Source organism: Flagellimonas hymeniacidonis (assembly GCF_008040165.1).
In the GTDB taxonomy this organism is placed as follows: domain Bacteria; phylum Bacteroidota; class Bacteroidia; order Flavobacteriales; family Flavobacteriaceae; genus Flagellimonas; species Flagellimonas hymeniacidonis.
Window position 1 is genome coordinate 1,565,724 of sequence record NZ_VRUR01000001.1, and the last position, 115,343, is coordinate 1,681,066.

General features: G+C 37.7%; 104 protein-coding genes (2 of these 104 cut by a window edge). 43 read left to right on the forward strand and 61 right to left on the reverse strand.

Features of this window, described 5'->3' with window-relative positions; genetic code table 11:
- The 3 genes from FVB32_RS07110 to FVB32_RS07120 form a co-directional block, all read left to right on the forward strand.
- Window positions 1-357, forward strand: partial view of a TolC family protein gene (locus FVB32_RS07110; RefSeq protein WP_147742585.1) — the 3' end only. It extends 1,059 nt beyond the left edge of the window; the window shows 357 of its 1,416 coding nt (coding positions 1,060-1,416); its start codon lies beyond the left edge, outside the window; it ends in the stop codon at window positions 355-357.
- Window positions 358-413: 56 nt separating this feature from the next.
- On the forward strand, window positions 414-1,271 hold the full coding sequence (locus FVB32_RS07115; RefSeq protein ID WP_147742587.1) for a YitT family protein: 858 nt from the start codon (window positions 414-416) through the stop codon (window positions 1,269-1,271).
- A 116-nt stretch (window positions 1,272-1,387) separates the two neighbouring features.
- A complete protein-coding gene (locus tag FVB32_RS07120; protein WP_147742589.1) occupies window positions 1,388-2,014 on the forward strand; it encodes a thioredoxin family protein in 627 nt (208 codons plus the stop codon).
- 162 nt (window positions 2,015-2,176) lie between these two features.
- Here FVB32_RS07120 and FVB32_RS07125 read toward each other — a convergent pair whose 3' ends face one another.
- The 6 genes from FVB32_RS07125 to FVB32_RS07150 form a co-directional block, all read right to left on the reverse strand.
- A complete protein-coding gene (locus FVB32_RS07125) occupies window positions 2,177-2,773 on the reverse strand; it encodes an RDD family protein (RefSeq protein WP_147742591.1) in 597 nt (198 codons plus the stop codon).
- A 178-nt stretch (window positions 2,774-2,951) separates the two neighbouring features.
- Entirely contained in the window at window positions 2,952-3,671 is a 720-nt protein-coding gene (locus tag FVB32_RS07130) for a hypothetical protein (protein ID WP_147742592.1), read from the reverse strand.
- Between the two features lie 84 nt (window positions 3,672-3,755).
- Entirely contained in the window at window positions 3,756-4,445 is a 690-nt protein-coding gene (gene truB, locus FVB32_RS07135; protein ID WP_147742594.1) for a tRNA pseudouridine(55) synthase TruB, read from the reverse strand.
- A gap of 41 nt (window positions 4,446-4,486) precedes the next feature.
- Entirely contained in the window at window positions 4,487-5,281 is a 795-nt protein-coding gene (locus tag FVB32_RS07140; protein ID WP_147742596.1) for an undecaprenyl-diphosphate phosphatase, read from the reverse strand.
- Between the two features lies 1 nt (window position 5,282).
- Window positions 5,283-5,546, reverse strand: coding sequence for a DUF3098 domain-containing protein (locus tag FVB32_RS07145; RefSeq protein ID WP_147742598.1), 264 nt, complete (start codon window positions 5,544-5,546; stop codon window positions 5,283-5,285).
- Window positions 5,547-5,555: 9 nt separating this feature from the next.
- Window positions 5,556-6,434, reverse strand: a complete 879-nt coding sequence (locus FVB32_RS07150; RefSeq protein ID WP_147742600.1) for a cell division protein FtsX — start codon at window positions 6,432-6,434, stop codon at window positions 5,556-5,558.
- 76 nt (window positions 6,435-6,510) lie between these two features.
- On the opposite strand from FVB32_RS07150, the gene FVB32_RS07155 reads away from it, so the two are divergent.
- Window positions 6,511-7,374, forward strand: a complete 864-nt coding sequence (locus FVB32_RS07155; RefSeq protein ID WP_147742602.1) for a UbiA family prenyltransferase — start codon at window positions 6,511-6,513, stop codon at window positions 7,372-7,374.
- A 9-nt stretch (window positions 7,375-7,383) separates the two neighbouring features.
- On the opposite strand, the gene FVB32_RS07160 is transcribed toward FVB32_RS07155, so the two are convergent.
- Window positions 7,384-9,258 (reverse strand): T9SS type B sorting domain-containing protein, encoded by a 1,875-nt coding sequence (locus FVB32_RS07160; protein ID WP_147742604.1) that lies wholly within the window; start codon window positions 9,256-9,258, stop codon window positions 7,384-7,386.
- A 98-nt stretch (window positions 9,259-9,356) separates the two neighbouring features.
- Between FVB32_RS07160 and FVB32_RS07165 the strand changes: the two genes are divergently transcribed.
- The 4 genes from FVB32_RS07165 (at window position 9,357) to FVB32_RS07180 (ending at window position 14,728) form a co-directional block, all read left to right on the forward strand.
- Window positions 9,357-12,341 carry a leucine--tRNA ligase gene (locus FVB32_RS07165; protein ID WP_147742606.1) on the forward strand — a complete coding sequence of 995 codons (2,985 nt, stop codon included), beginning with the start codon at window positions 9,357-9,359 and terminating at the stop codon, window positions 12,339-12,341.
- A 57-nt stretch (window positions 12,342-12,398) separates the two neighbouring features.
- Complete coding sequence (locus tag FVB32_RS07170; protein ID WP_147742608.1) at window positions 12,399-12,653, forward strand: SemiSWEET family sugar transporter; 255 nt, start codon at window positions 12,399-12,401, stop codon at window positions 12,651-12,653.
- A 185-nt stretch (window positions 12,654-12,838) separates the two neighbouring features.
- A complete protein-coding gene (gene ald, locus FVB32_RS07175) occupies window positions 12,839-13,939 on the forward strand; it encodes an alanine dehydrogenase (protein WP_147742610.1) in 1,101 nt (366 codons plus the stop codon).
- Window positions 13,940-14,032: 93 nt separating this feature from the next.
- Entirely contained in the window at window positions 14,033-14,728 is a 696-nt protein-coding gene (locus tag FVB32_RS07180; RefSeq protein ID WP_147742612.1) for a zinc metallopeptidase, read from the forward strand.
- Between the two features lie 56 nt (window positions 14,729-14,784).
- On the opposite strand, the gene FVB32_RS07185 is transcribed toward FVB32_RS07180, so the two are convergent.
- Both FVB32_RS07185 and FVB32_RS07190 read right to left on the reverse strand, forming a co-directional pair.
- The gene (locus FVB32_RS07185) at window positions 14,785-15,255 is read right to left on the reverse strand and encodes an Lrp/AsnC family transcriptional regulator (protein WP_147742614.1); all 471 of its coding nucleotides are present in this window, start codon (window positions 15,253-15,255) and stop codon (window positions 14,785-14,787) included.
- Window positions 15,256-15,303: 48 nt separating this feature from the next.
- The gene (locus tag FVB32_RS07190) at window positions 15,304-16,677 is read right to left on the reverse strand and encodes a saccharopine dehydrogenase family protein (protein WP_147742616.1); all 1,374 of its coding nucleotides are present in this window, start codon (window positions 16,675-16,677) and stop codon (window positions 15,304-15,306) included.
- Window positions 16,678-16,756: 79 nt separating this feature from the next.
- Between FVB32_RS07190 and FVB32_RS07195 the strand changes: the two genes are divergently transcribed.
- Window positions 16,757-17,149: a DUF423 domain-containing protein gene (locus FVB32_RS07195; RefSeq protein WP_147742618.1), complete on the forward strand. Its 393-nt coding sequence runs from the start codon at window positions 16,757-16,759 to the stop codon at window positions 17,147-17,149.
- Window positions 17,150-17,214: 65 nt separating this feature from the next.
- Window positions 17,215-18,831, forward strand: a complete 1,617-nt coding sequence (gene pckA / locus FVB32_RS07200; protein WP_147742620.1) for a phosphoenolpyruvate carboxykinase (ATP) — start codon at window positions 17,215-17,217, stop codon at window positions 18,829-18,831.
- Window positions 18,832-18,886: 55 nt separating this feature from the next.
- On the opposite strand, the gene FVB32_RS07205 is transcribed toward pckA, so the two are convergent.
- The 3 genes from FVB32_RS07205 to FVB32_RS07215 are packed head-to-tail and all read right to left on the reverse strand — an operon-like array spanning window position 18,887 to window position 21,948.
- Complete coding sequence (locus FVB32_RS07205) at window positions 18,887-19,630, reverse strand: uroporphyrinogen-III synthase (protein ID WP_147742622.1); 744 nt, start codon at window positions 19,628-19,630, stop codon at window positions 18,887-18,889.
- A gap of 6 nt (window positions 19,631-19,636) precedes the next feature.
- A complete protein-coding gene (locus FVB32_RS07210; protein ID WP_147742624.1) occupies window positions 19,637-20,293 on the reverse strand; it encodes a DUF4271 domain-containing protein in 657 nt (218 codons plus the stop codon).
- Window positions 20,290-21,948, reverse strand: coding sequence for an ArnT family glycosyltransferase (locus tag FVB32_RS07215; protein ID WP_147742626.1), 1,659 nt, complete (start codon window positions 21,946-21,948; stop codon window positions 20,290-20,292). The genes FVB32_RS07210 and FVB32_RS07215 overlap by 4 nt, the downstream gene beginning before the upstream one ends.
- A gap of 120 nt (window positions 21,949-22,068) precedes the next feature.
- On the opposite strand from FVB32_RS07215, the gene FVB32_RS07220 reads away from it, so the two are divergent.
- Genes FVB32_RS07220 through FVB32_RS07230 form a run of 3 tightly spaced genes read left to right on the forward strand, consistent with a single transcriptional unit; the run spans window position 22,069 to window position 24,572 of the window.
- A complete protein-coding gene (locus FVB32_RS07220) occupies window positions 22,069-22,797 on the forward strand; it encodes a polyprenol monophosphomannose synthase (RefSeq protein ID WP_147742628.1) in 729 nt (242 codons plus the stop codon).
- A complete protein-coding gene (locus FVB32_RS07225; protein WP_147742630.1) occupies window positions 22,797-24,134 on the forward strand; it encodes a dihydroorotase in 1,338 nt (445 codons plus the stop codon). The genes FVB32_RS07220 and FVB32_RS07225 overlap by 1 nt, the downstream gene beginning before the upstream one ends.
- Window positions 24,135-24,137: 3 nt before the next feature.
- Window positions 24,138-24,572, forward strand: coding sequence for a DUF4296 domain-containing protein (locus tag FVB32_RS07230; protein ID WP_147742632.1), 435 nt, complete (start codon window positions 24,138-24,140; stop codon window positions 24,570-24,572).
- On the opposite strand, the gene FVB32_RS07235 is transcribed toward FVB32_RS07230, so the two are convergent.
- Window positions 24,569-25,567: an NAD-dependent epimerase/dehydratase family protein gene (locus FVB32_RS07235; protein ID WP_147742634.1), complete on the reverse strand. Its 999-nt coding sequence runs from the start codon at window positions 25,565-25,567 to the stop codon at window positions 24,569-24,571. The two genes, FVB32_RS07230 and FVB32_RS07235, sit on opposite strands and share 4 nt — an antisense overlap.
- 85 nt (window positions 25,568-25,652) lie before the next feature.
- Here FVB32_RS07235 and tyrS point away from each other — a divergent pair, with 85 nt between their 5' ends.
- On the forward strand, window positions 25,653-26,948 hold the full coding sequence (tyrS, locus tag FVB32_RS07240) for a tyrosine--tRNA ligase (RefSeq protein WP_147742636.1): 1,296 nt from the start codon (window positions 25,653-25,655) through the stop codon (window positions 26,946-26,948).
- A gap of 52 nt (window positions 26,949-27,000) precedes the next feature.
- Window positions 27,001-27,390 carry a lipocalin-like domain-containing protein gene (locus tag FVB32_RS07245; protein WP_147742638.1) on the forward strand — a complete coding sequence of 130 codons (390 nt, stop codon included), beginning with the start codon at window positions 27,001-27,003 and terminating at the stop codon, window positions 27,388-27,390.
- A 13-nt stretch (window positions 27,391-27,403) separates the two neighbouring features.
- Here the strand turns inward: FVB32_RS07245 and FVB32_RS07250 are convergent, their stop codons facing one another.
- The 5 genes from FVB32_RS07250 to FVB32_RS07270 form a co-directional block, all read right to left on the reverse strand.
- A complete protein-coding gene (locus FVB32_RS07250; RefSeq protein WP_147742640.1) occupies window positions 27,404-28,390 on the reverse strand; it encodes a long-chain-fatty-acid--protein ligase in 987 nt (328 codons plus the stop codon).
- Between the two features lie 68 nt (window positions 28,391-28,458).
- Window positions 28,459-28,782 carry a T9SS type A sorting domain-containing protein gene (locus FVB32_RS07255; protein WP_147742641.1) on the reverse strand — a complete coding sequence of 108 codons (324 nt, stop codon included), beginning with the start codon at window positions 28,780-28,782 and terminating at the stop codon, window positions 28,459-28,461.
- A gap of 141 nt (window positions 28,783-28,923) precedes the next feature.
- Window positions 28,924-29,232, reverse strand: coding sequence for a T9SS type A sorting domain-containing protein (locus FVB32_RS07260; protein WP_147742643.1), 309 nt, complete (start codon window positions 29,230-29,232; stop codon window positions 28,924-28,926).
- 149 nt (window positions 29,233-29,381) lie between these two features.
- The gene (locus FVB32_RS07265) at window positions 29,382-30,581 is read right to left on the reverse strand and encodes a multidrug transporter (protein ID WP_147742645.1); all 1,200 of its coding nucleotides are present in this window, start codon (window positions 30,579-30,581) and stop codon (window positions 29,382-29,384) included.
- Window positions 30,582-30,602: 21 nt separating this feature from the next.
- Complete coding sequence (locus FVB32_RS07270; protein ID WP_147742647.1) at window positions 30,603-33,428, reverse strand: TonB-dependent receptor; 2,826 nt, start codon at window positions 33,426-33,428, stop codon at window positions 30,603-30,605.
- A gap of 189 nt (window positions 33,429-33,617) precedes the next feature.
- Here FVB32_RS07270 and FVB32_RS07275 point away from each other — a divergent pair, with 189 nt between their 5' ends.
- The 10 genes from FVB32_RS07275 to FVB32_RS07320 all read left to right on the forward strand — a co-directional run bounded on the left by FVB32_RS07275 (window position 33,618) and on the right by FVB32_RS07320 (window position 40,469).
- Window positions 33,618-34,304, forward strand: a complete 687-nt coding sequence (locus tag FVB32_RS07275; protein ID WP_147742649.1) for a response regulator transcription factor — start codon at window positions 33,618-33,620, stop codon at window positions 34,302-34,304.
- Window positions 34,304-35,359: a sensor histidine kinase gene (locus FVB32_RS07280; RefSeq protein WP_147742651.1), complete on the forward strand. Its 1,056-nt coding sequence runs from the start codon at window positions 34,304-34,306 to the stop codon at window positions 35,357-35,359. Before FVB32_RS07275 ends, FVB32_RS07280 begins: the two co-directional genes overlap by 1 nt.
- A 78-nt stretch (window positions 35,360-35,437) precedes the next feature.
- Window positions 35,438-36,109 (forward strand): tRNA (guanosine(46)-N7)-methyltransferase TrmB, encoded by a 672-nt coding sequence (gene trmB, locus FVB32_RS07285; RefSeq protein ID WP_147742653.1) that lies wholly within the window; start codon window positions 35,438-35,440, stop codon window positions 36,107-36,109.
- Window positions 36,110-36,736, forward strand: coding sequence for a LysE family transporter (locus FVB32_RS07290; RefSeq protein ID WP_147742655.1), 627 nt, complete (start codon window positions 36,110-36,112; stop codon window positions 36,734-36,736).
- Between the two features lie 3 nt (window positions 36,737-36,739).
- Complete coding sequence (locus FVB32_RS07295) at window positions 36,740-37,066, forward strand: MGMT family protein (protein ID WP_147742657.1); 327 nt, start codon at window positions 36,740-36,742, stop codon at window positions 37,064-37,066.
- A gap of 119 nt (window positions 37,067-37,185) precedes the next feature.
- Window positions 37,186-38,325, forward strand: a complete 1,140-nt coding sequence (locus FVB32_RS07300) for an Mrp/NBP35 family ATP-binding protein (RefSeq protein WP_147742659.1) — start codon at window positions 37,186-37,188, stop codon at window positions 38,323-38,325.
- 2 nt (window positions 38,326-38,327) lie between these two features.
- Entirely contained in the window at window positions 38,328-38,567 is a 240-nt protein-coding gene (locus FVB32_RS07305; RefSeq protein ID WP_147742661.1) for a NifU family protein, read from the forward strand.
- Between the two features lie 69 nt (window positions 38,568-38,636).
- Window positions 38,637-39,695, forward strand: coding sequence for an NAD(P)/FAD-dependent oxidoreductase (locus tag FVB32_RS07310; protein WP_147742663.1), 1,059 nt, complete (start codon window positions 38,637-38,639; stop codon window positions 39,693-39,695).
- Window positions 39,696-39,721: 26 nt separating this feature from the next.
- Entirely contained in the window at window positions 39,722-40,069 is a 348-nt protein-coding gene (locus FVB32_RS07315; RefSeq protein ID WP_147742665.1) for a four helix bundle protein, read from the forward strand.
- A 67-nt stretch (window positions 40,070-40,136) separates the two neighbouring features.
- Window positions 40,137-40,469: a 2Fe-2S iron-sulfur cluster-binding family protein gene (locus tag FVB32_RS07320; protein ID WP_147742667.1), complete on the forward strand. Its 333-nt coding sequence runs from the start codon at window positions 40,137-40,139 to the stop codon at window positions 40,467-40,469.
- On the opposite strand, the gene FVB32_RS07325 is transcribed toward FVB32_RS07320, so the two are convergent.
- A complete protein-coding gene (locus tag FVB32_RS07325) occupies window positions 40,466-42,202 on the reverse strand; it encodes an ABC transporter ATP-binding protein (RefSeq protein WP_147742669.1) in 1,737 nt (578 codons plus the stop codon). The genes FVB32_RS07320 and FVB32_RS07325 overlap by 4 nt on opposite strands.
- A gap of 184 nt (window positions 42,203-42,386) precedes the next feature.
- Here FVB32_RS07325 and FVB32_RS07330 point away from each other — a divergent pair, with 184 nt between their 5' ends.
- The 3 genes from FVB32_RS07330 to FVB32_RS07340 all read left to right on the forward strand — a co-directional run bounded on the left by FVB32_RS07330 (window position 42,387) and on the right by FVB32_RS07340 (window position 45,862).
- Window positions 42,387-43,382 carry a TPM domain-containing protein gene (locus tag FVB32_RS07330; protein ID WP_246139841.1) on the forward strand — a complete coding sequence of 332 codons (996 nt, stop codon included), beginning with the start codon at window positions 42,387-42,389 and terminating at the stop codon, window positions 43,380-43,382.
- 97 nt (window positions 43,383-43,479) lie between these two features.
- Window positions 43,480-43,689, forward strand: a complete 210-nt coding sequence (locus tag FVB32_RS07335; RefSeq protein WP_147742673.1) for an alkylphosphonate utilization protein — start codon at window positions 43,480-43,482, stop codon at window positions 43,687-43,689.
- A 10-nt stretch (window positions 43,690-43,699) separates the two neighbouring features.
- Window positions 43,700-45,862 (forward strand): acylase, encoded by a 2,163-nt coding sequence (locus FVB32_RS07340; protein ID WP_147742675.1) that lies wholly within the window; start codon window positions 43,700-43,702, stop codon window positions 45,860-45,862.
- A gap of 1 nt (window position 45,863) precedes the next feature.
- On the opposite strand, the gene FVB32_RS07345 is transcribed toward FVB32_RS07340, so the two are convergent.
- Together FVB32_RS07345 and FVB32_RS07350 are read right to left on the reverse strand one after the other, a co-directional pair.
- A complete protein-coding gene (locus FVB32_RS07345) occupies window positions 45,864-46,505 on the reverse strand; it encodes a hypothetical protein (RefSeq protein WP_147742677.1) in 642 nt (213 codons plus the stop codon).
- A gap of 99 nt (window positions 46,506-46,604) precedes the next feature.
- Window positions 46,605-47,501 carry a metallophosphoesterase gene (locus FVB32_RS07350; RefSeq protein ID WP_147742678.1) on the reverse strand — a complete coding sequence of 299 codons (897 nt, stop codon included), beginning with the start codon at window positions 47,499-47,501 and terminating at the stop codon, window positions 46,605-46,607.
- A gap of 115 nt (window positions 47,502-47,616) precedes the next feature.
- Here FVB32_RS07350 and FVB32_RS07355 point away from each other — a divergent pair, with 115 nt between their 5' ends.
- Window positions 47,617-49,992 (forward strand): GAF domain-containing protein, encoded by a 2,376-nt coding sequence (locus FVB32_RS07355; protein WP_147742680.1) that lies wholly within the window; start codon window positions 47,617-47,619, stop codon window positions 49,990-49,992.
- 10 nt (window positions 49,993-50,002) lie between these two features.
- Here FVB32_RS07355 and FVB32_RS07360 read toward each other — a convergent pair whose 3' ends face one another.
- Complete coding sequence (locus FVB32_RS07360; RefSeq protein ID WP_147743441.1) at window positions 50,003-51,193, reverse strand: Pycsar system effector family protein; 1,191 nt, start codon at window positions 51,191-51,193, stop codon at window positions 50,003-50,005.
- Between the two features lie 52 nt (window positions 51,194-51,245).
- Between FVB32_RS07360 and FVB32_RS07365 the strand changes: the two genes are divergently transcribed.
- Window positions 51,246-54,959, forward strand: a complete 3,714-nt coding sequence (locus tag FVB32_RS07365) for a metallophosphoesterase (RefSeq protein WP_147742682.1) — start codon at window positions 51,246-51,248, stop codon at window positions 54,957-54,959.
- On the opposite strand, the gene FVB32_RS07370 is transcribed toward FVB32_RS07365, so the two are convergent.
- The 10 genes from FVB32_RS07370 to FVB32_RS07415 form a co-directional block, all read right to left on the reverse strand.
- On the reverse strand, window positions 54,956-55,816 hold the full coding sequence (locus FVB32_RS07370; protein WP_187269518.1) for a hypothetical protein: 861 nt from the start codon (window positions 55,814-55,816) through the stop codon (window positions 54,956-54,958). The genes FVB32_RS07365 and FVB32_RS07370 overlap by 4 nt on opposite strands.
- Window positions 55,809-56,711, reverse strand: a complete 903-nt coding sequence (locus tag FVB32_RS07375; RefSeq protein WP_147742684.1) for a GyrI-like domain-containing protein — start codon at window positions 56,709-56,711, stop codon at window positions 55,809-55,811. Before FVB32_RS07375 ends, FVB32_RS07370 begins: the two co-directional genes overlap by 8 nt.
- A gap of 32 nt (window positions 56,712-56,743) precedes the next feature.
- A complete protein-coding gene (locus FVB32_RS07380) occupies window positions 56,744-58,072 on the reverse strand; it encodes a vanadium-dependent haloperoxidase (RefSeq protein WP_147742686.1) in 1,329 nt (442 codons plus the stop codon).
- 12 nt (window positions 58,073-58,084) lie between these two features.
- A complete protein-coding gene (locus FVB32_RS07385) occupies window positions 58,085-61,333 on the reverse strand; it encodes a VCBS repeat-containing protein (RefSeq protein ID WP_147742688.1) in 3,249 nt (1,082 codons plus the stop codon).
- Window positions 61,326-64,634, reverse strand: a complete 3,309-nt coding sequence (locus FVB32_RS07390; protein WP_147742690.1) for a VCBS repeat-containing protein — start codon at window positions 64,632-64,634, stop codon at window positions 61,326-61,328. Before FVB32_RS07390 ends, FVB32_RS07385 begins: the two co-directional genes overlap by 8 nt.
- A 166-nt stretch (window positions 64,635-64,800) precedes the next feature.
- Window positions 64,801-65,271, reverse strand: a complete 471-nt coding sequence (locus FVB32_RS07395; protein WP_147742692.1) for a monoheme cytochrome C — start codon at window positions 65,269-65,271, stop codon at window positions 64,801-64,803.
- A 2-nt stretch (window positions 65,272-65,273) separates the two neighbouring features.
- Window positions 65,274-66,497, reverse strand: coding sequence for a sulfite oxidase (locus FVB32_RS07400; RefSeq protein ID WP_147742694.1), 1,224 nt, complete (start codon window positions 66,495-66,497; stop codon window positions 65,274-65,276).
- Between the two features lie 8 nt (window positions 66,498-66,505).
- Entirely contained in the window at window positions 66,506-68,050 is a 1,545-nt protein-coding gene (locus FVB32_RS07405) for an SLC5 family protein (protein WP_147742696.1), read from the reverse strand.
- A gap of 149 nt (window positions 68,051-68,199) precedes the next feature.
- Window positions 68,200-69,357, reverse strand: a complete 1,158-nt coding sequence (locus tag FVB32_RS07410; RefSeq protein ID WP_147742698.1) for an LLM class flavin-dependent oxidoreductase — start codon at window positions 69,355-69,357, stop codon at window positions 68,200-68,202.
- A gap of 22 nt (window positions 69,358-69,379) precedes the next feature.
- Window positions 69,380-70,270 (reverse strand): aldo/keto reductase, encoded by an 891-nt coding sequence (locus FVB32_RS07415; protein ID WP_187269519.1) that lies wholly within the window; start codon window positions 70,268-70,270, stop codon window positions 69,380-69,382.
- Between the two features lie 112 nt (window positions 70,271-70,382).
- Between FVB32_RS07415 and FVB32_RS07420 the strand changes: the two genes are divergently transcribed.
- On the forward strand, window positions 70,383-70,925 hold the full coding sequence (locus FVB32_RS07420; protein ID WP_147742702.1) for an NADPH-dependent FMN reductase: 543 nt from the start codon (window positions 70,383-70,385) through the stop codon (window positions 70,923-70,925).
- A gap of 14 nt (window positions 70,926-70,939) precedes the next feature.
- On the opposite strand, the gene FVB32_RS07425 is transcribed toward FVB32_RS07420, so the two are convergent.
- The 5 genes from FVB32_RS07425 to FVB32_RS07445 all read right to left on the reverse strand — a co-directional run bounded on the left by FVB32_RS07425 (window position 70,940) and on the right by FVB32_RS07445 (window position 81,112).
- The gene (locus tag FVB32_RS07425; RefSeq protein WP_147742704.1) at window positions 70,940-71,938 is read right to left on the reverse strand and encodes a LacI family DNA-binding transcriptional regulator; all 999 of its coding nucleotides are present in this window, start codon (window positions 71,936-71,938) and stop codon (window positions 70,940-70,942) included.
- 55 nt (window positions 71,939-71,993) lie between these two features.
- Complete coding sequence (locus FVB32_RS07430) at window positions 71,994-72,926, reverse strand: YeiH family protein (RefSeq protein ID WP_147742706.1); 933 nt, start codon at window positions 72,924-72,926, stop codon at window positions 71,994-71,996.
- 64 nt (window positions 72,927-72,990) lie between these two features.
- Window positions 72,991-76,326 carry a VCBS repeat-containing protein gene (locus tag FVB32_RS07435; RefSeq protein ID WP_147742708.1) on the reverse strand — a complete coding sequence of 1,112 codons (3,336 nt, stop codon included), beginning with the start codon at window positions 76,324-76,326 and terminating at the stop codon, window positions 72,991-72,993.
- A gap of 215 nt (window positions 76,327-76,541) precedes the next feature.
- Complete coding sequence (locus tag FVB32_RS07440; protein WP_147742710.1) at window positions 76,542-78,086, reverse strand: RagB/SusD family nutrient uptake outer membrane protein; 1,545 nt, start codon at window positions 78,084-78,086, stop codon at window positions 76,542-76,544.
- A 17-nt stretch (window positions 78,087-78,103) separates the two neighbouring features.
- Window positions 78,104-81,112, reverse strand: coding sequence for a SusC/RagA family TonB-linked outer membrane protein (locus FVB32_RS07445; protein ID WP_147742712.1), 3,009 nt, complete (start codon window positions 81,110-81,112; stop codon window positions 78,104-78,106).
- A 374-nt stretch (window positions 81,113-81,486) separates the two neighbouring features.
- Between FVB32_RS07445 and FVB32_RS07450 the strand changes: the two genes are divergently transcribed.
- Genes FVB32_RS07450 through FVB32_RS07460 form a run of 3 tightly spaced genes read left to right on the forward strand, consistent with a single transcriptional unit; the run spans window position 81,487 to window position 86,734 of the window.
- Window positions 81,487-82,506 (forward strand): LacI family DNA-binding transcriptional regulator, encoded by a 1,020-nt coding sequence (locus FVB32_RS07450; protein ID WP_147742714.1) that lies wholly within the window; start codon window positions 81,487-81,489, stop codon window positions 82,504-82,506.
- Between the two features lie 59 nt (window positions 82,507-82,565).
- On the forward strand, window positions 82,566-84,872 hold the full coding sequence (locus FVB32_RS07455; RefSeq protein WP_147742716.1) for a glycoside hydrolase family 65 protein: 2,307 nt from the start codon (window positions 82,566-82,568) through the stop codon (window positions 84,870-84,872).
- A gap of 35 nt (window positions 84,873-84,907) precedes the next feature.
- Window positions 84,908-86,734: an alpha-amylase family protein gene (locus FVB32_RS07460; protein WP_246139860.1), complete on the forward strand. Its 1,827-nt coding sequence runs from the start codon at window positions 84,908-84,910 to the stop codon at window positions 86,732-86,734.
- A 54-nt stretch (window positions 86,735-86,788) separates the two neighbouring features.
- On the opposite strand, the gene FVB32_RS07465 is transcribed toward FVB32_RS07460, so the two are convergent.
- The gene (locus FVB32_RS07465) at window positions 86,789-87,208 is read right to left on the reverse strand and encodes a hypothetical protein (RefSeq protein WP_147742718.1); all 420 of its coding nucleotides are present in this window, start codon (window positions 87,206-87,208) and stop codon (window positions 86,789-86,791) included.
- A 187-nt stretch (window positions 87,209-87,395) separates the two neighbouring features.
- Here FVB32_RS07465 and FVB32_RS07470 point away from each other — a divergent pair, with 187 nt between their 5' ends.
- The gene (locus FVB32_RS07470; RefSeq protein WP_246139842.1) at window positions 87,396-88,148 is read left to right on the forward strand and encodes a glycerophosphodiester phosphodiesterase; all 753 of its coding nucleotides are present in this window, start codon (window positions 87,396-87,398) and stop codon (window positions 88,146-88,148) included.
- Window positions 88,148-89,419 (forward strand): BaiN/RdsA family NAD(P)/FAD-dependent oxidoreductase, encoded by a 1,272-nt coding sequence (locus FVB32_RS07475; protein ID WP_147742720.1) that lies wholly within the window; start codon window positions 88,148-88,150, stop codon window positions 89,417-89,419. The genes FVB32_RS07470 and FVB32_RS07475 overlap by 1 nt, the downstream gene beginning before the upstream one ends.
- Before the next feature lie 11 nt (window positions 89,420-89,430).
- Here FVB32_RS07475 and FVB32_RS07480 read toward each other — a convergent pair whose 3' ends face one another.
- Window positions 89,431-90,159, reverse strand: a complete 729-nt coding sequence (locus FVB32_RS07480; protein WP_147742722.1) for an MIP/aquaporin family protein — start codon at window positions 90,157-90,159, stop codon at window positions 89,431-89,433.
- A gap of 37 nt (window positions 90,160-90,196) precedes the next feature.
- Window positions 90,197-91,693: a glycerol kinase GlpK gene (gene glpK, locus FVB32_RS07485; protein ID WP_147742724.1), complete on the reverse strand. Its 1,497-nt coding sequence runs from the start codon at window positions 91,691-91,693 to the stop codon at window positions 90,197-90,199.
- Window positions 91,694-91,764: 71 nt separating this feature from the next.
- On the opposite strand from glpK, the gene FVB32_RS07490 reads away from it, so the two are divergent.
- The gene (locus FVB32_RS07490; protein ID WP_147742726.1) at window positions 91,765-92,301 is read left to right on the forward strand and encodes a DUF1697 domain-containing protein; all 537 of its coding nucleotides are present in this window, start codon (window positions 91,765-91,767) and stop codon (window positions 92,299-92,301) included.
- Here FVB32_RS07490 and FVB32_RS07495 read toward each other — a convergent pair.
- Entirely contained in the window at window positions 92,298-92,771 is a 474-nt protein-coding gene (locus FVB32_RS07495; protein ID WP_147742728.1) for a TspO/MBR family protein, read from the reverse strand. The two genes, FVB32_RS07490 and FVB32_RS07495, sit on opposite strands and share 4 nt — an antisense overlap.
- A 93-nt stretch (window positions 92,772-92,864) precedes the next feature.
- On the opposite strand from FVB32_RS07495, the gene FVB32_RS07500 reads away from it, so the two are divergent.
- From FVB32_RS07500 to FVB32_RS07515, 4 genes are all read left to right on the forward strand, one after another.
- Window positions 92,865-93,947: a diphosphomevalonate/mevalonate 3,5-bisphosphate decarboxylase family protein gene (locus FVB32_RS07500; RefSeq protein ID WP_147742730.1), complete on the forward strand. Its 1,083-nt coding sequence runs from the start codon at window positions 92,865-92,867 to the stop codon at window positions 93,945-93,947.
- Between the two features lie 144 nt (window positions 93,948-94,091).
- Window positions 94,092-95,030, forward strand: coding sequence for a mevalonate kinase family protein (locus FVB32_RS07505; RefSeq protein WP_147742732.1), 939 nt, complete (start codon window positions 94,092-94,094; stop codon window positions 95,028-95,030).
- Window positions 95,031-95,039: 9 nt separating this feature from the next.
- The gene (locus FVB32_RS07510; protein WP_147742734.1) at window positions 95,040-95,945 is read left to right on the forward strand and encodes a geranylgeranylglycerol-phosphate geranylgeranyltransferase; all 906 of its coding nucleotides are present in this window, start codon (window positions 95,040-95,042) and stop codon (window positions 95,943-95,945) included.
- The gene (locus tag FVB32_RS07515; RefSeq protein ID WP_147742736.1) at window positions 95,945-96,895 is read left to right on the forward strand and encodes a carbon-nitrogen hydrolase family protein; all 951 of its coding nucleotides are present in this window, start codon (window positions 95,945-95,947) and stop codon (window positions 96,893-96,895) included. The genes FVB32_RS07510 and FVB32_RS07515 overlap by 1 nt, the downstream gene beginning before the upstream one ends.
- A 90-nt stretch (window positions 96,896-96,985) precedes the next feature.
- Here the strand turns inward: FVB32_RS07515 and FVB32_RS07520 are convergent, their stop codons facing one another.
- The 7 genes from FVB32_RS07520 to FVB32_RS07550 all read right to left on the reverse strand — a co-directional run bounded on the left by FVB32_RS07520 (window position 96,986) and on the right by FVB32_RS07550 (window position 101,343).
- Complete coding sequence (locus FVB32_RS07520) at window positions 96,986-97,744, reverse strand: hypothetical protein (RefSeq protein WP_147742738.1); 759 nt, start codon at window positions 97,742-97,744, stop codon at window positions 96,986-96,988.
- Window positions 97,731-98,432, reverse strand: a complete 702-nt coding sequence (locus FVB32_RS07525; RefSeq protein ID WP_147742740.1) for a hypothetical protein — start codon at window positions 98,430-98,432, stop codon at window positions 97,731-97,733. The genes FVB32_RS07520 and FVB32_RS07525 overlap by 14 nt, the downstream gene beginning before the upstream one ends.
- Window positions 98,433-98,749: 317 nt before the next feature.
- The gene (locus tag FVB32_RS07530) at window positions 98,750-99,118 is read right to left on the reverse strand and encodes a nuclear transport factor 2 family protein (protein ID WP_147742742.1); all 369 of its coding nucleotides are present in this window, start codon (window positions 99,116-99,118) and stop codon (window positions 98,750-98,752) included.
- Window positions 99,119-99,129: 11 nt separating this feature from the next.
- Window positions 99,130-99,873, reverse strand: a complete 744-nt coding sequence (locus FVB32_RS07535; protein WP_147742744.1) for an SDR family NAD(P)-dependent oxidoreductase — start codon at window positions 99,871-99,873, stop codon at window positions 99,130-99,132.
- A 5-nt stretch (window positions 99,874-99,878) separates the two neighbouring features.
- Entirely contained in the window at window positions 99,879-100,073 is a 195-nt protein-coding gene (locus tag FVB32_RS07540; RefSeq protein ID WP_147742746.1) for a tautomerase family protein, read from the reverse strand.
- Window positions 100,074-100,195: 122 nt separating this feature from the next.
- The gene (locus FVB32_RS07545; RefSeq protein ID WP_147742748.1) at window positions 100,196-100,759 is read right to left on the reverse strand and encodes a Crp/Fnr family transcriptional regulator; all 564 of its coding nucleotides are present in this window, start codon (window positions 100,757-100,759) and stop codon (window positions 100,196-100,198) included.
- Window positions 100,760-100,851: 92 nt separating this feature from the next.
- A complete protein-coding gene (locus tag FVB32_RS07550) occupies window positions 100,852-101,343 on the reverse strand; it encodes a DinB family protein (protein ID WP_147742750.1) in 492 nt (163 codons plus the stop codon).
- A gap of 193 nt (window positions 101,344-101,536) precedes the next feature.
- Here FVB32_RS07550 and FVB32_RS07555 point away from each other — a divergent pair, with 193 nt between their 5' ends.
- Window positions 101,537-102,379 carry a pseudouridine synthase gene (locus FVB32_RS07555; RefSeq protein ID WP_147742752.1) on the forward strand — a complete coding sequence of 281 codons (843 nt, stop codon included), beginning with the start codon at window positions 101,537-101,539 and terminating at the stop codon, window positions 102,377-102,379.
- Window positions 102,380-102,387: 8 nt separating this feature from the next.
- Window positions 102,388-102,825 carry a hypothetical protein gene (locus FVB32_RS07560; RefSeq protein ID WP_147742754.1) on the forward strand — a complete coding sequence of 146 codons (438 nt, stop codon included), beginning with the start codon at window positions 102,388-102,390 and terminating at the stop codon, window positions 102,823-102,825.
- A gap of 284 nt (window positions 102,826-103,109) precedes the next feature.
- Here FVB32_RS07560 and FVB32_RS07565 read toward each other — a convergent pair whose 3' ends face one another.
- The 13 genes from FVB32_RS07565 to FVB32_RS07625 all read right to left on the reverse strand — a co-directional run.
- Entirely contained in the window at window positions 103,110-103,874 is a 765-nt protein-coding gene (locus FVB32_RS07565) for a restriction endonuclease (RefSeq protein WP_147742755.1), read from the reverse strand.
- Between the two features lie 214 nt (window positions 103,875-104,088).
- Entirely contained in the window at window positions 104,089-105,372 is a 1,284-nt protein-coding gene (gene argH, locus FVB32_RS07570) for an argininosuccinate lyase (RefSeq protein ID WP_147742757.1), read from the reverse strand.
- Window positions 105,369-105,773 carry an ACT domain-containing protein gene (locus tag FVB32_RS07575; RefSeq protein WP_147742759.1) on the reverse strand — a complete coding sequence of 135 codons (405 nt, stop codon included), beginning with the start codon at window positions 105,771-105,773 and terminating at the stop codon, window positions 105,369-105,371. Before FVB32_RS07575 ends, argH begins: the two co-directional genes overlap by 4 nt.
- Window positions 105,774-105,777: 4 nt before the next feature.
- Window positions 105,778-106,854, reverse strand: coding sequence for a M20 family metallo-hydrolase (locus FVB32_RS07580; RefSeq protein WP_147742761.1), 1,077 nt, complete (start codon window positions 106,852-106,854; stop codon window positions 105,778-105,780).
- On the reverse strand, window positions 106,851-107,630 hold the full coding sequence (gene argB, locus FVB32_RS07585) for an acetylglutamate kinase (RefSeq protein WP_147742763.1): 780 nt from the start codon (window positions 107,628-107,630) through the stop codon (window positions 106,851-106,853). The genes FVB32_RS07580 and argB overlap by 4 nt, the downstream gene beginning before the upstream one ends.
- Before the next feature lies 1 nt (window position 107,631).
- Entirely contained in the window at window positions 107,632-108,378 is a 747-nt protein-coding gene (locus tag FVB32_RS07590) for an SDR family NAD(P)-dependent oxidoreductase (RefSeq protein ID WP_147742766.1), read from the reverse strand.
- 10 nt (window positions 108,379-108,388) lie between these two features.
- Window positions 108,389-109,327 carry a Rossmann-fold NAD(P)-binding domain-containing protein gene (locus FVB32_RS07595; RefSeq protein WP_147742768.1) on the reverse strand — a complete coding sequence of 313 codons (939 nt, stop codon included), beginning with the start codon at window positions 109,325-109,327 and terminating at the stop codon, window positions 108,389-108,391.
- Window positions 109,324-110,451: an aspartate aminotransferase family protein gene (locus tag FVB32_RS07600; RefSeq protein WP_147742770.1), complete on the reverse strand. Its 1,128-nt coding sequence runs from the start codon at window positions 110,449-110,451 to the stop codon at window positions 109,324-109,326. The genes FVB32_RS07595 and FVB32_RS07600 overlap by 4 nt, the downstream gene beginning before the upstream one ends.
- Before the next feature lie 10 nt (window positions 110,452-110,461).
- On the reverse strand, window positions 110,462-111,256 hold the full coding sequence (proC, locus tag FVB32_RS07605) for a pyrroline-5-carboxylate reductase (RefSeq protein WP_147742772.1): 795 nt from the start codon (window positions 111,254-111,256) through the stop codon (window positions 110,462-110,464).
- Between the two features lie 10 nt (window positions 111,257-111,266).
- Window positions 111,267-112,241, reverse strand: a complete 975-nt coding sequence (argC, locus tag FVB32_RS07610; RefSeq protein WP_147742774.1) for an N-acetyl-gamma-glutamyl-phosphate reductase — start codon at window positions 112,239-112,241, stop codon at window positions 111,267-111,269.
- The gene (argG, locus tag FVB32_RS07615; RefSeq protein WP_147742776.1) at window positions 112,238-113,425 is read right to left on the reverse strand and encodes an argininosuccinate synthase; all 1,188 of its coding nucleotides are present in this window, start codon (window positions 113,423-113,425) and stop codon (window positions 112,238-112,240) included. Before argG ends, argC begins: the two co-directional genes overlap by 4 nt.
- A complete protein-coding gene (locus FVB32_RS07620) occupies window positions 113,422-114,036 on the reverse strand; it encodes a GNAT family N-acetyltransferase (protein WP_147742778.1) in 615 nt (204 codons plus the stop codon). The genes argG and FVB32_RS07620 overlap by 4 nt, the downstream gene beginning before the upstream one ends.
- A gap of 217 nt (window positions 114,037-114,253) precedes the next feature.
- On the reverse strand, window positions 114,254-115,343 hold the 3' portion of the coding sequence (locus FVB32_RS07625; RefSeq protein WP_147742780.1) for a DUF2029 domain-containing protein. 275 nt of this gene lie beyond the right edge of the window; 1,090 of the gene's 1,365 nt are visible here — the last part of the coding sequence; its start codon lies off the right edge, out of view; it ends in the stop codon at window positions 114,254-114,256.

Genomic DNA, 115,343 nt, shown 5'->3' on the forward strand with positions numbered 1-115,343 from the left:
TTTTTGAGGAAAGAGCGAGGTGATTTAAAATTGGCAAAATTTAAACTACAAGATGCACAATTTGAGCGGGACAATGCACAGGTGGAAATTCAGAACAAGGTTGTTGCCATTTATCGTGAACTGGATTCATACATTACGCAAAACCAATTAATTGCCAATATTGTAACAGATTATAATACCTTGCTGAATGCAGAAGAGCGGAAATTCAGTTTTGGTGAAAGTTCACTGTTTTTAATTAATTCAAGAGAAGGAAAGCTTATTGATGCGGCTCTCAAACAGAACGAGGTACAGAACAAGTTTTTTTATACAAAAGCAAGGTTGTTCAAGAGTCTGGCCATCAATCCAGAAATTTTATAGATAATTTAGAAAGAATCAAAAAGTGATTTAGTTTTCTTAACCATTATAAACCCACAATGAAGATACCCCCAATTTTAAAAGACCTATTTTTTATTTTAACGGGAATTTTTTCTGCAGCATTTGGTTTGGAAAGTTTCTTATTGCCGAATAGATTTATTGATGGCGGGGCAACGGGAATTTCGCTATTGGTTACAGAAGTTACTGAACTTCCATTATGGATTTTGATTGTTTTGGTGAATATCCCATTTCTATTTTTAGGATATCGTGTATTAGGGAAGCAATTTACCATAAAAGCAATCTTGGCAATTTTAGGACTGGCTTTGGTATTGGCGTTTATTCAGTTTCCAGAAGTAACCCAAGACAAGTTGTTGGTTGCCGTTTTTGGTGGATTCTTCTTGGGTGCCGGAATAGGGCTATCCATTAGAGGAGGCAGTGTTCTTGATGGTACGGAGGTTTTAGCTATTTTTTTAAGTAGAAAACTAGGGGCAAAAATTGGCGATGTCATCATCATGATTAACATTGTGATTTTTTTAGCAGCTGCCTATTTGTTATCAATTGAAGCCGCTTTATATTCTATGCTTACCTATTTGGCAGCATCAAGGACCTTGGATTTTGTGCTTGAGGGTATTGAGGAATATACAGGTGTAACCATTATATCTGAAAGAAGCGAAGAAATCAGAGTAATGATTACGGAGAAATTAGGCAGGGGATTAACCATTTATAAAGCAAGTGGAGGCTATGGAAAGAAGGGAGAGCATAATGAATATGATGTGATTTATACCGTTGTCACAAGGTTAGAGATTAGAAAATTGAACATTGAACTCAATAAAATAGATGAGAATGCATTTGTGGTCATGAACAGTATAAATGATACCAAAGGCGGCATGGTAAAGAAAAGAGTGTTGAACAAATAATATCCAAACCCATTTCCCAAAATATTGGTTTTGTAAGTTTTCGACTTGGAATACAACCAATGATAAAAGTCAGCTCTTAGGGAGTTTTTGAGACTTAATTTTGGAAAAAGTATCACATGGAAGTAATTGAAGAAAATATACAGAAAGAACGTTTGGAGTTGGTTCAAAATGCAATTTCAAATGGAATGGGTTATACAGAATATAGAGATTTGGTGCGTAAGTTGGCTGAGAATAGACAGACTACAGGTGTAGACCAGTTGGAATCGCTGATCAACTATACAGAACTCAATGATCGTCGCATGAAAAGATGGGACAAGACTTTAAAGATTCCAGTAGAAATTGAAGAACGAATTTCCAAAGTAAAATCCAAGCTTACCTTTTTGGTCTTGAGCGAAAGTTGGTGCGGCGATGCTTCGCCTAGTCTTCCCGTAATGAACAAGATTTCGGAGCTAAACCCAAATATTGAGTTTAAGATTGTGCTTCGAGATGAAAACTTGGAATTAATGGACCAATTCTTGACCAACGGTACTCGTTCTATTCCTAAGTTGATTGTGTTGGACAAAGAGAACGAAGAAGTTATAGCCGATTGGGGTCCACGATCTAGTATTGCAACAGAAATGGTGGAAGCCTATAAAAAGGAACATGGCAAACTCACTTCAGAGTTTAAGCAAGACCTTCAAGTGTGGTATAATAAAGATAAAGGGCAGAATATTTTAGAGGATTTATTGGAGCTGCTTTTTTAAATAAGACCCTTTTTTACCGGAGCACTTATCGGTCTCGTATAACCGTCAGTTACGGGTTTATATGCATTTTTTTCGGTTTTGCACTGACGCTCGCAATTACGGCGGATTCGACTACGTCCGAATCCGCCGTAATTGCGGTTATACATTGTTGGCATTAGTATTTTATTCCACATTGTCTTTAACAACTTTAGTTTTCGATAGAAAGTCGTGAATTCCGTTTTTCACAAACAGAAAGGAAAGTCGGTCAAATGGAATTAGTCGGCAAAAAGTCCGAGTGATTATATCTCCGTCAGTCGGTTTTTCTCCGTTCATTTTCACAACTTTTGTTTTTGTCACAAACTTTCCAATTGTCTTTTGGAATTTAATTTCCATTAAAGCGTAATAAACTATAAATGTTCCAAAAATCAGGATGTATCCAATCAATGAAATCATTCCTTGGTCAGTCGGTTGAATAAAAAATCCGATTATGAAACTTATTATAAATGCCAAAACTAACCATACAATAAAGTCAATTAGAAAATTCATAAATCGTGTTCCTGAACTAACAACATTTGAGTCAACTTTTTCTTTTTGTTCTTTTTCCGCTGTTGCTTTTTCTCGGATTTTTTCAAATTCCGATGTGTCGATATTTCGTTTTTCAACTTCTGCATCTGCCGCTTCTATTGCAGTCGGATTATAACTTCCTCTTTCTACCGTTACAATCTTTATTAATTCTTCATCTGTCCTTTCGGACATTACTTTCGCAAATTCGTTTTCCATTAGTTTGATGGTAGGTTTATATTAATGCCAGCTAAAAAGATATGAATCGGTTTTAATGGGTTATATCACCCGATAAGTGAAGTTCGGGGATTTTTTGCTAGGAATCAAGACTAAATTGATGGGTACACCCCATGAATTGATCAATGCTATTATGGGAGTAAAAATAGAAAAGAGCAACTTACTTCCTTTGGAATAGATAAGTGATAGTTCCTATTTGTGAAGCTTTGGAGTCGGAACTAAACCTTGCTTTTAAAGCATAAGCAATGGCATTGTCTACTAAGCAACCGTTACTGGTTCCAGAACTCTGATCGTTATAATCAGCTTCGGTAACAAAACCAGATGCGTCTACTTTTATATTAATAACGACTTTTCCACCTTCAATACAAGTATAAATTGGAGGCGGTAAAGAATACGCATTTCGATCTATAAGGGAATACGAAATAGAAGTACGCTTGTCTTTTAAATTATTGGTAAACTCCTCTTTCTGAGCTTCACGTTCACCCAGCAATTGCTTTTTCTCTTGTCGTTTTTCGGCTAGTTCCTTAAGGTGTGCTGCATATTCACTGTCAGAACCAGAAAACTCACTTTGGTCACTATTCAAGGCGCGTTCCTCCAAAATCTCTTCAAGCGTTTTTAAAGGCTCAGGATTACCGACAGATGGCTTCGCGGTTTCATTAAAGGCCATATGACTTTTAATAGGGTCATTATTGGCCAGTTCCTCCATGCGTTCCTCTTCCTCTCTCAATAACTCTTCAATGTCCTCATCCGCCAAACTCATTTCAATAACGTATTCTTCCTCTTGCACACCTCCTAAATGAATATTGTACAGTAACAATATAATTAGGGACATGGAGAAAAAAGTTATTAAGAATGATAACTGGTTTCTGTTTAGGTTCATGGTGATATTATAACCGCTTTTTTCTAAAATTATTTTATTCCAATGATTATGCCTAATCTATTTTTTTTAAAGTATTTAACCTTTTTATGATAGATTTTCCTTGAAAACCATAGGAGTCACAGCATTAATTACGTTGAAATCACCTATTTTGGTTCTTCTAAGGGCTGTTAAATATGCTCCAGATTGTAGTGATTTTCCAAAATCATGTGCCAAAGAACGAATGTATGTTCCTTTGCTGCAAACAACCCTAAAGTGGACTTTGGGCATTGTTATCTGTGTAATTTCAAATTCAAAGATTTCTATTTTCCTAGATTTGATTTCTACTTCTATTCCTTCTCTGGCAAACTCATACAATCGCTTACCATCTTTTTTCAAAGCGGAAAACACTGGAGGTACCTGTTCAATTTCACCAAGAAACTGCTTTGTGGCAGTTTGAATAAGTTCTTCGGTAATATGATCCGTTGGAAATGTCTGGTCCACTTCGGTCTCCATATCAAAAGAAGGTGTAGTTGCCCCTAAGGTGAAGCTACCAGTATATTCCTTAACCTGCCCCTGTAGTTCAGGTATTTTTTTTGTGAATTTCCCTGTACAGATAATCAATAACCCAGTAGCCAGAGGATCCAATGTGCCAGCATGGCCTATTTTAAACTTTTTAAGGTCAAATTTTTTCCGAATGCCCCATTTTAAGGCATTAACAGCTTGAAATGAGCTCCATTCCAGTGGTTTGTCTATCAACAGGATTTGTCCGTTTAAAAAATCTTCTTTGGTTTTCAAGCAGTACGGAATTTAGATTAACAAGGGTTTTTTTAAAGAAATTACCCCCAGATACTCCAAGCAATAGCAATAAGCCCCACGATTAAGCAATAAACAGCAAAATACGTAAGCTTGCTTTGGCGTACTATTTTTAGCATCCAAGTACACGCAGCAAGTCCTGCAATAAAGGCTGCTGCGAATCCTGCGCCCATAGCAGCAGTTTCTCCACCTTCAAAATTAATATCTCCACTTAGAATGTCTTTTGCAACTTTCCCAATAATTAATGGAACGACCATTAAAAAGGAAAAACGGGCGGACTTTGTTTTATCTATACCTAATAATACTGCAGTTGATATGGTAGCCCCACTCCTTGAGATACCAGGTAGCATAGCGACTGCTTGTGCCATTCCAATAACAAAAGCACTTCTATATGAAACACCTTTGTCCGTAGTTTTTGCCAAATCTGCCAAATACAATAAAATAGCCGTAATAATTAGCATAATGCCTACAATGACAATTGCCCCATCAAAAAAAACTTCCATAAAATCCTCCAGAAAAAAGCCAATCAACGCAGCGGGAATCATGGAAATAATAATTTTCAAGGAAAACTGGGTCTGTTCATTCCATTTGAACTGAAAAAGCCCTTTAAAAATATCGAAGACATCCTTTCTAAATACTACAATAGTACTTAAGGCGGTAGCAAAATGAAGGACCACAGTAAAGAGTAAACTTTCTTCTGGTAATGCATTGCTTCCCAAAATGGCCTTGCCTAATTCTAAATGTCCGCTAGATGATACAGGCAAAAACTCGGTTAGTCCTTGAATGATTCCAAGGATGATAGCATCTATAATCTCCAAACTATTGTTTGTTTTTGTTAGGATTCAACAAAATGGCATACACCTGTATTCCAAGCCCAATAAGCACCAGGGTTGGTGCAAGGCGGATTCTTCTGAAACTGTAGATATCTGGGTTAAATACGTTGGGGTCATCACTTCCACCTCCGCTCATCAAAATAAATCCGAGAACAATAAATGCCAACCCAATAAAAAGAAATAGATAGTTTTTTCTTTGAAAGATGAATTCTGAAGTCGGTCTTTGAGGGTTCTTATTTTTCTTACTCATGGTGTAAAGTTAATAATAAAGATCGTCAGTCCTTAAATTCAAGAAACGCTGGGTGGCAATATGGGTGCTGGCCCAAGAAATAACCACTCCAAGTCCAAAAACACCTAAGAATAATAGGATAAGGACCATCAAATCTTGAAATATGTTTAATTCAGGGAAATTGGTGTTTACGTAATAAAGCACAACAGCGAGGGCAATTAGTGCCAAAAAAGCCCCTAGCATTCCCAATTTAATATTTGTCCAAATAAAAGGCCTGCGGATAAACTTCTTGGTGGCTCCAACCATTTGCATTGTTTTGATAATAAACCGTTTTGAATAGATGGAAAGCCTTATGGAGCTGTTGATCAACAAAACCGCTATCAGCGTGAAGATGGCACTGGCCACAAGTATCCATAAACTGATTTTGCGAACATTATCATTAAGCAAAGAAATCAAAGGCTTGTCATAACTTACTTCATCCACATAAGTTTTGGCAGCAATACTGGATGCTATTTCTTCAATTTGATCTGTAGATACAAAGTCCGCCTTTAAATTTACATCAATGGCGTTTTGAAGTGGATTGTATCCCAAAAATTCCACAAAATTCTCACCAATATCCTCACTGTACTGCTCCGCGGCATCCTCTTTGGACAAATAATCTGCGGATTTGGTATAGTCTGCCATGGCCAAACTTTTTTGTAATTGTTCTATCTCAACTGGTTTGGCATTGTCCTTAAGAAAAACAGAAATGGTGATCTGCTCCTTAAAATGATCTGCTAGTTTTTTAGTGTTCAAGACGAGAAGGCCAAGTGCGCCAAGTAAAAACAGGACTAAGGCGATACTCAAGACCACTGAAAAATAAGAGGAAATCAGTCTTCTTCTTTGATATCGTTCAATATATTGACTCATAAAGGAAAATCAGTACGTAAAAATAGAAAAGTAAACTCTAATATTATATTAAACTTATTTTTATGGTTTTTACCATATGAAAAGATTTTTACTGGATTTAAAAATATCCCGACCTGGACTTTGGTTTCCAACCATATGGATTTACCTAGTGCCATTCAGTAATCAAATAGATTTTTGGAAAACTCTTCCATTTTGGTTGGGCTTATTATTTGTCACATTTCCTTTGAATTATCTGGTATATGGATTGAACGATTATAACGATGTACAGGCAGATATTATAAATAGAAGAAAAGGAAACTATTTATTTGGGGCCAAAGCTTCGCAAGAAGAGTTAAATGGTCTCATAGGTCGAATAGCTGTGGTGATAATGCCGTTTATGGTTATTTTTTCTTTTTTGTCAGGGATAAAAATGCTACTTCTTTTAGTGGCGATGATAGGTGTTAACATCATTTATAATTTTAGACCTTTTCGAATTAAGGAGAGGCCGCCTTTTGAAATTTTAATTCAAGCCGGATATGTATTGACTGTTTTTTTCGCAATCGAATTAAATAATTTGGAAAGCATACCATGGCAAACCATCATCTACCTCTCATTATTTGCTTTCCAAGCCCATATTGCAGGAGAAATCATGGATATAGAACCCGATTTGAAAGCTGGAAAACGTACTACGGCAACTTTGCTAAAACATAAAAAATCAAAACTGCTAATGTTGGGGCTTTTGCTTTTGGAATCTTTTTTACTTTGGTTCTGGTTCCAAGACTTGGTGTTGGCCATATTTCTTTTGGTGTTTTCCATTTGGCTGTTACTCGATGTTTTTTTCTTTTTTAAAGACCGGCCATATACATTACCGCAAATGAAGTTATTTGGTTATGCTATTAACATTTCAGCTGCGTTGTCTATGATTTGGGTTTTGTACAGTGGTAAATTGCTTGTGGTTTAATATTGAAGCTTAACGTTTCAATGCGAAATGACCTTTGAACAAATTGTCACCAATCTTGATGGAGTACCAATAATCTGAAGCAGGCAAGGGTCTGCCATTAAATGTGCCATTCCATGAATAGTCTTGACGGTTAGACTGAGCAATCAGTTTTGAGGTGCGGTCAAAAATGCTAATCTCAAAATCGCCCGAGACTTCAATTCCTTCAAGTATAAAATAATCATTTATACCATCACCATTTGGAGTAAAAAACCTAGGAATCACTAAATGGACAAACGGAAAGCGTACCGTACCACAAAAGTTCTTTACCCTTACAAAGGCAGTATATGTTCCTCCCAAGAGATTTTGAAATTGCGGACTGTCCTGATAGAAAAAACCATCTAGGGAATACTCAAAATCACCCGTGTTTTGAGCGACAATAGTTAAATCTCTGTGGTCAGAAACTACACTATCAACTACTGGTATATCAATCTGGGATACTTCAATAGCCTTAGAGGCACTACATCCATTAGTATCGGTTACTGTTACGATATAGGTTCCTGGGAGGCTTATGGTTATTTCCCGAGTGTTTTCTGAAGTATTCCAGGCATAGGAAGCATTAGATAGATCGGCAGATAAAACCAAAGATTCTCCCTCGCATAGAATCAGTGTTTCGTCTTCCAAAACAGGCAAATCATTATAAATAATAGAGACTGCAGTTCTTGAATCAGAAATACAACCTGCTAATTCAGTTACCACCTCGGCATAATAAGTTCCACTAACAGAAGTTTCATAAAAGGGACTGCCTGCTTGCAAAAGATTTCCTCCAACAGGGGCATCGTACCAATTTGCAGAGGTTCCATTTGGAATTGAAACAGATACTCCACCGACCACATCGGCGCAAAGCGAAACATTTCCCAAGGATACTGGGGGCATCGGCTTTTCTTCAATAACCACTGCAAAAATGTCTGAAATAGCGCTACAATTCACATTGGAAAGATTAATGGGATCTTCTGCAACTTTTACTCTATATGATGTTGTGTTCGAAATCAATGGGGAAACAAAGGTTTGATTGGTCTCGCCTGTAATATCGGTCCAAGTAATACCATCTATACTTTCTTGCCATTGATAGGCATGAGTGCTGTAAATGGAAAAATCCGGAGTAGCGTTAAGATCAACCGAGATAGGAGCATTTTCTTCACAGATGGCAATATTTGTATTGTTTGCAGCATCAGCTAAGCTAATCCTATCGCCACAGGTCTTAAAAACGATATCATCAATGGCTAGGTCATTGCCACAACCTCCCACACCATTATTTAGCATTTTTAAAATAACAGAGGTTTGACCGGATAATGTTTGAAAAACCAAGCCATACTGTTCCCATGTTGCTGAAGACTTACTAAAAATGCTTCCGGTATCTCCAGTGGCCAATAAATTAGTGTCAGTGTTATCCCAAATCTGAAATCTAACATTTATAGGAATACCATTTCCACCACAACTGCTGCTAGGGAGCAGATTTATCATCCATGATGAAAACTCGTACGAAGTGTTTTCGCAAAGTCCGCCAATGGTACGCCTAAAAAATTCTCCTGGCGTAAAACTTGCATTTACAATCAGGGCCTTACCATTTATATCGTTAGGAGTATGATCATTGGTATTGAACCAATCAAAAAAGTTAGTGCTGCTAGATATCGTATAGTTACCATCAATCGGTTCCAAAGGACCTCCATTAACATAATTATATGTTGTGGTTCCCGCAGGCAAGGGAGGGCCGTCTTGTACACCTGTCCCAAAAGTTTCTGTAAAAATGGGCTCCCCAGAATTTCCATTGCAAAAACCTAATTGAGCATTTGACTTTTGAAGAAAAAGTATAATGAAAGCTAAAGAAAAAAGTAAATGAGTTCGCAATGGATGTAAGTAACATTGGTTTTGAATAGGCTTGCCTAATCTTTTCCGCTTTAAGGGATTAAACCTATTTTTGCCAAATTAAAGAAGTAAGATATAAAATGAACTACAATTTCCGTGAAATTGAGGCCAAATGGCAAAAGTATTGGGCAAACAACGAAACATTTAAGGCGTCCAATAATTCTGATAGACCTAAATTCTATGCACTTTCCATGTTTCCTTACCCTTCAGGAGCTGGATTGCATGTAGGACATCCACTTGGTTACATAGCTACGGATATCTATGCACGATACAAAAGACATAAGGGGTTTAATGTATTGCATCCCATGGGATACGATTCCTTTGGATTGCCAGCAGAACAATATGCTATCCAAACAGGGCAGCACCCAGCAATTACCACGGAGACCAATATAAAAAGGTATCGAGAGCAGTTGGACCAACTTGGTTTTTCGTTTGATTGGAGTCGCGAAGTGCGAACCTCTGACCCCAAATATTACAAATGGACGCAATGGGTTTTTATTCAATTGTTCAATTCCTGGTACAATAAAAAATCGGATAAAGCTGAAGCTATAGCAGATTTGGTTTCCATTTTTGAAAGAGAAGGAAACGCAGCTGTAGAAGCTACTTCTGATGACGACACGCCAACTTTCAGTGCAGAAGATTGGACTAGTTTTTCAGAAAAAACCAAACAAGAGCTACTCTTAAAATATAGATTGACGTATTTGGCGGATACCGAAGTAAACTGGTGCCCCGCTTTAGGTACTGTTTTGGCCAACGATGAAATTGTCAACGGAGTTTCAGAGCGTGGAGGACATCTCGTTATCCGAAAGAAAATGACGCAATGGAGTATGCGTATTACCGCTTACGCCCAACGCTTGTTAGATGGTTTGGACACTATAGATTGGCCTCTACCATTAAAAGATTCGCAAACCAATTGGATTGGACGCTCCGAAGGAGCATCGGCAATTTTTAATGTCATTCCAAACAAAGGTGAAGAATCTCAACATCAAATAGAGGTGTTTACAACCCGCCCAGACACTATTTTTGGAGCTAGTTTTATGACCTTGGCGCCAGAGCATGACTTGGTGGCACAAATCACTACGCCAGAACAAAAAGAAGCTGTGGAGACCTATGTGGAGGCTACGGCAAAGCGCTCGGAGCGTGACCGCATGGCAGATGTAAAAACGATATCTGGAGCCTTCACAGGAGCTTATGCAGAACATCCATTTACCAAAGAACCTGTTCCTATTTGGATTGGGGATTATGTTTTAGCAGGATATGGCACAGGAGCCGTAATGTCCGTTCCCTGTGGTGATCAACGCGATTACGATTTTGCAAAACACTTTAATATTCCTATTCCCAACATTTTTGAAGGGATAGATATTTCTGAAGAAGCCTTTGCCGATAAAGAAAAAACAATCATTGCCAATTCTGACTTTTTAGATGGATTGCCTTATAAAAAAGCGGTTAAGCGCGCTATTTTTGAGTTGGAACAACTAGGTCAAGGAGAGGGAAAAATAAATTACCGTTTACGCGATGCTGTTTTTAGTCGCCAAAGGTATTGGGGAGAACCCTTTCCGGTGTATTATGTGGATGGAATGCCGCAAATGATTGCTGATGAACATTTGCCTTTGGAATTACCGGAGGTGGAAAAATACCTTCCTACAGAAACGGGCGAACCGCCTTTGGGAAATGCTACCGTTTGGGCTTGGGATATAAAACAGTCTTCAGTTGTCAGTAATCAGTTAATAGATAACAAAACGGTGTTTCCTTTGGAATTAAACACTATGCCCGGCTGGGCCGGGAGTTCCCAATATTTTAATAGGTATATGGATCCACATAATGATGAAGCTATCTATTCCAAAGAGGCCATTGACTATTGGGAAGATGTGGATTTATACATAGGAGGAAGCGAACATGCAACGGGGCATTTGTTGTATTCCCGTTTTTGGCAGAAGTTTTTGTTTGATGTGGGTATTGCTCCAAAAGATGAGTTTGCCAAAAAACTGATCAATCAGGGGATGATTACAGGGACAAGTGCTTTTGTAATTAGGCTCGTTGTTAATATTACCAAAAAATGGGAAGAAGGGAAGCCACTTGATAATAGAACTATTGCACAAATTAAGCCTATTGATAGAAATACTTTTATAAGCAATGACTTAATAACTGTTCCAATAAAAATTAGGGCAGTAAGAGAAAATATCTCTCATTTATTTTCTGATGAAGATAGAGTTTATCTGGATAAAGAAAAGTATAACATAAATTTTAATGATATTGAGCTTATCCATACAGACGTCTCTTTTGTAAATGCTTCTGATGAATTGGATATAGAGGGATTCAAAAAATGGCAACCGGAATATAAAGATGCAAAATTCATTAAATCCGATGGAAAATATATCGTAAGGCGAGAAATCGAAAAAATGTCCAAGTCCAAATACAATGTGGTTAACCCCGATGCCATTTGTGAGGAATATGGAGCAGATTCCCTTCGCTTGTATGAAATGTTTTTGGGGCCTTTGGAGCAATCCAAACCTTGGAACACTGCTGGGATTACGGGCGTACATTCCTTCCTTAAAAAATTATGGAAGTTATATACTACTATTGATGAAGGTTCAGAGCCATCAGCAGAAAATCTAAAAACGCTGCACAAAACCATCAAAAAAGTAGAAGAGGATATCGAGAACTTCTCGTTCAACACTTCAGTATCCACCTTTATGATTTGTGTAAATGAATTGACCGCTCAAAAATGTACTAGCAAAGCAATTTTAGAGCCCTTGGCTATATTGGTTTCACCCTATGCACCTCATATTGCCGAGGAGCTGTGGGAAAAGCTAGGGTATTCAACATCCATTGCTGAAGCGTCTTTTCCAAAATTTGAAGAAAAATATTTGATAGAGAGTAGTAAAGAATACCCAATATCCTTTAATGGTAAAATGCGCTTTACTATGGAATTGCCCTTAGATATGGGCAAGGACGATATTGAAGCCGCCGTTATGGCCAATGAAAGAACCCAGGCGCAGTTACAAGGGCGCACCCCTAAAAAGGTAATCGTAGTGCCTGGGAAGATTGTGAATATAGTTGGGTAAAATAGTTCCAATGCCATGCTGAACCTGTCGCAGTATGACATCATAAAATAAATGACCATGAAAACCTTTGAAATTATAGGTCTTATTGCTGCCACCTTGACCACATCCTCCTTTATTCCACAGGTTTATAAAGCATGGAAACATAAATCAACAACCGATATTTCCTTGGTCATGTACCTAATCCTGTTTATTGGGAGTATGTTATGGTTGTATTATGGACTTATGATTCAAAGTTTGCCTGTAATTTTTGCCAATGGCATTACTGGTACATTGGTAGCCTTTGTGGTTATTTTAAAATTGAAATATAAATAATCCCTTTTATGTAAAGGTTAAATAATCAATTTCAATGTTTTTATTTTGACTTACCCTATTTTTTATGGGGTATTAATAAAATAAAAGACATTTTTTGACACATCACCCCTAATTTTTATCGATTTTATTTCTGATTTTGTTTTTTTTGTAACACTTTTGAGTTGTAAATCAAAAAAAGTAACAAAATGATTGTAGGAGTACCTAAAGAAATCAAGAACAATGAGAGCCGAGTTGGAATGACCCCAGCAGGAGTTTTTGAATTGGTAAAGAACAACCATACTGTCTACGTGCAGTCTGGAGCGGGTAAAGGAAGTGGTTTTTTCAATCAAGATTATCAGCAGGCCGGGGCTACCATTTTAGATACTATAGGGCAGGTATACGCAATGAGCGATATGATTGTGAAGGTAAAGGAGCCCATAGCGGAGGAGTATGACCTTATTCAAAAAGGGCAGATAATATTCACCTATTTTCACTTTGCATCTAGCGAGGCCTTGACCAAGGCAATGATTGCTAGCAAGTCAATTTGTATTGCCTATGAAACCGTTGAAGATGAAGAAGGAACATTGCCACTTTTAACACCAATGTCTGAAGTTGCAGGTCGGATGGCTATTCAGCAAGGTGCAAAATATTTGGAGAAACCTGTTAAAGGGAGAGGAGTGCTCTTAGGTGGAGTTCCTGGTGTAGCGCCGGGAAGGGTTTTGGTATTAGGCGCAGGGACGGTAGGAATACAGGCTGCTAAAATGGCAGCAGGATTGGGGGCACACGTTACTATTTTGGATATTAATATGAAGCGACTTCGTTATGTGAATGATGTAATGCCCAGTCATGTAGTTACAGAGTTCTCAAGTGAATTTAATATCAGAAAACATATACAGACCCATGATCTAATTATAGGCGGAGTCCTTTTAAAGGGTGCAAAAGCCCCTAATTTGATTACAAGAGATATGCTTAAGGAAATGCGACCGGGAACTGTAATAGTCGATGTAGCGGTAGATCAAGGGGGTTGCGTGGAAACTACAAAAGCCACTACTCATGAAGACCCGATATACATTATTGATGATGTTGTACATTATTGCGTAGCCAATATGCCCGGGGCGGTCCCTTACACCTCTACTGTTGCTTTGACGAACGTAACGCTTCCTTATGTGCTAAAGCTTGCCAATGCAGGGTGGCGCAGTGCATGTAATCTGGATAAATCCCTCGCCAAGGGATTAAACATAGTTGATGGTGAAGTGGTTTATGAAGAAATCACAGAAGCTTTTAATTGGGAGTCGGTACTCGCATAACATAACATTTTGTCAGTTAAAAAGGCCTGCCCAACAATGGCGGGGTTTTTGCTTTATTGTTGGTATATTTATATCAATTAAAATACAAAAGCTATGATGACATATTATATATTAATCGGTGGAATTGCTTTGATCAGTTGGTTGGTCAGTAGCCGATTAAAGAGCAAATTCAAGAAATATTCAAAGGTTCATCTTCGTAATGGGATGAGTGGTGCAGAAATCGCCCAAAAAATGTTGGATGACCATGGGATTCGGGATGTAAAAGTGATTTCCACAGCGGGAATGCTTACCGATCATTACAATCCGAAGAATAAAACGGTGAATTTAAGTGAAGGGGTATACAATCAGCGTAATGCATCTGCGGCAGCGGTTGCAGCGCACGAAGTAGGCCACGCAGTGCAACATGCTCAAGCATACGAGTGGTTGACCATGCGCTCCAAATTAGTGCCCGTAGTAAGTGTTACCTCTGGGATGTCTACTTGGGTCGTTTTTGGAGGTTTAGTGTTGGGTGCAGCAGCAGGCGTAGGCTTGGGATTTTATATTGCCGTAGCTGGATTGATTATGATGGGGTTTGCTACGCTGTTTAGTTTTATTACACTACCTGTAGAATATGATGCCAGTAATAGAGCCTTAGCATGGTTAAAGCAGAAGAATGTTGTAAGTCAAGAAGAATATGCAGGGGCCGAAGATGCCTTAAAGTGGGCAGCCAGAACGTATTTGGTAGCAGCTTTGGGAGCGTTAGCTTCCTTGGCATATTGGGCCTTCCAGATTTTTGGAGGAAGGGATTGATACAATTTTCACAATATAAAAAGAACCTGTTTGGAGCAATCCAAGTAGGTTTTTTGTTAGATGGAAATCTGTCGGTCTATCTGCTGATTTAAAGAAATAAAGGTTTCAGTTCTGGATACTCCATCTATTTGCTGGATTTTTTTATTCAAAACCATCATTAAATGCTCATTGTCCTTGCATAGAACCTTAATAAGAATGGACCAGTTGCCTGTAGTGTAATGACATTCCAGTACTTCTGGAATTTTTCCCAACTCCTTTACTGCTTGTGGATTGGCCATGGCCTTATCCAAAAAAATACCGATATAAGCCATGGTGGTATAGCCCAAAACCTTTGGATTGATAATGAATTTTGAACCTGACAACAATCCAGATTTTTCCAGTTTTCGCAAACGCTGATGAATCGCTGCTCCAGAAATACCAATGTTTCGAGCAATTTCTAAAATGGGTCTACGAGCATCTTCCATTAAATACCTTAGTATTTTTTTGTCAATACCATCAATTTTAACCGAATTGTTAGTGGTTTTCATGAGAATGATTCAAAATTGAAGCTAAAGATACCGAAATACAGTATAAAATCAATTTCCAATAGAATCAGGATTGTATCCTAAATATGGAACTTCATACTCCTTAAAGTTGATTCCATAAGATTTTAATTCAGCTAGAATTGGACCATAAACTTCACTTTTTATAGGAATTTGAACACCTGGAGTAGTGATTTTTTTATTGAGGATCTGTAATGTTGCTATGGCCACTGGGAGTCCGACTGTTTTAGACATGGCTGTATGACTTTGGTTCTCTCCTAGCACCACCATATTGGCATCGATCTGCTTCTTTTTGCCATCGATTTCATAACCAAACTTATGGTACATTACAATCATATCTTTCTCATCTTTTTGCAAGGTCCAACTATCTTCCAAGATATATTGAAGCATTTGTGCGGGAGTCGCGTCTTTTAGCGGTATTTTTTTTGAGTCGTCAAAAAGATTCAATTCTAATAATTTGCCCCAACGTATATCATCTTGGTCAATTTTAAGGTAATGGCGTAATTTCAATTCAACAGAATCCGTAGGAGAATAGGGCAAAAATTGATTTACAAATTGACGGTAAGACATTCCTTCGGAATTTTCAATTACATAACTATCATCTGTCATGCCAAGGATTACGAACATTTGCCATGCCTTGGAAAAACCAACTCGGCGCATGGTGCCTCTGTATAGGGTTAATGCATTTTGAAGACCGTAGGCTTCTCTATATTTTAAAGAGTCCCTATTGGGATAGACTTCGAATGTGCCATAACCTTCAATGTCTAAAAGCTCTGTTCGTCTGAACAACTTTTGATAGGGAATATATTTGTAAGTTCCTTCTTGAATAAACTTAGCAGCTCCACCTTGCCCGGCCACAACTACATTTCTTGGATTCCAAGTAAATTTATAGTTCCAAAGATTAGAGTCATGTGCCGGAGCTACCAACCCCCCTGTAAAAGATTCAAAAAGTAACATTTTGCCACCTTGTTTCCGAATGCGGTCGATAACTTCCATGGCACTCATGTGATCAATACCAGGGTCTAGACCTATTTCGTTCATAAAAATGAGTCCATTTTTTTTAGCTTCGTCATCCAAGGCCAGAATTTCTTTGCTCACATAAGAAGCCGTAACGAGATGTTTTTTAAACTGAATACAATCCTCGGCAATTTTAATATGTAACCGTGGAGGTAACATGGAAACCACAATAGAAGAGGATGCAATTAATGCTCTTCGCTCCTCATCGTTAAAAATATCCAAAGCCTTAACACTACAATTGGGGTGAGATGAGACCGATTTGGAAATGTTCTCTGGATGTAGGTCGCCAATAACCAAATGCAGCTTTTCCTCATTAGATTTTTCTAGGATATAATCCAATAAATATGAGGTAGATTTTCCAGCTCCAAGTACCAAAATAGTGCGGGCCATAGGTTTTGTTTACTTTTGATTAAAACGAATACTAAAGTATTCAATTGTTATATTTATAAAAATAGTTGTAATTAAAGTTATGAACAAAACAATTGTGTTTATGGGTGCAGTATTGGGATTTCTGTCAATTCTGTTTGGCGCCTTCGGTGCCCATGCACTTGAAAACTTAATAAACGTTGAAGCTATAGGCACTTTTGAAACAGGGGTGCGCTATCAAATGTACCAAGCCTTTTTCTTAATGATATTGGGAACCTGGAATGGACTAGCAGAAAAACAAACAAAGATTGTATTTCGATTGATTCTTGTTGGTACCATCCTATTTTCTTTTTCCATTTATTTATTGGCAATGAATAGTTTAACTACAATTGACTTTAAAAAAATAGGATTCTTAACACCTATTGGAGGAACTCTTCTACTTGCGGGTTGGTTTCTATTTGGGTATAGCATTTTGACTAAAAAAACGGTGAAATAATCAATCTTAGTCGAGGTTAAACCTGATATTTTTCTAGCTTTGCACCAACTTAAAAAAACTAAACAATGGATGCGTTTATCCCAACAACGAAAACGATTTCGTTAAAGCGATATGGAATAGAGCATAACAAGATTCACTATCAACTTTCTTCCAAAGAATTACATGATGTAACTATTGAAATGGACATGGGCAAAGAAGCTTCGTCTGGCTCACTTGCCGTGAATACTGGCGAGTTTACCGGAAGGTCTCCCATGGATCGATTTATTGTTAAAGATGCCATTACAGAGGACAAGGTTTGGTGGGGGAATATTAATATACCCTTTGAAAGTGAAAAGTTTGACAAGCTTTACGACAAGGTAATTGCATATATGAATGAAAAAGAACTTTTTGTTCGTGATTGCTATGCTTGTGCCGATGAAGGATACAAATTAAATATTAGGGTCGTAAATGAATATCCTTGGTCCAATATGTTTGCTTACAATATGTTCCTTAGGCCTACCGAATCCGAATTGGAGGAATTTGAGCCAGAGTGGACCGTAATTAATGCTCCTGGTTTTATGGCAGATGCAGAGGTGGACGGTACTAGGCAGCATAACTTTGCCATTCTTAATTTTTCAAGAAAAATTGCACTCATTGGAGGTACCGGATATACAGGTGAGATTAAAAAGGGAATTTTTTCTGCCTTGAACTTCATCCTTCCTGTATTTAAAAACACACTACCGATGCATTGCTCAGCCAATGTGGGAGATGAGGGTGATACCGCTATTTTCTTTGGACTTTCAGGTACTGGAAAGACAACCCTTTCCACGGATCCAAATCGAAAACTTATTGGTGATGATGAACATGGCTGGACAGCAGAAAATACCGTTTTTAATTTCGAAGGAGGATGTTATGCCAAAGTGATAGATCTTTCCAAGGAAAATGAACCTGAGATTTATGGTGCTATTAAAAAAGGTGCTATTCTGGAAAATGTTATTCTGGATGATAAAGGAGCCGTAGATTTTTCCGATACTTCTATTACCCAGAATACTCGGGTTAGTTATCCCATATATCATATCGAAAACATACAGCAACCATCCATAGGAAAAAATGTAAAAAATATTTTCTTTTTAACTGCTGATGCATTTGGAGTGTTGCCTCCAATTTCCAAATTAACGCCGGCGCAGGCTGCGTACCATTTTATTTCTGGTTACACTGCCAAGGTTGCAGGAACAGAAGCTGGTGTTGTTGAGCCGCAGCCATCATTTTCGGCATGTTTTGGAGCACCTTTTATGCCCTTGCATCCTGCCAAATATGCAGAAATGTTAAGCAAAAAGATGAAGGAATCAGGAGTAGATGTTTGGTTAATCAATACGGGTTGGACCGGAGGTCCTTACGGAGTGGGAACCAGAATGAAGCTAAAGTATACCAGAGCTATGATTAGTGCTGCGCTTAACGGGGAACTGGGGTTATACAGTTATGACAAATACCATATTCATTCTGTTTTTGGAGTAGCACAGCCAAGGGAGTGCCCAGGAGTTCCAACAAGTGTATTAAGCCCAAGAGCAACATGGAACAATGATGATGCCTATTATAAAACGGCATTTAAATTGACCAATGCTTTTAGGGAAAACTTTAAAAAGTTTGAATCTTACGCCAGTGAAGAAATCAGGCGGGGAGGACCACAACGATATGCCTTTTAAAAATAAAAGGGCGGTCCATTTGGACCGCCCTTTTTTTATGTTGAGTTAGTTTTTGTTATTTGTTTACACTGGTGATGTACTTCTGTAAAGCCATGGTCATGGATGGTGTTTCAGGAGTTGGCGCTTGAATATCTATTCGAAGGCCAGCATCGGTAGCTGCTTTTACAGTGCTGTTTCCAAACACCGCTATACGCGTTCCATTTTGTTCAAAATCTGGGAAGTTTTTCAGAAGCGATTCAATACCAGATGGGCTAAAAAATACCAAAACATCATAAGTTACTTCTCTTAAATCGGACAAATCACTAATTACGGTCTTGTAAAAAATACCGCGCTTCCAATCCACTTTTAGTTCGTCAAGTGAATCGGGAACTATTGCCTTAAGGGTGTCTGATGAAGGTACTAAGAACTTTTCATCCTTATATTTTTTGATAAGCGGAACAAGTTCATTAAATGTTCGCTTGCCAACATAAATTTTTCGTTTACGGTAAACCACATATTTCTGCAGATAGTAAGCAACTGCTTCAGACTGACAAAAATATTTCATGGAATCAGGAACTTTAAAGCGCATTTCTTCAGCTATCCTAAAGAAATGGTCAACAGAATTCCTGCTGGTAAGAATAATCGCGGAAAAATTGTTTAGATCAATTTTTTGCTGTCTTACCGTTTTGGCTTCTACTCCCTCTACGTGAATGAAAGGCCTAAAATCCACTTTTACCTTTTCTTTCTCAATCAATCGTGAATAAGGGGAATTTTCTATTTTGGGTTCAGGTTGCGAAACCAAAATTGTTTTTACTTTCATAAGCTTTCAATCTTTTAGATAGCTTCCAACTATTACTAAGGGTGCAATTTCGAGTGCGCAAAGGTACAAAATAAAATAGAAAAAATAGGGAATTATGGCTTTTTGATAGTTCTTCAATAGCTTTACCAGTCCAATGATATTTATGGAAACAATTAAGATAATCGTCGAATAAATGATGATTCTTGAGTCCTTAAAGATGTAGGCAAGAAGAACATTGGAGATGAACATGACCAAACTACTATGATTGAGATATGAAATTTTATTAAACTGCAATTCAGAAACTAAGTTTGTGGTGTTAAATATATATCCCTTAGTAAACTGCAGTAGTAGTTTAATCAATTGAAAAAGAAGTAGTACCCCTGCGATTACAAAAAAGATGAACAAATTAGAGTTGCTTTGGGCATCAAAAAAAGTCTTTTGAACAAAAAATAGAAATAAGGAAAAATTGATGAGTTGAAATACTGTCAGTAAAATATGAAACCAATTTAACAACCTTCCCTTCTTATTATACAATACTACATACCTGTTGTTAAAGGGTAATATGATGAAATTCAAGAATTTACTTTGAAAAAGGTATTTGCCCAAAGCTAAAACAAACATGCTAGCAAAAAGGACTATGGTTATCCAATCTAAAGAAACAACAACTTTATCTATGGGATTCATTCGGTTAATTTAATCGGTTTGCCATTGAGTCCAGGTAATAGGCCATTTTCTGATATTCCAATACGAAAGTACCCAGGACGTTCCATTTGTGGTAATGGTAACTGAAAGTGGTAAAATACAGTATCCTTTGATTTTAACAGTACTTGATACAAATCTTCAGCCTCTACTTTTAAGTCTACCAACTCTTTCACCTGTTTATACTTGTTTGAATAGGCTACAGTGTAGGAAAGTGCATCAATAGGAATATCAAATTCATATGGATTATACACTTTTAGCAGGCGTTTGGTGCCTTCTTGTGGTTGTTCCACAATGCATTGTAAGTTACGATAGGATTGAAAATTATCCATAAAAATACCATAAAACACTGTACTATCCGGATAGGTATACTGGATATCACCACTACTCCGATATTTTGAAACATAAAGTACTTTTTTACCTCTTACCCGCTCTTCAGAATTATCAATCGAGTATTGGTTTTTTCGATACATATGGTTGTTTAATGAGAACGTAGGGATCCCAGAATAGAACTCGTACATAGGTGATCTGCGATAAGAGTTTTCGAACACTATAGGAGTGTCTCCGGCCTTTGAGTTTAACTCTGCTACCCATTGCTTGTTTCCGTGGGTTTCAAATAATAAAGGAAGCAATGGTTGATGCACTAACCACAATCTCGCATAAAGCAGAATCACCAGACTAACCCATCCTAAGCGATACATCCATTTTCTACTTTGAGCATTTTGCAATAGATGATTGAAGGCCAATACTGCCATTGGGATTGAAATTACAATAATCCATTGCGTTTGCACCCTTCGGTTAAAACTCGATACAAAAAAGAAGATAAGTACCCCATAAGTCAGGTACACAAGAGCCTTGGTAAACCTATCGGTTGCCTTGGTTTTGATAAGGGAAAGGTAAACCCAGTAAAAAAGCAATCCAAAAATCGCTACTAGATTTATGACGTAACCCAGGGTAAACTTTTCAAAAGAATAGGCTTGGTTCGGACGTTCATATAAATGATACTTTATAGAAACAAAATCATTTTGGTATAGCCATAAAAAATGTGGAGAATAACATACAAGTGCAATAGCAACCGCTAACCATGCTTTTGGGTTTTTAATAAGGTTGAGGTTAGAAAGAAAAACAAACAAGATAACCAAGACAGCATGGTATTTACTATACATCAGCGCAGCCATAACTACACCTAAACAAATAATAATCAGTATATTAGACCGATTTAAAAAGTTCTTATAAAGTAGTAAGAACAGCGCTGTGAAAAATAAAAGTGGGGTATCTGGCAAGGTAAGAAATCCATATGCATTCACTAAAGTCATGGAAAAAACAAGAAGAAAAAAGTGCACAACGTACTCTTTCTTCCTTGGGTGGTCAATAAGCAACCATAGTATCAGGTAGGTGCCTACAGAAAGAAGACAACTCATAAAACGCACTCCCAATTCACCGCTAAAAAAGAAACTACTTAGTTTAATTAAAAAAGCAACCATTGGGGGGTGATCAAAATACCCCCAGTCCAAGTGCTGGGCATAGTACCAATAATAAGCCTCATCATAGATTAACTCGGTAAAATAACTCTGAACAAGATTGAGAATAAAAAGGATGCCCAATAAAACAAGAAAAAGTCTGGGAAACTTTTGTGCCATCAATTGAATTTTATGTGGGTCAAAGTTACAAATATTGCCTCACAAGATATAAAGCAATACGCAAAGCAAGTTGCAAACCCAAAGTAGAAAACCTTATTTTTGCCCTCTAATCTAGTGTTAATGGCAGACGGTTTAGTCATCATACCCACTTTCAATGAAATTGAAAACATTGAAGCCATAATAAAAACAGTTTTCGACTTAAAAAAGGACTTCCATGTTCTTGTTGTTGATGATAATTCCCCTGATGGGACTGCTGAAAATGTGGAAGCATTACAAAAACAATTTCCTGATAGGCTATTTTTAGAAGTTCGAAAGGAGAAATCTGGACTTGGGACAGCATATATTCATGGATTTAAATGGGCTTTAGCAAGAGATTATGAATACATCTTTGAAATGGATGCTGATTTTTCTCACCGTCCTGCTGATTTATCCCGTTTGCACAGGGCCTGCCTAAATGAAGCGGACGTTGCTGTGGGATCCCGATATAAAAAGGGAGTAAATGTGGTGAATTGGCCTCTTTTTAGAATACTACTTTCTTATGGAGCATCGTTTTACGTTAAAATAATTACAGGTATGCGAGTTCATGATCCTACGGCAGGTTTTGTGTGCTATAGGAGGAAGGTTTTAGAAAATATAGATTTAGATGCAGTGAGGTTCATTGGCTATGCCTTTCAAATTGAAATGAAGTTTAGGGCCTACCTCAAAGGATATAAAATAGAAGAAGTTTCCATAATTTTCACTGATAGAGTAAACGGAAAATCCAAGATGAATTCAGCAATAATTCGTGAAGCAATCTTTGGTGTAATCGCTATGAAATTTAGAAGTATATTTTTCAAAAAGAGTTTTTAATGAGCAAAAAAATAGTACTTAAAAATGCGAAAGTTGTTAATGAGAACAGGATTTTTGAAACCGATTTGCTTTTAGATGGAGAGGTTATTTCACGAATAGATCAAAATATTTCAGATACTACCGCAAAAGTTATTGACTTAAAGGGGGACTATCTTTTGCCGGGTGTTATTGATGACCAGGTCCACTTTAGGGAACCAGGACTTACTCATAAAGGAAACATTGCATCGGAGAGTAGAGCAGCATTGGCAGGGGGGATTACTACTTTTATGGAGCAGCCCAATACTAATCCACAAACGACCACAATTAAAAAGCTAGAAGAGAAGTTTTTAATTGCACAAAAATCGGCATATATAAATTACTCCTTTCTTTTTGGAGGAACCAATGATAATCTTGAGGAGCTGAAAAAATTGGATAAAAATGCTTGCTCAGGAGTGAAGTTGTTCTTGGGGTCATCTACGGGAAATATGCTTGTTGATGATGAGGTGGTGTTGGAGAAGATTTTTAAAAATACAGAAATGGTTATCTCCACCCATTGTGAAGATGAAGGTACAATCAGGGCGAATATGGCCAAATACCAACAACAATATGGAGATGATATTCCTATAAAATACCATCCCCTGATTAGGAGCGCGGAAGCATGTTACCTATCGTCTTCCAAGGCCATTGCACTTGCTAAAAGAACCGGAGCTCGGTTGCATGTATTTCATTTATCAACAGGTATAGAGACAGATTTATTTACAAATACTGTTCCTTTGGAAGAAAAGAAAATCACTTCGGAAGTCTGTATTCACCACCTTTGGTTTTCGGATGAAGATTATGAAGAAAAAGGAACCTTGATCAAGTGGAACCCCGCGGTTAAGACAAAAGAAGATAGGGATAAACTATGGGAGGCATTATTAGACGATAGAATAGATGTTATTGCTACTGATCATGCCCCGCATACTATTGCAGAAAAAGACAATCCATATACAAGCGCACCATCTGGTGGCCCACTGGTACAACATGCACTATTGGCAATGTTGCAAAAAGAGCGGGAAGGAAAAATTAGTTTGGAAAAAATGGTAGAAAAAATGAGCCACAATCCAGCAAAACTTTTTGATATTGACCGTAGAGGATTTATTAGGGAGGGATACTATGCTGATTTGGTTCAAGTGAATAGAAATTCCCAAAATGAGGTTAAAAAATCCAATATTTTATATAAATGCGGATGGTCTCCATTTGAAGGTGTTACTTTTGACTCCAAGGTTGTTCGCACTTTTGTAAATGGCCATTTGGCTTTTGATGAAGGAAATTTTGCAGAAAACAGAAATGCGAAGAGACTTACATTCAATAGATAAGAGATGAAGAAAATCTGGCTGTTCTTTTTTGGATTGATGTTATTATCCTGCTCAGAAAAAGTAGTGGAAAAACCTGAAAACCTAATTCCAAAGGAGAAAATGGTCGCTATTTTACATGATTTGGCCATTTTAAATTCGGCTAGAACATCTTTTAAAATAGATTTGGAGAAGACCGGGATTGAAGTGATGCCTTTTATTTATAAAAAACATCAAATAGACAGCGCCCAATTTTCGCAAAGTGATTTGTACTATGCTTCAGTCCCGTTGGAATATCAATCCATATATGAGCAGGTGGAGTCCATATTAGAACACAGAAAGGATACTTTGGAAGGGCTCACCAAAAAAAGGAATGATAGTATAAGAAAGGCCCAGCAGCAGAAAAAGGAAACGGGTATAAAAACAAAAAACGATAAAGAGAATGCTCCAGATGCCTCTTAAGCTTTGAATTTTGCACAACAAAAAGCTATTGTTGCATCCAAATCCCCAAACTTAAAATCAATTGCATTTTTAAGCTTGTCATTGCTATACAGCTCACGTTTGTAGAACCCTTTGGTCATGTTTTTGGTAAGTTTTCTTCTTTTTCCCAATAGCTTATTTCTAAGCCAGTCCACTCGCCAAAAACATTCCAGAACCCAAAAAGGAATTTTCTTTGTGGGGGGAACAACATTCAATTTAGAAGCAATTTTTTGGAATAGTTCTTCGAAAGTCAAATTTTCATTTACTAGAATGAATCGTTCACGCCCAATGGTGGATTCCATAAGTGAAACCATAGCATTGACCACATCTTCTACCGTCACAAAACCTGTCCCTCCTGGAATAAATGATTTTTTCCCTTTGGCCGCATATTTAAAAAAGGTACCACTTCCGGTATGCCAAAACCCAGGTCCTAAAACTACTCCGGGGTTTACTATCACGACCGCTAAACCTTCTTGAGAACCACGCCATACTTCCAATTCAGCATCATGTTTTGTAAGTGCATACACAGATGCATGCTTAGTACTCCACTCATTATCCTCTTCTGCCTTTTTTCCTTTACTACTGGGGCCTATAGCTGCTATAGAGCTTACATAACACAATTTTTTTATGTTATGTTCCAAGCACAGGTTTACAATATTGGCCGTGCCTTCAGTATTTGTTTTCACTAGGGCAGGATAGTCGTTGGGATCAAAAGAAATTAAAGCGGCGCAATGGTAGACATATTTTATACCTTCAAAAAGAGGTGGCAGGGAGCCAATTTCAGTGATATCTGCTTGTACCCATATTATTTTTTCAAGTAAGATTTCTGGTTCATTGGTATAGTACCCAAAAACGGTGTTCACCTTATCGATGGCATCTTTAGTTCGATAACTGGCCGTAACGTTTTCTCCATTTTTAGTCAAATGAAAGAGTAAGTGTGACCCTACCAAACCCGTGCCTCCCGTAACCAAAATCATTTCGTAAAAGTACCTATTTGTAATCGATTTATTCAGCGATGTAAGAACTTCATTTTATATTTGCAGCTACGCTAAAAAGAATGCCATGACAAAAAATTTTGTTGAAGAGTTACAGTGGAGAGGAATGGTGCACGATATTATGCCTGGTGCGGAAGAACATCTTATGAAGGAAATGCAGGCAGCTTATGTTGGAATAGATCCAACTGCTGATTCTCTGCACATAGGGCATTTAGTGAGCGTAATGATGTTAAGGCACTTTCAATTAGCGGGGCATAAGCCTTTTGCATTGGTTGGCGGAGCAACAGGAATGATAGGAGACCCCTCTGGGAAATCGGCTGAACGTAATCTGTTGGATGAGAAAACGCTTAGACACAACCAAGAAGCTTTGAAAAAGCAATTAGGGCGATTTTTAGATTTTGAAAGCGATGCGGAAAACGCAGCGGTATTGGTGAACAATTATGATTGGATGAAGGATTTCTCATTCCTTGATTTTATCAGGGATGTTGGAAAACACATTACCGTTAATTATATGATGGCAAAAGATTCTGTCAAAAAAAGGCTTTCCTCCGATGCAAAAGAAGGAATGTCCTTTACAGAGTTTACGTATCAGTTGGTGCAGGGATATGATTTCTTGTATCTATACCAGAACCATAATTGTACGCTACAAATGGGAGGTAGTGACCAATGGGGAAATATCACAACTGGGACCGAGCTTATTAGAAGAATTGGTGGAGGCAAGGGGTTTGCACTTACGTGCCCTTTAATCACCAAGGCAGATGGCACTAAATTTGGAAAGACGGAAGGTGGTAATGTTTGGTTAGATGCAGAACGAACTTCACCCTATAAGTTTTATCAGTATTGGTTGAATACTTCGGATGAGGATGCGGAGAAGTACATTAAGATTTTTACTTTTCTTACACGAAAGGAAATTGAGGATTTGGTAGCGGCACATAAAGAAGAGCCGCATCTTAGATTGCTTCAGAAACGATTGGCTGAAGAAATCACCACACAAGTACATTCCAAGACCGATTTGGAAAATGCCATAAAAGCGAGCAATATATTGTTTGGAAAATCTACCTCTGATGATTTGAAAACACTGGACGAAAAAACATTCTTGGATATTTTTGAAGGTGTGCCGCAAGCACAGGTTGTGAAACAAGAGCTAGATTCAGGATTGGATATGATAGGTGCTTTAGCAGCAAAAACAGGTTTTCTGGCATCAAATGGGGAAGCCAGAAGGGAACTGAAACAAAATTCCATTTCTGTCAACAAACAAAAGGTAAAAGAAGATTACCAAATTACAGCTTCGGATTTGATTAATGACAAGTTTGTTTTGCTACAACGCGGAAAGAAGAACTATTTCGTATTGGTTGTTGCCTAAATCGCGCAACGTTTACTAGAATTCCCCGTCTAAAAGAAAATCAATTTACAACATGAAAAAGCTAGGTGTTCTTTTAATAACGGTTCTTTTGTTTACCAGTTGTTCTTCTGATGATGACACCGTAGCTGATTCTGGTTTAAATGGGACTTGGACCTTGACTAGGGTAAGCTGTTTTTGTGGTTTTGCAGACCCTCCAGAATTTGACCTAACCCAACTTACCTTTGATGCTGATACTAATGAAATCATTGTTTTAAATAATGGGGATCAGGTTTATTTTAGGGAAAATGGAACCTACTCTTATACAGGCAATGGAAGCAGGATTAGACTGGAAGATGGAAAATTTTATGATTTTGAAATTACGGGAGATACATTGTCATTGGTATTTGTAGATGAACCCATGATTGCAGACGATGAAGTTTCGTATTCTTTTGTTAGAAACTAAGTAAAAGAATAAGTCATAAAGCCATAAGGTTACAACCTCTAACATCAGAGTGGTCAAATCTGCCAAGAATCTCAAAAGTACCATCCTTGTATGCCTTGCCTAAATCTTGCGTGGCAATAAAGGAGCAGGAGTTTATGTTGGCCAAGTCTATTACATTAATCCCTCCTGTTTTTCCATGGGATTGAATTGTTAAGGGATCTTCGGTATCTCTGGTAACAACTTTCATCCAAGAAGGTGTTCTAAACCGTCCATCGCCAACGGAATAGGCTTGGGATAACAACTCGGTCATACCATATTCAGAATGGATTTTTGGCACTCCAAAAGCGTTTTTAAGGGTGGTGTGCAATTCTTCGCGAATCAATTCTTTACGTCTTCCCTTCATGCCACCGGTTTCCATAATAATGGTATTTTTTAAGCGCATCGGGAACTGTTCCGCTAAATCTAAAAGGGCATAAGAAACTCCAATCAATATAGTCTTGGTTTGCTTTTGTTTTAGTTGATGTAGCTTTTTATGTAGTGTCTCCAAATCATACAAATAAAAGCCACTTTCTGGGTGCTGTGATTTATTGACAAGGTCATTCGCCATATACACTAGCGAAGAACCTTCGCGCTCTAAATAGGAGGGCAATAGTGCCAAAATGCAATAATCGTTTATTGGACCATAAAAAAGATTAAAGCATTCAAGATAGCTTTGTTCATACAATTGTATGTCCGTTACATAATGTTTGCTGGTGGTATTTGAAGTTGTACCACTACTTTCAAAAATCACATCTGGATTTTGATTGGATGAGGTAATCCGATGTGTTTTAAAAAATTCAATAGGAAGAAATGGAATCTCTTGCTCCTTCAATACATTAGAAGTACTTTTTCCTAAATGGGTACAATAGGAGTTATATGCAGGGTTATTTTCAAACTGAAATCTAAAGATTTCCAACGCCAACAATTCAAATGTAGCAGGGTTTGCAATTGAAAAAATTTGTTGAATTCTTGAGGGATCCATTGAGCAACAAAAGTACCTAAAAATAAAAAAGCCCTTCAATTGAAGGGCTTTTTTAAGAGCAACTTTTTTTACTTAATGACTAATTTTCTAGTCATTGTTTTTTCCTGCTCGGTTACTTGAAGTACATATACTCCTGGAACCAATCTGGATATATTTAAGGTATTGGTTGAAATTCTGTCTGTTAACACAACATCGCCAAAAACATCGTAAATTTTTATCTGTTTACTTCCGTTTGAAGCGGTTGTTACATATACTTCCTCGCCATAGACGGGGTTGGGGTACATTTTAAAACCCTGTAATTCTTGAACCTGCTCAGTATTAACACTGACCAATTCTTGACCAAAGGTAAATAGGGGTAAAGCCATAATTAGAATAAAGTAGATTTTCTTCATATATGCTGATTTGGGGTAATAAGCAATATAAAAGTATGGAAACCTCTAAAAAAAAGCTATAAAATGTTGTGAAACAAAGAATTATGTAGGTAAAGTTGAAAAAGATGGTATTTTGTCGATGAAAAGCCTAAAATGGAGCAACTATTTAATAATCAGCTTTCTGGTAGCAACTTTGTTGTTTTCAAAGACTCTAAGGATGTAAACGCCCTTATCAAGGGTTGAAAGATTTAGTTCTCTGCCAATAATAGTGGTTTGGAGTACCTGGGTTCCCAAAACATCGAAAATCAGGATTTGTTTTGGCGCATTTTGGGTAGTTTCTATAAAAACTTTCCCATGCGGTACTGGATTGGGATACAGCTTAAACCCGTCTATATCTGCTCCTGCTTGGGAATTCTGGGAGAATCCAAGTGAACAAACAAAAAAGAAGAAGACGAGGTAAAGGTGCTTCATAAAGTATTGGTCACAAAGGGTATGCCACAAATATAAATAATTTGGGCGCTGATTTAGAATTGGTTACGGAAAAAAGCTACACTTTTCGATGAAGTGCAAAAAAAAAGCCCCTTTAAAGGGGCTTTCATATGCTATATTAAAATTATTTACTAGTCAATACCTACGGTCCATCCAGCACCCCAAGTAGCAATATCTGTACCTGTACCATTGCCAACACCTGATATTACATCAGCTTCATTGAATACTGCACCAGTATCGTTTTTTAAAGTAACAGTAACGTTGTTGAAAGTAACATCTACAATGTTTAAAAGGTCATCAAGTACTCCTTGACCTGTTGGATTGTCTCCTGCATCACCATCAAGATCAAAACCTTCTGCGTAGTTATTGATAACAACATTGGTGAAGGTACCTTGTGTACCTGCTCTTAACCTAATAGCTTCATCATCATCGTCTGTACCATCACCGACAATGGTCACGTTGGTCACGGTTGGAGCAGAAAAATACCCACCTTCATTGCTAAAATCCGTGTTATAGCCATCACACTCAAAAGCTTTATCATGTGCAGTTCCGTGTTGAACATAAACATCAGTAAGGGTTCCGATAAATCCTTCTGTCCAATCAATAGAATCATCTTCGGCATTAACAACAACCAAGTGACTTGCGCTAACAGTTCCCCCAAAGAATTCGAAACCGTCATCAGACCCTTCGAAGATTTGAACAAAGTCGATAGTTGTTCCAGTACCAACACCGTAAACAGATAAACCGTTTAATTCTGCATTTCCATCAATAGCACCCCCTGCATATTCGATTCTTACATATTCTACATTTCCAGAATTATCTGTAGGAGTATTTCCTCCAAAAGCTAGTGCACCGACCTCTGATGTTGCTATGTCTTCAGAACCATCAGGGGTTGAATTGATAGGCGCCCGCCCGCATAAAACTAATCCACCCCAATCACCTGAAGAAGGAGAAGTAGCATTTGATGTAAGCACAATCGGATTGCTTGAGGTGCCAACAGCATTTATTCTTGCTCCTTGTTGAATGGCAATATATGCATTGACGCCAATGGGCTCAGCTTTAACTGTCATACCAGCTGGAATTGTCAGAGTAGTACCGCTTGCCATTAGCACGGGTCCTGTAACGATATATTCAATAGCCGAATCCAATGTAAGGTCTGCGGTATACAATCCGTTAAGATTAACGGTAGTCTCTCCCGGTGTTTCACCACCTGAATTGTTATTAGTTGTTGTAACGCTATTGTCATTAATAACGATGTCTGAGGTATCGTCGCTCTCACAAGCAATGAATAAAGCGGCGGCTATACCTAAAAATAAAAACTTGTTTTTCATTTGTTCTTAGTTTAAAAAAAATTAAAATTTATATTTAAGGGTTAGCCCAACGTTAACCCCAAGGTTATACTCTCTTATAGTAATATCTCCAATTCCGGTTCCCTCTCTTACAAAAGAGATGTCTGGGTCTAGAATATTTTTGGCTGAAAGATTTGCTTCAAAATGTTCTCCAAAGGAGTTTTTCCAAACAAAATTCAAAGTAGGAACTGCCTTTTCTACAATGTTTCCAAGACTACCTGATCCTAATGAGAAAATTCGATCAGAGAAGTATGAGAAAGCAACTGTTGCTTTTGGTTTATAGTTTCCAAAAGCAGGACTATAGTTTACATCTGCGTTTATGATAAATGGTGAAGCACCTTCCAGTTCTTCTGAGTCGCGATCAAATGTGGTTCCAAAAGTATTTTCAGTACCACCTGGAATATCTTTAAGGTCTTGATCGGTATTTGTATATGCAGCATTTAGGCCTACAGACACCACAGCATTATCATCGTTGTCTATTAAAAGGTTCTTTCTTACCTCTAGTTCAACACCATATACGTCTGCTTGCTCTCCTGTTCTAAAGTAGCGTTGTGTTCCAGTTGCATCTGCTGCCACAACTCGGTTTACAGGATCTTTAATGGTTTTTGCAAAGGCGGCTATAGATATGATTTCTCCACGTTCCAAGAACCATTCATACTTAATATCATAGTTAAATATATCTGAATAGGTAGCCCCATTTCCATCCAATCCACCTAATAAATCTGGGTTACCACCTACACGTTGGGTAACAGATTCATATACAAATGGTGCAACTTCTTTGAATTCTGGAAAAGAAGCAGTTTTGCTAAATCCGAACCTAAGGTTAGAATCATCATTTAATGCATAACGAACATTTAAACTGGGTAAAAAGATGTTTTCATAAACGTTTCTGAACCCTGGATCTGTAGCACTAATGTTGATTACATCATATTCTACCTTTTGGCTATAGGATTCTACCCTGATTCCAGGAATCACACTGATTTTTTCATTTAATTCAAGTTCGGCAGTTCCATAAACTGCATGAACATTTAAATTACCCTTATAGGTGTTTTCTGGAAGACCTGGTCTGTTTCTATTTCCAATATCATTATTTATTGGATTTAGTACCAGTAAATCCCATAACCCCTCACCATCAGGAATATTAATGTTAGTAACATCAAAAATTGTATTGAAATTATTGACATCGGTTATTGGGGTATTGTCTCTATCCTGAATTTCATAACCATAGCGAATACTGTTGAACCTTCTTTCTTTTCTACGCCCGTTGTATCCAAAATTGAATTTTACTTTTTCAGAAGCCTGATACCCTAAGTTTAAGAAGCTGTTAAGCTCATCATCTTCAATGCTCTGAAAAAACCTTTGATTGTCAAAAGGAATATTTGTGTAGAAAACAGGATTGGTATTTGTATCATTGTCGAGAGATAATTGGTAATTCTCTAGGGTAATACGTTTTCTATCTGGCTCATCGGAAAAGACTTTGTTGAATCCGGTTCCCCAATCCAAAGACAGTTTTTCATTAAAAACATGTTGACCTGTCAATTGGTTTACAAAAATCATGTCTTGGTTGAACTGAACGTTCATTACAAAAAAACCTTCATCCGTGGTAAGAATGGCATCTCTATTTGTTCCCAACCCGTTAACTCCGTAAAAACCAACAGCATCAGTGGAACTATTAATGAAGAGCGAACTGTACTTTATTTTATTTTCATTGTCGATTTTATAGGTGATGTTGCCTAAGGCAGTTGTTGTGGTTTTATAAGCAAACTCCCTTACGTTGGGAAAATCCACTTTTAATACGTTTGTAAAATCCCTGGCAGGTCCTTCCCATAACTCGTAACCATTTCCAAAGCTTGCAGCTCCAAAAAAGCTTAGTCTAGAATCACCATCATTAAAATTAAAAGAGTACCCTCCTTCAATAGCGCCGGAAATATTTACTGGACTCCATGATTCTTGAGGATCTACACCATGCGATAAAACAATGGCAAATGGATCATTGTCATATCTATTATAAAATCCAAAATCACTAGGACCTTCGCTTCTTACAAAATTTTCACCTGAAGCATTGCTGTTTATTCCAGAGCCCAGGGAAATTTCAAAATATCCATCACCAGTATATTCCTTAGAATCAATGTTAACATTGCCTGCAGCAAAATCTCCATAAAAAGTTGGACTGTATGCTTTGCTTACGGATACGTTTTCAATGATGCTAGAAGAGAAAAGATCAAGATTAATATTCTTTTTGTTTACATCATTGGAAGGAAGGGAGAGACCATTCATGGTTGTATTTTGGTAACGATCTCCAAGTCCTCTCACATAAACATTACTTGAACCTTGTTGTTTAGAAATACCAGAAATTTGAGCTACAGCTGCTGCAGCATCGTCTATGCCTTTAAGTGTTAACGCTTCTGCGCTAATTGCTTCTTGAATTACTAGTGCGTTTTTTTGCTGAAGTAACAAAGCTACCTCTGAATCTTTTCTTGCCGATGTAGTCACCACCACCTCATCTAAACCAAAACTACTGGCTCCAAGACCTGTATTTACTTCCGTTACCTTATCGGCCTCAACCACCACGTTAGGAACCTCAAGTGTTTCATATCCTAAAAAACTTATAACCAAAGTATAAGTTCCAGGTTCAACATCGGTAATTTCATATAAACCATCAAAATCCGAAGTTGTTCCCATTGTAGTTCCTTTTATAAGAACATTGGCAAAAGGAAGTGGATCATCATTAAGCTCTTTATCGGTTAACTTACCCACAATACTGCCGTTCTCTTGAGCAATACTGGCAAGGGTGAATAAGGAAAAGACAAGTATTAAATAAGTTTTCATACGGTATTCTGTTGGATTAGAATTTGGTGGCAAAGAACGCTACGGGTTGTAAAAGCGATGTTAGGCTCGCGTTAAGTGTTTATTTGAAAACTGTTACAATAATGTTATGACATTAAATCAATGTTAAGCATTGATGAGGTTATAGTATTATATTTACATTTGGGCGATCAACATAAAAAATACCATCCCATGAAAACAAAGGACATTAAGATTCTACTTGTTGATGATGAACCAGATATTCTAGAAATTGTAAGCTATAATCTCTCTTCTGAGGGGTACGAAGTTTTTACCGCAAAAAACGGAATAGAAGGTGTGGCAAAAGCAAAGAAAAAAACGCCTCATTTGATTATTCTAGATGTTATGATGCCAGAAATGGACGGCATTGAAGCCTGTGAGATTATTAGAAGCACTCCAGGACTTGAGAATACCATTATCACTTTTCTTACCGCACGCGGAGAAGATTATTCGCAGGTAGCTGGTTTTGATGCTGGAGCAGATGATTACATCACGAAGCCTATTAAGCCCAAGGTTTTGCTGAGCAAAGTAAAAGCACTGCTAAGAAGATTAAAAGAGGATAAAACTGAGGTAGAGGATATTGTGAAGGTTGGCAATATCGTCATTAACAGAGAAGAATACAAAATTGTCAATAACGGGGAGGAAATTGTACTTCCCAGAAAAGAATTTGAGCTTTTGTCATTATTGACCTCCAAACCAAACAAGGTATTTAAAAGAGAAGTTATTTTAGATAAAGTATGGGGTAATGAGGTCGTTGTAGGTGGCCGTACCATAGATGTCCACATTAGAAAATTACGGGAAAAAATAGGGGATCACCACTTTAAAACAGTTAAAGGTGTGGGGTATAAGTTTGTATTGTAATGGCAATAAAAATAAGGAAATCGTATAAGTTTGCCTTAAGGTCGTCCTTTCTAATTACTGTTTTCCTTGCGGCATTATTTGTTGTATTCCTGTTCTTAAATGACCAGCTAAATTGGCTGCACTTCGTTATGTTTACTTTAGTTTGTTTTGGGGTATGTTTTGCCATTATTCAAATTAGGGTCGAGCGGTTTATCTACAGGCGTGTGAAAAAAATATATGATGATGTATCCTTGTTGGAATCTTCGTCATTCTCTTCCAAGCCAATTACTACCGACATGAAAACCTTGATCCAGGAAATTGAAAAGTTCGCTGAAGGTAAAAAAATAGAGATAGACACATTAAAAATTAGAGAAGAATATAGAAAGGATTTTTTAGGAAACGTCTCCCATGAACTAAAGACACCACTTTTTACCGTGCAGGGGTATATTCTAACACTGTTGGATGGTGCCATGAACGATAAAAAAATCAGGGAAAAGTATTTAACACGGGCCAATAAAGGTGTAGAACGTCTCATTTATATTGTAAAAGATTTGGATCTAATTACCAAGCTTGAAGCTGGCGAGTTGAAACTAGACCGTGAGGATTTTGATATTGTTGAACTCATTCAAAACGTATTTGACCTTTTGGAGATGAAAGCTGCCGGAAAGGAAATTACGCTCACTTTTGATATGGAATACACAACACCTGTTTATGTGAATGCAGACAGGGAAAAAATACAGCAGCTGATCAGTAACCTACTTGTAAATTCAATCAAATACGGTCACCCAGATGGAACAACAGAAGTAAGTGTTGAGAATCTTGTAAAAAACAAGGTTATCATTCGAGTTACAGATAATGGTGTTGGTATTCCAAAACAACATATTCCAAGGCTTTTTGAACGGTTTTATCGCGTAGATCCAAGTGGTAGTCGTAAAGAAGGAGGTTCTGGACTGGGGCTATCTATAGTAAAACATATTATTGAAGCCCATGATGAAAAGATTTATGTGGAAAGTGAAGTAGAAATTGGGTCTGAATTTTCCTTTACTTTAGAAAAAACGAAGAACAGAACTTCATAATTAATATCTACTTCAAATTACTTTTGGATTTCCTTAGTTTTGCTAAAACATTAAGTTTTTGCTCAATTAAAGAAATACGTGGGAAGTAAGAACAAACTAAAGAGATTTAAGGAGAACGAAACGTTTACAAACGTTATTCAACCCTCAAGAGAGGAGATTTTGGATGGTTTTAAACTAAAAGGAGACTGGAAGGCCTTTTTTAAAAATGAAAACCCCATTATTTTGGAATTGGGTTGTGGTAAGGGAGAATATACGGTAGAACTTGCCAAACGTAATCCCAACAAAAATTACATTGGAATTGACATAAAAGGAGCCCGATTTTGGAAAGGGGCCAAAGATGCCCAAGAAAAGGGACTGGGCAATGTAGCTTTTCTGCGTACACAAATCGAATTAATAGATCTTCTTTTTGGGCAACATGAGGTAGATGATATCTGGATTACCTTTCCCGATCCTCAAATAAAATATAAGCGTACCAAGCATCGATTAACAAATCCAATTTTTCTAAAAAAATACCAACACATTCTTAAAACAGACGGGGTTGTAAACCTAAAAACGGACAGTGAGTTCATGCATGGCTACACCCTTGGCCTTTTGCAGGGATTGGGACATGAAATACGGTACTCAAACCATGATGTTTATAAAAATGCAGGCAGCCCGCCTGAAGTTTTGGAAATTCAAACATTTTATGAAAATCAGTATCTTGAGAAAGGAAAACCAATCACGTACATCCAATTTAGGATCAATAACTAAATGACGCACCTGCTTATTCTTTTTCTTGCTACTTTTTTAGCAGCCTTTGTAGCTTCGGCTCCACCCGGGCTATTAAATGTCAATGCGGCTAAAACAAGCGTTGAGAAAGGTAAAGGCAATGGGATTATTTTTGGTTTGGGAGTAGCCGTAATGGTAATGCTCCAAACCTATGTCGCAGTAAGAATAGCAAAATACCTTTCAAGAAATCCTGAAGTAATTGGTATGCTTTTGCAAATTGCTTTGGTCGTTTTTGCAACTTTGGCAATTTTTTTCTTTTTGAAAGGAAGAAAACAAAACAATCATTCCACTGAATTTGAGCAAGCTAAAAAGCGAAGTAGTTTTAGCAAGGGACTTTTTTTAGCTGCGATAAACCTTCTAACCATACCTTATTATAGCGGCTTAAATACGTTATTTCATGGCCAGGGATTTATGAATTATGAGGTCATTGATGAGGTTATTTTTATTTTGGCTGCAGGTTTTGGCACTTTCTTGGTAATGTACCTTTATGCCTTTTATTTTAATAAAATGGAGCAAAAGACCAAACGTTTTTCAAAAAACTCCAATTATATTCTGAGTGTTTTGATGGTTGTTTTATTGATGATAACAGTAATTAAAATGTGCTACTAGTAAATGGAGGAAAAGAATTTTTTTGATAAGGTTTATGAGGTGGCAAAGCTAATTCCATATGGAAGGGTAACTTCATATGGGGCCATAGCAAAATATTTGGGCGCAGCACGAAGTGCCAGAATGGTGGGTTGGGCCATGAACAACTCAGCAGCAAAAGATGTTCCTGCACACCGCGTTGTCAATAGAATTGGTGTCCTTACAGGAAAGCATCATTTTGATGGCACTGGTCTTATGCAACAACTTTTGGAAAATGAGGGTGTCAAGATCAAGGATAATCAAATTGTGGATTTTAAAAAGCACTTTTGGGACCCTTGGAAAGAACTGGGGTAGCATAAACTCCGACTATTCCATCATCTTCATTTTCAATATACAATCTTCATTATCTTAACCCAAGGCCGTATCTTTGTAATTTAGAATCAGTTTAAACGACTGCAATTAAAACAGGATTAATGAAGCTGAACAAAGCAGACATTCTCAAAGCATTAGAAAACATATCCGCTCCTGGGGAAGGCCAAAACCTAGTCGAAAGTGGCGCAGTGACCAATGTACAGGTATTTGGAGATGAAGTTGAGGTGGATGTTACCATTAAAAACCCAACGCTTCAAGCAAAGAAGAAGACAGAAGTGGAGATTTTAAAAATCATCCACAGAGAGGTTTATGAAAAAGCAAAGATTAAGGTCAACCTTAAGGTTGATGCACCTTCAAAACCTAAAGTAAACCAGATTAAAGGGAATCCAATTCCAGGTATTCAAAATATCATAGCCGTTGCCTCTGGAAAAGGCGGCGTGGGAAAATCTACCGTTACTGCTAATTTAGCTGTTACACTGGCCAAAATGGGCTTTAAAGTGGGATTGTTAGATACCGATATTTATGGGCCATCCATGCCTATTATGTTCGATGTTGCTTTGGAAAAACCATTATCCATCAATGTAGACGGAAAGCCAAAGATGAAACCTGTTGAAAATTATGGGGTCAAATTGCTTTCTATTGGGTTTTTCACGCAGCCCAATCAAGCTGTAATTTGGAGAGGGCCAATGGCTTCAAAAGCCTTAAATCAAATGATTTTTGATGCGCATTGGGGTGAGCTCGACTTTCTTTTACTGGACTTGCCTCCAGGCACTGGAGATATTCATTTAAGTATTATGCAGTCGTTACCGGTTACTGGTGCCGTAGTGGTTAGTACGCCACAAGAAATTGCGTTGGCAGATGCGAGAAAAGGAGTTGCCATGTTCCAGCAAGAGGCTATTAGCGTTCCTGTGCTGGGCATTGTTGAAAACATGGCCTATTTTACACCTGAAGAACTGCCTAACAACAAATACCATATCTTTGGAAAAGGTGGCGCTAAAAATTTAGCAGAAGATTTGGATACACCATTTTTAGGTGAGATTCCTTTGGTTCAGAGTATTAGAGAAGCGGGTGATGTTGGTAGACCAGCTGCTATGCAAACAGCTACACCCATTGAAGAAGCATTTGAGGAACTGACCAAAAATGTAGTTCAGGAATTGGTAAGGAGAAATACAGATTTGCCACCAACTGAAGCAATAAAGATTACAACAATGGCAGGATGTGCTGCCGTTAAAAAGAAATGACAATGACATCAGAAGAGATAAAAACAAATGTAGAAAAAGCCTTGGATGAAATTCGTCCGTTTTTACAAAGTGACGGAGGAGACATTTCATTGATTTCCATAGACAATGGAAGTTCGGTCAAGGTTAAACTTGAGGGCAATTGCATTGGTTGCAGTGTTAACCAAATGACCTTAAAAAGTGGTGTTGAAATGACCATTAAGAAGTACGTTCCCCAAATTGAAGAAGTCATTAACGTAAGCTAGCCTGACAAAAATCATAAAACCTTCCTATAACAAATCTTAAGTTGCGCAGATATCTAAATACGATTCTGGATGATTAAAACAGATATACTGATAATTGGAGCGGGCCCTACGGGTCTTTTTGCTGTTTTTGAGGCAGGTTTGCTACAACTAAAATGCCATTTAATAGATGCTTTGCCACAACCAGGAGGGCAATGCTCAGAAATATATCCTAAAAAACCCATCTATGACATACCCGGTTTTCCAGAAGTTTTGGCAGGGGAACTAGTGGATAATTTAATGGAGCAGATAAAGCCATTTCAACCTGGGTTTACTTTGGGAGAACGCGCAGAGAAAATTGAAAAACTGGAAGACGGTTCTTTTATAGTTACTACGAACAAAGGAACGCAACACCATGCACCAATTATTGCCATTGCAGGTGGTTTGGGGAGTTTTGAACCAAGAAAACCCCTTCTGGCTGATCTATCCAAATATGAAGATAATGGTGTTGCCTACATGATCAAGGAACCAGAAATCTATCGGGACAAGAAGGTGCTAATAGCTGGAGGAGGCGATTCTGCTTTGGATTGGTCCATTTTTCTTGCTGATATAGCTTCAGAAGTGACTTTAGTCCATAGAAGGAACGAGTTTCGTGGAGCTTTGGACTCGGTAGAGAAAGTGCAACAATTAAAAAATCAAGGAAGAATCAATTTAATAACACCTTCTGAGGTTGTTGGTTTACATGGCGATGAAAAATTGGAAAAGGTTTCCATCAAAAGAACAGATACTTCTGAAGAAATTGATTTAGAAGTGGATAATTTTATCCCCTTATTTGGACTTTCCCCAAAATTGGGACCTATTGCTGATTGGGGCTTGGAAATTGAGAAAAACGCTATAAAGGTGGACAACACCTTGGATTATCAAACCAATATTCCGGGAATCTATGCCATTGGCGATGTGAACACCTATCCAGGAAAATTAAAACTGATTCTATGCGGTTTTCATGAGGCAACCTTAATGTGCCAGAGTGCATACCAACGTATATTTCCAGATAAGAAATACGTAATGAAGTATACTACTGTTGGTGGTGTAACTGGATTTGATGGAAGCAAGAAAGAGGCACCGAAGGCTGTGATTAAATCTATTGATTAAGTTGGATAGTTGGTTAGTGAAATAGTATGACAGTACAACGTTTTGAAGATTTGAAAATGTGGCAAAAATCCCAAGACTTGGCTGTTGAGATATACTCGATATTCTCAAAAACCAATGACTTCGGTTTCAGAGATCAAATTACCAGAGCATCAGTTTCAATTTCAAACAATATAGCTGAAGGTTTTGAGAGACAATCCAATGCTGATTTCAAAAGATTTCTTTATTTCGCACTAGCTTCTAACAGCCAAGTTAGATCAATGTCATATTTGTCAGAAAGGTTAGATTATACCGATAAAGACAAATCAAAGATATTGATTGAAAAGACCAATGAAGTTTCAAAAATGTTGTATGCCTTTATAAAATCTATGAAATGAAGCAGAGTTATATTTACTTCATAAATAATTCACTGTTACACTAACCCACTATTTTCACTAGATAACTATGTCCGACATTAAAATAAAGATTACCGACCGCGATGGTGTATTGCATGAAGTGGATGCACCGACAGATATGAACATGAACTTGATGGAGGTGGTTCGTTCTTATGAACTTGCTCCAGAGGGAACAATCGGAATTTGTGGTGGAATGGCCATGTGTGCCTCATGCCAATGTTATATCAAGTCTGATCATTCCCTCCCTGAAAAATCTGATGATGAAGAGGCCATGTTGGCCGAAGCCTTCTTTGTTGAAGATAATAGCCGATTAGGTTGCCAAATTCATATGACGGACGCTTTGGATGGCTTGGAAGTGGAACTGGCTCCAGAAGAAGCTTAAATCCTAGCTTGGTAGGTAAACAGGTTATAATATCTTCCTTCGGCGGCAATTAATTCATCATGGGTGCCTTGTTCGGCAATCTTGCCATTTTCAATCACTAAAATTTGATCAGCTTTTCTGATGGTGCTTAAACGGTGAGCAATTACAAAAGTGGTTCTTCCTTTGGTAAGTTCGGCCAAACTTTTTTGAATCAATGCTTCGGATTCGGTATCAAGACTAGAAGTGGCTTCATCCAAAATAAGAATCTTTGGATCAGCCAAAACCGCTCTTGCTATAGCTATACGTTGACGTTGTCCTCCAGAGAGTTTTACGCCGCGTTCGCCAATAAGCGTATCTAAACCATCATCAAAACGACTCGTGAACTCATCTACATATGCAGCTTTAACAGCCTGTAGCAATTTATCTTCAGTAGCATCAGGTCTTGGAAAAAGAATGTTTTCCCGTATAGTCCCTTCAAATAAGAAATCATCTTGCAACACTACTCCTAAGTGTTGTCTAAAACTGTTTAGATTAACCTTCGACATGTCTTGTCCATCAATGGTAATAACTCCTGAATTCGGATTTAGAAAGCTTGCTGCCAAGCCTGCAATTGTCGATTTTCCAGAGCCTGAACTGCCTACTAGAGCAATAACTTCACCTGGCTTTACATCAAAACTAATATGATGCAAGACCTCTTTGTCTTCCTCATATGAAAAAGAAACATCGGAAAAGCGCATTCGCCCAACAATGGAATCCAAAGTAATGGTTCGTTCCTCTTCGTTAGATTCAGCAACCATGTTCATTAACTCCTCCGTACGGTCTAAACCCGCTAACGCTTCAGTAAGCTGACTTCCAATATTGCTCATTTGTACAATAGGGGCAATCATAAGACCTAGAAGCACTGTAAACTCAACAAATTGACCCACAGTAAGGGTCCCTTCTATAATGTTATAACCACCAAACCCCATTACACTAGTAGTGGCAATCCCTAATAGAAAGATAGAAGAACTGGTCATAAATGCAGTAGTAGTGAGGCTCTTTTTTACGTTTTGGTATAAACGATCCACTCCAAGTTCAAACACGTGTTGTTCTTGCTGTTCGGCATTAAAGCCTTTGATAACTCGAATTCCGCCCAAAGTCTCTGTTAAGCGCCCTTTTACTTCCGCATTGATTTTACCACGATTTCTAAAGATTGGTCGGATAATTTTGAAAGCTTTCAACGCGATTATGGAGAATATAATTAGCGGGATAAACGTAAAAAGTGTCATAAAAACACTAATGTCCAATAATAGAATCAAGGAAACCACAGCTGTAATAATACCGCCTACCAATTGCACCAAACCAGTTCCTATTAAGTTGCGCACACCCTCAACATCAGACATAATGCGGGAAACCAAAGCGCCAGATTTGGTATTATCGAAAAAACGAATGGGAAGGGAAAGCACTTTTTTCTGCACCTGTGCCCTTAGTTCTGAGATGAGGTATTGCGCCTGTACGCTTAAGATTCTCGTCAATAAAAAAGAAGTGACAGCTTGCACAAAAATGGCTAGCATCACACCGGCAACTAAATATTTGAGCATGTTGATGTCTTTTTTTACAATTACATCATCAATCAAATACCTAGACGCTATCGGCGTTACAAAACTTGCTGCTTTGCTGATTGCAATAAGCAAAAGACCTACGAAGACAATAGTTCTTTTGGGCCAAATAATGGTTTTAAAAGCGTTTAAAATGCTAACTTTTTTCTCTGCCATAGGATCTCTTCAAAAGAGTCTGCAAGTTACTTGAAATTATATGGAGATAAAACCATAAACCAAGTAGGTCAAATCAGATGCCCAAGACTAAGCAACAAATAGTATATTTAGGTGTTTTTCAGTATTGAAGTGTATGAGTAAGAATTCACTTTTTTGTTTTTTATTCCTGATTTCATCTTTGTGTATGTCACAAAATCGTTATTTGGAGTTAAGAGAAATAGTGACTGATAGTTCAAAAATATTTTCTGCTCAAGAACTGGAAATTCTAAAAACAAAACTCACCAATTTTGAAAAAGAAACCACCAATCAATTGGTGATTCTTACCATAAATGCACTTGATGGTGAAACTATTGAGACATATGCTAACGGTACATTTAATCAAAATGGAATAGGGCAGCAGGAAAAGGATAACGGAATCCTTATTCTTTTTGTAAAAGACGATAGGGAAGTCCGTATTGAGGTGGGGTATGGCCTAGAACCCTATATTACGGATGCCGTAGCGTCCAGAATTATTAGGAATACTATGATTCCTGAATTCAAAGAGGCGAATTATTTTCAGGGATTGGACTTAGCTACGGACCAACTTATTGAATTTCTAAATAACCCTGAGGCATTGGAAGAATTCAAGAATGAAATAGCGGCTGAGGGTGAAATGGGGCTTGGAATCAAGATTTTTATACTACTGTTCCTGTCCATTTTTGTTGCGGCAGGTAGCTTTATCTTTTACAAAGCATATTCCAGTGTGGTCGAGATTTTCAGAGGAATGTTCATTGGAAAACTTGGAATTTTGCAAGGAGTGTTTATGATGTTGTTTGGTTTTATTCCAGTGTTGTTTTCATTGGTTTTTATCCTAATGCCCTTATTCTTTGCAACTATGATTTTTGAGCTGGGAATAGATTATGATCATTTGTTGAACAGCGACACATGGATATATGTAGTTCTGGTCAGCTTTTTTGCATTTACCATGCTCTTGGCGGTGTTGAAAATCCTGATTAAAGGGAAGGATGATTTTAAGCTTTCCCTCTATAAAAATGATAAAACCTATATGCGTAAAACTTTTTCATCTACAGGAAGCCATTCCTTTGGCTCAAGCTCAGGTTCTTCATTTGGAAGTAGTTCAGGTGGATTTTCCGGTGGAGGGGGAAGCTCTGGAGGAGGAGGTTCCAGTGGCAGTTGGTAAAACAGAAGAAAACAAATAATATTCCATCCAACTTCATAAATAAAGCATTAGCAATTCAATTCTAATTCCTGTATTTTCACTCCTTCAAAGATGAACTATGGAGACAAAGGACAGCAATGGAAACCTTCTGGAAGATGGTGATAACGTGCATGTAACCAAAGATTTAAAGATCAAGGGAATGTCCAAAACCCTTAAAAGAGGTAATGTGATCAAAAATATTCGCCTAACAAACAACTCCCAAGAGGTGGAGTGTAGGGTTGGGAAATCTCAAATTGTATTAAAAACCCAGTTTTTGAAAAAAGCTTAAATAAACTACCATGCGAATACTATCCTTACTTGTGTTGCTGGTCATCACATCATGCGCACAAAAGCCTAAAACAGAAGTTGAGAAATGGCAAGCTCAAGCTGAGAATATTACCATTATCCGTGACGATTTTGGAGTGCCCCATATTTATGGAAAATCTGATGCAGATGCTGTCTTTGGATTATTGTATGCCCAATGTGAGGACGATTTTAATCGCGTAGAGCAAAACTACATTTGGGCTACGGGAAGGTTGGCAGAGGTCGAAGGAGAAGATGCATTGTATAGTGATCTAAGGGCAAGACTTTTTATGAGCGAAGATGAAGCAAAAGCCAATTATGAAAAAAGCCCCGAATGGCTTAAGGAACTTTGTAATGCTTTTGCTGATGGCATCAATTATTATTTGCATACCCATCCCGAAGTGAAACCCAGACTGCTTACCCGATTTGAACCATGGATGCCCATGTATTTTAGTGAGGGTTCCATAGGCGGGGATATTGAACGAATTTCAGTAAGAAAGATAAAAGCTTTCTATGAAAGCGGAATGGAAATTCCAGAGATGGAAGCATTGAAAATGAAAAAAGAAGAAGAAATGGCAGAACCGCAAGGATCTAATGGAATTGCTATTTCAGGAAAGTTGACGGAGTCTGGTAATGCTATGTTGTTGATAAATCCTCATACTTCTTTCTATTTTAGAGGAGAAGTACATGTGGTTTCAGAAGAAGGTCTGAATGCCTATGGAGCTGTGACTTGGGGACAGTTTTTTGTCTACCAGGGTTTCAATGAAAAAACAGGATGGATGCATACATCAACATATACGGATGTGATGGATGAGTTCAAAGAAGTCATTGTGAAGAACGATGGAAAATTGTTTTATCAGTACGGAGAAGAACTTCGACCTGTGGAAGTATCAGAAGTGACCTTAACATATAAAGAAGGCGAAGCTTTAAAAGAAAAAACCTTTCCCATGTACCATACGCATCATGGACCTATAACGCATGCTGTGGATGGTCAATGGACTGCTTCTGCGATGATGTGGGAGCCTGTAAAAGCGTTGGAGCAATCCCATATTAGAACCAAGCAAGATGGCTATAAAGGGTTTCGGGAAATGATGGATATCCGAACCAATTCATCTAACAATACGGTCTATGCAGATGCTGAAGGGAATATTGCCTATTTCCACGGCAATTTTATTCCAAAGCGAGATACTATTTTTGATTATGCGGAACCTGTAGATGGAAGCAATCCCAAAACAGATTGGCAAGGCCTTCATACAGTAGATGAAAATATATTGGTGCTTAATCCAGGAAATGGTTGGATTCAGAATTGCAATTCCACTCCGTATACATCCGCTCTTGAATTCAGTCCAAAGAGAGAAAATTATCCAAATTATATGTCGATAGATCGTGAGAACTTTCGTGGGGTACATGCGATTGAACTCCTTACGGATAGGAGCGGATATACACTGGATAGTTTAATTGCATTAGCACATGACACCTACTTACCAGCTTTTGAAGCATTGATTCCAGGGTTGATTAAGGCATATGATGAAAATCCAATATCAAAATTAAAGGAACCGATAGCGGTTTTAAGAAATTGGGACTACAGAACTTCAAAAGAAGCTATTGCAATGACTCTTGCGCATTACTATGGAACTAAAAGTTATAGAAATGCCGAAAGACCTGAAGGGATGACACCAATGCAATTAATAGCATATTGGGGTAGTGAATCACCTCAAAAGGAAAAACTAACACTTTTTGAAGAAGTAATCGACCAATTGGAGGCAGATTTTGGCACATGGCAAATGCCTTGGGGCGAAGTTCATAGGTATCAAAGGCTTAATGGGGATATTCGTCAACCATTTGATGATGCCAAGCCAAGTATTCCCATAGGGTTCGCTAGTGGCCGTTGGGGTGCCTTAGCTGCATATGGAGAACGTTACAATAACGGAACCAAAAAAATCTATGGTACCAGAGGTAACAGTTTTGTTGCTGCCGTAGAGTTTGGAGAAAAAGTAAAAGCGAAAACAATTTTGGCAGGGGGGCAAAGTGGAAATCCAGATTCACCACATTTTGATGACCAAATTCAAATGTATGCAGATGTTAAATGGAAAGATGCAGCGTACTACAAGGAAGATGTGCTAAAAAGAGCGGTGAAGACCTATAAACCAGGGGAATAATTTATTCCTCTTCTTTAACTACAATAAGACTCGCTTTGGAACCTGTAGAAAGATTCCAACGGTTATTGTGTATGACCTGGCCTTTTTCATCAGCTATTACAACTTGTGCTGTATTGGGACCAGATGATCCTTGGTTCAAAGCTTCAAAATCGAGACGGTTAAATCCTTTTACTAAATCAATATTAACCCCTTTAAAGGACCCGGACAGTAACATATTGTGCTCAATAACCTCTCCGTTGAGATATATTTTTACACGATCTCCATCTACATATTCATGATCTCTACAAACAATACCCACAAATTTGGCGGTAGTTTTTATATCACCTAAATATTGATCACCAAAATGTTCCTTGGAACCTTTTTTCTCTTTTTCTCCAACTTTGGGGTCTATTACCAAATCGTGACCAGCTTGTAGCAATTCTCTATCCGGTAGCATTTTTACACCTGGCTTATTATTTTTTGAAGTTAAATTCTCATCAATAACCGAAGGTATACGAAGTGAAGTCCCTTGATTTGAAGGTTTAATATCCAAGTTGTTCCGCTCTCCAACCTTAAGAGGTCTGGTAGTAGGGATATCGCCCTGGGCATTTATGTTTGAAAGTCCCAGCACAAAGCAGGAAAATAGAAAAACCAATTTTTTCATAGCAACTTGGTCGATTTGTTGTCCTAAAGTTAACAAATACCTTGCCAAGCATCTTATAAAACACTGTTAAATACCAGCTTATGGCTAAATGAAGGGATGTTAGTTATCTATGTAATCCACCAGTTTTTCAGGACCTTCCAACAAAATCCGGACTATTTGAAGTGTGCCATCTGGTTTTGTGGCGATTTGCCATTTGATCAATGAAATCTTACCATTTTCCACCTCAATACCTGTAATACTCCTTGGATGCACGCAACTGCCATCATTGAAAAATGGAATCTCACCAGGTTCTGGAAACCTCGGTCTATGGGTGTGCCCAGCTATTGTAATACGCAGGTTGTTCCCAACAATCCAGCGTTTAATTCGTCTTTCAATACGGATAAGTTCCTTATAATTTTTAGCTGGACTTGTTGGGTCGGCTATACCCACAACTTGCAATGGTTTCCATAGCACACGAACCAAAAAACGCCCAATACGCCAGCAAACGTAGTTCCACCAATCTGCTTGGTGTCCGTGCGTACAAAATAGTTCTTGGCCTGTATCACGATGCTTTAGTATGAGTGCTTCATGATAGGTAATGCCTTCAAAAAGCTCTTTGTCCGAATCGTCAATAGGTTCAAAATAACTGGAGAGGTGTTTGTCTACATAAGACTGGTCTCTATAAACCATATCATGGTTTCCCCATACCATGTAAAGCCTGTTTTCTAGATGAAATTGACTTAAAAGCTGATAAACGTTTTTATGGGCTTCAAAAATTGATTCGAAACTAAGATTTTCCCATAATTCATCGCCATCACCTAGTTCGCAATAGCGAAACCCCTCTCTATAGTAGTGATTTAGGGCATGGAAGTAAATGTTTCGGTTGTTGGCAAAATCATCTGCAAAGCTATTATCTCCTCGGTGGCAGTCGCTGAAAAATATGAACTTGTCCCTATCATCAAAAGCAACAATTCTTGCATTTTTGTAGGCACGATCTAGCCTGGTACGGGATGACATACTTCAAATTTTACCCAATATCCAAAAAATGCAGGTAAATCCATAAAGATTCTCTTAACAACTGTGCATTTTTTCTTTTTGTAACTTTACAGGCTCAACCTCGACTAAAATTTATATGAAGGAGAACGCCAATGCGGAAAGTCCTATGCTTCAATTTGTAAGTTTCAATAAATTATTGCAACATTATGATGAGCAGTTAAAAAGTAAGGACAAATATCTATCGGACAGAGCAAAATTTGTTTTGGATGCCGTCGCTCCTTTCCCAGAACTGAGAGAGGGTTTTAACGATGTTGAATTGTTAGAGAAGCACAAGGATGTTATTGGTATTATCTTGGCTGATACTTTTGCTCCAGTACTTACAAAGAACGAAATAAAGACGGCTTCCACTCCTTTTGAAAACTTGGTTTTTAATTCTTCAGAACGTTTTCAGAATATTTTAAAGGCAGCAGGCAAAGGATTTGAATTGGAAATCCGGAATATGCCTATGGATCTTAACTATATTATGAAGTGTACCGTAGTGCTAAGCTTTTACTACGGATTTAAAATGGACTTTAAACGTCCGCTTTTCTATGATATACCAGACGCCAATGGCGTAATGAGGCACTATAGAATCCTGTATAATGCAGATTTTATGGAGATTATACCCACAGAAAAGGCCAAGGAACTTACACAGGATGATGTTGATGAGCTTTTGGAAAATTTTGATAATCTAGACTTATGGAAGGAGAAAATTCCTCCAAACAGTTTTCTATCAAAAGGTTTCGTTATCTCCAATATGTTCGATGTTACTGCGGAGCATTCCATTTCTGGGATAAAATCTACATTAATTGGGAGCAATAAAAGAGGCACTGAAAATTTCATGGACAATTTTCAAGACACTTTCAGGTCACTTTTTAACCTTAAGAAAATAAACGTTGGTTTTACAGGATATGATGCCAATGCCAATAGGTTTTTAAAGATTTATGGAAAGGGTATAGAGAGTCATATTCTAAAGGGCAAAGAAACGGAATCCTGTGATGCCATGCTTTGCGGCTATTCTTATGATAAGTTGTTTAAGGACAATACCTATTTTGCCATTTCCAATGTAGAAAAATACTTTAAGAAATCTGAGGGCAAACAACAGCCCTATAAAAACCTACATGAGCAGGGCATAAAAAGTGCCATCTTAGCACCAATTGCCGATAATGGAGTATTGCTTGGTGTTTTAGAATTGGTCTCTGGGACAGTGAATGAACTTAACAGCGTCAATGCCAATAAGCTTGATGATGTGATGCCATTTATCGTTTCTGCAGTGCTAAGATCTATCGAGGAGGAGGAAAATCTTGTAGATGCTATTATCCAACATGAGTGCACCACGGTTCATTCATCAGTTTATTGGAAATTCCAAGAAGAAGCAAAGCGCTTTATGGCTGATGAATTGGTTGGAAATCATCCTGTTTTTAAAGAGATTGTATTTAAAGATGTCTATCCGCTGTATGGTCAAATAGACATAAAAGATTCTTCCAAAGAGCGCAATTTATCTATACAGCGAGACCTCATGATTCAGCTTTCTGAAATTAATGGTGTCTTGGAAGTTGCCGTAAAAAAATATAAACTCCCCATTTATGAGGAGCTTATGTTTAGGGTGAACGCCTATCTTGAAGAGGTAAGGGATGCACTGTATACCCATACGGAGCAAGCTGTTTTCGATTTTGTAAAAGAAGAAATTACACCGGTTTTCAATCATTTAAAAAAGGAAGATACTAAGCTTAAAGCATTGGTTGAGACCTATGAAGCTCAAATAGATCCTAGCACAGAATCTTACTATGACCATCGTCGCAATTATGATCAAAGTGTAATGGAAGCAAATATGGAACTGGCTGCTTTGTTGGACAAAAAACAAGTGGATGCCCAAGAAATGTTCCCACATTATTTTGAGCGTTACAAAACCGATGGCGTGGAACACAATATGTACATAGGGAGTTCTATTGCCAACGATAGAAACTTTGATGAACTTTACTTAAGTAATTTAAGATTGTGGCAGCTTCAGGTAATGTGCGATATGGAGAATAAGTATTATGCCCTTAAGCCCAAATTACCGGTTAAATTAGATGTAGCTTCTTTAGTTTTGGTGTATAGTACCTCTTTGGCAATTCGTTTTAGAATGGATGAAAAGCGATTCGATGTGGATGGCACTTACAATGCCAGATATGAAATTATTAAAAAACGCATCGATAAGTCATACATAAAAGGAACTAACGAAAGATTAACGCAGAAAGGAAAATTGGCCATTGTATACTCTCAAAGAAAGGATGAGAAAGAGTATATGCGTTATATAAAGTTCTTAAAAGCAAAGGGTTACTTTACCAACAATATTGAAATAGTTGAGCTCGAAGGGCTTCAGGGAGTGACCGGACTTAAAGCTATTAGAGCAGAAATTTTGTACAGGAAAGACACAAAATCTGAACGGACTTATACCTATGAGGATTTAATGGAAGAATTGAAGTCTTAACTTAGGGATGTTACAATCTAGCTGATCCCCCCAAAAAGTGAAATGATATTCCAAATGCAAGTACGGAAATTACAATACCCACAATAAAAATGGTGTAAGTCAACCGTAATATCTTGTATTTTCTATTCAAGACAAGTCCCAAAAAGTAAAGATCTTTTGTAAGTGAAGAATAGATATATTGGTTGTCCTTAATCAATTCTTGAATGGCCCATTCATAATCGTTTAAACTCATTTTGTGAAAGTTACCAAAAAACAAAAGGTTCACTTTTTTGTCTTCTACATCTTTTTTGGTAAACTGCCCGCTAGTAACGTTTGGCCTCGTTGCAAGTACCGCCAAAACCATGGATATCACACTAAAAGTTATAAATATAACCGTGGGGTAAATTAAATATGTGTTGGATGGATTGTCCAATTTTGGAATTAGGTTGGACAATGCCACAGAAATAATAATAGCATTTACCGATAATAGGATGTTGGCTTTGGTATCGGCAATATCACTCAGGGTCAAGTGGTTCTTTAGGGTTACCCTAAAAAGTGTCTGGATTCCCCGGTCTGGACTTTCACTTTTGTATTTAGCTTTTAACGCCTCTTTTTTGGCAATCTTCTTTTCCGTCTTTTTTTCTTTGACCAGTTGTTTTAGATTGCGCTCTTTGCCCTCATTCCAGTTTTCTTTGGCATAATCAGAATAATACTGGTGCTCGTCCCTAAACATTTTAATATTCTCATCTCGCCAAGCTTTGTTGGAAAAGTTTGCAATATTGAGAAGCTCAAGCTCTTCTTTCAAAAAATCTGTGGTCTCCCAATAACTTTTTTGCGCAAAGTGCGAAGCGTCTGCATCTCTTATAATTTGCTCTTTTAAGTCAACAGGTTCATGGTATCTTTTAGTGGCCAAAATACAAGAGCATATATCTTTAATAGCCTCAGGGGCATAGTTGTTTTTAGTAAGAAAATCTGAGGCTATTTTGCAACTATTCTCCTCATGGTCTTCTACTCCCTTTGTATAGCCTACATCATGAAACCAGGCCGAAAGCAATAACTTCTCATTTTCCAAATCTTCAAGATTATAAAAATTGAGCAATTCTTTAGTACTTTTAACCACACGTTGGGTATGCCGTAAATTGTGATATAAAAACTTTGGATCTAATTTATTTTCCAAAAGTTCTGTGACAAAATGTTCAGTTTTTTCAACAATTTCCGACATAATATTACTTTGAATCTCCAAAATACAAAATTTTGGAATCAACCTCATTGATATGAAAAAACATTACCTGTCAATCCTTTTATTGGTCATGGTTTCAAGCTGTGCCACATATGAAGCAAAGTATGATATCCCCTTTAATGGAAATACGGCATTGAACAACGAAGAAATTGAACATACCTTCTATCTTATTGGAGATGCGGGAAAATCTCCAATGGGAGACATGAATCCTGCACTTAAAAAATTTAAATCAAGATTGGAGGGTGCTAACAAAAACAGTACCGCTATTTTTTTAGGAGATAATATCTATCCAGCAGGTTTACCAGATAAGAAGGATTCTACCATAGCCTATATCAATGCAAAAAATGATTTGAACGCGCAATTAAAAACGTTGGTAGGGTTTCCTGGAAAAACTGTATTTATTCCTGGAAACCATGATTGGTATAATGAAGGATTAAAAGGACTTAAAAGACAAGAAGAATATATAGAGAAAGAACTGGATAGCAAGGAAGTTTTTTTTCCTGAAAATGGCTGCCCTTTGGAAAAAATTGAAATAACGGAGAACATAGTTGTTATTGCAATAGACACAGAATGGTATTTGGTCAACTGGGATAAGCACCCCACAATTAATGATGATTGCGAAATAAAAGATAGGGAAAGATTTTTTGAAGAATTAGAAAGTTTAATTAAGAAAAACAGGGATAAAACCGTAATTCTAGCAATGCATCACCCTATGTTTACCTATGGATCTCATGGGGGACAATTTTCATTTAGACAGCATATGTATCCAAGGTCTACGGGTAAAATACCCCTTCCAGGCCTTGGTTCTGTGATCAACCTTTTAAGGAAAACATCTGGAGCATCATTTGAGGATCAGTCAAATAAGATATACAATCGATTGAAAAATAGGATTGTAACACTTGCACAGTATTCAGAAAATGTAATTTTTACATCTGGACATGAGCATACACTGCAGTATATTGTAGAAAGGGGTATTCCCCAAATTGTTAGTGGTTCTGGGGCAAAAAAGGGAGCAACTCGATTATTGAACGGAAGTAAATTTTCTACTGGCCAAATGGGTTATGCCATTTTAAAGGTATATAAAGATGGTTCTTCTGGAGTGGATTTTTATGGGCTTGATGATAATGGAGCTGAAGATTTACTATATAGCTCAGTAGTGTTGACTTCAGATAAAAAGAAAGTAAGCCGCAATTACAGTGATACATTTCCTGCTGAAATGGAAGCGTCTATCTACACAGATGAAGAGATAGATAGAAGTGGTTTTTATAAATGGCTTTGGGGTGAGCGCTATAGAAAATATTATGCTACAAAAGTAAAAGCGCCAACAGTACGTTTGGACACTCTGTTTGGGGGGCTCAGCGTAGTAAGAAAAGGTGGGGGAAACCAATCCAACTCTTTAAGGCTTGAACATAAGGATGGTAGACAATTTGTAATGCGAGCACTTAGAAAAAGTGCAGAACGATATTTACAGGCAATCGCTTTTCAAGAACAATATATTATTGGGGATTTTGAGGATTCCTACACGGAAAAACTACTCATGGATTTTTATACTGGAGCCCATCCATATGCTCCTTTCACCATTGGGCCACTTTCTGATGCAGTGGGGATATATCATACCAATCCAAAATTGTATTACATCCCAAAACAAAATGCACTTGGAGATTATAATAGCGATTTTGGTGGCGAACTTTATATGATTGAAGAACATGTATCTGAAGGTCATGGTGCACTAGCAAGTTTTGGATACTCAAATAAGATTGAAAGCACGTATGATTTAATCAATAAATTGAGAGAGGATGAAGAGTATAGCATTGATAAAAATGAATACGCAAAAGCTCGCTTGTTTGATATGTTGATTGGCGATTGGGACCGACACGTAGATCAATGGCGTTGGTTGGAGTATGAAGATGCATCTGGCAAAAAGATTTTTAAACCATTTCCAAGAGATAGAGATCAGGCTTTTTCAATATGGGGAGATGGGGCATTAATGGCTTTTGCATCAAGAGCAGTTCCTTCTTTGCGGATTTTTGAAGGATTCAATGATGAGATACGAAGTGTAAAAGGGTTTAACTCATCACCGAGAACTTTTGCCTTGGATATGGCATTGCTTTCTGAAGCAGATATGGATGTATGGATAGAACAGGCAAAATTTATTCAGGAAAAAATAAATGAAGATGTTATTGACGAAGCGTTTTCCTCCTTCCCTGAAGAGGTAAATGATGAGACTATTTCCAACTTTAAAAAGACATTACTAAAAAGAAAACAAAACCTTGTGAATACAGCACAAGAGTACTTTAAGGTTATAAATAAATATAGTGTAGTTACCGGTACGGACAAGGATGATTATTTTAGTATCAATTCAGGGGGGAACGGAGGCGTACAAGTAAGAGGGTACCGAATAAAAGGTGGAGAAAAGAAGGATTTATTTTTTGAAAGAACTTATGATCCAGAATTTACAAAAGAAGTCTGGGTATACGGTTTAGATGATGATGATGTTTTTGATGTGAATGCAGAATCTTCTAAAATCAAAGTTAGAATTGTAGGCGGTCAAAATAATGACATATATAAGATTGCCGAAAAGTCCAAAAAAGTGCACACCTATGATTTTAAGACTAAAAAGAACACCTATGATGAAGCTTTTGGAGGGACTGTACATAACATAAATGATTACGATACCAATACCTATGAATTTCTCAAAATAAAAGCAAGTAACAATCAGTTTTTGCCAACCATAGGTTTTAATCCAGACGATGGTTTAAGAATAGGATTTACAAATACCTATACTTTTAATGGTTTCAGGCAAAATCCGTTTACGCAACAACATACCATTAATGCTGCCTATTACTTTGCCACTAATGGTTTTGATTTAGGGTATAATGGTGAGTTTGCCAATGTTTTCGAGAATGTCAATTTGGAGTTAAACGCGCACTTTACCAGCCCTAACTTTAGTATTAACTTTTTTGGCCTTGGTAACGAAACCCCAAATAACGACGATGAGCTTGAATTAGACTTTAACCGAGTGAAAATAGAGACGATTAAGTTTGCACCTTCTTTGGTATGGAGGGGATATTTAGGTTCAAAATTTCGATTGGGAGTGTCTTATGAAAACTATGATGTAGAAGAAACGGAAGGGCGTTTTATAGAAGGGTTTTTTACCGATGCTGGAAGGGATACCCAACAAGATTTCTTTGGAGTTGATGCAGAATATGGATATTCAAACACGGATAACGAGGCTTTTCCGACCATGGGGATGAGCTTTTCATTGCATGGTGGTTACAAAACAAATCTACAGGATTCAGATAGGGCGTTTGGATTTATTATTCCTAGCCTATCCATTGACCATCAGTTATGCTCCAATGGTAGATTGGTTTTGGCCACAAAACTAAAAGGGCATTTTAATATTGGAGACGATTTTGAATTTTATCAAGGAGCAAGTATAGGCGCAAACAATGGATTGAGAGGGTTTCGTTTCCAACGATTTACAGGAAAAACTGCGTATTTTCAAAACACAGATTTACGCTACAGCTTTAGAAAAAGACAAACAGGATTGTTGCCGGTTACCCCTGGTATTTTTGGAGGATTTGATTACGGACGCGTTTGGCTACCACAAGATTCTTCAGATATATGGCACACTTCCTATGGCGGCGGGTTTTTCTTGAATGGAGCAGATATTCTCTCGGCTAATTTTGGGTTCTTCAATAGTTCAGATGGACCCCGGTTTGCTTTTGGAGTAGGCTTTGGATTTTAATCTAAAGTATACGAATACAGGTTTCGACCTTTTGTTTTTGATTGTTCATCAATAATCAATACCGTATTATTATCCACAAAACAAATGGATTCTTGTTGAGTTCTATGCTTTACATCAATGGAACGAAGTGTTCCTTTGGTAAAATCATCTCCAGTAAAATCAGTGAACAGCCATATATAACCAGAACCTAAAAGCACTACCTTTTTACCATCGGGAGAGATGTCAGCGGCAGTAATGGAACAGGACTGTGGGTCTAAGCATGAAACGAACTTCCCTACCAGTTTTGCCGTATGTGACCCTTCTAGAGCAGGGATTTTATAAATAAAAGCCTTACCAGTATAAGGTCTAGTTCTATTTTTAGTAATGAGATAGAGGAATCCGTTTTGATAAAAGAATGCCTCACAATCGAACATTAATTTGGATTTTTTGGGAGGGAATTTTTTTTGTTCAGGATAGTGAAATGTTATTTTTTCTGCTTCAATTTTCTTTCCTGTTTCATTGTTTGGATTAGGAAGTTTATAGATTGAAAGATTTTTTCTGTCATTTGCATTATTGCCAAAATTTCCAATATAGATATTCCCTTTATCGTCGTTAGCCAAATCTTCCCAGTCGTCGTTTTTGGCATTTTTAACCTTGAATTCCTTGATTAATTTTCCCTCATTATTAATGGCATAAATATGGTCTTTGTTACCATTATCCTCAATTACCCATGATATTATGCTGTCCATGGAAGCAATTCCAGAAACTTCGCTGAGTTTTGATGGGAGCTTCCCCAAGTAAGTCAAATCCCCATAATAGGGCTTTTGGGCACAGCCTTGAAGAAAAATCAGAAGAAGTAAAAGTGTAACCCTACTCATCAGTGTTTTTTAGGGGCATAAATATTTCTGCTTTCCATTCCAGTTCATTTCCACCCATACTAGGGTTGTCATAAAACAATTCCACCGGCTTGTTTTCAAGTTCAATATTGTGCTTGCCCGCATAGTCCATTAATTTGTACCAAGCACGATCTGAGGTCATATAATTTCCATTGTATATTGCTTTTAAAGCTTTCATTCCACCGAATTCTTTGTACTTAATCTCGGTATGAAAGGGTAAAGAATCTGTTTTAACAATGGGGTAGCAAAAGTCATATACAATACTATCATTAGTCCGATTCCATTTTTTTATTTCAACAAAGGGTGTACCATTTACTTTTAGGTTATGTTGCTTTACAAAACCACTTAAAAATGGAAATTCCCGTATCATACCAAAAGCCTTTTCAGATTGAAGACCTTCAATGGTCAAATAAGCACAGTGAGTTGGCTTAAGCTCATCTTCACCAACAACTTTGACCTTAAACTTGTTAATATGGTCGTTTAAAAGGTGATTGAAATTTATAAGATTCTTTTTAGAACGTTTTTCTAACACCGTAGAAGTAAAAGGAATCATGATTTTGTTCATGAGACTGTGGCTTACATCCTTAATGCTCACTTTAACTTTTGAAGTAGAATCAGTGATTGGAATAATAGTCCAATTATAGTGTATTAAACTATCACCAAATTTAAGTTCTTGTTCTAGTTCTAAAAGGTTTTTCTGTTTAATAGATGTGTTAACCCCCATGCGCTTGTCCCAGTTTTTAATGGTTTGGTTTATGGCTCCTGGAAATGTATTGGCTGTAAAGGACACTAAATAGTCATTCGGCTTAATAAATAGATACCATACTAGCGCAATCGCTACTATTGGAATAACTACCAAAGAAATTTTCCGTTTCATCAGTATTCAAATATTATTTTAGGATTAAAGAATTATTGAACCATTTTTAGGTTATCCACCACAAACGCACCTAAACTTCGCCCTTGGTTTACACCAATGTCCACTGCGGCGCGATAATGTATCCCGCCATACATTCTGCTAATAGCAGCTTCATCCGATGCTTGGGTAAAAGAGGTGAACGAACGAACCGGCAACCCGTAAGGAACCTCGGTATTATCATCAAATGCAAAATTGTCTCCAAAAATGTCTGTTAAAACAGTAGCGGCAGCTCCTGAAACTACACTGTGGCCACTAGTATATTCTGGAAATGGAGGTGTTTGCAGTATTGGAGTCCAATTTTCATCAATATGCTCATTTATAAGCGTTTCTGGACGAATAAGATTACTTCTATATTTTTCATCCCAACAACTTATGAAAGCATCAGCCATGGCAATTGATGCTTTGGTATAGGCATAAATGGTTTTGTTGACATCTGCATTGGACTTTCTGCTTGCAATTTTCGTAATTCCAATCCAATGAGCGCCTGGGGTAATCTTTTTTGTAGCAAACATTAAATGACCTCTGGTAACCGAAACATAAGGGTTGCAGTCCCAAAACTGTGCAATTTCAACTTCTTCAGAGGTATCGCCTGCAGCTGTAATTTTGTTACTGATATCGTACACTTCTTGCAATTCTTTATAAAAATCGGAATCTTTTTCCATTGAAAATGGCGGAGGAGGAGTAGGTTTAAATTGACTGGCGGAATCAATCACAAAAGGTCTTATTTTGCTCCAATGTGGTTCTATTCCGGCCATATACGCTGGAGGGGTAGGTTGCCATCTAGACGGATTATCCGTATCCACGGTAAACTTGGGCATGGTTCGGGTTTGATTGTAGTTGTCCCCATTCATCCATTCCGTAATGTGCTCAGCAACTTCAAGACCGTAGGTCTTGGATTCCATGAATTCCTGCTCATTTTTTTCTTCCCAAAGGGTATAGAGGCTATCTCTATAGGCCTCAATTCTATCTTCGGAAAAAATTAGCCGTTTGCTTACTTCCATATGTGCAATCAATGCTGCCAATTCATGGTTTATTTTCTTTCCCTCAGCCAGAGCGGGAATAGGTTTTAAATCTTTTACCTGATTTGCCAAGGATAGGTATTCATTTTCTTGCGAAGCTATAATTTCGTACGCTGCCACATTTGGATAAGCAAAAATTCTACTGGCCACTGGCGGCGAAAAAATATCATGGATCATGACTTCCGTTACTTTATCTATGGCATTATGGAAGTCATCAGGAGAAATTGTTATAGGTTCATTTTCCTTTGCACAGGAAACAAATAGCACTGCAGATAGGAACAGTAAGCCGATACGTGCTTTCATTAGTTTGTAGTTTTAATTCAGTATTCTATAGGTTTGGGCTTTATCGTTATTTAGTGTTACCAGAAGATAAGTAGCTTTATCCAGCGTAATTACATTAAGATGTCGTACAGATTTCTGAGTAAGCTCTAAGCCCAAATCATCACCCAAAATTATACTATTTTGATTGTTTATCAATGCTCCTGGGAAAGAATCGAACCTGCCATGAAATGGAGTTACTCCAAAGTAATTCCCAGCTGCCAAAACTTCGTTGTCAGAATCACCATCAAAGTCATAAGATAAAAAAGAAGTTATTGGTGAAACCTGTAGTTGTGCGTTGAAGGGGACAAAAGTGTACTTTCCGTCCTCTTGTTGCAAATAGCCTGAGTGAAGTTCATGCACGGTCAATATTTCTGCCTTTTCCAGTGTTTTTTTATCAAAAAGTGCATCCATGGGTTTTCCAGCAAAATCCTTATATGCATTGAATTTTTTACGAAGCGAAACTAGCTGCCCAGAAAGTTCATCGAGGCCTAAAAGCGGATAATATTTTCCATTTTTTTCTGTGGTAACGATGGTTTCCGTGCTGCCATTGCCATCAAAATCCATAAAATATAACTTCATGGGGCTTTTTTGGGAGGCCCTAAACTTGGAATTGACGCCCCAATTACCCAGAAGGTAATCCGTATCTCCATCCCCATCAATGTCAAAAGGTTGAATTGCCTGCCAAAGTCCATTCAAATCATGGTGAAGTAGTCTAACCTCTTCAAAGCCAGTGTCGGAATTTTTATAGAATTTGGGTGACATCCATTCTCCAATAATAATTAAATCATCAGCACCGTCGTTGTCAAAATCGGTCCAAACGGCATCCGTAACCATTCCGGCATTTTGGAAAGGGGTATGCTCTACTATGGAAAAGTTGCCTCCATCATTTTTTAGCAAATAGGAATTAGGCGTTTCTCCAAACCTTGAAGTGACCACATTACCTCCAACAAAAAGGTCAATATCGCCATCTTTATCATAATCGTTTGCCTTGACCACAGAGGCATTTTCAAAATATTCAGGAAGATTGGATTTTATAAATGATGAATCTTTTTGCACAAAATAACCATCTAACAACCGATTAGATTTTCCATAGAAATCAGCACCTCCAGAGCCCAAAAATATGTCGTTCTTTCCGTCGCCATTAAAATCTTTTATCAATGCAATTATGTCTTCTTTAACGGAGTCGTTATGAATCGAATTGATCTTGCGTTCTACAAAAGAGGTGTCTTGTTGCATATAAATTTTAGATGGGTGGTATTTAGATCCGCCAAAGATTACATCTTCTTTTCCATCTCCGTTTAAATCCCCTGTAGCCGCAGCCGGACCTCTGTCTGAAACGCGATATGGAATGAGTTTCTCTCTGTTGAAATCAATATAATTGTCTTCAACATGCGTAAAATCCAAACCTAAATTGTCCTCTACGCTCTTAAAAAGTGGTTTTGTCTTGGGTTTGATGGATTGATAATCAAACAAAACGGGATTCGTTGGTTCAATTTTTAAGGTTTGATTTACAACAACATTTTTTACAGTTTGAAAGGACTTATCTGGCCAAATAATTTTTAAGGAGTCTATGGTTTGGGTCTTCCCATACCCAAAATGTAACATAGGCTCAGAACTTGATTGAAACCCTCTACTAGGATAAAGTTCCTTAAATTGTAAGGTGCCTTGATGATAGGAATAAACTTTTGTTCCAAGTCCAAAAGGGTTTTTCCCTTTATATTTAAATCGTATTTTTAGGTAATTGGATGTTTCATTGGTCTTGTTTTCATAAATAGTTGTTGGTCTATTTATATTATTGGTCACAATATCTAAATCTCCATCATTATCCAAATCCCCATATGCTGTAGCTCCAGAAATCAAGGTATCTTTAGTAATCCAGGTGGCTGATTTATTTTCAAATTGAAGGTCGTTGTTTCCTTTGAAGATGACATTGTTAATGGCTCCCGAAGGCATTAAGTCTAATGCTTTTTGATCCACCAATTTAGTATTGTCCAATTTTTTTTGAATCTGCTCATTGGATATAAAACGGATGTAGTCCAAATCATTTGGTCGCTTCGGAATTCCATTGGAAATGAACAAATCTTGTTCTCCATCTTGATTATAATCTCCAAAGAGAGCGCTCCAACTCCAGTCTGTGGCGGCAACACCACTCATTAAAGCAGTTTCCAAGTAATTACCACTAGGCTGATTTACATAGAGCATGTTACGGGTAAATTGGTAATGGTACCCATAACGCTGCGTTCGTAATCGCTGTACTTGAATGTTATCATCCCCTTCAGATGATTTTAGAGGAATCTCTTCTTCTGGAAGCATATCCAAGGAGATCAAATCAGGGAGTCCATCATGATTGATGTCTGCAACATCGCTACCCATTGAAAATCTGCTTGTATGGCCAAAATATTTTCGTAGGCTTTCGGTAAACGTACCGTCTCCATTGTTCAAATAATAGTAATCATCCTCGTGGAAGTCATTTCCAACATAAAGATCCGGATAGCCATCCAAATTAAAATCAGAAACAGCAATTCCCAACCCATACCCATTGATTCCTCCATAGATGCCCGCCTCGTCACTTACATCTGTAAATGTGTTTCCATCATTGCGTAAGAGCTTGTCACCGGTTTCATAATTTCTGGTATAGCGCAAGTCTACTCTGCCAAAGGATTCTTGGGTATGCACTGCATGATTAAGGAGGTAAAGGTCTAGATCGCCATCAAGGTCATAATCTAAAAATGTTGCAGAAGAACTATAGGAATCAAAATCCAGTCCATATTTAGAGGCACTTTCTGTAAAAGTACTATCTCCATTGTTGATGTAGAGTTCGTTAGCACCTTCAAATCCGTTAATGCCCACCACGGCACAAACATAAATATCCAAAAAGCCATCTCCGTTTATGTCCCCCATAACAGCTCCCGTGTTCCATGTGCTGTTTCCTTGAACTCCAGATTTTTCAGAGATATCCTCAAACTTCATCTCACCTTTGTTTAGGTATAGCGCATTTTTTACTTGATTTCCCGACAAGAAAATGTCTGGAAGACCATCGTTATTAATATCTCCGATGGAAACTCCTCCACCATTATAAAAATAGAGGTAGTCCAATATGTTCAAGTTATCTGACTCTGTAATTGTATTGGTGAATGAAATCCCTGTATCCTCGGCCAACGGGTTGGAAAAAAGCTCGCCTTCCTTTTTCCCACAACTGAAAAGAAGGAAACAGAAGAGGTATGATAAAATACGGTTAGTCATTTTCAATTTTTTCAAAAAATAAAGGAGAGGAATTGTTGATGCCAACAATGTAATGGTCCTGTTTGTTTATTATTATTTTTTCAATACTTCGTGCTGGTCCGGGAATGTTAATCTCAAAATCGTTATTCCATTGAAATCCATTCTCGACAAAACGCAAAAGTATGCCATGTGATGCGTCCATCCTACCTAACTGTGTGCTAATTTCATAGTTGTTGCCAACGGCAAGGATATCCAATAGCCCGTCATTATCAAAATCATCTACTAACATATCGTTAATGGTAGAAACCTGAGCCATCTGGGGTAATCTTATCTTTTTGAAAGTATTATTTCCTGTATTCTCAAAATAGCAGCTGGCAAGTTCATAAACCTTTTTTTGATTAGCTTCTTTAAGTTTTTCCGAGCCAAAGAGTTCCTCTAAAGAGGCTTGGGCAAAACTTTTATAAGAAAGGAATTCCTTGTTTAGAAATGGCATTTGCTTCACCAGTTCGTCTTTAGAAAGGAATGGGGTTTCCTTTTCATCGTAAAAATAGGTGACCAAGGGTTCAATGGCCCCATTATTGTCAAAGTCTTGATTGTAAAGTGTGATGGGTCCCTTTAGCGAAGCCTTAAGCTTGCTGTTTGTGCCCCAATTGCCGGCAACCAAATCCAAATCTCCATCTTTATCAAAATCCTCGGCAATTACCGAATTCCAAAATCCATGTGTTTGGTCCAGACCATTATCCGAAATCAAATTCAAGGTTTTTCCATTGTTCATGAAGATAGAAATAGGCATCCAGTCTCCTACTACGATAAGATCTTCGAATCCATTTTTATCCAGGTCCTTCCAGAGCATGTCTTTTACATTACCTAAGGATTTAAGCGCTAAACAGAACGTTGAGGTAACGTCCTTGAAATCACCTTTTCCATTATTTTGAAAAAGGTATTGTTCGGAGGTGGCTCCAAATTGTTGTGGAATTTGGTCAGATGCAATACTGATATCCATGTCCCCGTCATTATCAAAATCCACTACTTTAACTTTTGAAGCATTAAGTTCCAATCCTTTAAAAGCTTCTGGATTAAATGTAAACTTCCCATTTATGTTAAGGTAAAGTCTGGGTTGTATTCTATTGGAATTTTTAAACTCATTTCCGGCACTAACCACGATTAAATCTTGGAAACCGCTTCCATTAGCGTCAAAAAAAACATGGGACACATCTTCATTAAATGAATGGTCAGAAAACACGGCATCCTGTTCCCTTACAAATGTCCCATCAGGGTTTTGTACGAAAAGCTGTGATGCTTGGCCCTTTGCTCCAGAGATAAAAATATCTTGAAGGCTGTCGTTGTTGATGTCGGTCACCGAGATGGAAGGCCCCTCATTGGTATTGGCAAAGGGAACCAAAGGATTTCTATCGAATTCTACGGTTGGTTGCTCCTTATGTCTAAAGTGGATTATACTGTCTTTTTGAATAAAAAGCGTCGGTTTGCTTCCAATTCTGTCGGTGTAAAAATTGCCATTGGAATTCTGTACATCGACTTCAATTTTTCCCTTATCCACGGTTTTTAGCACTTGATATTTACCTCCTGGCCATATCACGATAAGGGAGTCTAAAATGGAATCTTTGCCAATTCCTAAATGCATTTTATTGGACACTGCGGATAAATAACCTTTGGTGGCAAATTGTTCCTGGGTAAAGGTTTTTTTTGCCGAATGTGCAATTATTTTGGCACCTATACCAAAAGGATTGTTCTTAGCCCCTTTAAAGCTTACCGTAATAGCGTTTTGATTAGGATTCTGTGAAGAAAGGGTATTTTCGAGAATAAAAGCTTCGGTGTTAACGTTGTTCACTACAAGGTCTAGATCCCCATCATTGTCCAAATCTGCATATGCGCACCCATTGCTATATGAATTTTCTTTTTGCAACCATGAATCCGTAACATTTTGAAAAGAAAGGTCTCCATTATTTTTGAAGAAATAGTTGGGCACTTTCTTTTCTGGAAGCTCTTTTATAAATGCCATTTCTTTTTGGGACATTCCTTCCTCAATTTGTTTTTGGATTTTGTCGTTCGCAATAAAACTGATAAAATCCATGTCATTTGTAGCCCCTTTTATGCCATTGGAAATAAACACATCTTTAAGACCGTCGTTATCAAAATCAGCTAAAAGAGTCCCCCAAGACCATTCTGATGCCGAAATACCACTCAAGGAGGCTATTTCACTAAAATGAGCATTCCCCAAGTTCAAGTGCAGCGTGTTCTGCATATATTGTGGGGCAAATCCGTTTTTCAAGTATTGTTGATATACTGGATATGGATATTCCAAGCCAGAAGTTTTGTAGGTCTCAAGATTTTCGGGCAACATATCTAAAGAAATAATATCTGTAAGCCCATCATTGTTGATGTCTGCAATATCGTTACCCATAGAAAAATGGGAGGTATGGCCTAAACTGGAATCATCTTTCGAAATAATTTCATTGAACGTTCCATCTTTTTGGTTGATGTAGAGATAATCATTTTCAAAAAAATCATTGCCTACATATATGTCGGGATAACCGTCATTGTTTACGTCACTTATTGCCAACCCTAGGCCATATCCTATGGAGCCTTGAAAAATCCCAGCTTCAGCTGAAGCATTAACAAAGTTTCCAGCATCATTTCTGAATAAAATATCGCCAGACAAAGAATCTTTTTGCATTCTTTTTATACCCTTTCCGTAGGATCTATTGGGATTTACGGAATGATTGAGCAGGTACATATCCAGATCACCGTCAAGATCATAATCAAAAAAAGCTGCCTGTGTTGAAAATCCTGAAAAATTAAGATTGTACTTTGATGCTTCCTCCTTAAAGCTTGGTATTCCTTCTTTGCTTACTCCTTGATTAACATAGAGCAAGTTCGCTCCTTTTAAGCTTTTGTAGTTTCCAACTTTGCAGACGTATATATCCAGTAACCCATCATTGTTGATATCCACATGGGTTACTCCCGTAGTCCATCCATCGGCGTTATCGATCTTGGCTGTTTCGGTAATATCTTTAAAAGTAAAATTTCCTTTGTTCAAGTAAAGTTTGTCTGGCCCTTGATTTGCTGTAAAATAAAGATCTACCAACCCATCACCGCTAAAATCGGCAGAGGCTACACCAGCGCCGTTGTAATAATACAAATAGGTTAAAATGTTAAGTTCTGGAGTATCCTTAAGTTCATTTTTAAAGCTTATGCCTGTACGTGTCGCAGCATGTTTTATAAAAAGACTTTCCGCATTATTTTTTGTACAACCAGCAGTAAGTAGAATAACTCCAAAGAAAATCTTGTAGATGCTTCTCATTTCATCAAAATAGGGGGAAAGATAACCATTCCCATAAAAACAATAAAAGCACAATTAGTTAATGTTTTACCGAAAAACATGCATCACATTTTATGAATTCCATAGTAAGATGTTGATTGTTGTATCGGCAAACAAACCAATGTATTTATGTTCAAAAATCCCGCAGCTAATTAGCAGGTAAGGTGTACCACTCAATGTCTGTCAAAACCTCACGCCTACCTTTTTTCTGAGGAGCATAATTTGTGGCAAGGTAATTTACAATTAACTCTTCTTGGTCTCCTAGATCCCATAAATTCTGGGTCTCTTGCATCCATCTAATTGTTGCTACCCAACCTTCCTCGGTCATCCTATTTTGTGTGACCAATTTGGCTGAATGACAATTTGTGCAATTCTGAATGACTTCGGTTAATCCTTCTCCATCCACAAAACCGGTAGCCAGATGAATCCCATTTTCAATTTTACCATCAACTTCTGGAACGGCAATGATTGAAGTTTCTTCTGGGCTGTTTTTGAAAGCGGATGGATGTAAAGCAATGTATATAAAGAGAAAAACAGAAATAGTAATGATGCCAAAAGCTGCTATCAACTTATGGTAAAGTTTTCGAACCTGTTGCTTGAATTCTTTTTGGGAAGACATGACTAAACAACCTTAATTGCGATGCGGTGGCAGGCATTATTCAGATATCCTTTTGGGTTCCATCCCGGTAAAAGCATGGGTTGGCCTGTACCTTTTGAGTCGGTAGCCCTTGCCCAAACCTCATAATAGCCTTTTTTTGGAAAATCACTGATTTTAGCTGTGAAATGCTGCCAAGCTAGTCGATTGACAGGTTTTTCAACTGGACATGCTGTCCATGTAGCTCCAAAATCTATGGAGTATTCCATTTTTGAAACCTCCAATTCACCTGCCCACGCATGCCCTCTAATATTCAAAGACTGTCCTTCTTTGATCATAGCACCAGATTTTGGATAGGTAATCAGGGATTTTACAGGCATAGATTCTATAATGCACATATTCTCATCCGCAACTTTTTCTCCCGGGGCGACTGGTTCACAGGGAACACGGTACGAAGTGCCAGTCATTTTTGCGCCATCGTGAACTTTGTTTCTGATGCTGATTCTATTTATCCATTTTCCCGAAGTGGATGCTGGCCAACCGCCAGAAACTAATCTTAGCGGATATCCATGGGCCACTGGAATATCTTCACCATTCATTTTAAATGCCAATAGTGTTTCATCTTGCAAGGCTTTCGCCATGGGAACCCCTCTGGAGATTGGTTCCTTTTCAGGATTTCTGCTTAAATGTATGTCAGCCGCATGATAGCCAATGTAGACTGCATCACTTTTAATACCGGCATCTTTTAGCACATCTTTTAATCTAACTCCTGTCCAATTGGCACAAGATACGGCACCAATTGTCCATTGATTTCCCTTTGCGGGAGGATTGAATTCACTACGGCCATTTCCTCCGCATTCCAATGTAAGTTGATAGGTATATTGTTGAAATTTGGATTTTAATTCGGATAAAGAGTAGGTTTTACTTTTTTGCACGGATTCGCCATCAATGGTCAACGACCAATTACTTGCATCTAAATTCTCTGGAATGAGTCCGTTATTTCTAATAAACATGAATTTATTAGGGGTGACTTTATCATCTAAGAGGTGTGCCTTAGCCTCGATATTCCAAGGTTTGGTATTAAGCACCGTCATCCCCGTGTCTTTATTAAAAAGCTTAAAAGGATCTGGGTCTTGAAGTGCTAAGGGTTGGTATCCTGAAGGAATCCTATGGCCAAAGACTATTTCGGTTCCTAGTAAAGCACTAAAAGTACCCAAGGTTCCCTTACTAATGAAACTACGTCTTTTCATTATCTATTTTAGTGAAATATAATGTGTAAAGCAACTAATGACAATGCCATACCAATACCTGCTTTGGCCAACATGGGGGACGCGGGTTCTGGCTTTAATTTGTCTTTTATGAAACCGGTTCGTGATCCTAACCAGATAATTACGAATCCGATAATAATAACCCACATGGCTCTAACAAAGTAGTTCATCTCTGGGAAATATTCTAAAAAGAAAAATTGTAATGGAATCGTGGCTGCAAATCCGAGCAAAGCAACACGATGTTTTGGAAAAGCAAGAAAGGCTGCAGCACTAATCAATACCACAATACCACAATTAATAAAATACCTTAATTGATTAAGCTGATGTGTAAAGGCTGCTCCTGGATCTTGGAACTTCAAGTAAAGCAATACAACACCTATGATTGAACCAGAAATAAAGGCTATTAAAATCGCCCTTTTTCCAGATTTAACAACTTGCTGATCAGATGCATTTTTATTTACATATACTCTATAGATATCAATAGACCATAAAGTAGCTAACGAGTTAAATGTAGAATCCACAGTACTCATCAATGAGGCAAATAAAGCACATAAAATAAGGCCTTTAACGCCAACTGGAAGATATGTATTTACTAAATATGGAAAAGCAGCATCTGGCTCTGGCAACCCATTTTCTCCTAAAATACCTACTAATGCTATACCCGGAAGTATGATGATAGCAGCCATAAAATACTTCATTAATCCACCAACCATTAGACCAATTTGAACATCTTTTAAACTTTTTGCGGCCAGAGAGCGCTGCACTACGGACTGGTTTGCACACCAATAATTGATATTCAATAAGAAAGCGCCAAAAATATGTGTCCATGGCAATGTATCATGGTCTGCAGGTAAATGCAAGTGCATCAAGTCGCCAGTTTTTGTGTATAACTCAGACCAACCTCCAAGATGATGAATCGCAATAAATAAGACGACAACACCACCAGTTAGAAGAATTGCAAACTGAATCACATCGGTTCGTACCACAGCTGCCAACCCACCAAAATAGGTGTAGGTAGCTGAGAAAAGGCCTAGAAAAACAATTAGAATTGCTATTCTCATCAATCGGTCCTGGTGAATAAAGGAGAGGAAATCCCCAAAGACCAAATCTACCGAATAGGCACCCCAAAATAATGCTGCACCAAGTGTAATGGTAGAAAATAAGAGGATGTTTGAAGCTGAATATAGTAAGGCAACCGTTTTACCCAATCTGGTTTTAATAAACTGGGTAATGGTAATGATCTTCTCTCTCAAATACATGGGAACGAAGATGAATGCTGCTAAAAGTAAGCCTTGAATTGCATTGATTTCAAAATTAGCCTGCGCCAAACCGTATAGATAGGCGGAACCCATAAAACCTAGGAATTGATACCCCTGAACATTTGTGGCAATAGTGGAAAAGGCGATGGAAGGCCATCTTAGGTTTCTGCCACTTAAAAAATATTCCTCTGTTGTTGCTTCTTTTGAAGTTCGTCCTGTAATCGCGGTTACGAATACAATAATAAAATAGGCGCTAACAATTAGTAAATCAATCATAGACTATGCAATTAAATGAGTTAATTCCATAGCACTAAATTCCAAGTAACAATCAAACATAATTGGTTTGGTTTATAATGGTTGGTTATGGAACAATTCTTAATTATGTAATATACTATTTTGTTTCCAAAATTGGCGCCTTGGAACCTCTAAATACGTATTCCAGCCCCTAAGGGACTCATAGGTTCTTCCTCAGAAACTTTTCCTTGAGCCACAGGCATTGAAAATGTCTTTAGGCGAGGTAAAACCAATTTTGCAAAACGTTCACATTCTTCTTTATGTGGATATCCTGAGAAAATAAAAGCGCGTATTCCCATATCCATATATCGGTTTAATTTTTCAACAATTTGATCGGGATTACCAACCAAAGCTGCGCCACATCCAGAGCGACCACGCCCTATTCCAGTCCACATATTAGGTTCTACATACCCATCATCTTCAGAAATTTTACGCATTTCGGCCTGTCTGCTTACGCCATAAGACTTGGCGTCCAATGCTCTTTCGCGCATTTCCTTGCCTTGCTCAACGCCCAGTTTGGATACTATACTGTCTGCATATGCTCTTGCTTCTTCTTCGGTTTCTCTTACAACCACATGTACTCTAAGACCAAAATCAACTTTTCTGCCATAACTTGCTGCTTTGGCACTCATGTTTTCCATTAGTTTTTTAAGGTTCCCTTCGGTTTCTGGCCACATAAGGTAAACATCACAGTGCTCTGCACATAGGTCTACTGCAGCTGGGGAGTATCCTCCAAAGTACAATAACGGACCACCTTTTTGATATGGTTTTCCGGGCAAAGAAGGTAACTTCATATTATAAAACTGACCTTGATGGTCTATTTCATCTTGAGTCCAAGCTTGTTTTAAAATCTCTATTACTTCCCTTGACCTTTGGTAGCGATCTTCTGATGACATTTCTTCTCCTGGTAAAGGGGATGAAATAATATTGATAACGAACCTCCCTTTTAAGATGTGGTCTATAGTAGTTAAGGTTCTGGCCAACATGGGAGGGTGGATTTCACCACAACGTACCGCTGCAAGCAAATTGATTTGCTTAGTCATTGGACCAACGGCGGCAACAAAGGGCAAAGTGTCTTGGCCTACTTGATAAGAGGACGGGCACAAAATGTTTCGAAAGCCATTTTTGTCGGCTGTAAGCAATATTTCTGATGCGTTTTCAAAAGTACTTTTGTAGTCCATGTTTCGCTCCCCTAAATACCGGTCGTCACCGTTACAAATGGGTGCGAACCAAGATACTTCTGCACCTTCCAAATGTGGAGATCTAATTTCTATTTTGGAATTTTCCATTTCTTTTTCTTTATATATTTTGTTAATCTATTTCTCTTCCTAAAGATGCTTCCCAAAGTTGGTACCATTCTTCATGGGTTAAGCTAATATTCAAAGCTTTATGCGCAGCTTGAATGCGTTCAATTTTTGATGTCCCCAACACCGGAATTATTCCAGATGGATGTTTTCTTAGCCATGCGTAAAGGATTTGATCTGCCGCTGCATTGTATTTTTCGGACAACCCAGCTAGTACCTTTTGAATAGCTTGTATTTTTTTGTCAAAACTATCTCCAAAAAGCAATCCTCCTCCAAGTGGAGACCAAGCGGATGGAATTACCTTGAGCTTTTGACATTGGTCCAAAGTACCATCTTCAAAAGCATTTCGGTGAAGTAGCGATATCTCTACCTGATTGGTGATCAGAGGCGTCAAGGAGTTAAGCAAATCAAATTGTGAAGGCGAAAAATTGGAAACTCCAAAGGTTAATACCTTACCTTCTTTTTTTAACTTGGAAAACACTTCAGCTATTTCATATGGATTAAAAAGATAATCTGGTCTGTGCAACAGCAGTACATCCAAATAATCTGTATGGAGTGATTTTAATGATTTTTCCACAGAAGCTTCAATATGTTCTGGAGTTAAATCGTATGATTTTATCAGATGACTTGGACGATTTTCTGAAATAAGCTTGATGCCACACTTGGTGGTAATCCGTATTTTCTGTCTTAAATCCTTTCTAGATTTAAGTACATTGCCAAAATCTTCTTCAGTAGTATAATGGCCATAAATATCGGCATGATCAAAATCGATGAGTCCTAAATCAAGACAACTTTCAATAAAGCTTTCATATTCAGGAGTAGAAAGATTGCTTCCCCAAGTACCCAAGCGCATAGTGCCAATGATATAAGGGGAGATATTGTCTTTTTGAAGTGTCATGTACATTAACGGATTCGCATTGTAAGTCAAATGTAAATAAATTAAGTATAAATGTAAACGTTTACATTATAAAAATTTATAATTTTGTGAGCTAAATCCTTTTATTATTCAAATGATAACAATTATCTCAGGATCCAATAGAAAAAACAACAAAACACTATACTTTGCCAAGTACGCTTATGAAAAGCTTTCTCAAGAAGTGGATGATGAAGTAAGGCTTTTGGATTTGTCAGAACTTGAAGGAAATATTGTTAATGAATTGATGTATAAAGATTCTGATCAACCTAAATTGATTCAACAAATACAGGATACTTATTTTATCCCTTCTACCAAATTTTGGTTTTTTGTACCTGAATATAACGGGAGCTATCCTGGGATAGTAAAACTATTGTTGGATTCTATGTCTGTACGGGAATACAAATCCAGTTTTGATCAAAAAAAGGCATGCATTACCGGAATTGCCTCAGGAAGAGCAGGCAATTTACGTGGGATGGATCATTTGGCCGATGTTTTAAACCATTTAGGAATGTATGTGCATCCCAATAAGAACCCAATTTCCTCTATTTTTAACTTGTTTGACCCTGAAAAGAATTCAATTAATAAGGTGGCAGAAGAGACACTTCAAAAACAGATTGGACAAATCTTAACGTATTAACAGCCCCATAGAATTTATTGGGTGGAATCTCTTACCACCAATCTTGGTGATAGCACTTTTGTTTTTAGACTAGCACTTTTATCTTTTAAAGTTTTGAGTAAAATGGAAGCTGCCTGTTCTCCCATTTGGGTACACTCTTGATCTATGGTGCTAATTTTGGGCTGGGTAAGGTTGCTGAAATCAGCATTTCCAAAGCCTATTAATTTGATTTGTTTTGGAACTTGAATGTTTAATTCCTTAAGCAGATTTAGGACATGTAGGCCTATTTCATCTCCATAGGCAAAAATGCCGTCAATATTGGGTTTGTCTTTCAGAAGCTTTTTTATTAATCCAATATCTTCTTTTAGATTACTACTCAATGTTATGCTCTCTCCCTTAAGGTTTTTGTCATTCCTTTTAGCAATGGCATCATTAAACCCTTTTTGCCTTTCCTTAAAAATGGAAACCTTAGTGTCTCCTACAATATGGATGAGGTGTTTGCATTGTTGATCAAGTAGATGATTGGTTGCCATAAAGGCTCCCATATAGTCATCCAGCATAACAGAGTTTATGTTTTTCAGATTGGGGACTCTATCGAAAAAGACAATGGGAAGCTTACTTTTTATAATTTTTTGAATTTGGGACAAATCAGAAGTTTCCTTGGAGATGGATAGTAGAATACCTTCTACTTTGAGTTTTAAAAAAGAATTCAACGCTTCGTTTTCCTTTTCCTGAGATTCGTGGGATTGGGCAATGATAATATTGTAACCGGAATCGCTCACCATTTTCTCTATTCCATTGATAATTCCGCTAAAAAAGAAGTTGTTTACTTCGGGAACGATTACGCCAATTATTTTACTTTTTCCACTGCGAAGGGCTGCTGCCATAATATTGGGTTGGTAATCCAATTCTTGGGCAGCTTTCAATACTTTTTCCTTGGTCTTGGGTGAAACAAGCGTGCTATCATTGAAAACCCTGGAGACAGTGGCCAATGATAATCCTGTAATTTTTGCAATTTCTTTTATTCCGGCCATGGGGTCAACTATTAAGATAGTTTGTCACTGCTTATTAAATGGAATCTTAAAAAAATTAGATATAATGTAATACATAGAGCAAGGAAACAACCCCTAGCACTACCCATGTAAAAATACCAACAATTAAAATATTGAAACCAAGTTTTTTGAGTTGTGAAATATTGATTTGTAAGCCAATAAGAAACAAGGTAAAAATTAGTGCTTTGCGTGCAATCCATACGATATGTTCGCTAAAAGCTTCCGCTAAAGGTACATAGGAGTTGATAAGCATAGCACCAATAAACCCAAAAATAAACCAAGGAAAAGCAAATTTTTCTTTGGAGTTAGATCCAAAAGAAATGATTAAAACCAACGGAATTATCCATAACGTTCTCACCAATTTTGTTGTAGTTGCTACATTAAGCGCCACGTTGCCATATACTTCCGCGGCACCGACAACTGAGCTAGTATCATGAATGGCGATGGCACTCCAAGTACCAAATTGTAGTTGATCAAGTTCAAAGTAGTGTCCTATATAGGGAAAAATAAACAGGGCAACAGCGTTAAGTAAAAAAACGATAGCAAGAGAAATGGAGGTTTGGGATGAATCTGCCTTAAGACTGGGGCTAACTGCTGCTATGGCGCTTCCGCCACAAATGGCGGTACCGGAGGCAACCAATATGGTGGTAATTCTTTCCGATTTTAGAATTTTACCGATAGCGAATGCTATAATAAACGTGCATACTATGGTAATGAGTGTGATAAAAAAGCTGTTTGATCCTACCTCAATGGCTTGTTGCATATGAATTCCAAAACCTAAGCCTACTACGGATAATTGTAATAAAGTCTTTTGAAAATTCTTGCTGTTCTGAATACTATCTTGATCTGCCACTTTAAATATTCCGCAAACCATCCCAATGGCTAGAGCTAGGGCGGGAGATATGTATCCGAGCAAGGTGCCTATTAGCACCAAGATACCTAAAATATATGTAGCTGTTTTTGAGAGCATTCTATTTGCCGACAAAGCTACAAATAAAAATGAAAACGTTTACATTATATTTGGGTGTGCCTATTTACTCGTTAAGCTTATAGATTTTTGGCTTTTCATTATTGATGCCCACAAAAAGGAATTCTTGACCCTTTTTGTCCTTAAAAGGAAGAAGGTGTTTTATTTCACCTTTTACATAAAAACCAGATTCGTCATATGGCAGCCACTCAAAATCACCATCATCTTTTGATAGTAAGACACTGCCATAACTTGCATCCAATCGACTGTACTGCGGTTTAAAATCGTAATTATTTCCGCCAAGTATAATGTCTAACCTGCCATCGCCATTTACATCGGTGCAGTTAACGCTGCAGACACATGAAAACTGCGTTTCATTTGGGAGCGATTTTACTTCAAAATTCCCATTTCCATCGTTGATTGCAATGACACTTACGGTGGTATTGACCTCTTTTATAATTGATGCTTGTAGAATATTAGAATCCAAAAGCTCTTCAATACTCTTTGTGGCATAATCTGAAAATTTAAGATTCTGCTTTTTAAGAGAAACTAGTTGGTTGGTAAGTTCCCTTTTTAATGAGACTGGAACATCCCGATTGTCAACATTTCTTGTAACGATTTGCTCTATGGTGCCATTATCATCAAAATCGTTGATAAACATTTTTGCCGGGGCATCTTCAGTTGCTTTATAAACCGAATTGTTTCCTTGGTTCCCCAATACTAAATCTATATCCCCATCATTGTCCAAATCTTTTGCATAAACCGTGTTCCACCAACCGTTTAGACTATCTAAAGAACTGTTTTTTGGACTTAATCTCCTACCATTGTTTTTTAAAATTTTTGGAGCTCCCCAATCTGTGGTTATGACCAAATCCTTTTTTGCGTCTCCGTCTACATCCGCCCATTCAACGTCTGTAACCATGCCTATGTTCTTTAAATGAAAGGACTTGCTTTCTGTCACATCTGAAAAACTACCTTTCCCATCGTTTTGAAGAAACAAATGCTCTGGATTTACTCCATAAATGCCGGGGACACTTCTACTCCCGATAAATAAATCAGTATCTCCATCTGCATCAAAGTCATAAGGGGCAATTACTGATACATTTGTGCCCAAACTTTTTAGAGCGCTAGGACTTTTTGAAAAGTTGCCGCTCCCATCATTGAGATAAATACGATTTGTATAGTTTTTAGCATCACTCGGGATATTGCCACCCGAGCCGACTATTAAATCCATATCCCCATCTCCTTCTACATCAATAAATGCAGATGCAGTATCCTCAAATTGTCTATCGGCTCTAAACGCATCTTGCGTATACCCAGCTTGAATAAGACCATTACCCTTGTGAAAATAAATTTGGGCAACTCCACCTTTTGCTCCTCCTACAAATACGTCTTCATTACCATCATTATTGACATCTGCAATGGCAATTGTTGGGCCTTCTTGTGATAGCATTTTTGAAATCAATCCTTCATAATCAAAATCCACATGTTTGTCTTCTTTATGTGGAATAACTGTAGTTTGAATTTCTTTCAGAAAAGGTTGTCCGGAATTTTTTTGACTTTGGAATATTTGTGTTGCATTGCCCTGCTCTAGGCTTATGGTGGTATTAACATTTACATTTTCTAATATTTGGGTTTTGTCGTTTGGCCAAATAACCCTCAGCGAATCAATTTTGGTCCTTTTGCCTAGGCCAATAGTGAGTCCGTAGTCTACAGATGATTGAAATCCTCTTGAAGGAACAAGTTCATGGCGAAGTATTTTGTCATCTGAAAACAATTCAACCACACTTCCTACGGCAAAAGTATTGGGTGCTTCGCCTTTTAAATTGACTTTAAGGTAATTATTGGTATTTTTTTCTGAGTTGTTCCTATATACAAAAAGTTCTTGGTTAACATTGTTGACTATTATGTCTAAGTCCCCATCATTGTCTAAATCCCCATAAGCAGCTCCGTTTGAAAAACTGGGTGTACTTAAACCCCATTTTTCTGATGCATTGGAAAAGGTTAAATCTCCATGATTTTCAAAAGCATAGTTGGAAATTGGAACTGAGGGCATCGCATCTATAACAGCATCTTTCTGCTCCTTATTTCCATAGACCGCGGTTTGTTGGCGAGTTACATCCTCAAAAAAGTCGATAAAATCTTGATTGGTCAAGTCATGGTATATTCCATTACAGACATATATGTCACGGTTTCCATCATTATCCATATCAAAAAGCAGGGCACCCCAACTCCAATCGGTTCCAGAAACGCCACTATAGTTGGCAACTTCGGAAAAAGAATTGCCGACATTCAATTGCAGGGTGTTCTGCATATATTGGTAATAATAATCGTTTTGGAGTTTGCGTTGATGTGTATCGAAAGTTTCAAAAGTGGTGGTGTTTTTTAATCTTTCATCTCCTTCAGGTAGCATGTCTGTAACAAAAACATCCGATTTTCCGTCATTGTTAATGTCCGCCATATCAGCTCCCATGGAGAAGAGACTAAGATGATTGGCCCAATCTTTAATACTTTCTGTAAACGTTCCATCTTGGTTGTTGATGTACAAATAATCATGCTCAAAAAAGTCGTTGGATACGTAAATATCAGGGTAAAGGTCATTGTTTATGTCGCCAACCGTAACACCCAGCCCAAAACCTACAAGACTTCCATAAATATTGGCTTCACTGCTTACATCTTCAAAAATGCCATTATTGTTTCTGAGAAGTTTATCGCCTCCTCCTTTTATTTCTTCGATAACATTCCAGTCCTCAGCCCTTATATCTCGTTTGTTTTCATATCCTAAACTAGCAACAGGGATAAAACTATTGTTGAGCATGTAGACATCTAGATCGCCATCTTTATCATAATCAAAAAAAGCGGCATGGGTGGTAAATCCGCTATCGGCTAGATTGTATTGTTCTGCCTTTTCGGTAAAGGTTAAATCGCCATTATTAATGAAAAGTTCATTTTTTTGGTCATCACCCTTAATATTCCCAGCGTTACAAACGTAGATGTCCAATAGACCATCGGCATTTATGTCAACCAAAACCACTCCAGTAGACCATGCTTTGTTCCCAGAAACGCTAGCAGACTGTGTAATATCTTCAAAGGTGAAATCACCTTTATTAAGAAAGAGTTTGTTCTTTTTACGATTCGCCGTCAAATAAACATCTGGAAGGCCATCATTATTGATGTCCCCAATAGCCACACCACCGCCGTTATAAAAGTTACGATATAAGAAAATATTAAAATCTTCTTCGTTTTGGATTTCATTTAAAAAGGATATGCCAGTTTGTGTACTATCCATAGCTGAAAAAAGGGATTCCTGGGCAATATGGTTTTGTTCTATTTTCTTTTTTGAACAAGAAATGGATGTTAGAATGATGAAGAATAGAAAATAGGTGAGAGATCTATTTGGCATCGGAACAAGAAATAAGTTAATTTGAAATATTGTTAGTTGTTAAGCTGAAAATTGAGCAATACTAAGCGGTAATTTAAATAAGACTTAGGAAGGGTCTAAACTAAGGAATTATAGATGATATTCATAGGAACTGGCTAATATTAACGCAGCGATAAGTATCATAAAAAAGAGGGCAATTAATTGCCCTCTTTAAAATTAATTATATTGATAAACTACTAGTAACCTTCGTTCTGGGTTAAATTAGGGTTGGTTGCTATCGCATCTGCTGGGATAGGGTATTTACGTCTAAATTCTTCCGTAACAGTTTTAAGCTCCCAAGTTCCTGCAAAAGCACCAAACCTTACTTGATCTTGCCTTCTCCAGTTTTCAGCATTTAGCTCTCTCATTCTTATGTCCAACATATCATCTAGCGCAACTGAACCTAATGGAGCAGCTCCAGCTCTTGTACGTACATTGTTAACATCTACCAAAGCTGTGTTTGGGGAACCAGAACCTCCTCTTAGTGTAGCCTCTGCTCTCATAAGAACAGCATCCGTGAAACGGAAAAATACTGCGTTATTTGATGGATTTGGTCTACCATCAGCTCCACGTTGAGGATATTTAATAAGTCTTAATCCAGTTCTTTCATTATTTACCTCTAAACTTTGAAGTAACTCATTTTCAAATACCAAGTTATTTCCTTGGCGATCCTGAATTATTGCACCACTGGCGTCTAATTGCTGTCCTCTTAGATAACCAACAGCAACTCCGTTGACATCTGGGCCTGCAAGACCAATTCTTGCATCTTCTGCTGGGTTTTCTGTTCCAAACAAACGGAAGTTTTCTGTAAGCGTAACGAACCCATTCCAACCTCCTTGGTTAGGATGTAACATATTCCACATACGGTTACCTGCGAAGGTATCCATAATCCAGATTACCTCTGTATTGGTCACATCTAAATCCCAAATATCGAAATATCCATTAGGACCAGTACCTGGGTCTAAGCTATACCCTAAATCTTCGATGGCGTTAACATCGGAAATTACTGCATTCATATCTCCAGCACTACCTGTAAAAGCCTCACCATTCAATTGTAATTTTGCTCTTAGCATACGTGCCATAGCCTCTCCCGCTTGAGCCAAGGTGGCTGAGTCAGAATTAGGACCATGACTTGAAAGGTTTCCACTGGAAATAGCGGTATTTAAATCATCCAAAATAAAGTCAAATGCTGCTTGCGATTCCAATACTTCAGGATTCACATCAACACCATCATTGACACCTCTAAAAGGAACTTTGCCAAACCAATCTAAAATCCAGAACATGTTAAAAGCTCTTAAAACTCTAGCTTGTGCGGCGATAGCCCCAGAAGCTCCTGAAGCTGGATCCAGTAATTGTGTGGCTGACAATACCTCAGCATTCCGGTTGTTCCAAGCAGTACGCACGTAATTGTGCTGGGCATCCCAAGTGTGGTTATGAAGCGTTCTCCAAATCCCATTATCACTCCAGTCAACACCACGGGTCAATACAGCAATACCATCGGCACTAACTTCCATCAGCGCATATTCGTTTGCCTGATCTCCCATGTTTTCTACACCGTTATAAAGTGTTTCTAAAGCGTTGGTGGCATTAGCTACCCCTCCAAACGCTCCTGAGTCGGATTCAACTGATACTGAATCTCCAAATTGCGGTTCCAAATCTGTACAAGACTGAGCAACAAGCAGAGCTACAACTACTCCTATGCCTTGCATAATTTGATTTTTAAAATTCTTTTTTCTCATCATTAGTAATTTTTTATTATTTAAAAACTTGCATTGAAGCCTATAGAAAGTGTTGTTGGTCTAGGAAATGCTGTTAAATCAATACCAAGGGAAGGTACATTACCAATGGCCCTGTTTATAGATACTTCAGGATCTTGTCCACTATAATCAGTTATAACAAATACATTTTGAGCATTAGCAAAAACTCTTAAGCTGCTGAAAATACTGTTCTCTGATAAGTCGAAATTATGACCTAAAGTAATATTTTGTAATCTTAAGAAAGATCCGTCTTCCAAGAAACGAGAAGAAACTTCTGCAGGGTTAAATGGATTTTCCACTCCAATGAATGGAAGTACATCCGCAGTCACGTTTCTACCTTGAGAAAGGTTACCAATGGTAAAGAAGGCATTTCTGTTGTTACTATAAATAGATTGACCAAACTGACCATTAAAGAAAAGACTTAAGTCCCAATTCTTTAATCTGAAATTCTGTGTTATACCCATTGTCACATCTGGAAGTGCACTTTCGCCAATGAATACTTGAGATCCATTATTTGCAAAGATGTTTCCTCCTTGGTCATCTAATCCTTGCCACTCTCTTACGAAGAAGCTGAATAAAGGCTGATCGTTAGCGATACGCTGAGCAAATGCACCCGTTAGACCAGGACCATTGATTTGTCCAGTGTCCAATGCTGGGCCATCATAGTTTTCTAGATTGTTGTCATTGTAACCAATGTTGAAATTGAAGTCCCAAGAGAAATCTTCTGTTTCAACAGGAGCAACATTTAAGTTAAGTTCAACACCCTTATTTACAATATCACCATCTATATTTTGAAAGAAAAATGGTTGTACTGCTGGTTGAGCACTCTGAATCTGAAGTATGAAATCTGAAGTAGTTCTATTATAAAACTCGAGAGACCCACTGATTTTGTTATCTAAGAATCCAAAATCAATACCAATGTTAGTCTGTGCGTTTTCTTCCCATTTCAAATCTGGATTGTTAAATGCTACAGGTCCTTGGCCTGCAGGAGTAAACGTACCTCCATTATCAATACCTCCCGCGTCATTTCTACCGGTATTGTTTCCATTATCCTCACCAAAACGAGAACGTGCGCTAAATTGATTAGATCCTAAACCTTCTTGGTTACCTGTAACACCATACGCTACTCTTAACTTAAAAGTATCAAAGAATTCTGGAAACCAGTCCTCTTCAGAAAGTGCCCAAGAAGCACCAACTGCACCAAATGTTCCATACCTGTTGTTGTCACCAAAACGAGAGGAACCATCAATTCTTACTGTACCTGAGAAGTTAAATTTCCCTTTTAAAGAATAATTAGATCTAAAAAAGAAAGATTGCAGTTCATCTCGCGAAAGCGCTGAATTGGCAGCAAAAACAGATGCCGATGCAATATTATTGACCATTTGGAATAGGTCATTGGTTCTAAAGCCTGTGGCAGCCAAAAAGATGTTCTCGTTGACAAATTCTTGGTAAGAATGTCCAAGAGTCAGGTCTAATCTATTATCATTTTCACCCCAACCTTTATTCCAATTGAAGTAAGATTCCCAGGTTGTATTGGTCAAATCAAATTCATTTAATGTAGCTCTACCTAGACCTAAGGTTGGAGAGGAATTAAACAAAGAAGATATAGCAGAGTTTGCAGATGATGTAGATTTATCCAACCCTATTTGAGTCTTAAACCTTAAATTATCTGTAAACCTATATTGTACACCTAAATTAATTAATGCTCTTAGGGTACTTGAAATATTTCTGGAAAGACCTAACACAGCAAGTGGGTTTCTTGTCTCGAAAGTAGGTTGATTAAAAGAACCATCAGGATTAAATGCAGGTCTTGTTGGATTAAAAGCCCAAACAGTAGATAACAAATCTCCACGTGCGTTTGGATCATCCGAAATGGGTGGTCTTTGCGCTTCAATATTTGAGATGGTTGCCTGAGTTTCTATCTGCAGTTTATCATCAAAAAATCTTTGCGTTGCATTGAATCGAGCTGTTAACCTATCAAAGGTACTATCCTCCACTTCACCCTCTTGATCTTGATAACCAAAAGAAAGTCTAAAGTTTCCATTTTCATTACCGGCGCCATAAGAAAGGTTATAGTTTTGAGTAAAAGAAGATCTGTAGATTTCATCTTGCCAATCGTTTCTGGCCCCAAAATCTTGACCTGTAGCACCCAAATCGGATTGTGCCTGAAGGAATTGGTCTGCTGAAAGTAAATCAACTTGATTTGGAATCCAACCAACCGAGTAAGTAGATGAAAATTCTAATACTCCTTTTTGGGAACGTCCACTTTTTGTAGTGATCAAAACAACCCCATTTGCCCCACGAGAACCATAGATTGCAGTTGCAGAAGCATCTTTTAATATGTCAATACTTGCAATATCATTAGGATTCAAGAAGCTCAAAGGATCTAATGAAGCAGCTGAACCGATATCGGTATTACCTCCACCTGTACCAGCTGAGGTCGATGCCCCGCTTAAAGGAATACCATCCACTACGTATAATGGATTGTTATTGGCGCGAACAGAAGCTGTACCACGAATCCTTACATTAACAGCTGCACCAGGCTCACCAGAGGTAGCTGAAATCTGAACCCCTGCAGTTTTACCTTGAATCAGCTGTTGTGGGTTTACAATAACCCCTTTGTTAAATTCTTCGGCTTTTACACTTTCAACTGCACCAACAGATGTTCTTCTTGTCTGTGTACCATAACCTACAACAACAACTTCATCTAGTTCATTAGCATCTTCTTGCAACACAACATTAATAGTTGTTTGCCCGTTTACTGCAATCTCTTGCGAAGAGAAACCAATATAACTAAAAACGATTACCGCATCTGCGGCTACATCATTTATAGTATAGTTACCATCAAAATCAGTCTGTGTACCATTGGTTGTTCCTTTAACAACAACACTAGCCCCTGGCAAAGGGCCATTTGCATCTGAAACGGTACCAGATACTGTCTGAGCTTGCGCTATACCAAGGCACAAAAATGCACCTAATAGCAAAAAGCTTTTTAGTAGCGTAATCTTCATAAATAATTAATTTTAAGTTTAGTTAATTTTAATTCAAGTGTTAAACATATATAAAAAAAGTGTTAATCGAAATTTAAGCGTTATCCAATATAGAACGAAAACGGTTTCGTGTTAATAACTTTGAAATTGTGAAAGGTTGACAAAACTAAAAGAGTTAATTTATTCAAATCACAATATTATTGCATATAATCAAGGAAATTCACAATAATGGAACGAATATACTATTTTTATTTTTTAGGTTATGTTAACACCTTAATAAGAGTTTTTTGTAATTTTTAATGATGTTTTTGTTAAAAAGAATCATTTGGGTAGCTTGCTCCCAATAATTGAGTAATTTCCAAAGTCAAACACACCGATTTAAATCTTCCATTTTTTTGAAAGCCAAGATTACCTTAAAAGACATTGCACGGGAACTTGAAGTTTCCATTTCCACTGTTTCAAAAGCACTAAAGAATAGTGAGGAAATAAGTAGAGATACAAAGGAGAAGATTCAAGCTTTTGCCAAACTTTACAATTACAAGCCAAACAACATCGCCATCAGTTTAAAGAATAAGAGAACAAAAAACATTGGCGTTGTTATCCCTGCTATTGTGCACCATTTTTTTACTACTGTGATCAGGGGAATAGAAAAATATGCAAATGCCAAGGGTTATAATGTTATCGTATGTCTTTCCGAGGAGTCTTTTGATAAAGAAGTAATCAATATGGAAATGCTTGCCAATGGGAGTATTGATGGATTTATCATGTCATTATCTTCTGAAACACAACAAAAAGAGGACTACAATCATTTAAAGGAAGTAACAGAACAAGGGATACCCGTGGTGCTATTTGACCGTATTACCAATGAGATTGACTGTGACAAAGTCGTAATTGATGATCAATTGGGAGCATATATGGCCACAAAAAAACTGATTGAGCAAGGGAGAAAAAAAATAGCACTTATTACTACTGATGATTACCTCAGTGTTAGCAAAGCAAGGACCGAGGGGTATAGGAAAGCGCTTTTAGAAAGCGAACTGGAGATTAATGAAGCAAGAATACTCAAACTCTCCACTATGGAAGTGGATGAGAAGAGCATTCGAAATTTCTTTAATACCCAGGAGGTGGATGCTGTGCTTTGTGTGAATGAAATTTTTACTGTTTTTAGTATGCGCTTGGTGCAAGAAAAGGGACTCAGTATTCCAAAAGACATATCATTTATTGGTTTTACCGATGGGTTGCTATCCAAATATGCCAATCCAAGTTTAACCGTTGTTGCCCAGCATGGAGAAAAAATGGGAGAGATTTCTGCCCAAATGTTGATTGATAAAGTAGAGAGTGATGATGGGGAAGAAAGGTTCCAAACCAAAATTTTGGAGCCAACCCTAGTGATTAGGGACTCGACATTTAATTAACTTTATCATACCTTATTAATCTAAGGTATTCAATTTTACATCAAACTTTAGCGATATAAATGAATCAGGATTATATAAAAACGGACCCTTGGTCCATTATTGAAGAAGGTTTTAATAAAGAACTCGTTAAATCGTCCGAAAGTCTATTTAGCATAGGAAATGGCGCTATGGGGCAGCGCGCCAATTTTGAGGAGGAATATACTGGGGAGACTTTTCAAGGCAGTTACATTGCAGGAGTATATTACCCAGATAAGACCAGAGTAGGTTGGTGGAAAAATGGATATCCAGAGTATTTTGCCAAAGTTCTTAATGCTCCAAATTGGATTGGAATTGAAATTCTTATAGGTGACGAATTGTTAGATCTCAATACATGCAAATCGGTAAATGATTTTAAAAGAGAGCTTAACATGCGTGAAGGCTGGTATCAACGAAGTTTCACCGCTCAATTACAAAGTGGTGTTGAAATCTCTGTTTGTACAACCAGATTTTTAAGCTTAGATATTGATGAGGTAGGTGCCATCCAATATGAGATTACCCCACTAAACCAGAATGTAGACATTACATTTTGTCCTTATTTAGATAGTGGAATCACCAATGAAGACACCAATTGGGATGATAAGTTCTGGAATACCACTAATATAACTTCAGAGGGAAATCAAGCTTTTATTGAGGCACATACCATGAAGACCAACTTTGCCACCTGCACTTTTATGGAGGCCAAGTTGCTTTACAAAGGCTCCCCAATTGAGATTTCACCTAACTTGAAAAAAGGTGATACTTCAGTTGGACTAAGTTATGAACTTGCCGTTGAGAAAGGAGAATGCTTTAGCATACATAAATTTGGCGGATATACCGTTTCACGAAATCATAATGAATCAGAACTGGTAAAAGCAGCAAAAAGCACACTACAAAAAGCTGTTACAATTGGCTATGAAGGACTGCTTCAAAAGCAAAAGGAGGCTTGGGCCCAAATATGGGAAATGAGTGATATCACCATAGAGGGTGATGTAAAAGCGCAACAGGGAATACGTTTTAATATCTTTCAGTTAAATCAAACCTATTTAGGAAAGGATTCCAGATTAAATATTGGACCAAAAGGATTTACCGGTGAAAAATATGGGGGAAGCACTTATTGGGATACCGAAGCATATTGTGTTCCTTTTTATATGGCTACCAAAAACCAAGAGGTAGCATGGAGCTTATTGGAATATCGCTATAATCATCTAGAAAAGGCCATTGAAAATGCCAAAAAATTAGGCTTCACTAATGGAGCCGCATTGTATCCCATGGTTACCATGAACGGGGAGGAATGCCATAACGAGTGGGAAATCACTTTTGAGGAAATCCATCGAAACGGTGCAATAGCCTTTGCCATTTATAACTATCACAGATTTACTGGAGATTACAGTTATATTCCTAAAATGGGATTGGAAGTCCTAATCGGTATTGCGAGATTTTGGCACCAACGCGTGAATTTTTCAGAGGAGAAACAGCAATATGTCATGCTGGGGGTAACAGGGCCAAATGAGTATGAAAACAATGTCAACAACAATTGGTATACAAATTATTTGGCCAAATGGTGCATGGATTATGCTGCTGAGCAAGTTCAGAAGGTAAAAAATGAGTATCCAGAGGATTACAAAAGAATAGCCGATAAAACCAACTTAACAACGGTAGAAACCGAAGATTGGAATAAGGTAACCAACAATATGTATTTTCCATTTTCTGAAAAACACCAAGTATTTCTGCAGCAAGATGGGTTCTTGGACAAAGAAATGATCAAGGTGCAAGATCTGGATAAATCAGAAAGACCCATCAACCAAAAATGGAGTTGGGATAGAATATTACGTTCCCCATATATTAAGCAGGCCGACGTGCTCCAGGGCTTCTATTTTTTTGAAGATCATTTTAGCAAAGTGGCTTTGGAAAAGCATTTCGACTTCTATGAACCCTTCACTGTGCATGAATCCTCTCTATCTCCATGTGTTCACAGCATTCAAGCTGCTAAATTGGGTAGAATGGAACAAGCGTATACGTTTTACTTAAGAACATCAAGACTAGATCTAGACGATTATAATAAGGAAGTAGAAGAGGGCTTACATATCACTTCCATGGCAGGAACATGGATGAGTATTGTAGAAGGTTTTGGCGGAATGCGGGTATTGGACAATCAACTTCACTTTACACCCAGAATACCCAAACAATGGGACTCTTATTCTTTTAAAATCAATTTTAGAAATCAGGTTATCACCATTACCGTTTCAGAACAAAAGGTGAGTTTTGAAATTACCGGAAATCAAGATTTAAAGATTCAGGTAAATGAAAAACCATTAATGTTGACACCAGGAAAAGTTGTTCAAGCGTGAAAAAAGTTCTCGTTGCCGTAGCGGTAATGTTAGGGATGCTTGCATGCGAACAAAAGGTCAATAAAAAACCAGTTCTACCAGAAATGAAGAAGAAAGCCGTCGTTTATCAGGTCTTTACCCGCCTTTTTGGAAATACAAATACGACCAACAAGCTTTGGGGCACCATTGAGGAAAATGGAGTTGGGAAATTTTCCGATTTCACACCATTGGCATTAAATGAAATCCGAGATTTAGGAGTAACGCATGTTTGGTACACTGGGGTTCCACATCATGCCTTGATTAATGACTATACAGATTATGGGATTTCGAATGATGATCCAGATGTAGTAAAAGGACGCGCGGGTTCTCCTTACGCGGTAAAGGATTATTATAATGTAAATCCCGATTTGGCAGATGACCCTTCCAAAAGACTGGATGAATTTAAAGCCCTTATTCAACGTACACATGAAGCTGGTATGAAAGTGATCATTGATATTGTTCCCAATCATGTTGCACGGAGCTATGAGGGGTTGACAAATCCAAACGGGATTTCGGATTTTGGCGCTAAAGATGATGTGAACAAGGAGTATGATGTCAATAACAACTTTTATTATATCCCGGGAACTAAATTTAAAGTACCCCAATGGGAAGAAGCTTATCTGCCTCTGGGAGGTGAAAACAATGCGCTTACTGATCATAAGTTTAAGGAAAGTCCGGCAAAATGGACAGGAAATGGTTCCAGATTGGCGCAGCCTCATTTTAATGATTGGTATGAGACGGTCAAGGTGAATTATGGAGTGCGGCCAGATGGTACTAAAGATTTTGAAGAACTTCCGGAAGGCTATGATGCAAAGGACAATAAAGCCCATTTTGAGTTTTGGAGCGATAAAGCAATCCCAGATTCTTGGAATAAGTTTAGAGATATAGCCCTGTATTGGTTGAATTTTGGGGTAGATGGTTTTCGGTTTGATATGGCAGAAATGGTCCCCGTCGAATTCTGGAGCTATTTAAATTCCAACATTAAAATGAAAAACCATGATGCCTTTTTATTGGCGGAAGTCTACAATCCAGAACTTTATCGAGATTACATCCGAAAGGGAAAAATGGATTATTTATATGATAAGGTGGAACTTTATGACAGTATAAAGCACATCATGAAAGGGTATGGATGGACGGATCATATTCCAGTTGTGCAAAAAGGGATGGCGGATATTGAGCACCATATGCTCCATTTTTTAGAGAACCATGATGAACAGCGAATAGCTAGTCCTGATTTTGTGGGAGATGCTACACTCGCCAAACCTGCCATGGTGGTTTCCGCCACAATAAGCACATCTCCAACAATGATCTACTTTGGCCAAGAGGTTGGAGAGCCAGGCGCTGAAGATGCCGGATTTGGAAAACCTACCCGCACGTCAATTTTCGATTATGTGGGCGTGCCCCATCATCAAAGATGGATGAACAATAAAAAGTTTGATGGAGGTCGGTTATCCGATGATGAAAAGAAATTAAGGGGCTTCTATAAACGGTTATTGAATTTTACCATTAAGAGCGAAGCCTTAATGGGAGAATATGAAGAGATCCACTTTTATAACAAAGATCATACAGAAAGCTATGACCATAGAGTGCTTTCGTATGTAAGATGGTCCGACAATGAAAAACTAATCATTGTATCAAACTTTGATGCTCATAAAAATTACGAATTTGAACTTAAGATTCCAGAACAGGTAATTGCCAAATGGAATTTGCCAAATGAAGAATTTAGTTTAAAAGAAGAACTTTACGGTCAAGTAAAGACCACCCTATTGGTCAAAAATGGACAAGGGAAAATGGATGTAAAGTTGGCTCCGTTGGAATCTTATATTTTTAGTATTGAAGAATAAAAAAAAGCGGATTGCAAAGCAATCCGCCCAAGGTTTAAGGTCGGTTAGTTTTCTTTATTCCTTAGTTGCCGTTTTTTGATATACCAATCCTATTACAGCTCCTACGATTCCGTAGAAAATTACTTCAACTATTCCATTTACAAGTGTTCCGGTGATATCCATGAGGCCACTGACCGCATAGTTTAAAAGTCCAATACCGAATCCGGTAAATGCGCCAATCCACGCACCGTATGAAAAACCTTCTTTGGCACTATGGTGCCCTCTTGCCCACTTGCTATACACCGTACTAAGAATAAAAGCGATAATAACATTACTGCCTGCAATTAAGCCCATATTCATATCCTCATTCATAAAATTCTTAAGCGTGTGTCCGGCGAAAAAATCAGCCAGTAAAAACTCCCAAATACCATAGCCCAACAAGAACATGGTTACAAATGCTGCTAGCGTTGCTAACAAATTAGATTTTGAAAACATTTTAGTTGATTAATTGGTTACTAATATGCTAAAAGTATTAAATAAAATTTAACAAAGTGATAAAAATAGGCATCAAAAATTGATGATAATACCACAAATGGCTATTTATGTTATTGTCTTTTCAATATTTTAAGCTATAGCCATTTTGATTTTCAAGTTGTATTTTTAGCATTAAAAATGAACCAAAATGAAAAAATGCTTACCATTGGCGCTGATTGCCATTTTTCTAATTGAAAGTTGTAGTATGACAGGTGCAAAACCTTTAGTTATAGGTCATAGAGGGGCCATGGGACATGAAACTGAAAACACCTTGGCGTCGGTTCAAAAAGCTTTGGATTTGGGAGTGGACATGATCGAGATAGATGTATTTAAAATCTATAGTGGCGAAATTGTAGTCTTTCATGACGAACGTGTAGAAAGATTATCCAATAGTGGAGGACTAATAGAAGATTACAACATTGTGGATTTAAAACAACTGATACTAGACGGGAACCATAAAATTCCTATGCTACAAGATGTTTTAAAACTTATCAATAATAAAGTGGCACTTAATATCGAATTAAAAGGGGCAAATACTGCGGATAGAGTAAACTATATCACCAGTGTATATGTTCGCGATAGAGGCTGGTCTCCGGAGAACTTTATAATCTCTAGTTTTAATTGGGATGAATTAAAAAAGATGAGGGAATTAAATAGTGACATTCAAATTGCGGTGCTTACTGAGGACGATCCATTAGATGCTATTGACATAGCTAAAGAATTGAATGCCGTTGCCATAAATCCCAATTATGAAAAACTGACTCAAGAGAACACTGCTAAAATTAAAGAAGAAGGTTTTAAAGTTTATACTTGGACCGTTAATGAGCCAGAAGAAATTCAAAGAATGGAAGACTTTGGGGTGGACGGAATCATTACAAATTATCCTGAACGGGTACATTAATGTACGATGTAATTATTGTTGGAGGAGGTGCTGCTGGGTTTTATGCTGCTATTAAAATAGCGGAACAAGCTCCGCATCTAAATGTGGCAATCTTTGAACGGGGTAAAACCGTGCTTTCAAAAGTAAAAGTATCTGGTGGTGGACGGTGTAATGTTACCCATGGAGAATTTTCTCCCCATGAACTAGCTTCAAATTACCCAAGAGGTCAAAAAGAGCTTTTAGGACCTTTTCATAATCATGCCCCAGGAGATATAATGTCTTTTTTTGAGGAGCGTGGAGTACCCTTAAAGATAGAAGAAGACGGTCGTGTTTTTCCCGTAAGCAATTCATCACAATCCATTATTGATTGTTTCATTGGCGAAACCGAAAGGTTGGGTGTAAAAGTGCTGAAAAATAGTTCGGTGAAACAATTTAAAAAAAATGAAAGTACAGAAGGGTGGCAGGTGACCACTATGAACAAGCACTATCAAACAAAAAAGTTGCTTTTAGCTACAGGAAGCAACCCTAAAATATGGGAACAGCTAAGGGCAATTGAGCATACTATTGTTCCTCCGGTTCCCTCCTTGTTTACCTTTAATATTGATGATGAAAGAATACATGGAATTCAAGGAATTAGCACTAATGCTTCAGTAGAAATCCCTTCAAAAAAGATTTTTTCCTCAAAGACAAATCTAAAACTCAAGAGTGCTCCTAAATCTGAGCCGATTCTGCAATCCGAAGGACCTGTACTAATTACCCATTGGGGATTGAGTGGTCCAGCTATCCTAAAGCTTTCCGCTTGGGGAGCCAGAATTTTGCACGATTATAGGTATTCTTTCAGGGTTAATATCAATTGGGTTCCAGAATATTCTACCAGTTCGATGGAGGGCTATCTTAAGGAAATAAAAGAAGTAGAGGCAAAGAAAACTATTTTGCGGACCAATGCTGTTGAGATTCCACGTAGACTATGGATAAATTTGGTAAAAGCTGCAGGTATTGAAAAGGACTTAAAATGGGCAGATATAACAAAAGTAAAGCTTTATAATCTTGCTGAACAACTCACCGTATGTTCCTTTAAAGTAGAAGGAAAAAGTACATTTAAAGAAGAATTTGTAACCGCAGGAGGAGTAGATTTAAAGGAAATTAATTTTAAAACTTTTGAAAGCAAAAAACACCCCAATCTTTATTTTGCAGGTGAAATCATAAATGTTGATGCCATAACAGGAGGTTTTAATTTTCAAAACGCTTGGACGGGAGCGTACCTAGCCGCCCAAGCCATTGCTTCCAAATAGTCTTAGAATTCCTATTGAAGGAAGTGTGCCAATCCCGCAGCTATAGCAGCGCCAAGAATAGGGCCAATAACCGGAATCCAAGAATATCCCCAACCATTGGATCCTTTGTTTTTAATCGGAACCAAAGCATGAATTATTCTCGGGCCCAAATCCCGAGCCGGATTTATGGCATAACCTGTGGTGCCTCCTAAGGACAATCCAATTCCCCAAACAATTATGGCAACAGGAAGTGATCCTAAAGAACCTAGACCTATAATACTGTTGTCTGAAGTATGTACTGCATCGGTGAAATAAAGGACCGCAAAAATCAATACAAAAGTGCCGACCATTTCAGATAAAAGATTTAAAACAGTATTCGGAATTGCTGGAGCTGTACAAAAAACACCTCTTTTGGTGTTGCCATCTTCTGTAGCACTAAAGTGTTTTATATTGAGTATCCACACCAAAAGAGCTCCAAGCATTGCTCCAATAAACTGGGCAATAATGTAATTTGGAACATCGTAAATAGAAAATTCTCCAGCTAATGCCAACCCTATGGTTACGGCAGGATTAAGATGGGCGCCACTATGAGGACCTGCTACAACTACCCCTGTGTAGACAGCAAAAGCCCAGCCGGTTGTAATTACAATCCATCCAGAATTGTTGGCATATGTCTTTTGTAAAGAAACATTGGCATTGACGCCACATCCCATTAAGATGAGCAGAAAAGTGCCCACAATTTCGGCAATAAAAGGTGTCATGATTGGTTAGATTATAAGGTTATCAGTTGTCTTTAAATTATGATTTTTCGGTCCAATATTCCAGTGCGTTAATAGCTCTATACCACCCTTTAATATTCTTGTCAATAGACTCTCGCTCTGTAGATGGATTAAAGTGAACATCAGTTTGCCAAATATCTTGAATTTCTTCTGGGCTTTCCCAATAGCCAACAGCAAGTCCAGCCAAGTATGCCGCTCCCATAACCGTGGTCTCTACAATTTTGGGACGTACGGTTATTGTGTTTAATACATCAGATTGAAATTGCATGAGCAAATTATTTACAGTTGCTCCTCCATCAACCCTTAATTCTTTTATTGAAATGCCGGAATCTGCCTCCATGGCCTTTAATATATCCATAGTTTGGTAAGCTATGGATTCCAATGCAGCTCGTGCCACATGCGCATCGGTGCTTCCTCGGGTTAAACCAAAAATGGTGCCCTGGGCATGTTGATTCCAATGCGGTGCACCCAACCCAGCAAAGGCCGGCACAAAGTATACACCTTCAGAACTTTCAACTGAACTGGCTAGCTGCTCAACTTCAGACGAAGTTTTTATAATTTTTAGACTATCTCGGAGCCATTGTACTACTGCACCAGCTATAAAAATGCTTCCTTCCAGCGCGTAGGTGGTCTTTCCATTTATTTTCCATGCAACCGTGGTAAGCAGATTGTTTTTAGAAACTATTGGCTTGTCTCCAATGTTCATCAACATAAAACAACCTGTGCCATACGTATTTTTTACCATCCCCTGTTTGGTACACATTTGTCCAAATAGTGCTGCTTGTTGATCACCGGCAATACCGGCAATTGGAATTTTGGCGGCAAAGAAATTAGGGCTCGTATGCCCGTACACTTCGCTGGATTGTTTTACCTCTGGCAACATACTTTTAGGAATGGTCAAAAGTTCTAAAAGTTCATCGTCCCATTCCATGGTATTGATATTAAATAGCAACGACCTGCAGGCATTGGTAACATCTGTTATGTGCAATGCGCCTTCTGTCATTTTCCAGATAAGCCAAGTATCAATGGTTCCCAGAACTAAATCTCCAGCTTCTGCCTTTTCGCGGGCACCTTCCACATTGTCCAAAATCCATTTTACTTTAGTTCCAGAGAAATATGCATCTATCACCAAACCAGTTTTCTCACGAATCATTTCAGATTTACCCTGACCTTTTAATTCATCACAGTAATCTGCAGTTCGTTTATCCTGCCAAACAATGGCATTGTAGATAGGTTCACCCGTATTCCTGTCCCAAACTACAACAGTTTCACGTTGGTTAGTAATTCCTATTGCGGCCAATTGCTCCCCTTTCAGCCCTTTTTTACTTACAGCTTCAGCGGCCATTCCGGCTTGCGTTGCCCAAATTTCGTTGGCATCATGCTCTACCCATCCTGGCTTTGGAAATATTTGGGTGAATTCTTTTTGCGCTACGGATATTATGGTTCCTTTTTTATCAAAAACAACTGCTCTAGAACTTGTGGTGCCTTGATCTAAGGCTAGGATATACTGATTCATTTTGGTTAATTTAATGCGACTGAATTTACTAAAATAAATCGGAGTAGTTTTATTCTTTGAATTAATAAATCATGAAAACATATATAGCACTTCTTAGGGGGATCAACGTAGGTGGGCAAAAGAAAATTAAGATGGCTGATTTACGACAAACTTTGGAACGTAGTGGTTTACAAAATGTGAAAACCTATATTCAAAGTGGAAATATTGTCTTTGATAGCGAAATGTCTAAAATTGAGGAGATTCAAGATAGTATTTATGATGCAATTTTGTCTGATTTTGGTTTTGAAGTACCCATCTTGGTAGTTACGGGGGGTGAAATTGAGAGGATATTGAAGGAAAATCCGTTTATCAATAAAACTACGGAGAACAACCTCTATTTTGTATTGCTCAAAGAGGTTCCAAACCAAAGTTTGGTCGATGAATTTAATGCAATAAGCTTTGACCATGAAGATTTTTACATTACCGATAATTGTGTTTATCTATGCTGTAAAAGGGGATATGGAAATGCCAAGCTCAACAATAACCTTATTGAAAGAATGCTAAAGGTGTCTGCAACAGCACGGAATTTAAGGACCATGCAAAAGCTTTTGGAACTTAGCGGGAATTAATTCAACATCCAGATTTGATAGTTTAAAATGGAAGCAAAACAGACCCATAATAAATAGGGAATCAGTAACAAGGCGGCCAGCTTGCTTACTACTTTAAACCATTTAATGGTGAGTATGATCAAGGTGAGCAATACTAAAATTACAACCAGAGCCCATAATGGATTTTTAAGCCCAAAAAATACGATGCTCCATAAAGCATTAAAAAGCAGTTGAAAACCAAAATGATACAATGCTGTTTTCACCCAAATATGATGAAAACCTTTTGACCAAACAATTCCTGCAGATACACCCATTAGGATATATAGTACGGTCCAAACCGGAGCAAAAATGGTGTTAGGTGGGTTAAAACTTGGCTTATTTAAAGTTATATACCAATCATTAACCGAGCTTTGTGTAGCAAAACTGGACAGAAAGCCTATTAATAGGCAAACTGCTACGGCAATAAGAATATATAAGGCCTTTTTCTTCATGATTGGTGCAAGTCCGTCTAAAATAAGAATTTATTTGAACCTGCTCTCTTGCAAGCGAATGGCATCTGTTATATTTGTCGAAATATTTTTCTAATGACAGAGAAAGATTTTCTGCCTAAACCTTATAATCAATTCCCTGCGGAAGGAAAAGTTACTTGGAAGGCCCCAAGCAATATTGCTTTGGTAAAATATTGGGGAAAAAGAGCCAACCAAGTTCCGGCCAACCCCTCTGTTAGTTTTACGTTGGATGCCTGTGCAACTACCACCTCGGTTTCGTTCACCAGGAAAGAAGGTGTTTCGCCAATTTCTTTCGATTTGTTTTTTGAGGGAAGTCCAAAGGAAGATTTTAAGCCAAAGATCCAAACCTTTTTTGACCGTATTGAAGAGTATCTGCCCTTTATAAAACAATACCACTTAAAAATAGAAACCTCAAACTCGTTTCCGCACAGCAGCGGTATTGCATCCTCAGCAAGTGGAATGGCGGCCTTGGCATTATGCTTGGTTGATATTGAAAGAGAATTAAATTCGGAAATGCCTCAAGTTTTTTTCAATAGAAAAGCCTCTTTTTTGGCTCGTTTAGGCTCCGGAAGTGCTTGCAGAAGCATTGAAGGCGATTTAATTCAGTGGGGTGCGTACAAAGGAATACCAGAAAGTTCTGATTTATATGGAATTAAATATCCTTTTAAAGTCCATCAAGCATTCAAAAACTTTCATGACACCATTCTGTTGGTTCACAAGGGTCAAAAACAAGTAAGCAGTTCTGTTGGTCATAACTTAATGCATAACCATCCATATGCAGATAGACGTTTTAATCAGGCACATGAGAATCTAGATAAACTTAAGGATGTTTTTGAACAAGGTGATTTGACGGAATTTATTAATATCGTTGAAAGCGAGGCCTTGACATTACATGCCATGATGATGACCAGCATGCCCTATTTTATCCTCATGAAACCAGATACTTTAGAGATCATCAACAAAATCTGGGATTATAGGGCGGCAACCAAGCTACCCATTTGCTTTACTTTGGATGCTGGAGCAAATGTTCATGTGCTGTATCCAGAGTCAGTGAAAGAAAAAGCCATTCAATTCATTAAAGATGAGTTGGTTGCACATTGTGAGAATGGTCACTATATTTGCGACCGAATTGGAGCCGGAGCTCGAAGATTGGGATAGCAAGAGATACTTAATATGTTTGAACAACGTTATTTAGCGTTGGATATCGTATTTATGTTGAAGTATCGAGATTCCGAAACCATTATTGTTTATCTTTAAAACATTCAATGTTAAACAAACTAGATTTGTATCTTTGAATTGACTATGAAGGGACCTTTATTTTATTCAAAAATTCTATTATTTGGGGAGTATGGAATCATCAAAGATTCCAAAGGACTTTCTATTCCATACAACTTTTTTAAGGGTGCATTAAAAACTGATGATAACCCATCCGATACGGCTAGTAAATCCAATGCAAGCCTAAAGGCTTATGTGGAATACTTGAGAAATATTGAAAAGGAAGAACAGGGGCTTGTGTCTTTTGATTTGCAAGCATTGGAAAAGGATGTTGCTAATGGAATGTATTTCGATAGTTCTATTCCGCAAGGGTATGGTATTGGAAGCAGTGGAGCATTAGTTGCTGCCATTTATGATAAGTATGCTACAGATAAGATTACCGTTCTTGAAAATTTAACCAGGGAAAAGTTGCTTCGATTAAAAGAGATTTTTGGTAAAATGGAATCTTTTTTCCATGGAAAATCTTCAGGGCTTGACCCATTGAACAGTTATTTGAGCTTACCGATTCTTATCAATTCCAAGGATAATATCGAATCTACCAGTATTCCGTCACAAAATAAAGAGGGCAAAGGCGCTGTCTTCTTATTGGATAGTGGAACTACTGGCGAAACTGCCCCTATGGTGCAGTTGTTTATGGAAAAGATGAAGCAAGAGGGCTTTCGCAGTATGCTTAAAGATCAATTCATCAAGCACACAGACGCCTGTGTGGAAGACTTTTTAAATGGAAACGTAAAGTCGCTTTTTGGAAACTTAAAACAACTTTCACACGTGGTGTTCCATAATTTTAAGCCCATGATTCCATCTAAATTTCATCAACTTTGGCAGCAGGGCATTGAAACCAATGATTACTACCTAAAACTTTGTGGTTCAGGAGGTGGAGGTTATATTTTGGGCTTTACCCAAGATTTGGAAAAGGCAAAAAAAGCCTTAAATGGACACAACTTGGAAGTGGTGTACAACTTCTAAAACAATCAAATGCTTAGTAGAAAAAATAAACTCCTGCTGTTTAAGCTATTGAGTTTATTTTCTGTGGTACGCGGGTATAATATTCTAATCATCACCCTTGCCCAATATTTGGCGTCCATCTATATACTTTCTCCAGATTCCCCTTTACGCAGTGTGATTTTGGACTTAAATCTATTTCTAATTGTAACAGCTTCGGCCTTAGTAATTGCAAGTGGTTACATTATCAATAATTTTTACGATGCAGAAAAAGACTTGATCAATAAACCAAGGAAAAGTATGCTGGACAGATTGGTGAGCCAGCGCTTTAAATTAACCACTTATTTCATTCTTAATTTTTTGGCCGCTTTTGCAGCAAGTTATATTTCCTTTAGAGCGGTGCTTTTTTTTTCAGCCTATATTTTTGGAATTTGGTTGTATTCCCACAAACTAAAACGAATTCCTTTTATAGGAAATCTAGTTTCGGCCTCGCTGGCGATCACCCCATTTTTTGTGGTATTTGTCTACTATAGAAATTTTGAAACCGTCATTTTTGTGCACGCACTGTTTCTTTTTCTGTTGATTTTGGCCAGGGAAATGATTAAGGATTTAGAGAATATGGCAGGCGATATGGCGCAAAACTACAAGACAATACCCATACTTTATGGCCGCAAAACATCTAAAATAATCATAGGCCTATTGATTATGTTAACGCTTATCCCGTCTCTTCTACTGATCAATGTTTTTGATGTGGGCTATATGTATCTTTACTTTTGGGGTTGTATAGCATTGTTACTGCTTTTTATCATTTTATTGTGGAATGCCAAGGGTAAAAAACATTATGTTTGGCTGCATAATATTTTAAAGTTTATTATCGTAGCTGGTGTTTTTAGCATTTTATTGATTGATGTTGACTTGGTTTTAAATCGGATTTTATAATGGAGAATCTATTAAAAGTGGCAATGGCACAAATTGCCCCGGTGTGGTTAGATAAACAGGCAACACTGAAAAAAATTGAAAATACCATTGTGGAGGCTGCAAGAGAAAAAGCAGAACTGATTGTTTTTGGAGAAGCCTTATTACCCGGATACCCGTTTTGGCTGGCCCACACCGAAGGTGCTGTCTGGGATTTAAAAGTGAACAAAGAACTTCATGCCCATTATACCCGAAACGCCATTCAGATTGAGGTAGGGGAATTGGATACTATTTGCAAACTTGCGAATAAACATAGCATAGCCATCTATTTAGGTGTGATGGAGCGGGCCAAGGACCGCGGAGGACATAGCTTGTATTGCTCCTTGGTATACATCAACCCACAGGGAGAGATAAAATCCGTACACCGCAAATTACAACCCACCTATGATGAGCGCTTAACCTGGGCTCCAGGAGATGGGAATGGACTGCAAGTACATCCCCTAAAACAGTTTACCGTAGGGGGACTCAATTGTTGGGAAAATTGGATGCCTTTGCCACGCACTGCGTTGTATGGACAGGGAGAAAATTTACATGTAGCAGTTTGGCCGGGAGGATTGCATAATACAAAGGATATTACCCGTTTTATCGCTCGAGAATCCAGAAGTTTTGTGATTTCTGTTTCCTCATTAATGCGTACTTCCGATTTTCCAAAGCATACACCTCATTTAGATAAAATTCTAGAAAAAGCACCCGATACATTGGCCAATGGAGGCTCTGCCATAGCCGGACCAGATGGAGAATGGATCATTGAACCCATTGTGGACAAGGAAGGGCTGATATACGAAACCTTGGATTTTAACCGTGTGTACGAAGAACGACAAAATTTTGACCCCGTTGGGCACTACTCAAGACCCGATGTGACCAAGTTGACTGTAAACCGAGAGCGGCAATCTACTGTAGCTTTCGAAGAATAATTTTTATGACCCTAAGTTTCCCCAATGGGTCCATATACAAAAGGAAGTTTTTTGTAATTGCACTTATAGCCATTGTTGTAGGCAGTTATTTTATTCAGTTTCTTTTTCTTTTTTCGAGTCAATCAGTTCAATTAATTTATTCAACGACGATTTAATTTTAACCGATTCAGCTTTCTTTAACATCAATTCCGCTTTGTTTTTCATACCGCTGTAATTTGCGTCTGGATAAAGTTCAATCAAGGCTGGAAAATATTTGTCAATTCCATTTGCAAGTTTTGTTTTTCCCTCCTCTGTGAATGCTTTTTCGTTATTTATCTCGTCCAGATAAATCAGATAGTTTTTTATTAAAGTACTAACATTTGAGTTAATGTTATTTTTAACTCTTGAAGAATTTGGGTCGTCTGCATTTTCTTTTATTTGGTCATTTCCTAATTTGAAATATTTTAGTTGAAGTCCTAAACCAAAATGCCAAACAGCAAGCATTTCTTTATCGTATAAATATTGGTCTTTTCTGTCAAGTGCATCATAGATGTTATTCATATCTTTCCACTCACTAAAGAACTTTTCCGCAACTTCGTTTCGGTGCTTAATGCCCAATTCGTTATCATCAAGAACAATATTAAAATTTTGTTGGTCAGTAAGTTTTTCCACGATAATTCTTGTTTGTGGGTCGTCAAAAGTCGGAAGTTTTTCGTCTGCTTCGTAACCATAATTTAATTCCAAAACTACTTTATCATAGTCATTCAAGTCCCAATATCTTTTGTCAAGCGGAAATTCGTGTTTTTCTGTATTGCAATTCGTAAGTGTTATGCTTATTAAAGCAAAAAGGATAACTCTAATTTTTGTCATTAAATTCAATTTTTGATTCTTTATATTCAGTCAGTAAATTTAGTAAACTGTCAACTTCTTTCTCGTATCTTTTTTGTTCGCTCAAAACATAACTATGGAAAGTGTTGTAGTCATATTCTGTTTGAAATTTTCGTTCGTCTTTTTCTGCTTGTCTAATTATTCCCTCGATTTTGTTTTCATCAAATCTGTTGAGTTTTGATATTTTTTCTTTTGCTTTTCGAGCGAATAATTCAGTTATTTTGATATGATATTTCTCGTGTGTTAACAGTTCTTTACTGTTGGTATTCTTTTTGTAAACAAACGAACGAGAAGGATAGAATAGAGATTCAACTTTTACAGAATTATCATCAATGTCACTATCTATTGATGTAACTACATATGCAAACCTTTCATTCCCATAAAGTGATTTTTTAAAAAACTCAAGTCCTCTGAAGTTTTCAAAGGTTATTTGGTCGTATTTATCAAAGGTCAAGGGTTTCTCATAATTCAGATAGTTGGTATGACTTAAAATTCCAAATCCGATTATTATTGGAGTAATTATCATTACACTGTATTTCAAGAACTTTTTAAATTTCTTTAGTGGAATTTTATTACCTCTTTTACTCTCTTTTATCACTATTACCAATTGATAAAAAACTGGTGAAAAGTAAATAAGTATTATTAGTATAGCTATTAAATTCTCATTCATTCGATTTGGTTAGTCATAATTGCCTACAACGTTTAAGATATTGCTCGTTTTAATGGACTATATCACCCGATAAGTGAAGTTAGCGGAATTAAATTTTAAAATCAAGCTAGGATTTATGGTTGGAGCATACAAAAGGACAAAGTGTTATTTGTATTTGACAGCAATATGTTAATCCTATTCCCAAAGCTTTTGTTTAAAAAAGTAAAAATTAAAAAAGGACTCAAAAGCTTAGCGTATAAACATCTAATTAAAATGAAATAGCGGTTTGGAGCTGGCCACAAACCGCTATTTTTTATATGTGAGGGTAACTAATCTATCTATTCGACATGGATGAAAAGCTTGTTTACAATTTTCCATTCATTATTAATATGGGAAAGGGATAAATAATCATAATAATTATATCCCAGCATGGGTACATGTAATTTTGCCATGGCTATTTTGCCCATAATATCAATGCCTATAATTTTCATTTTTAAGGCCTCATTTAGATCGTTGGGGCTTTGTCTACTTTTTACACCTTCAAGATACTCCGCTACACTCTTTAAATAGTCCATACCTTTTATATCTCCATAGAGGTATGCGTTTTCATGAAAACAGCTTTCAAGTTTGTCGGTATCTCCATTAAAAACTCCCTCAAAATAATGGGTAATTAAACCTTCGATTTCTTTTATACTTTCTGTATACATAATTTGTTTTTTTAAATAGCGTGGCCAACTGTATGTCCACCTGCCACATTAATGGTTTCTCCGGTCACAAAATTGGATGTAGCTAAATAATATGCCGCCTCAGCAATTTCATGGGCTTCTCCAATTCGGTTCAATAGGTGTAACCCTGCCAAACTATCGGCATCTTCAATTCCTATTTTTCCTTGTAGCGGGCTTCTGATGATTCCGGGTGCTATGGTGTTTATCTTTATATTGTTTTTTCCAAATTCTGCGGCCAGTTGTCTTGTTAAAGCATGGATAGCACCTTTACTTGTTAATGGAGCTGTAGCAGGAAACCCATCAATAGCATGATCCACCAAAACTGTTCCTATGTTTATAATGGATCCATTCTGCTGTTTGATCATTTGGGGAATAACGGCTTGAGAAGTAAAATACGTTCCTTTTAAGTTTACATTCCAATACAGGTCAAGGTCTTGTTCTTCAACATCTAAAAAGGGTTTAGGAGAGAATACACCGGCATTATTGATAAGCACATCAACAGCATTGAATTTTTCCATTGCCAAACGCACCAGTTTTTGCCCTGTTTCCCGTTTACTGATATCTCCAACTTGGTAAATTGCGTTAGCCGGAGAACCTAATTCCTCATATGCTTTTTTTAGGTTTTCTTCGCTGGATGCGTTCATTATCACATTACTTTCCCGTGTTATAAAGTACCTGGCAATTTCTTTTCCAATTCCAGTTGATGCTCCTGTAATAATTACTGTTTTGTTTTTCATGTTCTTTACTTTTTAGTTCCTAAATATTGTTTTCCGTTCACGCCCCAGTTTTCAATGGGTATTTCCTCAATGACCACATGGGTTGTTTTGGGGTTTTTGCTAAGGATGTCTACCAATAGCTGCGTAGCACCTACAATTAACTGCTGTTTTTGTTCTTTGGTAACTTGTTCGTCAGTAACTTTAATGTTGATGTATGGCATAACTTTTTTATTAAATAAATTGTCATACAAAGATGCTTGGCAATACAAGTATCACGAAGGAGGTATGTCACTTCTTTAAAGTGATGTAAATCACATGGGGTAAAAAAGATGAAGAAAAGTGGTTATGGGTTTAACCTGCTAAGCGTTTCCCTGGAAACACCTAAATATGAAGCAATCATTTTTTTGGGAACACGCTGAAAAAGTTTTGGATATTGTTCAAGAAGCTGCTCATACTGCTCCTTGGTAGAGTTTTTTAGCAATGATAAGATCCTATTTTGAAGCGCAATACGACCAATTTTGCTTTTTTTTGCCCAAAAACGCTCCATTTTATGCATTTTGGCCGTTAGCTTTTCCCGATTTTCAAAAGTGATATATAGCAATTCACAGTCCTCTATGCAATCTATGGAAGTTTTGGATTTAACCTGTTTTACAAAAGATTCGTAATCGGTGATCCACCAGTTTTCCATTCCAAATTGAAGGATATGCTCTTTTCCATTGTCATCAATAAAATAGCTTTTTAAACAGCCTTGTATTACCCAATATTCCTTATTGACAATTTCTCCTTCCTGGATAAGATATTGGTGCTTACGTTTTTTGATGTGTTCGAAATGGCTTAAAACAAAGTCGAATTCTTCATCAGTTAGACTGATTATTTCTTCAATATGTTTTCGCAAAGGATGTGTCATTATATTGGCATAAGTGAAGTTCCTAGGTTTTTGCTGTAGAAAATTCGGAAAAATAAAAGGGTTTTACAGTTGCCCTCAGAGCCATTGTTAGATTAGTTGTTTTCTTTTAAGTATTTGATTATTATTCCAAGTTGTCCCAAATGATAAATATCGTGATGTAGCATTCCGTTAATTACAAAACTATATGTATAATTTCCCTTAAAATCAGTATCAAAATATTCTTCGTTTAAAAAGTTATCGTCTTTCGATTTTAACAAATCAATCAATGTAATCAGCGTTTTATCATATTCAGATTTAATGTATGGCCAACCCAATAATTCGAGTTTGTCATTAGACAACCAGTTCTCCTCGCAATCATCTGTTTTGCTTCCCTCACCGGTCTCAATTTTCAAGATTGTCTCTTTTCTCCACAGGGTCAAATGGGAAATTATTTCTGCGATACTGTGCAAACCGGTAATTGGCCTTATAAAAACCATACTTTCATCAACTTGATTCAATTTACTGGTAAATGTGCTCCCTATCCATAATTTTCCATTTTGGACTTCTTGATATTGCTGAATAATGTTTTCAATTAGAGGTTTCATTCCAAATACATGCTTATAATTAAGTTATGTTCCACTGAATTAGATCGGTTAATAAGGGAAGTTCGGGAATTTTAATATAAAAATCCAGTTTCTAGGTACAGATTCAATATAATAGTTGGCGGATAGTTGTGGGACTGTTGCCCAGTATTTTAAGGAAGCAAAAAACACTACCTTTGCAAAAAATAAATGACTGATGGCGAAATCAGACTATAGCAGAGGCAGAAAGCCCTCTGAAAGCCCAAAAAAAAGAAATTCCAAAAAACCATTTCCCAAAAAAGAAGGATTTCGGAAAAAACCACAAAAGCAGGTAACAAAATCGAACCCCGATGAAATTCGGTTAAACAGGTATATCGCCAATGCAGGGATATGTTCCCGTAGGGAAGCCGACACCTATATTGCCGCAGGAAACGTTTCTGTAAATGGAAAAGTGATTACAGAAATGGGGTATAAAGTAAAACGCACGGATGATGTCCGTTTTGATGGCAGAAAACTCAATCCCGAGAAAAAGGAATATATTTTATTGAACAAACCAAAAAACTTTATCACTACCACAAGTGATGAAAAAGGGAGACGGACCGTAATGGAACTGGTTTCCAATGCATCTAAATCCCGATTGTTGCCCGTAGGGCGTTTAGATCGTAATACTACCGGACTATTGCTTTTCACTAACGACGGAGATTTGACCAAAAAACTGACACATCCAACGCACGGGGTACGTAAAATATACCACGTGCATTTAGATAAGAATCTTGCCCTCTCCGATTTACGTCAAATTGAAGCGGGATTGGAATTGGAAGATGGCGCTGTTAAAGTGGATGATGTAAGTTATATACAAGGCGCTCCCAAGAAAGAAATCGGAATAGAAATCCATAGCGGGCGTAACCGAATCGTGCGACGCATCTTTGAGCATTTGGGCTACCATGTCACCAAACTTGATCGTGTAATTTTTGCAGGATTGACCAAGAGAGACCTACCAAGAGGGCATTGGCGCCACCTAACTGAACAAGAAGTTATAAATTTGGGTATGATCAAGTAAATTTGAGCATGCACAAGCTAAGGAACAATTCACATCGTATTTTTTGGGCTTTAGGGATTGCACTGATCATTACGCAGGTATTTTTAACTACAAATGGTGACAACTCCGAGCTAGAATTTCACGTTAAGGCAAGCTACTATAGTATACCCTACACTCGTGTTTATGGCGTTTTGGGTGCCTGGTTTATTCTATGCGGCTACGGGTATTGGATGCTCCATCTGTTTAAAGCCACAAGCATTGGATGGATGTTTTTTACGCATGTAGTACTGAGCTTGGGTTTTATAGCGTGCTTCGCTTTTTTAGATTTTGAACCAGACGTTGGAAATTTAACCAAGCTATCCACAATACAAAAACTACTATTTTTTGTGCTTATCCTATTTTTGGTAGGGCAACTTGTGTTTCTGGTGAATACCCTGATTGCTATGATTCGGATAAAAAGACGCTAAAGAACCACTAAGTTTTTGTCTTGACTCATTTATCTTGTGCTTAGTCTGCTAAAGAAGGATGGAAGGAAAGGTATTTTGTATTACACTTATCGGACTTGTGTATGAAACGTAGCCTATAAAAAGACACTAACTTTTCGAATTAACACAGAGCCGAATTTTTATATTTTGTTTTTAATTTATCAATTTTAAAAGCCAAATTAAAAATTTGGCGGACTTTATAAATATACACAAACCTTTCGGTTAAGCACTTATTAGCTATGTTTTATACACCGTGTTGTACACAGTTAATTTTTATCAGCAAATATATTTTTTCCAAAAAGAGCATTAAATTCAGATATACTATCTTCTATTATAACATTTAACTCCATTAACAAATCTTGAAAATTATCAGCCTCTAGTTTGATTTTCAACAAATCAAATACAGTAACTTTAATTTTCTCAATACTGAAAAAAGTGTTTTTTTCTTTAGAAAATATACTTTCATAAGAGTTTGAACCAATAAGAATTAACATCATGGCAAAATTTGAATATTTATCTAATAGAATATTAAATTTTTCGGCTCTTTTCTCAGTAAGTTTTTCTTGATATTTAAATCTTCTAGAATTTATTGGTTCAGTATATGAAATCAAATCAGAGCTAACTTCATAAATACTTTTTGCAAAACTTTTTTCATACCAAAGCATTAAATAATGTTCTTGAAATTCAACGTAAGAGAACAATCTGATATTAGTGCTATTTGAATATTCCAGAGCACCTTTTTGAAATCCTTTTTTTGAAATTATATAACCTATATTCCCTCCAGTTTCATTCATAATTGTGGTAAAACTATGAATTACAGTCTGAGGAACTTTTTTATTCCAATTTTTACATTCAATTATATATTTAATTTTATCGATACTTTTTGGGTCAATTGCATATACATCAATTTCAACTGTTCCTCTTGGGGTTTTTAATTCGACTTCTTTATTAGAGTTTAAGCCTATATCATTTAGGATTAAATTGACTTTATTTTGCAAGTCTTGCCAATCTTTAGGCTCTTTGGTTATCATTAATGGATGAGTTTTATATCTCGGAATTTATAAATTGATTCTTTGCGTTAAGTTCTTGAGTACAGACGTGTTTTTAGTAATTGTGTACAACAATTAAGATATGGTCCGTTTCAATGGACTATATCGACAGATAAGTGAAGTTCGGGAAATTTAACTTAAGATTCAAGGGCTAATTGATGGGTGGGCGCTACAAAATGATTCGACTGTTTTATGCTCAGAAATTGTTGCCTTCCATTTTCTTTCTGATTTCCTTCAAACACAAATTCCCTAAACTGCCTTCGTGGCTATGGTCTATATCTTTTTTAGGTTGAAACGTGCCATTTTCAATGGATTTGCCCATGGTTTTATAAGCATCCCTAAAGGGCATTCCATTTTTTACCAATTCATTTAAGGTATCCACACTAAAGAGGTAATCGTATTTTGGGTCATCCAGAATGGTAGTATTTACCTGAATTTCCTTTAAACTAAAGCGCATAAGCTCCAAACAAGCTTTTATATCCTGAATGGCGGGCACAATCACTTCTTTCACCAGTTGTAAATCTCTGTGATACCCGCTGGGCAAATTATTGGTGATTAGGGTCAATTGGTTGGGCACCGCTTGAATCTTATTGCACTTTGCCCGGATCAATTCAAAAACATCTGGATTCTTTTTATGGGGCATAATACTACTTCCCGTGGTTAATTCATCTGGGAAAGCGATAAAGTCAAAATTCTGACTCATGTACAAACAGATATCCATGGCCAATTTAGATAGCGTACTGGCTATACTGGAAATCCCAAAGGCAGTTGCTTTTTCCACTTTTCCACGGCCCATTTGCGCGGCGACCACATTATATTTTAAAGTTTCAAACCCCATTTCCTGGGTAGTAAGACTCCTGTCTATTGGGAAAGAACTGCCATAACCTGCGGCACTCCCTAAAGGGTTCTGATCGGCAATTTTGTATGCAGCATGTATAAAATGCATATCATCGACCAAACTTTCGGCATAAGCCGAAAACCAAAGCCCAAAAGAGGAGGGCATGGCTATTTGTAAATGGGTATAACCTGGGAGCAATACTGCTTTATGTTTTTCAGCCAAGTCCAAAAGAAGATCAAACAAGGTTTTGGCCTCATCTTTAATTTCGGAGAGCTCATTTTTCAGGTACAGTTGCATAGCGACCAAAACTTGATCGTTTCTAGATCGTGCCGTATGGATTTTCTTTCCAGTATCCCCCAACTTCTCGGTAAGTAGAAACTCTATTTTGGAATGCATGTCCTCAAAGTCATTTTCAATGGTGAACAATCCATCTTCAATGCAATTTGCGATTTTATCCAATTCCTTAGTTAAAGCATCTGCTTCGTCGGATGTAATCAATCCCACTTTACCCAACATTTGCGCATGGGCTTTTGAGGCAATAACATCGTATTTGGCCAAAAGCAAATCCAATTCCCGGTCATTGCCCACTGTAAAATGGTCAATTTTCTTGTCCGTACTAAATCCTTTATCCCAGAGTTTCATTTTTTTGAATTTGTTGTCAATTTTAGTAAAACATTCATGGCTTTCTTTGCATCCCGTTGGTCTACGAAGATATGATCATGATAATATGCCGCAACGACGTTGCAACTGATTTTATTTGCTGCCAAGGCAGTTGAAATTGCTGCGGTAAGTCCAACCGCTTGTAAAGAGGAGTGAACGGTGAGCGTAATACATGAGACGACATAGTCGTAGTTGAGCCCTAGGGCATCTGCATTTTCCTTTTTTAAGATGAGTGTTGTACCTTCTTTCTCCTTAAAAGTGCTATGGACCATAGCGAGGTCTATTTCATAGAAATCAGGAACACTCACAAAAACATACCCTTCTTCATGAAGCATCGGTTTCATTTGTGTCAAAAGTGTGTTTAAATCTATTTCTCCTGCCATGGAACTATGAATTAACTAGAAATCCTTTTAAAATTTTAATATATAGATCTATTCCTTCCTCAATTTCATTTACATAAATAAACTCGTTGGCAGAATGGGAACGTGTACTGTCTCCTGGACCCAATTTTACAGATTGACAACTTAACGCAGCTTGATCCGAGAGCGTAGGGGAACCATAGGCTTTTCTTCCTAAGGCAAGCCCACTTTTTACTAGATCATGTTCCGGATTTATGGCCGAAGAGTTTAATCTTAGAGACCGCGGAGTCATTTTGCAGGGAGCTTCTTTTTCCAAAATGTCTGCAATTTCTTTATTGGAATAACAATCGTTCACTCGCACATCCACGACCAAATCTACTTTGGCGGGAACCACATTGTGTTGACTTCCCGCATTAATTTGGGTTACGGTCAGTTTTACCTCACCCAGAGCATCGGAAACCTTTTCAAACGAATAGGCCTTAAACCAGTTCAATACGTCAATGGTGTTGTAAATGGAGTTGTCGTTATTCGGATGCGCTGCATGAGAGGGTGTTCCTTCAACAACGGCATCAAAAACAATTAAGCCCTTTTCGGCAACGGCTAGATCCATTAATGTTGGCTCTCCTACCACTGCTACATCAATTTTTGGAAGAATGGGTAACAATGCGGTCAGACTTTTGTCTCCAGCATCTTCTTCCTCTCCAGTAGCCGCCATAATGATGTTATGGCTTAGATTATCATGCTCATAAAAATGGGCAAATGTCGCTAATAAAGAGACCAAACACCCACCAGCATCGTTGCTTCCTAAACCAAATAATCTTCCATCTTCAATACGCGGATGAAAAGGATCTTTAGTATAGGCGCTATTGGGTTTTACGGTATCGTGGTGTGAATTGAGGAGCAATGTGGGTTTATTTTCATCAAAGTGTTTATTGAAAACGTAAACATTGTTGAATTGACGCGCTGTTTTAATTCCAAAACCAGCTAACCATTTTTGAATGGCATCGGCTGTCTTATCTTCCTCTCCTGAAAAAGAGGATATAGAGATCAACTCTTGCAACAGTTCAATGGCGCCTTGGGTCAATGTTTCCTGATTGATTTTCATAGCGTTAGGGTGGTGAAATTTGAATTTTCTTTTAGGAGCATATTACTATCTCCGATGCAGACTTTTTTTACATTATGTTGAAGGGCATGAAAGCAATTGTGCATTTTCGGAAGCATGCCATCGGCAATGGTTCCATTGGCCAAAAGTGCTTCATATTTTTTTAAATTGATATGCTGAATCACTGAATCCTCGTCTTCGATGCTTTGCAGAACACCTTTCTTTTCAAAACAATAATATAAGGTGGTTTCAAACTCCGAGGACATACCAATGGCCAGTTCGGCAGCAATGGTGTCTGCATTGGTATTGAACAATTGTCCATTGCCATCATGGGTCAAAGCACAAAAAACAGGTGTAAAATTGGCTTTTATCAAGTTTGAAATATTGATGGAATGGATGCTTTCAACATCTCCGACAAAACCAAAATCAACCTCTTTGACCGGTCTTTTATGGGCTAGAATTGCATTTCCATCTGCGCCACTCATTCCAATAGCATTACAATCAAAAGCTTGGAGTTGCGCAACAATTTTTTTGTTTACGAGTCCAGCATACACCATAATAGCTACATCCAAACTTTCCGCATTGGTAATTCTTCTGCCATTGATCATTTTAGCTTCAATACCTAAGGTATTGCCAATTTCCGTCGCTTTTTTACCGCCGCCATGAACCAATATTTTATGTCCTTCAATTTTGGAGAATAGCTGTAATAAATGAGAAAGACTTTGGTCATCTTCAATGACGTTGCCTCCTATTTTTAGTATGGATAGTTTCTGTTTCATTTTATGTATTTAGGATTCCTCCATCTATAGTCATTGCTGTACCCGTAATCCATTCAGCATCATCTGAAACTAGAAAAAGTGCCAGTTTTGCAATATCTTCCGGTGTTCCCAATCTTTTTAATAAAGTTGCTTTTGCTGCATTTTCAACGGCTTCTTCGGGATTCGGAAATGCCTTGGCTGAATCCCATATCAAAGGCGTATCAACTGGTCCGGGACAAATAGCATTTACTCTAATCTTTGGAGCGTATTCAACAGCCATTTGTTTCATCAAAGCTATGCTTGCACCTTTTGAGGCACAATAGGCAGGATGATTGGGAAAACTTTTAAAAGCTGCTATGGATGCATTGATAAGAATGTTCCCTTGTCCGCTTTTTTGAAGATGGGGAATGGCATATTTTGACAGATAGAAAATGGAACTTAGATTCGTTTCCAAAGTATTTTGCCAAGACGAAATAGGGAGGTCAACCACATTTCCCAATCCCAAAATTCCTGCGTTTAGTGATAATACATCTAATTTTCCAAAGGTGTCAATTGCCACTTTAACAAGTTCTTCATTATAGGAAGCTTTGCTTATATCTCCGGGGACAAATACAGACTCTTTAAGTGTTTTGGTTAGGGCCTCTCCTCTTTCCAGATTTCGTCCAGACAGCACAATTTTTGCTCCTTCAGCATGAAAAGAAGTTGCTATGGCCTTACCCATTCCACTTGTGGCTCCAGTTATCATGCAAACTTTATCTTTTAATTTCATGCTTAGTTCTTTAGAGCGTCTCTAGAATTTTTTTCAGTACTATTTGAGCGGAATAGGTCCTGTTATTAGCCTGTTCTATGACTAAACTTTGATTGCCGTCTAAAATAGCGTCTTCTACCACTACATTCCGTCTTACAGGTAAGCAGTGCATAAACTTGGCTTTGCCAAGCTTCTTTACTGTCATCATCCAACTGGAATCTTGGGTGAGTACTTTCCCATAGTCCGAATAACTACACCAGTTTTTTACATAAACAAAGTCTGCATTTTCCAGGGCCTTTTCTTGGTTGTATTCTATTTGACAATTTTCTGTTATTTCAGGATTTAACTCATACCCTTTTGGATGTGTAATTATAAATTCCACCTCTTGCCTCTTCATTAATTGCACAAAGGAATTGGCTACGGCATGGGGCAATGCTTTGGGATGAGGTGCCCAAGATAATACCACTTTTGGCTTTGATTCGGTTTTATGTTCACCAAGTGTAATGGCATCTGCTAAGGCTTGTAATGGGTGTGCAGTAGAGCTCTCCATATTAACTACAGGAATAGAAGCATGTTTGGCGAAACCATTCAGGACTTCTTCTGCTTCATCTTTTACCTTATCTTCCAACTTGGCGAATGCCCTAATGGCGACAATATCACAATATTGAGAAACTACTTGAGCGGCCTCTTTAATGTGCTCAGATGTTCCTTGGTCCATTATGGTTCCATCTTCAAACTCAAGGGCCCAACCCTCATTTCCAAAGTTCATGACCATAATTTGCAACCCTAAATTCATGGCTGCTTTTTGTGTGCTCAAACGCGTTCTAAGACTATTATTAAAGAATAAAAGGCAAATGGTTTTGCCCTTTCCCAATTGCTGAAATTGACACGGATTTTTCTTGAGGGATATAGCTTCATCAACCCAATTGGGAAGCGAATCAATGTCGTTTATGCTGAGATACTGTTTCATTTTAATTCTGTTTTAAGGGCTGCAAAGAATACATCAATTTGTTCTTTGGTGATGTTTAGTGCTGGCAAAAATCGGAGCAAGTACTTGTTTTTTGCGCTTCCCGTAAACATATGCTGGTTGTGGATTAGCCTTTTTCGCAGATCTGCAATTTCAAAATCAAATTCAAGCCCCAACATTAATCCTCTCCCTTTTATTTTTTTTATTTCAGGAATTTCTAATGCTTGCTGCTTAAAATAGTCGCCCAAACGAGTCGCATTAGCCATTAAATCGTCTTTTTCCAAAACTTCCAAAACGGCTAAGGTTGCTACACAAGCTAAGTGGTTACCACCAAAGGTGGTTCCTAAAAGACCATAACTAGCCTTAATGTTTTCATGAATCAATATACCACCAACAGGAAAGCCATTTCCCATTCCCTTGGCTATAGAAATAATGTCTGGTTGAATACCATGATGTTGAAATGCGAAGAATTGACCACTTCTACCAAAACCGGATTGCACCTCATCCGCAATGAGTATTACATTGTTTGACTTGCACTTTTCTTCAACAAATTGATAGAATTCAGTAGTAGGTTCATCCAATCCGCCCACACCCTGAATGGCTTCCAGTATAACCGCACAATACTCGCCCGAAACGATTGCTTTTTCAAAGACATCAAAATCATTTAAAGCAAGAAAGGTTACCTCTTGTTGTTTATTTATGGGTGCATTAATACTAGGGTTGTCTGTTGTAGCCACAGCGGCCGAGGTACGCCCATGAAAACTGTTGCTAAAAGCAATGACTTTTGATTTTCCAGTATGAAAAGAAGCCATTTTTAGCGCATTTTCATTGGCTTCTGCACCTGAATTACACATGAAAAGATTATAATCTTCACAATGCGAAAGTGCTCCTAGTTTTGTGGCCAATTGCTCCTGCAATGGGTTTTGGACAGAGTTGCTGTAGAACCCAATAGTATCCAATTGTTCTTTAAGCCTATTTACATAATGCGGGTGGGAATGCCCAATGGAAATTACAGCATGTCCTCCGTAAAAATCAAGGTATTTCTCACCTTTATCATCTAGTATTTCAATTCCCTTGGCGGATACTGGTGTGACGTCGTACAAAGGGTAAACATCAAATAGTTTCATGTGCTTTATTTTAACCCTTCTTAATTTGATTTATTTTTTCAAATGAAGTAACAATACCTCTGATTAAGGAGGAACTAAGGCCTTGATGCTCCATTTCGTTTAGCCCTGAAATGGTGCAGCCTTTTGGCGTAGTTACCCGATCAATTTCTTCTTCGGGATGGCTGCCAGATTCAATTAAAAGACTAGCGGCACCATTACAGGTATGCATGGCTAGTTCTTGGGCCTCCTTGGCATCAAAACCAAGTTGAATGGCTCCTTGGGTGGTAGCGCGTATCAAACGCATCCAAAACGCAATGCCACTTGCGCAGATGACGGTAGCTGCCTGCATTTGATTTTCTGGAATTTCCAAGGTATGCCCCATTCTATTAAAGATGGCTTTTGCCAAATCAACTCGCTTTTTTCCTAGCTCGTTGCTGCAAAGGCAAGTCATGGAATTGCCCACAGAAATTGCCGTATTGGGCATACTTCTGATGATATATTTGTCAGCACCAATGATTTCTTCCATTTTTGAGATACTGAACCCGGTTATAGTACTGATCACTACATGATTTTCTGTAAGCAAGTCTTTCACTTGTTCTAAAATATTAGCGAAATGTCCAGGTTGTACGGCAAAAATTAGAATATCCGACTGTTTTACTGCTTCTTGATTATCTGACGTAACAGTAACATTACCGTATTTTTCAAAATCCTTGATTTCTGATGTATTTCTTTTGGTCAAGTACATGGTGGTAGCCCCATTGCTGTGCAAAACTCCTTTTGCAATGGCTAACCCTAAATTACCTGCTCCTATGATTGCTATTTTCATAATTATCTTTTTAAAAAACGCCTGCTTTTAATTGTAATCCTTCATTCTCTGTAAAACCGAACATTAAATTCATATTATGAACCGCTTGTCCTGATGCTCCTTTGATGAGGTTGTCTATGGCAGATGTTATCAGTAGTTGGTTTTTATGTTGGTGTAAGTGAATATGGCACTGATTGGTGTTTACTACTTGTTTTAGATGGATGGGTTCATCTGAAATATGTGTAAAAGCCGCTTCGGAATAAAAATCTTGATAGAGTTTTTGCGCAGATTCCAAGCTTCCTTCAAAGGTGGTATATGCAGTGGCTAAAATACCTCGTGTAAAATTTCCTCTGTTGGGTAGAAAATATAATTCTCCGATGGCGTTTTTAAAGGAAGCCAAACTTTCACCTATTTCACCCAAATGTTGGTGCGTAAAGGGTTTGTACCAAGAAACATTATTATTTCTCCAACTAAAATGAGAGGTAGAAGATAATCCAACCCCAGCACCAGTACTTCCCGTTACCGCATTTACATGTACGTCATTGCTCAACAAATCCTCTTTTGCCAAAGGCAATAAGGCAAGTTGAATGGCAGTGGCAAAACAACCCGGGTTAGCAATAGCAACGGCTTTGGTTATTGCTGTCTTGTTTAATTCTGGAAGACCATATACAAACATTGTTCCGTTGAATTTGGCATCTTTGTTCAATCTAAAATCGTTGCTTAGATCAATAACTTTTGTTTGCTTGGAAAATGTGTTGTCTTCTAAGAATTGCGTTGAGTTGCCATGCCCTAAACATAAAAAGACAACATCTACATCAGGATTTATTTCTCCTGAAAACAACAAGTCTGTCACTCCCAATAAATCTTGATGGGCTGAGGTTACCGGTTTTCCTGCTCTCGTTGTGCTGTACACAAAGTCAATACTGGCTTGGGAATGATTCAGCAATAACCTGATTAATTCCCCGCCTGTATATCCCGAACCGCCTATGATTCCAACTTTAATCATAATGCCTGATTTATATGGTTTGCAATTTTACCCGAATTGGACAGAATTTTAATGAATCCCTTCGCATCGTCTGCGGTCCAACCTTTGTTCATTTCTCCATAACTCCCAAAGGAGGCGTTCATTAAATCATGGTTCGATGAAACCCCATTCAATTCAAATCGATAAGGGTGTAGTGTTAGGGAAACTTCACCTGAGACATTTTTTTGAGTGTCTTCTAAAAAAGCTTCTATATTTCGCATGACTTCATCTAAATAATTTCCTTCATGCAACAGCATTCCATAGAAATTGCCCAATTGCTCTTTTTGATATTGTTGCCATTTGCTAAGGGTATGTTTTTCCAGTAGGTGATGTGCTTTTATAATGATTAAAGATGCAGCAGCTTCAAAACCCACTCTTCCCTTTATACCAATAATCGTATCTCCTACATGGATATCCCTACCTATGGCATATTTTGAGGCAATAGCCTCCAGTTTTTCAATATTTTCAACGGGATTTGCAGTTTCCCCATCAATAGAAACCAATTCTCCTTGTTTAAACCCAAGTTTCACTTCTTTTGGAAATTCCTTTTCCAATTGGCTTGGATAGGCGGATCCCGGCAAGGGCAAGTGAGAGGTCAGGGTTTCGTCCCCACCAACTGAAGTTCCCCATAGTCCTCTATTTATAGAGTATTTGGCTTTTTCCCAAGGATAATCAATGCCATTTTTTTGCAAATAGTCAATTTCCACTTCTCTGGACAGTTTATTATCTCGGATTGGGGTAATGATTTTTATTTCTGGAGCCATAATCTGAAAAATCATATCGAACCTGACCTGATCATTCCCGGCGCCAGTGCTTCCATGTGCAATGTACTCCGCTCCAATTTTTTTGGCATGATTTGCAATTTCAATGGCTTGAACGATACGCTCTGCACTTACGGAAAGGGGATAGGTATTATTTCTAAGAACATTTCCAAAGATGAGGTACTTTACCACTTTTTCATAAAAATTGGAAACAGCATCGATAGAGGTATAGGAAGATGCACCTAAATCCAATGCTTTTTGTTGAATCCCCAGAATTTCTTCTTTTGAGAAACCTCCGGTATTTACACTTACTGCATGGACTTCAAAACCTTCTTCCTGCGAGAGATATTTGGCGCAGTAAGAGGTATCTAGGCCACCACTATAGGCCAGCACTAATTTTTTCATTTTGTTTTCTTTTTTAGGAAAAGGTTTTCCTTGATTCGTTTTAGGCGTTTAAACGCTTTTCCATTTAATCTTTTTGATTCGGTTTTGGAAACCTCTGGATCATACAACATTCCAGTGCATAGGCACATATTTCGTTCAGTTCGGGTGAGAATGTCAAAATTCTTGCAAGTTTGACAGCCCTTCCAAAATTCTGGATCATCGGTAAGCTCGGAAAAGGTAACTGGTTTATACCCTAGTTCGTAGTTCATCTTCATAACTGCTAGACCAGTAGTTATTCCAAAAATTTTGGCATCAGGAAACTTCGCTTTTGAAAGCTCAAAAACAGCTTTTTTTATTTGTTTTGCTAGGCCTTGTTTTCGATAATCTGGATGAACAATCAATCCAGAATTGGCCACAAAGTTTTTATTTCCCCAAACTTCAATATAACAGAAGCCAGCGAACTTTTCGCCATCCAAAGCAATTACTGCATTGCCATTCTGCAATCGTTTTATGATGTATTCCGGAGAACGCTGGGCAATACCGGTACCGCGAACCTTAGCTGATTCTGTAATGGTATCGCTTATAATCTGTGCGTACTTATAATGTGATTCGTTAGCAATAATGATGTCCATTGCTATTATATTTTAAACTGATAAATAATTGAAAGTTGTGTGATTTTTTGCGGAAATGGACTCACCTATTTCCATACGAATTGTGCACCCTTACGGGCGACGACGTGGAGAGAATGGACGTACGGGAGCAAGATTGCTCAATAGGAATATTATGTTTTGTTGTCCTTTCATTATGGGTTAAAAGTACAAATTAATTCCAATTGGCATAAGAAAGGTATTATTTTTTGAAGAAATGTAACTTTTTCTCCCCTTTACCTATTATTTCATAAATCAAAAACCCAAAAACAAGGATATACTCAATGGTGAGTAACCAAAGATTCTCCTTAAAATCAGGGTTGGAATATGCATAATAGCTTAAAACAATCGCAAGAGACCAAACCATTGCATACTGGTATTTTGTAAAAACACTCAACACGATTAAAAAGACAATATACCATGGATGCACCGTACTAGATAGGAAGTAATACCCTGTAAGTATGATGAGCATTGAGATAATTAAGGTGTTAAGATTCTGATTTCTTCGTAGAAAGGTTAGCACCAGTGTTCCGAGTATTACAGAAATGGCTACCACTTTTCCATAGACTTTCACCAATTCCCATGGTTTTGCATCAAAACAGCTTACCCAAATCTTTTTAACAGCATTGTAGATTCCAGCATTAAATTCAAAATTGGAAAACCATAGCCCAACCGTTTCTGAGTAGTTGTTTATGAATGAAGGGGAATAAAAAGGGAATAAAAGTATGACGCAGCTTGCACCAACTAAAAGATAAAATAGCGTACTTTTTTTAAAGCCAAAATATTTTAGGAAAAGTGGTAAAAATAGAATGGGCACAAGTTTTACCATAATGGACAGGGAGTAGATTGGAGCGGCCCAAATCCATTTGTTTATAGAAACCAAATAGAGCGACCAAACAAAGAAAAACAGCATTACGCCTTCAAAATGCAGATTTCCAGTTAATTCTACTATTGCTAATGGATTTAAAAAGTACCAAAAAGCCATGTGCGGAGATCGATTAAGGCTTTGCAATAGCTTTCTTCCAAAATAGAGAATACCTATATCTGCTAAAATTATGGTCAAACGCATGATAACGATTGATCCCAAGATGCTTCCTCCTCCCAAAAAAGCGGAAATGGTGAATATGAACTGGTTTATTGGCGGGTAATTGCTAAAGTGCTTTGCGCTTAAATCCCCCATGCCCTGATGTAATTCAATAGCGTTTGCCACAGGTAAATTACCCTGTTCTATTAACTGGTTGGGCAGGAATAAATAGGGATTGATTCCGTTTTTAATCAATTCTCCATCCCAA

What these genes read in the sequence shown, in the direction of transcription:
- FVB32_RS07400 (WP_147742694.1), bottom strand. Translation starts at nt 66,497, where the DNA reads ATGAAAAGACGTAGTTTCATTAGTAAGGGAACCTTGGGTACTTTTAGT.
- FVB32_RS07280 (WP_147742651.1), top strand. Translation starts at nt 34,304, where the DNA reads ATGGCAATAAAAATAAGGAAATCGTATAAGTTTGCCTTAAGGTCGTCC.
- FVB32_RS07460 (WP_246139860.1), top strand. Translation starts at nt 84,908, where the DNA reads ATGCTTGCATGCGAACAAAAGGTCAATAAAAAACCAGTTCTACCAGAA.
- glpK (WP_147742724.1), bottom strand. Translation starts at nt 91,693, where the DNA reads ATGAATCAGTATATCCTAGCCTTAGATCAAGGCACCACAAGTTCTAGA.
- ald (WP_147742610.1), top strand. Translation starts at nt 12,839, where the DNA reads ATGATTGTAGGAGTACCTAAAGAAATCAAGAACAATGAGAGCCGAGTT.
- FVB32_RS07355 (WP_147742680.1), top strand. Translation starts at nt 47,617, where the DNA reads ATGAAGGAGAACGCCAATGCGGAAAGTCCTATGCTTCAATTTGTAAGT.
- FVB32_RS07150 (WP_147742600.1), bottom strand. Translation starts at nt 6,434, where the DNA reads ATGAGTCAATATATTGAACGATATCAAAGAAGAAGACTGATTTCCTCT.
- FVB32_RS07420 (WP_147742702.1), top strand. Translation starts at nt 70,383, where the DNA reads ATGATAACAATTATCTCAGGATCCAATAGAAAAAACAACAAAACACTA.
- FVB32_RS07555 (WP_147742752.1), top strand. Translation starts at nt 101,537, where the DNA reads ATGGCGAAATCAGACTATAGCAGAGGCAGAAAGCCCTCTGAAAGCCCA.
- FVB32_RS07320 (WP_147742667.1), top strand. Translation starts at nt 40,137, where the DNA reads ATGTCCGACATTAAAATAAAGATTACCGACCGCGATGGTGTATTGCAT.
- FVB32_RS07545 (WP_147742748.1), bottom strand. Translation starts at nt 100,759, where the DNA reads ATGACACATCCTTTGCGAAAACATATTGAAGAAATAATCAGTCTAACT.
- FVB32_RS07480 (WP_147742722.1), bottom strand. Translation starts at nt 90,159, where the DNA reads ATGACACCTTTTATTGCCGAAATTGTGGGCACTTTTCTGCTCATCTTA.
- FVB32_RS07495 (WP_147742728.1), bottom strand. Translation starts at nt 92,771, where the DNA reads ATGAAGAAAAAGGCCTTATATATTCTTATTGCCGTAGCAGTTTGCCTA.
- FVB32_RS07295 (WP_147742657.1), top strand. Translation starts at nt 36,740, where the DNA reads ATGGAGGAAAAGAATTTTTTTGATAAGGTTTATGAGGTGGCAAAGCTA.
- FVB32_RS07230 (WP_147742632.1), top strand. Translation starts at nt 24,138, where the DNA reads ATGAAGAAAATCTGGCTGTTCTTTTTTGGATTGATGTTATTATCCTGC.
- argG (WP_147742776.1), bottom strand. Translation starts at nt 113,425, where the DNA reads ATGAAAAAATTAGTGCTGGCCTATAGTGGTGGCCTAGATACCTCTTAC.
- FVB32_RS07290 (WP_147742655.1), top strand. Translation starts at nt 36,110, where the DNA reads ATGACGCACCTGCTTATTCTTTTTCTTGCTACTTTTTTAGCAGCCTTT.
- FVB32_RS07315 (WP_147742665.1), top strand. Translation starts at nt 39,722, where the DNA reads ATGACAGTACAACGTTTTGAAGATTTGAAAATGTGGCAAAAATCCCAA.
- FVB32_RS07580 (WP_147742761.1), bottom strand. Translation starts at nt 106,854, where the DNA reads ATGAAAATCAATCAGGAAACATTGACCCAAGGCGCCATTGAACTGTTG.
- FVB32_RS07300 (WP_147742659.1), top strand. Translation starts at nt 37,186, where the DNA reads ATGAAGCTGAACAAAGCAGACATTCTCAAAGCATTAGAAAACATATCC.
- FVB32_RS07535 (WP_147742744.1), bottom strand. Translation starts at nt 99,873, where the DNA reads ATGAAAAACAAAACAGTAATTATTACAGGAGCATCAACTGGAATTGGA.
- FVB32_RS07215 (WP_147742626.1), bottom strand. Translation starts at nt 21,948, where the DNA reads ATGGCACAAAAGTTTCCCAGACTTTTTCTTGTTTTATTGGGCATCCTT.
- FVB32_RS07370 (WP_187269518.1), bottom strand. Translation starts at nt 55,816, where the DNA reads ATGAGTAGGGTTACACTTTTACTTCTTCTGATTTTTCTTCAAGGCTGT.
- FVB32_RS07190 (WP_147742616.1), bottom strand. Translation starts at nt 16,677, where the DNA reads ATGGCCCGCACTATTTTGGTACTTGGAGCTGGAAAATCTACCTCATAT.
- FVB32_RS07265 (WP_147742645.1), bottom strand. Translation starts at nt 30,581, where the DNA reads ATGAAAAACAAGTTTTTATTTTTAGGTATAGCCGCCGCTTTATTCATT.
- FVB32_RS07515 (WP_147742736.1), top strand. Translation starts at nt 95,945, where the DNA reads ATGGAGAATCTATTAAAAGTGGCAATGGCACAAATTGCCCCGGTGTGG.
- FVB32_RS07180 (WP_147742612.1), top strand. Translation starts at nt 14,033, where the DNA reads ATGATGACATATTATATATTAATCGGTGGAATTGCTTTGATCAGTTGG.
- FVB32_RS07465 (WP_147742718.1), bottom strand. Translation starts at nt 87,208, where the DNA reads ATGTTTTCAAAATCTAATTTGTTAGCAACGCTAGCAGCATTTGTAACC.
- FVB32_RS07225 (WP_147742630.1), top strand. Translation starts at nt 22,797, where the DNA reads ATGAGCAAAAAAATAGTACTTAAAAATGCGAAAGTTGTTAATGAGAAC.
- FVB32_RS07345 (WP_147742677.1), bottom strand. Translation starts at nt 46,505, where the DNA reads ATGAAAAAATTGGTTTTTCTATTTTCCTGCTTTGTGCTGGGACTTTCA.
- FVB32_RS07350 (WP_147742678.1), bottom strand. Translation starts at nt 47,501, where the DNA reads ATGTCATCCCGTACCAGGCTAGATCGTGCCTACAAAAATGCAAGAATT.
- pckA (WP_147742620.1), top strand. Translation starts at nt 17,215, where the DNA reads ATGGATGCGTTTATCCCAACAACGAAAACGATTTCGTTAAAGCGATAT.
- FVB32_RS07250 (WP_147742640.1), bottom strand. Translation starts at nt 28,390, where the DNA reads ATGGATCCCTCAAGAATTCAACAAATTTTTTCAATTGCAAACCCTGCT.
- FVB32_RS07305 (WP_147742661.1), top strand. Translation starts at nt 38,328, where the DNA reads ATGACATCAGAAGAGATAAAAACAAATGTAGAAAAAGCCTTGGATGAA.
- FVB32_RS07310 (WP_147742663.1), top strand. Translation starts at nt 38,637, where the DNA reads ATGATTAAAACAGATATACTGATAATTGGAGCGGGCCCTACGGGTCTT.
- FVB32_RS07490 (WP_147742726.1), top strand. Translation starts at nt 91,765, where the DNA reads ATGAAAACATATATAGCACTTCTTAGGGGGATCAACGTAGGTGGGCAA.
- FVB32_RS07475 (WP_147742720.1), top strand. Translation starts at nt 88,148, where the DNA reads ATGTACGATGTAATTATTGTTGGAGGAGGTGCTGCTGGGTTTTATGCT.
- argB (WP_147742763.1), bottom strand. Translation starts at nt 107,630, where the DNA reads ATGAAACAGAAACTATCCATACTAAAAATAGGAGGCAACGTCATTGAA.
- FVB32_RS07520 (WP_147742738.1), bottom strand. Translation starts at nt 97,744, where the DNA reads ATGACAAAAATTAGAGTTATCCTTTTTGCTTTAATAAGCATAACACTT.
- FVB32_RS07330 (WP_246139841.1), top strand. Translation starts at nt 42,387, where the DNA reads ATGTCACAAAATCGTTATTTGGAGTTAAGAGAAATAGTGACTGATAGT.
- FVB32_RS07340 (WP_147742675.1), top strand. Translation starts at nt 43,700, where the DNA reads ATGCGAATACTATCCTTACTTGTGTTGCTGGTCATCACATCATGCGCA.
- FVB32_RS07335 (WP_147742673.1), top strand. Translation starts at nt 43,480, where the DNA reads ATGGAGACAAAGGACAGCAATGGAAACCTTCTGGAAGATGGTGATAAC.
- FVB32_RS07525 (WP_147742740.1), bottom strand. Translation starts at nt 98,432, where the DNA reads ATGAATGAGAATTTAATAGCTATACTAATAATACTTATTTACTTTTCA.
- FVB32_RS07220 (WP_147742628.1), top strand. Translation starts at nt 22,069, where the DNA reads ATGGCAGACGGTTTAGTCATCATACCCACTTTCAATGAAATTGAAAAC.
- FVB32_RS07505 (WP_147742732.1), top strand. Translation starts at nt 94,092, where the DNA reads ATGAAGGGACCTTTATTTTATTCAAAAATTCTATTATTTGGGGAGTAT.
- FVB32_RS07170 (WP_147742608.1), top strand. Translation starts at nt 12,399, where the DNA reads ATGAAAACCTTTGAAATTATAGGTCTTATTGCTGCCACCTTGACCACA.
- FVB32_RS07365 (WP_147742682.1), top strand. Translation starts at nt 51,246, where the DNA reads ATGAAAAAACATTACCTGTCAATCCTTTTATTGGTCATGGTTTCAAGC.
- FVB32_RS07415 (WP_187269519.1), bottom strand. Translation starts at nt 70,270, where the DNA reads ATGACACTTCAAAAAGACAATATCTCCCCTTATATCATTGGCACTATG.
- FVB32_RS07430 (WP_147742706.1), bottom strand. Translation starts at nt 72,926, where the DNA reads ATGCTCTCAAAAACAGCTACATATATTTTAGGTATCTTGGTGCTAATA.
- FVB32_RS07145 (WP_147742598.1), bottom strand. Translation starts at nt 5,546, where the DNA reads ATGAGTAAGAAAAATAAGAACCCTCAAAGACCGACTTCAGAATTCATC.
- FVB32_RS07435 (WP_147742708.1), bottom strand. Translation starts at nt 76,326, where the DNA reads ATGCCAAATAGATCTCTCACCTATTTTCTATTCTTCATCATTCTAACA.
- FVB32_RS07375 (WP_147742684.1), bottom strand. Translation starts at nt 56,711, where the DNA reads ATGAAACGGAAAATTTCTTTGGTAGTTATTCCAATAGTAGCGATTGCG.
- FVB32_RS07540 (WP_147742746.1), bottom strand. Translation starts at nt 100,073, where the DNA reads ATGCCATACATCAACATTAAAGTTACTGACGAACAAGTTACCAAAGAA.
- FVB32_RS07510 (WP_147742734.1), top strand. Translation starts at nt 95,040, where the DNA reads ATGCTTAGTAGAAAAAATAAACTCCTGCTGTTTAAGCTATTGAGTTTA.
- FVB32_RS07590 (WP_147742766.1), bottom strand. Translation starts at nt 108,378, where the DNA reads ATGAAATTAAAAGATAAAGTTTGCATGATAACTGGAGCCACAAGTGGA.
- FVB32_RS07130 (WP_147742592.1), bottom strand. Translation starts at nt 3,671, where the DNA reads ATGAACCTAAACAGAAACCAGTTATCATTCTTAATAACTTTTTTCTCC.
- FVB32_RS07425 (WP_147742704.1), bottom strand. Translation starts at nt 71,938, where the DNA reads ATGGCCGGAATAAAAGAAATTGCAAAAATTACAGGATTATCATTGGCC.
- FVB32_RS07380 (WP_147742686.1), bottom strand. Translation starts at nt 58,072, where the DNA reads ATGAAAGCACGTATCGGCTTACTGTTCCTATCTGCAGTGCTATTTGTT.
- tyrS (WP_147742636.1), top strand. Translation starts at nt 25,653, where the DNA reads ATGACAAAAAATTTTGTTGAAGAGTTACAGTGGAGAGGAATGGTGCAC.
- FVB32_RS07455 (WP_147742716.1), top strand. Translation starts at nt 82,566, where the DNA reads ATGAATCAGGATTATATAAAAACGGACCCTTGGTCCATTATTGAAGAA.
- FVB32_RS07210 (WP_147742624.1), bottom strand. Translation starts at nt 20,293, where the DNA reads ATGAATCCCATAGATAAAGTTGTTGTTTCTTTAGATTGGATAACCATA.
- FVB32_RS07530 (WP_147742742.1), bottom strand. Translation starts at nt 99,118, where the DNA reads ATGTATACAGAAAGTATAAAAGAAATCGAAGGTTTAATTACCCATTAT.
- FVB32_RS07405 (WP_147742696.1), bottom strand. Translation starts at nt 68,050, where the DNA reads ATGATTGATTTACTAATTGTTAGCGCCTATTTTATTATTGTATTCGTA.
- FVB32_RS07395 (WP_147742692.1), bottom strand. Translation starts at nt 65,271, where the DNA reads ATGTCTTCCCAAAAAGAATTCAAGCAACAGGTTCGAAAACTTTACCAT.
- argC (WP_147742774.1), bottom strand. Translation starts at nt 112,241, where the DNA reads ATGATTAAAGTTGGAATCATAGGCGGTTCGGGATATACAGGCGGGGAA.
- FVB32_RS07385 (WP_147742688.1), bottom strand. Translation starts at nt 61,333, where the DNA reads ATGACTAACCGTATTTTATCATACCTCTTCTGTTTCCTTCTTTTCAGT.
- proC (WP_147742772.1), bottom strand. Translation starts at nt 111,256, where the DNA reads ATGAAAATAGCAATCATAGGAGCAGGTAATTTAGGGTTAGCCATTGCA.
- FVB32_RS07185 (WP_147742614.1), bottom strand. Translation starts at nt 15,255, where the DNA reads ATGAAAACCACTAACAATTCGGTTAAAATTGATGGTATTGACAAAAAA.
- FVB32_RS07205 (WP_147742622.1), bottom strand. Translation starts at nt 19,630, where the DNA reads ATGAAAGTAAAAACAATTTTGGTTTCGCAACCTGAACCCAAAATAGAA.
- FVB32_RS07115 (WP_147742587.1), top strand. Translation starts at nt 414, where the DNA reads ATGAAGATACCCCCAATTTTAAAAGACCTATTTTTTATTTTAACGGGA.
- FVB32_RS07155 (WP_147742602.1), top strand. Translation starts at nt 6,511, where the DNA reads ATGAAAAGATTTTTACTGGATTTAAAAATATCCCGACCTGGACTTTGG.
- FVB32_RS07445 (WP_147742712.1), bottom strand. Translation starts at nt 81,112, where the DNA reads ATGAAGATTACGCTACTAAAAAGCTTTTTGCTATTAGGTGCATTTTTG.
- FVB32_RS07560 (WP_147742754.1), top strand. Translation starts at nt 102,388, where the DNA reads ATGCACAAGCTAAGGAACAATTCACATCGTATTTTTTGGGCTTTAGGG.
- argH (WP_147742757.1), bottom strand. Translation starts at nt 105,372, where the DNA reads ATGAAACTCTGGGATAAAGGATTTAGTACGGACAAGAAAATTGACCAT.
- FVB32_RS07620 (WP_147742778.1), bottom strand. Translation starts at nt 114,036, where the DNA reads ATGGACATCATTATTGCTAACGAATCACATTATAAGTACGCACAGATT.
- FVB32_RS07390 (WP_147742690.1), bottom strand. Translation starts at nt 64,634, where the DNA reads ATGAGAAGCATCTACAAGATTTTCTTTGGAGTTATTCTACTTACTGCT.
- FVB32_RS07550 (WP_147742750.1), bottom strand. Translation starts at nt 101,343, where the DNA reads ATGAAACCTCTAATTGAAAACATTATTCAGCAATATCAAGAAGTCCAA.
- FVB32_RS07255 (WP_147742641.1), bottom strand. Translation starts at nt 28,782, where the DNA reads ATGAAGAAAATCTACTTTATTCTAATTATGGCTTTACCCCTATTTACC.
- FVB32_RS07500 (WP_147742730.1), top strand. Translation starts at nt 92,865, where the DNA reads ATGACAGAGAAAGATTTTCTGCCTAAACCTTATAATCAATTCCCTGCG.
- FVB32_RS07275 (WP_147742649.1), top strand. Translation starts at nt 33,618, where the DNA reads ATGAAAACAAAGGACATTAAGATTCTACTTGTTGATGATGAACCAGAT.
- FVB32_RS07245 (WP_147742638.1), top strand. Translation starts at nt 27,001, where the DNA reads ATGAAAAAGCTAGGTGTTCTTTTAATAACGGTTCTTTTGTTTACCAGT.
- FVB32_RS07125 (WP_147742591.1), bottom strand. Translation starts at nt 2,773, where the DNA reads ATGGAAAACGAATTTGCGAAAGTAATGTCCGAAAGGACAGATGAAGAA.
- FVB32_RS07410 (WP_147742698.1), bottom strand. Translation starts at nt 69,357, where the DNA reads ATGGAAAATTCCAAAATAGAAATTAGATCTCCACATTTGGAAGGTGCA.
- FVB32_RS07565 (WP_147742755.1), bottom strand. Translation starts at nt 103,874, where the DNA reads ATGATAACCAAAGAGCCTAAAGATTGGCAAGACTTGCAAAATAAAGTC.
- FVB32_RS07325 (WP_147742669.1), bottom strand. Translation starts at nt 42,202, where the DNA reads ATGGCAGAGAAAAAAGTTAGCATTTTAAACGCTTTTAAAACCATTATT.
- FVB32_RS07270 (WP_147742647.1), bottom strand. Translation starts at nt 33,428, where the DNA reads ATGAAAACTTATTTAATACTTGTCTTTTCCTTATTCACCCTTGCCAGT.
- FVB32_RS07120 (WP_147742589.1), top strand. Translation starts at nt 1,388, where the DNA reads ATGGAAGTAATTGAAGAAAATATACAGAAAGAACGTTTGGAGTTGGTT.
- FVB32_RS07440 (WP_147742710.1), bottom strand. Translation starts at nt 78,086, where the DNA reads ATGATGAGAAAAAAGAATTTTAAAAATCAAATTATGCAAGGCATAGGA.
- FVB32_RS07595 (WP_147742768.1), bottom strand. Translation starts at nt 109,327, where the DNA reads ATGAAACAGTATCTCAGCATAAACGACATTGATTCGCTTCCCAATTGG.
- FVB32_RS07575 (WP_147742759.1), bottom strand. Translation starts at nt 105,773, where the DNA reads ATGGCAGGAGAAATAGATTTAAACACACTTTTGACACAAATGAAACCG.
- FVB32_RS07235 (WP_147742634.1), bottom strand. Translation starts at nt 25,567, where the DNA reads ATGATTTTGGTTACGGGAGGCACGGGTTTGGTAGGGTCACACTTACTC.
- FVB32_RS07195 (WP_147742618.1), top strand. Translation starts at nt 16,757, where the DNA reads ATGAACAAAACAATTGTGTTTATGGGTGCAGTATTGGGATTTCTGTCA.
- FVB32_RS07470 (WP_246139842.1), top strand. Translation starts at nt 87,396, where the DNA reads ATGAAAAAATGCTTACCATTGGCGCTGATTGCCATTTTTCTAATTGAA.
- FVB32_RS07165 (WP_147742606.1), top strand. Translation starts at nt 9,357, where the DNA reads ATGAACTACAATTTCCGTGAAATTGAGGCCAAATGGCAAAAGTATTGG.
- FVB32_RS07600 (WP_147742770.1), bottom strand. Translation starts at nt 110,451, where the DNA reads ATGAAACTATTTGATGTTTACCCTTTGTACGACGTCACACCAGTATCC.
- FVB32_RS07260 (WP_147742643.1), bottom strand. Translation starts at nt 29,232, where the DNA reads ATGAAGCACCTTTACCTCGTCTTCTTCTTTTTTGTTTGTTCACTTGGA.
- FVB32_RS07360 (WP_147743441.1), bottom strand. Translation starts at nt 51,193, where the DNA reads ATGTCGGAAATTGTTGAAAAAACTGAACATTTTGTCACAGAACTTTTG.